The sequence below is a fragment of the Psychrobacter sp. NPDC077938 genome (assembly GCF_044542635.1).
Lineage (GTDB): Bacteria > Pseudomonadota > Gammaproteobacteria > Pseudomonadales > Moraxellaceae > Psychrobacter.
Window position 1 is genome coordinate 346,029 of record NZ_JBITUW010000001.1, and the last position, 115,343, is coordinate 461,371.

Genomic DNA, 115,343 nt, shown 5'->3' on the forward strand with positions numbered 1-115,343 from the left:
TTATCATCTAATCTAAAAGGCCAGTAGCCGATCAGGTTACTGGCCTTTTTTATACTTATTTCACGGTAAGTTTCGAATTAATATAAATATGATCAACTTGAATACTATCTATTTAAAGAATCCGCCATAAAAATTATTAATATCCAGACGTAACAAAGCCGCATAACGACAAGCGTCATGCGGCTTTTATTACCAACCATCCATGTTAGCGTTACGTGATACCTAATCCCGGGGCATCTCATAACTGACAGGCATCCAGCCTTATCATCCTTAATCAGCAAACTACTTATCCCTAGTGCGACCTTTAAGATACCAATCCCTAGTATCAATGAACCGTTTCGTTCAATCGTGCCGTACAGTTATAGTCGCAGATTGACCCTTCATTGGTAAGAGGTCTAAACGTCAATCTATGTAAGCATATGCTTACATAGATTACGTAACGCTATAATAACTTCACATTATAGCTTCTCTTCAGGGCTAAGCATTGTCTTAGGTTCGGCACTGAGCATAAGGTAAGCCGCCTCATTGATAAACGCTTCATCCTCTGGTAATTCTGGACGTTCAGCTGCTTTCATACGGCTACGTTCTTCAAATTTTGCGTCCATCGCTGCCTGATAAGTGTTCCAGTTAGAGTACGGACGCTCACCAGTTGCAATAAGGCGCTTGTTTTCTGCTTCTAATGAGCGTTTTTCAATTAGTTGCATTTTAGCTCGGCGACTATTGATATCTAATCGAACAGGTTTCTTTTCATCATCCATGTTACGAATATCATTTAGCGTCGACAGATAAGTAAACTGTGGGTTTTTTTGTTGGCGAATCTTAGACTGCTGATTGAGTGTCGCCAATGTATCACTGGTAAACTTCCCTTCAGGCTTATACGGTGCTGTTCTGATAGTATCCCAAGGCAATGCTTTTTTCTGAGCGCGCTCGCCAAAGGTTGCATCGTCATAGATATTGACTAGCTCAACGTCTGGTACAACACCTTTATTTTGCGTACTACCGCCAGTGACACGATAAAACTTACGCTGAGTTAAGGTAGCAGAGCCTAAAGCTAGGCTATCGAGCTGAATTTGCGCCGAGCCTTTACCAGTTGTCGTACTACCAACCACTAATCCGCGACCATAGTCTTGAATAGCAGCGGCAAAGATTTCACTGGCTGAGGCCGATGCTAAGTTGGTAATGACCGCCATCTTGCCATCATATAGCTGCTCGCCACCATCATTGTCGCGATATACTTGAATATTACCGCGATTATCACGAATCTGTACCAGTGGTCCACTCTTGATAAAGAAACCTAGCATCTTGGCAACTTCATCTAATGAGCCACCAGGGTTATTGCGCAAATCAACCACTAGGCCATCGATATTTTGTTTATTCAACTCTTTTAGTGCTTTTTCAGTATCGATACTGACGCTACGGTAGTCTTCACCATTACGACGTGCACGATAGTTTAGATAAAAGCTCGGTATCTCAAGTACGCCAATACGCTTTGGTGTCTTATCAATATTAGGACGCTGCACTTCTACCACTCGCTGAGTGACGCCAGATTCTTCTTGCTGAATAATGTCTCGTACTACCGTGACCGTACGGGCGCTAGCATCTGGCGTGTTGGGTTGACGTAGTTTCAGTGTGACCGATGTACCGCGTTTACCACGAATCAAGCTGACAATTTCACGCGTTGACCAGCCAACCACGTCCGTCATGGTTTCGCCATCTTTTGCGATACCAACGATCAAATCATTGGGCTTAATCTGACCTGACTTAGCGGCTGGACCACCATCGACCAAAGTCACAATACGGGTATAATCCGGATTTTTGCGATCTGGACGAATAGAGACACCAATACCTTCCAACTGAAGACTAGACTGGATTTGCAATTCCGTCGCTTGAATCGGTGCATAGTAATTACTGTGCGGATCATAGGTCAGCATCGCCGTATTTAAGATGGTTTCCATGATTTCATCATCTTTGAGACGCTTAAACTGCTCTTGTTGACGCGACAAACGATTTTGCAAAATTTCATTTGGCGTACGCTCATCGTTACGTACCAAGTCTTGTCCGCGAGTAATATCTGGGTTGCTTAAAAATACTTTCTCTTTGGCTTTTTCGTCTTCTTGACCCAGCGTAATGCTCATCAACTGAAACTTTAACTGACGTTCCCAGTAATCACGCTGCTCTTTTTTGGTTTTAAAATGACCGAGTTTTTCGCGATCAAGAATGATTGTGTCGTTACCTGTTAAATCAATGTCTGTCTTAAGCATCTTAGTGGCCATCGCAAAGTACTCGTTTGAGCGTTTGCGGTAACGATCAAACACCTCTACCCCTGCAGATAGATCACCTTGCTTTAGACGAGCACCAAAGTCTTCAGCGTGTTTTTTCTTAAGCTCGTCGACATCGGATTGTAAAAATAACGTATGATTTGGGTCAAGGCTATCGATATACATTGATAGGATTTCGCTACCAGTCTTACTATCTAAAGGCTGATTAAGATAATGACTGCGATCCAGCAAGGCGGCTACTTGACGGGTGGTGACCTTTTGCTCAGGGGTCTGAACGAAACTTCCCGTGTTGGTCTCGGCGACTGCAGTACCGTAGCTTTGGGTCAAGATAATACCGGCGATGCCCACTGACGCTGCACTGAGTAACCACTGTGCTGGTTGTTTTTTCATCATATGTACCTAGTTATTTGAAGTTAGTAGTATTGGGTAATTCATCAGGATTAGTAATGCTCGAATCTGTTATGACCTATAAATGCTGTGTGTTTTATTCTTATACTTTATGCATCATTAAATACTGATATATAGTCAAAAATCAATCAATATTATCACGCGCATAAATACTGAACTGTCTCAAACTGTATAAGCAATCTTACACGCTACGTTTGTACATACCAAACTTTCTATCACTTTTATCATGCATAGCAATTGGAAGCTATGAACATCGATTTAATGACTAAACTTAATAGCTATTAGCAAATTGATTTGACCCCGATAATCTGCCACATTATGCTCAATTAATAATAGCTGTCATAATAAGATATCTGAACAATGACTGCTAAGCGATAAGACAGGTATAGTCAGTCACCCTCATAATATAACCATATATAAAATAATAAGGAACACGCGATGTACGGCGTTTTAATGATAGATATCGATAGTACCGCTTTGACCGCTGAAGATGTCAGCTTGATTAAACAAGCACAGGTCGGCGGAGTAATATTGTTTGGTCGTAACGTCACAGATGCGGCCCAAGTCAGAGCACTATGCGACGATATACGTTATCACAATCAAGACATACTTATCGGTGTGGACCAAGAAGGTGGACGAGTCGCGAGGCTACGTGAAGGTTTCACGCCCTTACCTGCTATGGGTCGACTGGGTGAGCTATTCAATCAAGACCCAAATCAATCACTTAGCTGTGCCTACGATTGCGGTTATCTAATGGCAGCTGAAGTGCTGGCTGTAGGAATCGATTTGAGCTTTGCACCCGTACTGGACAGAGATGGTATTAGCCAAGTCATCGGTGATCGCAGCTTTCATCATGAGCCACAAGCCATCACTGCGCTTGCAACACAGTTTATGCGCGGAATGAAAGCGGCTGGTATGGCAACCACTGGTAAACACTTCCCCGGTCATGGAGCCATCGCTCCTGACTCGCACGTATCAGAAGCCATTGACACACGTAGCTTAGATGAAATCGTCAATAGCGATATGCAACCTTTTGCTCAAACACTACATAGTCTGGACGCTCTTATGCCAGCACACGTGATATTTTCGCAAGTAGACGACAAGCCAGCAGGATTCTCCAAAATTTGGCTACAAGATATCATTCGAGATGAGCTTAAATTTGACGGGGTACTTTTCTCTGATGATTTATCGATGGCAGGTGCAAAGGCGGCTGGTGATGTCAGTGCTCGCGTAAAAGCGGCCATTGATGCTGGTTGTGATATTGCCCTCGTATGCAATGACCGTGTGGCTGCTCATGAGGCGGCTAAAGCTGCGCAAGATCTGCCTTACCCTAACCAGCAACGTATCAAAACTATGCGCGGCAACACCCCAACATGGCAAGGCGACCTTGAATCTACTTGCCAGCAATTTGAATACTGGCAGCAAGCCAAGCAAAATGTTACTCAGACTTTTTTTGATGCGCAAGCTGATGCTCAGACTGCTAAAGAATCAACAGATCCTACTTTATATAAATAATAGCTTACTTAACTATCATCGAGTAGCATACAAAAAACCGCACCTTTATAAGATGCGGTTTTTGTCATTTGGCTACTATAATCAAAATAAGAACAAATAGATTAGTTGGTTGGATCTACCGCAGTACCTTGGGTAGCGTCATCGCCATCTGGTAACAAATCGTCATTGTTACTATCTAATGGGTTCATATCTGGATCTAGCGAATCACTGTTTATCATCATGCCATCGTTTGCACTAACAACCTCGTCATTGACCATAAATTCAATACGGCGATTGCGGAAGCGACCTTGTTCAGTTGAATTGTCCGCGATTGGTTCTGATTCGCCCATGCCTTTGGTCGTTAATTTACTAGCATCAACCCCTTTAGACACTAGATACGATTTCACTGACTCAGCACGCTCCTGAGACAGCTCCATATTATAGGTATCAGAGGCTTGACTGTCCGTATGACCGACAATCATCAGCTTCATATCAGGTACATTATTGATGATTTCTGCAGCACGGTCTAGCAGCGCCTTATTGACTTCAGGTATAACCGCTTCATCTACTTGAAAGTTAATCACCTGAATACTCAAAGCACGAGCAACATCACGTGGATCTGGGTTTTCACCTAGATTGGTCATCGCCACATCTGCAGCAGCCAGACTGTCATCAATCTCGCCTTGTAAATCTAATGGGCCTTCAGCTTGAACCGTCATGGCAGGAGCAGCTGCTTGTAAGTCAGCAACCAACTTGTCCAATGCGGCTTCATCAGGAGCATTAACAGTAATGTTATCGCCTTTGATAATCATACTCGCGTTCGGTACATTTTTGATAATTGGTAATATCGTTGCCAACTGAGCAGATGCTGGCATATCTACTGCAAAATTATCATCAACGTCAGCACGGCATTTATTAGCTTCGTCACCAAATGCACCAGTCAAAGCATTCATAACATTGGTTTGTAATGTCTCATCACCTACACTCATACGACAAGCATACAGCTCGCTATTTTCACCAGTTGCGATACTCAGTGACGCAGGCTTAATCGCACCTGCAACCGCTACTACCTCATTACCTTGCGCCCCTTGCTGTACTGTAGCCGCTGGCGTTGCTACAGGCTCAGGGTTTTCTTGACAGCCTCTGAGTAGTGCCCAAGCCAATGCACCCAAGATAATCAAACCAATAATAGGTAGCAGCGCTTTCATGAAGCTCTCTTTTGGCTCTTCTTCTTTTTGCAATGGCGCTGTGCTGGTGGTATCAGAAATTGGTGTGCCAGCTGCAGTAGAAGTGGCAGCGACTGCACTAGCAGGCAAAACAGTACCCGCCCATGCAGGGATATGATGCTGGTAACTGTTCAGGTTGTCATTCAAAAATTGTGGAACGGGCGTGGTACCAGCCAAGCTTTTGATCTCATGAAAAGCCAATGGCGCTGCCATCGCAATCAGACCGCGTGAAGCGGTTGCATCGACATTATGCTTGCCTGCCAATTCGCGAGAGATTTGGTCGCGATGTGCTCCTTCTGTCCATACACGGTCATAAAAAGCATTGTCGTCACGGGCGATGTTTTCATTGGCAAAGCGGCTGAAAGTATCGTTGTCTGCAAGACGAGCAGCAAAAATGGCATAAAACTGTTCTAGTAGATTTTTCTTAGCTGGGCTACGGTCATCTTCCAATACGGCTGGGCTGACGGTGCGTGTCAAATGGCTAATAATATCCATAATATGGCTCTCCCCTTAATTTTTATTTATATCATTCGTTTGCTCAAAAAGCAGCTATATCATTCTTTTGTATTCAATCGTTATAGTAGTAGTCATGGTGGCGTAGCAGTTATGGTGACGATAAATTCATCAAACTACTTTATTTGGTTTTGATTATTATAAAATTCTTAAGCTGCTATTCACAGTCTGTACGTTGTTGTGCAAATGATACAGTAAGTAATGTTTCGGTTGGCACACGTAACTGTAGCTAAATTACATGAAAAGATAGGCCACATAAAAAAACACGCCATATGAAACAGCGTGCCTGATAAAAAACTACCTTACTTGAGCTGGTTCAGCAACGATGACTGTGTTTACCATCTCATCCACTTCTGAAGGAGAAAAAGGGCCTGGCGGTCTGGTCGTTTGATTATTCGAAGGAAAGTTGTTGGGAGTATTGCTCGCGCCATTAGTAGGCAGATTGTTGGGCGCATTATTAAAGCTATTATTGTTAGGCAAAGGAGTTGGTATCACACGATCTCCAGTATCATCATCTGATGCTTGGTATTCGCCAGAGTTACTATTTAACCCATTATTATTGTATTGATTATTAATCCCCGCTCCATCATCTACAAACTGGTTATTTGCGTTTGCCATGTTGTTCGTAGCATCACCAATGTTGCTATTATCAGGCAATGGCAGTGGCGCTGTACTCTCGACTACCATTGCTGGTACTAAGCTTCGTATTTCTGTGACCAGTTTTTGCAGCAGCATATTGTCTGGCGCCTCCAGTGTAAGACGGTCATTTTGCACATGTAAACGTGCAAACGGTGTTGATCTAAGCATCGTCAATACATTGGGCAGTGTCTCCGCAGGCATATTAGCGATTGAGGTTGCTACCCCATCCTGTATGTTCAATTCACAAATACTTGCCTGCTCACCAAAGCTTGTATTGAGCGCCTGTTGCAACGTGCTTTGCAGTGCAGTATCGCCAACGGTCGCACTACAAGTGTACAAGTTTCCGCCGTTGTCTACACCGACAATAAGCTCAACAGGAGTCGTTGTTGGTACAGGAGGCACGGGTGCTGGCGGTGGTTCAACAGGTACTGTGGCTACAGGTTCTACTGGTATTTCATTATTGGGTTTCACTAATAATGCCCATGCTGCTAGTGCAAGCGCAGCCAAAGCTACTATTAATAAAAATACGCGTATTAGTAGATCGTTTCGTTGATTACGAGTACGCACTTGTGCATGCTTTAAATTACTATTTTCTGCCAAATGGTAGGCTGCTGGATTGGCATGAATAGCATTACTATTGGCAGTCGTATCGTTATCTAACGCTTCAGTGCTCGTGCGCTCAGCAGTTGATATTTGCTCTATATTTTCTGCATCAGTGTTCGTTATTGGTGCAACTATGCCAGCTATGCCAGCTATGCCAGTATCTAAAGTAGAATCATCTTGCCTATTCGATATGTCGTCACTTACTGGCACGTGTACTGGCACATGGTCATCATCTGAATTGAAGCTTGTTTGTATTTGCTGACTAACGCCTTGAGGAGCCGTAATCACAGCTGCTGCCCAGATAGGTAAGTATGGACGTAAAGTAACCTGTTTTTCTTGCAAAAATGCTGGCAAAAACTGACCATTAGCCAATACTTTTAGCTCACGATATACCAACGGCGCGGCACTAATTAGTAATTGCTTAGTTGTCTGTTCATCAATGTGATGGGTGGCTGACAACTCTTGGACGATCGTTTTTTGTAAGTTTTTATCTTGCCATATTTGTTCAAATAGCGGGCTTTCATTATTAGTGCTAGTAATTATTTGGTCAGTACGCAGCAATTGTGAGTAAACCTGTGGCACAGCTAGGCGCGAAGCCAAAACAGCATAAAACTGCTCAAGTAAACTGACATAGGCGACATTATTGCTGTCATCATTACCCATTACAGCTGGGGTTATCGTTTGCTCTAGCTGGTCAATAATGTTCATAATCCACTGCCTCTATCAGCCTTATTGGAATGTGCAAAACTAAGCACTTATTTTATTTTTATCTACATCATTTGAAAATGTTACTTTTTTATCTAAGGCCATACTCGTAACTAGTCTGAGCATTACATTAGTTATTAGTGTCTTCATTACCATCGCTCTAAAAGTTTCACTTATGTTGCATGGTACACTGCTACATTATTCACTATAACCGCATAAAAAAGCATCGTTTTGTCACACAATAGGTATTCGCGTTATCGCAACTGCTGTTAGTATTAGTCTATTGCTAATGGTTAGTACTTAATACGGATTAGACGTCAAACTTATTTTTTACTCAGCCGTAACGCTTAGGCTTTGAATATTGTCATTTGTAGCTTGTCATTTGTAACATTGTCACATATCAGGCACGGCCTAAGGATTTTCCTTTGTTAAACCATACGACGCTTATTATCATAATTACCGTTATTGTCAGCTTATTGGCTTGGCAAAACAAGACGCTATTTAATCGATTGATTTTTTATCCGCCAGCAGTCAACAATGGGCAATGGGATCGCTTTGTGACCCATGGCTTTATTCATGCTGATAGTATGCATTTGCTCTTTAATATGTTTACTTTATATTTCTTTGGGCGTGCTATCGAAGGACTATATCAGCCGTTTTTATTCGGCTACGGTTTTGTGGTTTTTTATGTGTTGGCAATTATCGTTGCCATGATTCCAAGTTACGTGAAAAATAAGAACAACGCCAGTTATTTGAGTCTAGGCGCATCAGGCGGCGTATCAGCTGTGCTGTTTGCTTTTATCCTGCTAGCACCATGGGAGAGAATTTATCTCTTTGCCGTAGTTCCTATTCCTGCGATACTATTTGCTGTCGCTTATATATTTTATAGTATCTATGCTGATCGACGTGGTGGCTCAAACATCAATCATATGGCTCATATGTGGGGCGGCGCATTCGGCGTTATCGCTACGATTGTTTTGGAACCAAAAGTACTACCGCACTTTATCAATGCGTTACTATCACCAGGATTTTAGACATTTTTACGTATAGTAAAGCTAGCACTTTAAAGACAGCTATACTTTATAAATACTATTTTGCACAGGGTATACTTCTACATTTGAGATTTAGTAATACATTATGATTATAGATATTATCGGTGATATACATGGTTATGCAGACAAACTGATCGGTCTGCTGCATCAGTTAGGCTATAAGCATAATGGCCAGTACTTCGTGCCACCAAAAGGTCACAGGGCCTTGTTTATCGGCGATTTGATCGATCGTGGTTCGCAGCAACTAGCTACACTGGAGATTGTCTTTGCAATGCTAGATGCCGATGTAGCCGATGCAGTGATGGGCAACCATGAATATAATGCATTGGCATATGCCACGCGCGATCCCGATAATACCAGCCAGTATTTACGCTCGCACAATGATATCCATAGACGCCAACACGAGGCATTTTTAGCAGAGATACCATTTGGCTCAGAGCAACATGAGTACTGGTTGCAGCGTTTATATGAAATCCCATTGTGGATTGAGACCGACTATGCGTGTTTTGTGCATGCTTGTTGGGATACAGACAGCATGGCAATACTAAAACCCTTTCTGACTGACGATAACTGTCTGACTCCAGCAGGTTTAATCGCGACGGCTAAAGAAGATACCATCGCCTTTAATGCTTTGGAGCGAGTGTTGAAAGGGGTTGAAACAGGCTTACCTGATGGCATTGTGATGGTAGATAAAGAAGGTACCGAGCGTACGCGAGTACGAGTACGCTGGTGGCTAGATGAGTTAAATACACGCACCCTGCGTGAAGTGTCTCGTGCTCCATCGTCCGCATTGGCGCAGATACCACCTGAGGCGTTGGCTGAAAATATTGAGTTTGCGCTAAAAACTCATAAACCTGTGTTCGTCGGGCACTATTGGCTCACTGGCACACCTGAGCCACTCAGTCCACAAGTTGCCTGTACTGACTACTCTGCAGCAGTAGATAGCGGCTATCTAACATGCTATCAACTGGATACCGAACAACCATTACCATTGACGGTCAATCATTTTGTTCAGCATTATCACGATGAAAAACATATATAAAATCGTGATATCAATACAATTAGCGCCATACCAGTATTAAAAGTCAAACTTGGCTTTACGAGTGTAGCAAAATTTTTGTATGATGGTCTTTTTGAGGATATCCAATCATGAGCACCACGAATACTGCTGCTAACCAGAACGGTCCAATCACCTCCCCTGCTGGTCAGCCAAAAGTCGGCATTATCATGGGTTCGCAGTCTGACTGGGCAACCATGAGTGCTGCTGCGCAATTGCTTGCAGACTTTGACATTGCTTTTGATTGTGAAGTTGTCTCTGCACACCGTACGCCTGATAGATTATTTGATTATGCCAAAAGCGCAAAAGATAATGGTCTACAAGTGATCATCGCTGGTGCAGGTGGTGCCGCTCATCTGCCAGGCATGTGTGCCAGTCAAACGCCGCTACCTGTCTTTGGTGTCCCCGTAAAGTCATCTATGCTGAGCGGTTGGGATAGTCTACTGTCTATCGTACAAATGCCAAAAGGCGTCGCTGTTGGTACTTTGGCGATTGGTGCTGCTGGTGCTTATAACGCTGCCCTACTTGCAATTCAAGTACTGGCATTGCATGATGATACGATTGCTACTAAGCTCGATCAGATGCGCCAGTCTCAGACTGAGACTATTCTTGCTAGCCCAACACCAGGTATCATCAATCCTTAAGTAAATATAAATCGATCACCTTTTATAGCAGCGTCTTTTATATTTATAGCTTAACGATTGAAGCTATCACTGTATATTTTTAAGCAATTCCGAGTAGAGATAAGGTGCATACAGTGCACCTTTTCCTATTTTCACCCATTGAGTTTTAGATTTTAATAGCCCAAACACCTTATTCACTTTTATTCAAAGAGCCTGCCATGACTACAGCAAACGCTTATCCTGTTACCCAAACCATTCGTACCATCGGTATTTTAGGCGGTGGTCAGCTTGGTATGATGCTTGCCGAAGCCGCCATGCCATTGGGTTACCAATGCGTATTTTTAGAAGACAATCCAGAATGTCCTGCCAGCCTATACGGTCGTGTCTTTCATAGCGATCAATTAGAAGACTTTATCGCAGCAGCGGATGTCTTTACCTTAGAGTTTGAAAACACGCCAACGTCTACGGTCGAACAACTGGTTAGCTTGTCAAAATCTGGCAGCAAGCAAGGCATGTTTCCGCCATTGATTGCGCTTGATATCGCTCAAGATCGTTTAAAAGAAAAGCAGATGTTCAACACGCTTGATATTGCCACTGTACCCTTTATGGCTGTCAATTCTGAAGCTGAATTAAAACAAGCTTGCAATGAGCTAGGTCTGCCTATCGTCCTAAAAACCAGCCGCGGCGGCTATGACGGCAAAGGTCAATTCGTCATCAAACAAGACAGCGATATTAAAGCCGCTTGGCTAGCATTAAAGGATGCCGTCACTGGCAAAGGCTCGCTGACACCAACGCCCGCTCCGTTGATTGCCGAAGGTTTTATTGATTTTAGTCGTGAAGTATCTATCATCGCGGCAAGAGCGCAAAACGGTCAAGTTCGCTGTTACGATTTGGTCGAAAATCACCATCACAACGGTATATTAGCCAAAACTCAAGCACCTGCTGTTGGTACGAGTCACCTGTTCCAGCAAGCAACAGATGCTATCACTAAAGTCATGAATCATTTAGATTATGTCGGCGTTATGGCGCTTGAATTGTTTGTCACCAAAGATGCTCGTGGTCATAACGCGATACTAGCAAATGAAATCGCACCACGGGTCCACAACTCTGGACACTGGAGTATCGAAGGCGCTATCACCAGTCAGTTTGAGAATCATATCCGTGCCGTGGTTAACTTGCCGTTAGGCGATACAGATAACGTACATCCTGCGATTATGGTAAATGTGTTGGGTCAATATCCTGATATTAGTGCAGTGCTAAACATCGATGGCGCTCATTACCATAGCTATCATAAGGCTGAGCGTAACGATCGCAAGATTGCTCATATCACTTTGATGCCTAACGACGTGACTGATTTAGAGCCTGCTATGGCAAAACTGGTCGCTATCTTGCCAAACAAGGTTGGTCTGGACAAAGAGTATGCAAACGTAGATACTCAGCCTAGTAAAGCAGACGTCGATACTAAGAGTAATGCTAAAAACAGTACTCAGAACAGTGTTCAAAATAATGCCACAGCTGATGAGCTAGACAATAAAGACAGCCAAGCAGGCAGCCTGACTACTCCTTCATCAAAATCTGAGAAGGCCAATAAATAATGCAGATTTGGGTGGACGCAGACTCGGTACCATTGATTGCCAAAGATTTGATTATTAAAACGGCTGAACGTACCAAGACCATGGCCATATTTGTAGCCAATCAGCCGATTAAGTTACGCAAGTCGCCCTTACTTGTTATGACTGTCGTGCCATCAGGATTCGACAAAGCTGATGATTATATCGTCGAGCAGATACAAACTGGTGACTTGGCTATCACTAGCGATATCCCTCTAGCCAATGACATTTTGGATAAAGGTGGTATGGTATTGACGACGCGCGGCGTGGTCTACGACAAAAACAACATCAAGCAAAAGCTCAATATGCGCGACTTTATGGATACCATGCGCGGTACTGGTGTCCTAGAATTGCAGGAAATGAGCGGTCAAAAACCTTACGGCGATCGTGATAAAAAAGCCTTTGCCGATGGCCTTAATCGCTTGGTTCGTTAGTGCTTTTCATCGTTTTATCTGACGCCTACCTATGCTGGTTTCTATCAAGTAACATTATCTAGCCAACGTTTGCTTCCTTGCAAACTGTATACACTCTATAACCAAACACTATTTAATCAGCACGCTTTATAACGAAGCGTGCTACCTATTTTTGTTACTCTATATTCGGTTTTTAAGATAAATAAACTTACTGAATAACTCAAACAATAGAATTTAAATAAAAATAGGAATGATTATGAAAATTTTAGTCGTTGGTGCAAGTGGTCGAGTGGGCGGTGATTTGGTTAAGCAGTTATTGGCTGATGACCATCAAGTTATTGGCACGACTCGTCAGAAAGAAAAGCTATTTGATAATGACAATTACACCCAGCTAGATTTAGACATTACAGCCAGTAAAGAGTCTATTGAAAAACAACTGGATCAGGATATTGAGGCTGTTTACTTTGTAGCAGGATCTGGTGGCAAAAACGTCTTAGAAGTGGACTTGCACGGTGCTGTAAAAACGATGCAGGCTGCACAAGATAAAGGTATTAAACGTTATATTATGCTGAGTTCGGTCTTTTCATTAGAAACTGACAAATGGGACGAAAACCCTGGTATTGCAGATCTAAAAGAATACTATATCTCTAAGCACTACGCTGATCACTGGTTAGTGAATAACAGCTCGCTGGATTACACTATCGTACAGCCAGGCGCACTAAAAGAACGCGCTGGTACCGGCAAAATTACTATTAATGATACCAGCTCTGGCGAAAATGCCATCGAAGATGTAGCAACAACGCTAGCCTCGGTGCTAACCGCAGATAACACCATAGGCAAAGTCTTCAATCTACACAATGGTGACATTGATATTAATGAAGCAGTAGCTACCGTATAAATAAGTTTAGTATTAGCAGAATTGGTTGTGTCTGCTAAATTTTAAAAGCAGCCAATATAAAAGGTCGTTATCGATTCGCCAATATCTAATTGGTAAATCGGTAACGACCTTTTTATTATGTATTTAGATTACAGCTAATCTAAAAGAAGCTCATTCAATCATGCTTGCCCACTGGGAAAAGGGATGACTTCTTCTAAGCTGCTTGCACCTGTCAACACCATTAGCAATCTATCCATACCGACTGCGATACCACTACATGGCATCAAATCATTGGAGGCAGCTAATAGATGCTCATCGATTGGCATTTGAGGTAGATTATGACGCGCGCGTAATTGATTGTCTTGTTCAAAACGGTCACGTAATGCTTGACCATCTGCTAGCTCATCATAAGCATTGGCGATTTCAATGCCATTGATATACAGCTCAAAACGCTTCGCAATTTTATTACCGTCTTTATCCCTAGCTGTCTTCGCTAGTGCAGCGGTCGCAGGTGGATACTCTATGATTAATGTCGGCAAATCATGACCTAGGTTTGGCTCTACGGCATGACTGAATAACAAATCCAACCAGCTCTGACGACGGTTTTCTTCGCTATCATCAGCATTATTAAAATCAAATCCTGTTAAACCCATGTCTTCTGCCACGGCTTGTAATGCACTCAAACTCGCTGTCAACGGATGGATACCTACAAAATCCATAAAGGCATCGACATAGCGATAATGACTCATCACAATTGAATGACCATAGAGCGTCTCCAACAACTCATTAAGCTCAGTTGCCATCTCGTCCAGACTATAATTAGGTCGATACCATTCAAGCATCGTAAATTCAATATTATGACGCGTGCCTATTTCGTTATCACGAAAGACAGGACAAATCTGATAAATAGGTACTTGCCAGCTGGCTAATAAACGCTTCATCGCAAACTCAGGCGAGGTATGCAAATAATAAGTGCGTGGACGGTCTTGATAGGTCACATGAGCTGCTACAGACTGCAAAAAAGTGTCTGTATTGCCTGCTTGGGATAATAGCGGTGTCTGCACTTCCAGCACTTGTCGACTGGTAAAAAACTGCCGAATACTACTGATAAATTGCGCGCGTTGTTGTGCCATCGCAAGTGTCATGGTTGGTGCATAGCTAGGCTTAGAATTAATAAGCTGCGAAGAAATGTTGTTTGCTTGAGTCATTGGGCTCTACTGCGACTGATGAATAATTGGTTGCTAAGTATCTTGTTTAATTAAAACCGCCACTCACGGCGCAAGTGGTAATCACGTCTCAGACCGTCAAAGTCAGCACCATTTACTTGCCCATCCACTGCTTTATTTCGCAACGAGGTATCATCCTGCATAATGTCATAAAACTTTGGCAGTCTGTCTGAATGTGATTTTAGTTCAGACCATAAGAACATATTTAGCGGTAGCAGATTGGACATAGATTGAGTGGGAGGTATCGATAACTTTTCACACAAGGCATCATAAATGATTTGTGTGCCACGTAGCTTACCTTCTAGCGTATAGCCAGCGATATGCGGTGTGGCAATAGCAAGTTTGGATAGCAAGCTTACTGCAATCTTTGGCTCATGCTCAAACACATCTAGCACCACTTGACGTCCAGTACGCTCAATGTCTGTTTCAAGCGCACTTTCCTCAATTACAGGCCCGCGCGCACTATTAATCAGCATTGTATCAGCAGGCATCATTGCTAATGCAGCTGCGTTGATAAGATGACGTGTTGGGTAATCACTACCTTTAGGATTCGTCGCATTCTTTTCATTGGTTAAAGGCACATGCAGACTAACCACGTCACTTTGGCTAAGTACCTGCTCCAAGCTAGCATTGTTAGTTTTAGAGGCTGGTAACAGGGGATCATAACCTAGCACCTGCCAACCCAAATCATAGGCATATTGAGCAAGTGTACTACCGATATTACCAAGACCAATGATGCCTAATGTTAATGACGCCGACTGCTGCCAATACTGTGGACGCAAAGTTAAGATAGCCGTTAATACATATTGAGCCACAGAATGCTTGCTACAACCAGCCGCATTGGCGAAAGTGATATTGCGAGACGCTAGGTAATCTTGATCTACATGGTCGGTCCCAATAGTCGCAGACCCAATAAACTGTACACTGTTATTATTAACCAATAGCGCTTCGTTTACTTTCGTCACAGAGCGTATCAGCAGCACATCTGGCTGCACATCGGCAAGTAGCGCTGCATCGATATCTCGACCAGCGACAGTGATGATATCAACCGTATGCTCAGTCAGCTGACCAAGCGTAGCATCATTAAAAAAATCATTCAGACTGGCGATGTTGCTGTCCGCTAAAATAGTGATATTTTTAATCACGCTTAACTTATCGATTTTATTATTCGTCGATTCTGCCATATTCTTATTTGTCATTACTCATCATCTCTATCGATAATTCTTTACATCGTATTTTCTAGGGCGTGTCTTCATTTCAAAAATGGAAATAAAAATGAGATAAATTGCCGTCAAACAAGAAAAATAGCGTAGATAATATCGAGATATTAAACAGCTATTTGACGATGTTTGGCAAAATTTAGCCATTTTTAGCCCATTTAGGTGGCCATTGGGTGAATTGAAGACACGCCCTAATGACTCGTTATTCTGGTTCGTGCACAGGATCTATCACACGAGCGTCAGAAAGCATCACCTCTTGCTGAGCAAATATCTCATTCTTATGCTGCGATATCCACTCGCGCCATACTGCAAGCCCGATAGCCAATACGACAGGCCCGATAAATAAACCAACAAAACCAAACGCTGTTAGGCCACCCAGTACACCAATAAAAATAATGATAAAAGGAATTTTGGTCGCGCCGCTAATGACGATAGGACGAATCAAATTATCCACCCAGCTAATTACCAGTACACCCCATAGTGCCAATCCAATACCCTCTGCAGTATGCCCTTGACTTAATAGCCAAATCGATACACCGCCCCAAACGAAAGGCGTACCAAAGGGAATCAGGGCAATAATAAACGTGACAATGGTCAATAAAATAGGACTTGGTGCACCAGCGAAGTAATAGCCGATACCAGCCAATAAAGCCTGAGCCAATGCCGTCAAACCAATACCATATACCACGGCACGCGTAGTTGTACCCACAGAATCGATGTAACCGTCAATGCGATTGCCGATGATGTTACGCAGCGCTTGACGAATCTGCCGAACCAGACTGGTGCCATCTCGGTAAAAGAAGAAAAGCGTCATTAACGCCATACCGAGTTTGGCCAAACTACTGAACACCACATCAAATGCTATTTTGCCATAATATAAATGCGACTGAACCCAAATGCGAAAAGCTTCTAGCGTCCCTTCTGGGTTTTTGTTAATACGCCACAGCACGTCTTTGACTTGCTGACCGATGATAGGCAAATCTTTGAGGGAGTCAGGCACATCTAAGTAACCTACCTTGATACGGTAAATCAAATTACTGATTAAACTCAAAGCTTCTTGCTGTAAGATAAACACACCGATGACCAGTGGCACGCCTATTATCAGTGAGATACTCACCGTCATAATAGCAGCACTAAAATCTGGGCTTAGCTTCACCTTTTCATGGAAGAAATTATAAATAGGAAAAGTCACATAGGCCAAAATCGCTGCCCACAGCGCTGGTACAATAAAAAACTGCACCACTTGAAAACACAATACGAATAGCACCACTAGCAACGTAATTGCCAATAAGCGCTGAATAATAAATTCTTTTGTCCAGTTTTCAATCATAGCGTATAAACCAAAAGCGGACAGCAAACGATAATTTTGCTGGCGAGTTTATAAATGTGTGATGAATATCAGCTTTTAGACATTGTCTGTAAGCCATATCCATTAGCGAGAGTTGCGAATCATACAAAAAAGCATTGGGTCGGACTTATGAAATCATATAACGATTAAGTAATATGGCAATTAAATAGTATGACGATTAAATAGTATGACTGTGCCCAGTTCCATACTACAAATTCACAGCCATTCATTATCATAGACAACACAATAAAAATGCAGTTAGCACGCTTTATTATGCAATAAAGCGTGTGAATTATATAACGCGTTGTTGTAATCTTTACTTACAACTTTGTCTATGCAAGCTTACTAGATGACGACGATAATGACTAGCGCATAATGCATGAATTTAGTGTGTAAAAATGATGTATCGAAAACTGCTTTTATGTTCAGCTTTTAAACTGTTATCTTATAAGGGAATCCACTGGTGCGTTCTATTTGTCGCGACAATTGATGTTATACTAAAGCAATTATTTTAAGCTTTTCAGTGTAGTTAAGTTTATTTGCACATATTTATTTACATCGTCGTAAAGACATCGAATCCTCTGAGCCAGATTTCAACACCCGCTTATATCGTCTTCTTTTAGACTATCATAAGTTCTAATTTTAGGGTGTCGCCATCATTTAGAGTGAGTTACTTGAGCAAAATCATAAGTCTTTTATAAAGGCTTATACGAGATTTAGACTCAGCATATCAGCTCAATATTTGAGCTTGATATGCAAGAGCGCAATTTTGAGTTAATTTCGGATTTACTTTGATTTTATTTGAAATCAATACAGACACACCAAATTTTAATAATATATCGATAGGAACAATAACAATGTCAAAAGACACTGATAACCCCAACTCTAACACCTCAAACGAAGCCAGTAAGACCAATAAACCACAAGATACTGTCACTTTTGCCTTAGCTCAATCACATTTTTTGGTCGGTGATATCGCAACCAACGTCGAAAAAATGCGTACCCTAGCATTACAAGCACGCGAACAGGGTGCTGACGTAATCGTATTCCCAGAGTTAGCGCTACTAGGCTACCCTCCACAAGATTTATTGCTACGTCCAAGCTTGTCTGGCCGCGTCAAAAGCGCTTTGTCTACTTTGAGTGATATTGATGATATCGTCATGATTGTCGGCTATCCGCATGTCGATCATCACGGTACTTTTAACTCTGCTGCCATCCTACATAATGGTCATCAAAAAGGCTTTTATCATAAGCAAATTTTGCCAAATTATGGCGTGTTTGATGAACGTCGCTATTTCGATAAAGGTCGTAATCAAGTTTTATTTGACTATAAAGGTATTACTATTGGTCTGCTTATCTGTGAAGATTTGTGGGAGAAAGGTCCTATCTCTGAGCTTAAAAAGCAAGGTGCTGATCTAATCGTAAGCTTAAACGCGTCACCTTTTGAGATTGAAAAGCAAGACAATCGCAAAACCATGCTGGCCAAGCGTAGCCGTGAAAACAAACTCCCTATCGTCTATGTCAACGCAGTGGGCGGACAAGACGATCTAGTGTTTGATGGTGGCTCTATGGCTGTACAAGCTGACGGCAGCATTGCTCATGAAGCGCCGCGCTTTATGAACCAGTTGCTACTAGCTACGTTAGATGTAAAAACTGCTAAATTCAACGAGCAGACCAAAGCGCCTCTAACCTTGAGCCGCGAGTCTGAAATGTATCAGGCGTTAGTCGTCGGTCTACGCGACTATGTCAACCATTCAGGGTTCTCTGGTATTATTGTCGGGTTATCAGGTGGTATTGACTCAGCCTTGACGCTTTGTATCGCTGTTGACGCGTTAGGCGCTGACAAAGTATACGCAGTCATGATGCCATACGAGTATACCTCTCAAATCAGTCTAGAAGATGCTCAAGCACAGGCACGTCGCTTAAATGTTTCTTACACCGTCTGCCCTATTTTTGACGCTGTCGAAGGTATCCGTCATACGTTGGCGCCGTTATTCAACAAGTCGCCAGCAGATACGACCGAAGAAAACATCCAAGCGCGCGCTCGCGGTGTTATTTTGATGGCATTGTCTAATAAATTCGGTCATTTGGTCATCACGACTGGTAACAAGTCAGAATTGGCGGTTGGTTACTCAACACTATATGGCGACATGGCTGGCGGCTTTGACGTATTAAAAGACGTATACAAGTCTCAAGTTTATAAATTGGCGAGCTATCGTAACCGTTTAGAGGATACGCCTGTTATTCCTGAGCGCGTTATCACTCGTCCGCCATCGGCTGAACTACGTCCAGATCAAAAAGATCAAGACAGCTTGCCAGACTACGATGTGTTAGATGGTATCTTGACGTCATATATCGATGAAGATATGGGCTATCAAGAAATTATTGATAAAGGCTTTGATGCTGAGATGGTCGCCAAAGTTATCAAAATGGTAGACAACAGCGAATACAAACGCTTGCAATCTCCTATCGGTACTAAGATTAGCCACAAAGCTTTTGGACGTGAACGCCGTTATCCATTAGTCAATAAGTGGTCAATCAAAGGCTAATTACTACACACCTCTCAACTTCTGCTATCTATAAGTTGAGAGGTACTAGTTAGCCAGTTTTACAAGATATCGAATTTTTTACTATTAGCTGGGTGCTTGCCCAGCTTTTTTGGTTTTTACCCACCAAAAATGTCTACACCTAGCCATATTCTTTTCCACACAGTTTCACCAACTATTTGCCTCAATTATCTTTATTTTTTTTCGAGTACGTCATGAGTTTGCTAACCGCTAGTGTTTTTCTTCTTTTACTGCTTGCCTTAAGTACCTTTGTCTCTGCTGCTGAGATTGCCATCGCTGCAGGCCGCAAAATCAAGCTCCAAATTATGGCAAAAGAAGGCGATGTTCGCGCACTTGATGTGCTCAATATGCAAGAGCATCCTGGTAGCTTTATCACCGTAGTACAAATAGTGCTAAATGCGGTCGCTATTTCAGCTGGTGCCGTGGGTGAGTCGGCCATTAGTCCTTATCTCGAGCAGTTATTGAATAGTGAAACGATAGCATCAGTCATATCGTTTGTACTTATTACGAGTTTGTTTTCACTACTTGCTGATCTAATGCCTAGGCGTTTGGCCATGTCAAATGCAGAGACGATAGCGGTACGGCTTGTGCGCCCGATGATGTTGTTAATATTTATACTAAAGCCCATTATATGGGTGTTCGATGGGGCTGCAAATATCCTGTTTAAGCTTTTTGGCATCTCAACCATCCGTCAAGATGATATGACACCAGAAGATATTTATGCAGTGATGGATGCTGGTGCTGAAGCAGGTGTATTAAAGAAGCAAGAGCATCACTTGATCGAAAATATCTTTGATATGCAAGAGCGTACCGTCACCTCAGTGATGAATCCTCGAGAAAATATCGTTTATTTTGATACTAAGACAAGTACCGAAGAAGTCGTGAATATCATGATTGAGCAGCCACACAATAAGTTCTTGGTCTGCCATGATGACGATTTAGAACATATCATTGGTTATGTGGAATCTCGTAGCTTTTTAGCTTTGGTTTTGAACCAACAAGAAGTTAGCCTGACAAACAAAACCCTATTAAAGCCAGCACTTTTCGTGCCTGATACTTTGTCTTTGTTTGAAGTATTAGAGATGTTTAAATCTACTGGCGCTGATTTTGCAGTTATTGTGAATGAATATGCCCTAGTCGTTGGTGTTATCACCTTAAAAGACGTGATGAGCATTGTGATGGGTGAGTTGGTAACGCTAGAGGAACAACCTATCGTCCAGCGCACTGACAACTCGTGGCTAATCGATGGCATGACCCCTATCGAAGATGTAATTCGTGCATTAGATATCGTCGACCTACCACGCAGTCAAAATTACGAGACTATCAGTGGATTTATGATGTATATGCTCCGAAAAATCCCTAAAAAGACCGACACGATTGAGTATGCCAATTATCGATTTGAGATTATTGCGACTGATAATCTTAAAATCACGCAGATGCTAGTCACTAAATTAGAAGATATCATTTAACCTAATGGCTAGTTAAAAAATGCTTAACTAGCTTACTCACATTGTTTTAAGCACGCTGACCAAAGATAGCAGTGCCGACACGTACCATTGTTGTACCGTTTTCTATTGCTTCTGCCATATCACCACTCATACCCATACTAAGCGTATCCCAATCACTTAACTCTGGATGGTCAGCTTTAATCTCTTCAAACAGCTGCTTAGTTCGAGCAAAAGCATCCGTGTTGGCTTTAGCAGGAATAATCATTAGGCCACGTAACTGTAGACGCTCGTAGCCTTTAATCGCTGTTATCAGCTCTGGCAACTGGTCTGGCACACATCCGGATTTGCTGTCTTCGTTATCGATATTTAGTTGGATCAACACATTCAATGGTGGCAGGTCAGCTGGTCGTTGGTCATTCAATCGTTTGGCGATGATATCGCGCTCAACCGTTTGCACCCAATCAAAGTACTCTGCAATGTCACGTGTCTTATTACGTTGAATACTACCGATATAATGCCAAACGATACTCTCGCCTACAGGCTGCGTTTTAAGAGCAGTAATTTTTTCGATGGCTTCTTGTAGATAGTTTTCACCAAAATCACGCTGTCCCTGCTTTGCTAAAGTTGCAATCATGTCAATAGGTTTCGTTTTTGAAACAGCCAACAACATAACATTATTAGCCTTTCTGTCAGCATGATCACACGCTTGCTTCATCTGCTTATGAACTTGCTGCCAGTTATCGATAAGTGTCACTTCATCAATATTTTGATCTTTTTCTTTCATATTCGGCCTTTAATACTTATTAGGTTTCCAAAACTTCTTCAAAAAATAATTACTCGATATTTATGACTATTTTATGCAGAATCGTTTAATGAAGATTGATAAAAGATTATTTATATAAAAATATCTTTATTAAAACTAATTTTGAGTTTTATTAACTTAGTAGATGGTTAAATACTCACAGTCTTGTTATGATATTGTTACATGCTTTAACATATGCTACTGAATGTGCTAGCGATAGTAAAAAAAATTGGTTATCTCTTCAACGTTTCTTGTTCAGTTGAAATTGCTGATAGATAGTTTACCACGTGTTTTTGTAGTGTTCTGTTTTACCCGAACTAAGTGATAGGAATATCAAATTATGGCTGAAAAAAATAATCTAAGTATCGAAGATTTGCTGCGCTTTACGGTTAAACATAAGGCATCAGATTTACATATTTCAGCGGGTATGCCGGCAATGATACGTGTCGATGGTGAAATGACACGTATCAATATGCCAGAGATGACCCATCAAGTTGTGCATCAGCTTATTTATGACATCATGAATGATAAGCAACGTGCCGACTTTGAAGAGTTTTTTGAAACGGATTTTTCTTTTGAAATTCCTAATCTAGCACGTTTTCGTGTCAACGCCTTTAATCAAAACCGCGGTGCAGGCGCAGTATTTCGTACCATTCCTTCCAAAGTATTAACGATGGAAGACTTAGGTATGGGCGATGTCTTTAGACGCGTTTCTGACTTTAAGCGTGGTGTGGTACTGGTAACGGGCCCAACAGGTTCAGGTAAATCGACAACGCTTGCGGCGATGATTGATTATATTAACGAAAGCCGTAAGGAGCATATTCTAACTATCGAAGATCCGATTGAGTTTGTTCATGAATCAAAGAAAAGCTTGATTAACCAACGTGAAGTTCATCGTGATACTTTGGGTTTCGAACCAGCATTACGCTCTGCTCTACGTGAGGATCCTGATGTTATCTTGGTCGGTGAGCTACGTGACCTTGAGACCATTCGCTTAGCATTGACGGCAGCAGAAACTGGTCACTTAGTATTCGGTACCTTACATACTAGCTCAGCCGCTAAGACAATTGACCGTGTCATCGACGTGTTCCCTGCTGCTGAAAAAGACATGATTCGCGCTATGCTGTCAGAATCATTGCAAGCCGTTATTTCACAGACCCTGTTACGTCGTCAAGCAGGTGGACGTGTGGCAGCCCATGAGATCATGTTAGGTACCCCCGCTATCCGTAACTTGATACGTGAGAATAAAATTGCTCAGATGTATTCTGCTATTCAAACTGGTGCAGGCGAAGGCATGATTACGCTCGATCAAACATTAAAGAACTTGGTAGGCAAAGGTACTATTAGCAAAGATGTGGCGCGTCCTTATGCAAAACAGCCTGAAGCGTTTCTATAGTATATATAGAGAGACCATTAGAAGTGAATAATTGGTGATATCCACTATTATTTAATAGCCTTCTACTTACGAACTTTATAGCATGATTTTAAATATTTTCTTAATTGATTTACATCTAGTGCAGGTACGATATGGACATTGATAAACTATTGCAGTTAATGATTAATAAAAATGGCTCTGACCTTTTTATTACTGCTGATGTAGCGCCTTCCATGAAAGTCAATGGAAAGATACTGCCTGTTGGTAAAACGCCCTTGAGTGCTGAGCAAACCATGAGGTTGGTCAAGGGTGTGATGACGCCAAGCCAACGAAAAGAGTTTGAAGATACCAATGAGTGTCAGTTTGCTATTGCTGATGAGGCGCAGCAAGCACGTTTTCGAGTCAGTGCATTTATACAGCGTGATATGGCAGGAATGATTTTACGGAAAATTGAAAACAACATTCCAACGGTCGAAGAGTTACGTTTACCGCCAGCGTTAAAAGAATTGGCCATGAAAAAACGCGGTATTATTCTATTAGTTGGCGCAACGGGTACGGGTAAATCCACTACCCTTGCTGCAATGATAGGACATCGCAATCAAAATTCTCATGGTCATATTATTACGATAGAAGACCCTATCGAATTTGTCCATAAACATCGCGGCTGTATTATCACCCAACGTGAGGTTGGTATCGATACCCATTCATTTGAAGCAGGCCTAAAAAACACGCTACGCCAAGCACCCGATGTCATCTTAATCGGTGAGATTCGTAACCGTGAAGTCATGAGCTATGCTATTCAGTACGCAGAAACTGGCCATCTAGTGTTTGCAACGTTGCACGCAAACAACGCTAACCAAGCAATCGATCGTATCATTCACTTCTTTGAAACCAGTCGACATAATCAGTTATTTATGGACTTGTCGTTGAACCTACAAGCTATTATCGCCCAGCAACTTATACCCACGCCTGACGGTAAAGGACGACGCGCTGCTATTGAGATTTTGCTAAATTCGCAGCTGATCAGTGACTATATCCGTAAAGGGGAAGTCCATGAAATCAAAGATGTGATGACACGCTCACGAGACAGTGGTATGCAAACCTTTGATCAGGCGCTTTTTGATTTGTACGAACAAGGAGAGATAACGTATAAAGAAGCGATTCTACATGCCGACTCTCCTAACGATCTACGCCTCAAAATTAAGCTCAGTAGCAAAAACGGTAAAGCTAATTTAGATGAAGGTGCTGATAGTTTATCGTTAGATGTTAGCTAAATTATTGCGCTTTCTACGCATAATAGACATATAAAAAAAGCCCTCGTTATTTATAACGAGGGCTTCTTTTATTGTTCGACATCGTAGTACTGATAGAAATAAGCGTTTCTACTTATACGCTAGATAATTACTTCGCGCTATCTCTACAGGCTTGATCCGCACAAATGCCGTATAGCACAAGAGAATGCCCAGATAATTTAAAACCATGTTTTTCTGCTACTTTCAGCTGCTCTTCTTCAATGACTTCATTATGAAACTCTATAATCTTGCCACACACATCACAAACTAGATGATCGTGATGCTCTTCTTGGGTAATCTCAAATACAGATAGATTGTTTTCAAAGTTATGACGCTCAACAATACCTGCTTGCTCAAACTGTGTTAGGACACGATAGACAGTGGCAAGACCTACGTCTTCACCTTGCTCGATAAGTGCCTTATATACTTCCTCTGCGCTCATATGATGCAGCTCTGCGCTTTCTAATAGCTCTAAAATTTTGATACGAGGTAACGTGACCTTGAGTCCTGCTCTACGTAAATCTTGATTGGTAAAAGAAGCCATAATATCCCTTTTGACTGTGACAGCCTTAACAAATAGAAAATATGAGATAAATAATCAACAAAGATTATTTTTATTTAATATAAAGTAAATGATTAATAATAAACTGATGAAACTTATGCAGACATCTCTCTTATTATTTTCTAAATATCGAGATGCAAGCCTATGAATTTAAAATATAATTAATCTAACTATTCAGATTGTGTTTGGTAAATAATGTCGTAAGTGGTAGGCAATTGCAAGTAAATGACGTATCATTTGTCCAAGATTGTCGGTCAGACTGGTACCACCTAACGCTGGCCACACCTAATTCATTTCTTATGAGTCATCTTACCATGATAAAGACATTAAATTTCCGTCCGTTAAGCCACACAAGCGCATTACGTAAGATCGTTATCACCAGTATGCTTAGCGCTACTGTTGCTATGTCTGGCTGCTCATTATTGAGTGTTTATAAGATTGATTTGCCACAAGGCACAGCGATTACTCAAACCCAAGCCCAGAAGCTAAAAGTGGGGATGAATCAAAACCAAGTTCTTTATACTCTTGGCAGCCCTGCGATTCGAGATACGCTTGAGCCTAAACGCTGGGATTATATCTATGACTACAAAGCAGGCACTGAAGGTAGCCGTAAAGGCATCGCAGATGTCAAAAACGCCAGCCAGCATTTAGTTGTTTACTTTGATGATAATGGTTTGGTCACGCGCATCGAAGGTATTGAGAGTCTGCCAGCATCATAGTTAGCGAAACCTATTAGCTTAGATAGTTAACGGTTAGCTACGAGATTTATTTTTGCGCTGAGACATAGGATCAGCGCTTAAACTGCGATATACCTCGATACGGTCAAAAGGCTGTAGCAAATAGCTTAATGGCTGTTTCTGTGCATAAATCCCTACATGCCAACGTTTCGCAGTTGGCGTGGTGATATCTATTACTTGCTCACACCACTTTGCCAGTTCTACAAATTTCTCAAGCCATCCTGCTTGCGCCAATGCTTCACGCAAACTAGTACCTTGTCTAACCTGCAAAGCTAGATAATGCTGGCGCTGCTCATCTTCAGCATACGCCAGATATACGGTCATTAGATTGGCTTGCGTAGACTGTGGCACACTGCTGTCACGACCTTCGACTGTTAGCTCAACCACTGCATCACCCAACCTATCAATGCTAGCAGCAATGCTAATGGTACGACTAAACGTATCGCCACTCGCCACAAGTTATAAACTGCTTCATTACTAAAATTTAACGACTTGCGTAGATGGCTAATCTTCATCTGCCAACCCGCAAATACTGATAATAGTAGTACAGCAATGCTACTAATAATGACCAAGATGCCAACTAACCATGCTGTCGGTATCGCAACCACTAGTAATAAAGCTACAGCAAAAGTGATTATCAAACTAACCAATAATCCAAATTTATGCGCTAACTGTTGCGTGCTGTAATGTAGCAAGTAACTCGCCACAAATAACACCCCGCCCCAATATAACAGCTGTCCAATCGGCGGTAGCGACATACCACTAGTAAATAAAGCCACTACTCCTATCAGCAGTTGCAACACCCAAATCGGTAACACCAGCTTAGTTGCACGGTACTCACGAGTAGCCGCTCTGTTTTTTACTTGCTGATTGTTTGCTTCTACCGCTGTGACTGTCTGCTTACTCACTAGGTTTTGACCGAACCAGTATAATCCTGTACCCGCACCGACACTCACTAACGCTAACGCGACTGCGCGTGCCCATTCCGTCAAACTGACATCAGTCATGGCAAAACCAGCATTTGGTACACCGTTTGCGAACCCTAGTAGCAACCCTATTACCATCAATCCCAAACCAATAGGTAAAGGCGTAATACCCAGCAAGCTTAAGAGTAATGCAATGACCATCAGGCCTGCAGCAACTGCGAAGCTAGGTACATCAGGTACGCTATTTAGCTCAGTTAATGCAGACAATATACCCGTACTTGCGCTAGATATAACCAACGCTGCAATCACAATAGAAACCAGCGCCGCTAACCAACCAAAGCTGCGCCAGATCGGACTGACATCTGCTTCACGAGTGAGCTTTTGCATACCCGCTAGAGGGCCTTCAACGCTACGATAGGCCAATGCTATCTCAGCGTAAACAACTGGCAGCGCAACCAATACCATGGCTAATAGCCATAGTAACCAAAAGTCAATCTCACCAATTGACGCAGGTGCAAACCAACGAAATAGCAATAACGGTAGTAGCGCCGCGATAAAATAAGAAGCATAACGGATCATCATAATTTCAATCCAAACGATCTAATACCATTCACAAAAACTGGAGTAGCAAACAAGACAAGTGCACGTACTACGCATAGCAGACCGAACATGTTTGACAAGACTAATCGTATTTTGAAAATTGGTATAAAGTGAATAACGATAATTTATAATTATACAGAGCAACGACTGGCTTCTGTAAATGAATTCAACTAAATACTGTCTTAATATAAGGGACAAACAGTTATAAAAAAACCCCGAAATCGGGGTTTAGTCATTCAGATATAATCGATATGCGATTCAATACTCAGTGGCTTTATTCAATGGCCTTCTATGCAAAGCCAAGTATGTATCAGATATCGCATCAGTGCGACTCAATTAGTGAATAGCACTTACATAATCTGACAAGATACGAATGTCACGATCTGATAGTTTCGATGCAACCGTTTGCATCATACCCATCTCGCCTTCTTTGGCTGCATCATTGACTCGTTTTTGGTCATCGCTATCGATATCATCAACACGTCCAGCGGCACGGAATAGTTTTAGCTGAGTAGCAATATACTGAGCATGCTGTCCACCTAGTTTTGGAAATGCAGCCCAAGTATTACCTGCAGCATCTGGACCATGACAGCCGGCACAGCCAATAACACCGCGCGACTTGTCGCCGCCCAAGAATAGCTTAGTCGCTTCTTGGTTGGTTGCAGGATTGCCGTAGCCAACGCCCCAAGGCGCTTGACTGGCGTAATAACCTGCTACGTTTGCTAGGTCTTGCTGAGACAGATTAGCAACTTGTGACTGCATGATACCGTTTTTGCGATAACCTGCTTTAAAGTTGACTAGCTGTTTATATAGGTACTTTACGTTTTGGCCGCCAAGGTTTGGCTGTGCAGGAACAATGCTGACGCCATTAAGACCATGACAAGCGGCACAAACGGTTTCTGCAACTTTTTGACCTGCATTGACGTCATATTCAGGAACAATAATAGCAGCTTGTACGCTGAAACTTGCAACGCATAAGCTGGCAGCAGCGATTAACTTTTTCATTGATACAAATCCTACTAGCTCGGCGTAAGCATTATTTAGAGTGATTGCACTGGTAAGATACCTGATATAGCCGTCTCTTTAATCATGAGAATGGCGTATATTTTAAGGTCTTGGACACAAGCAGTCTGAAAGTACTTACTAACATCAGGGTTTATTTTCGATTATTATAGCAAGACTTTGTATCATTTGCCTACTTAATCATAGTATCCATCAGTTTTCTGGCAACACAATATACAATATGACGCAAAAACAAAAAGCGCAGATAGGTTATCAGCCCAGCGCTTTATTTTATATGCTTAACTTATATTTATAAGTCGATTATTTGCTCATATATTCGATAAGTTTACGATAGTCGTCATCACTACATTTGTCGCAAAGACCACCTGCTGGCATCTGCGGCATACCACCTTTAACAGACTTAATGAGCGTCGGCATACTTTTTTGTTTAATCAGCTGTTGCCACTTGGTACTATCACCTTTTTTAATGGCATTTAACGCCCCACTATCGTGACAGGCTGCACATGAGTTATTATAGGTAGTGGCGATATCCGCTGCACCTGCGCTGCTAATCATAATGCCACTTAATAATAGTGCAGCACTGCTAGCCGTTATAGCGCGATAACTCGTGCTAAGAAGTTTACTGATTGAAAACATAGAGCACCTCCTCGTGATATTTCACGTGTCTCATCAATCGTTCTATTAAACATCTCTCGTTAAACATTGTAACAATATATGTCATATAAACATAGAGAATTTGGATATGGCTTTGTTAAAGCTGAGAACTTGTCTTAATGACTAACCAACTTTAATGTTATCCTACTATTTATATGATGCTAATCGCAGTTATTTCAATAAGTAAGACACGGAATAGTATAGAATAGCCAGTAATATTAAATAGCTACTTTTATGACTTGCATATAACTGTATTGATAAAAAATAGCCTTTTAACTTGATTTACTTATTGCTTGACCAATTACCTGACTGTATCGATGACTTGAATCATCAGCTAACTAAAATTTTATAATCGCATCCAATTTTTTAAGATTAATGAGCCATTTATGAGTACCCCGTTTAACGATGTCGCCGCTGAACATGCTGTGTTCAATACCAAATCTCGTCAGAAAATTCAGCAAACTGAGTTTATGATGTCAGCACCTACCTTTCGTCTCTGTCCTCCTGATATGGGATTGGAAGTCGCTTTTGCAGGTCGCTCAAACGCTGGCAAATCATCAGCCATCAACGCCTTAACCAATCAGCGTCAATTGGCTCGCTCGTCTAAGACACCTGGACGCACGCAGATGATTAACTTTTTTAGTATCGGTGATACTGACAGACGTTTGGTTGATTTGCCTGGTTACGGCTATGCAGCTGTTCCGCTAGAGATGAAAAAAGAATGGCAGGTTGAGCTAGAAGAATACTTGGTATCACGCTCAAGCCTTGCAGGTCTGGTATTGATGACAGATATTCGCCATCCGCTTAAGTTTTTTGATGAGCAAATGCTGCACTGGGCAAACGATGGTGAGCTACCAGTACATATTCTGCTGACCAAAGCAGATAAACTGAAGTACGGTGCTTCTAAAAATGCCCTCCTTGAAACTCGTAAACGCCTGAAAAAACTGGGCTTAGACTGTACCATTCAGTTATTTTCAGCCCTTCGAAAAGAAGGTCTCGATGAGTTGGCTGGAATAATGGGCAACTGGTATGAGTATCAGCTTGATGCAGACAAAATCATTGAGTCTTCTTTTGCATTGCTAGAAGGCGCTGAGTTAGAAGACGCTATTGAAAAGGAAAGCGTTGAAAAAGAGAGCGTTGATAAAGAAAACAAATAAATATCCTTGTCTTTAACAAAAAGAGTTTATCGCTATTACGATAAACCCTTTTTTATTGCCTGTTTATTCACTCATTATTATCATCGGTATGCTATAAAAATAACGAGGATTATAAAAGTAGCTCTACCCGCATAGCAAATCCACTAGCGCTTGTGGAGTATCAACTTGATAGGTTGGATTTTGCTCCGCAAGCTCTGCACTCGTTGCCGTACCATAGTTCACCGCTATACTGGTCATGCCTAATGCTGTTGCCATTTGAATGTCATAGATACTGTCACCGATAAACACAGCATCAGAAACCTGCTGCTGCGTATAATCCAAAATATCGGTCAACATCTGCGGATCAGGTTTTGAGCCTGACTCATCAGCACAACGCGTAATCGCAAAATAATCATGGCTATCTGAGGCATCTAGTACACGATCTAGCCCTTTTCTTTTTTTACCAGTTGCTACGGCGAGCGTTTTGCTTTGCTGTTGCAAAACTTGCAACATACCCTCTATTGGTTCAAAGAGCGGCGTACTGTGACTATTAGCAATATAGTACTCTGCATAGGTTCGCTGAATCTCAAGCAACTGCGTATCGTTTGCCTGCGGATATAAAAGCTTGATGCCATTCATTAAGCTCAGACCAATGATATCTTTTACGGCTTTATCAGTCGTCTCAAACCCGTGTGCTTCCCCAGCCACATGCATAGACTCAACGATTAGACCGATTGAATCCATTAGCGTGCCGTCCCAATCAAATATAATCAATGTCTTGTCAGACAGATTATCTTCTGCTGATGGTTGAGCATTTATGATGCGTTCTGAAGTTATAGCTGGTTTGGTCATGGAGTCACCTTGATGAATAACAATAATAAATAGCAGATACTAAAACGTCACGGTGGCTTATTCGTAAAAATAAGATATCGTGACGTTTAGAAAAATACAAAAATAGTTTGGCTTAAGAATTGATTTTGAAAAACTATTCAGGCAATTTCGTTGTTTCTGGTAACCAATCTGCCATATCGTCTGGCAATGGCGCAGTAATAGTCTTGTAGCCTGGGATGTCTAAGCGCCATGCATGTAGACACAGACGATGGACGCCTGATTTGTCATGAACGTTGTATTTGTCATCACCCAAGATAGCATGACCGATATGCGCCAAATGCACACGGATTTGATGAGTGCGACCCGTCAATGGCTTGGCTTCAATTAAGCTGACTGGCTGACTATTAATCATAAAGCGATCATGAATAATAATATCAGTCTGGCTTTCTTTCGCTTGTGGGTCTTGGCTATCTACTTTCACTCGGCGCTCACCACTGGCAAGCGTGTAACGTAGCAATGGCGCATTGATACGCTGCTCATTAAGCGCAGGTTGACCTTTGGCAAGACATAGATAGTGCTTTTGAATGGTCTTATCTACCAAATGCTGCTGCAATACTTTGAGCGTTGAGCGTTTTTTGGAAATCATCAGTAGCCCTGATGTGTCTTTGTCGATGCGATGGATCAGCTCTAAGTATTTTTTACCTGTCACTTCACGCATGGCTTCGATAACCCCAAAGTCCAAACCGCTACCGCCATGCACAGCGATACCAGAAGGCTTATTCAGCACTAGCAAACCGTCATCTTCATAGACCACGCGAGCCAGCAAGCTTTTGGCGAACTCGGTACTAATAATTGGTTTCTCGCGCGTTGCTAGCTCTACAGGAGCAATACGTACCACATCTTCACGCTGCACTCTATCGTGTGCTTTGCAGCGTTTATTGTTGACGCGTATCTCATCTGAGCGAATCATTTTGTAGATATGTGATTTTGGCAAACCTTTTAAACGGTTTAACAAAAAGTTATCCAAACGCTGGTCGTGTTGATGGCGCGTTACTTCGAGGTAGTTCACCTTACCGAAGTTGCTAATCTCATCGTCAGCGCTTTGTGGGCGTGTTTTGCTATTAAAAATAGCAGGGGCTTCATGGGTAGTAGCGTCGTCAGTCATTTTTGAGTTTGTCATTTTTAGTTAGGTATTTACACAAAGATTTGCTATAGTTTAGCATGTTGAGCGACAATTAAGCAGAGGCGACAGCAATAATCATTGTTGTTACAAATAGTTGACCACCATTTTATTGCTTGTCAGTTTTCTACTACTCGCCAGTAAAGAGGTTGACACTATTTATGCTGCTGACATGACACGTTTCATCTGATTTTAGGGCGCGTTATTTATTTAGAGGTACTACTTACCAAATATAGCCCTACAAATTAAAAATACTGTACTGAATCTTATTCGGTACCATAAAATAAATAGTGACACTAAATACCATCGCGTTAATAACGCTGATAATAAATCAGCTTATTAACCGATTACAACACAACACTGACTCACTAATTGCATGACAACGACCGTACTCGATAACCAATCATTATCTAATGACTATTTATCTGATGGTTCTTTATGCCAGCATAGTTGAGCAAGTATGGGTAGTTTAGCGTTAGGATCGAAAAGTATATCGATAGCTGCCTAAGTATTGGTGGTCAAACAGATGACGATAACAATGTAAATACGATACCACGCTGACAAGCTGGTCCATTACTCTGTTTGCCAAGTACGCCCCGCTGATAACAAAAGCTGCGACACCTAACCTTGAGACACCCAAGATATTATTGACGTTATACAAAGAACGATAAACAAAGAGTAACCAATTGCTTCGCCTGAAAAACAACCGCTGAATGACACCACTATATAGTAGTAATCATGACCGCGATATTATTGTTAGACTTTGATGGATGAATGGCAACAGCACCACGCCTTTTTAATATCAGTATTTTTTAGAACTGTAACTGACCCTCGCCCACGCTTACAACGTGCGCTGAAATCACTACCAATAGAACGTACTGAGAATAAGAGCGCTTTGACTCGCTGACCCAATCATATATGTACCAAGTTTACTGATGATAAAATATAAGTACCGTAGCCTTACACCCTATATTACTGATATTAACGTGAGCGCCGCTCATTACTTCAGGTAAAAAAGAAGCCATTGAAAAAGCCCATGTGCTTTATGAAACCTACGATTTACGTTCTACCGTTAATGAACATCTACACACGCTAATCACAATATTAGCCACACTTGCCACTATGTCCTAAAGACTGTCTTATCGTTGTCATGCGTACTCATAGGATACAAATATGAAACGCATTTTGATCAACGCCACTCAAAACGAAGAGATTCGTGTCGCCTTATGTAAAGGCAATCATCTGTACGATTTCGACCTAGAAAACCGTACTCGCGAGCAAAAAAAATCTAACATCTACAAAGGTCATGTGACCCGTGTCGAGCCATCGCTTGAAGCAGTATTTGTCGAATACGGTTCTCAGCGTCAAGGCTTTTTGCCGATTCGTGAAATCTCTGCTGAATACCTAAGCGGCAACCCACGTGACGAAAATATCAAAAAACTGATCAAAGAAGGCGACGAGCTAATCGTCCAAGTCGAAAAAGAAGAGCGTGGTAATAAAGGCGCTGCCCTATCGACGTATGTGTCATTAGCCGGTCGCTATCTGGTATTGATGCCAAATAACCCTCGCGGCGGTGGTATCTCACGTCAAATCTCAGGCAAACTGCGCGAAGATATGAAACGCATGCTGAGCAACCTTGATTTACCAAAAGGCATGAGTGTCATCATCCGTACTGCTGGTATTGGTAAAACTCAAGAAGACTTGCAGCACGATTTAAATCACTTGCTCAACATTTGGCAAGCCATTCAAGAACAAAACCAAAAATACCCATCACCGCGCTTGGTTCACCAAGAAGCGGGCGTTGTCACACGTGCTGTTCGTGATTATCTACGTGATGATATCGCTGAGATTTGGATTGATAACGAAAACGCTTACATTGAAGCGGCCGGTTTTATCGATGCGGTAATGCCAAAACAAGCCGAAAAGCTACGCAAATATACCGATTATGAGCCGATGTTTTCGCGCTTCAATATTGAAAAACAAATCGAAACCGCTTATCAGCGTGAAGTTCGTTTGCCATCAGGTGGTTCAATCGTTATTGACCAAACAGAAGCACTAGTCTCTATCGACATTAACTCAGCTAAGTCCACCAAGGGTTCAGACGTTGCTGAGACCGCTTACCATACCAACTTAGAAGCGGCCGATGAGATTGCTCGTCAGCTTCGTTTGCGTGATATGGGTGGTTTGATTGTTATTGACTTCATTGACATGAATGACAATAAGCATCAAAAAGAAGTAGAAAAACGTCTAATCGATGCGACCAAATACGATCGTGCGCGCGTTCAGTTCGGCGATATCTCTAAATTTGGTCTAATGGAAATGAGCCGTCAGCGTCTACGTCCTTCATTAGAAGAGTCAACAGGCTATATCTGCCCACGTTGTCATGGCAACGGTATGATTCGTGACTTGCGTTCATTGTCGCTATCTATCATGCGTCAAATTGAGCAAATCGCCCTTAAAGAACGCCAAGGTGAAGTACAAGCAGAAGTCCCAACAGATATCGCTGCATTCTTATTAAATGAAAAGCGCGATAGCTTGGTTTATCTTGAGCAAGACAGTGGCACGCGTATCACTATTTTGCCACACGCGCATTTAGAATCACCAAACTTCAAGCTTCATTTCAACCGTGATGGCTTTGCACCATCGAGCTATGAGCGTATTACTGATACTCAGCAGCAAGAGCACAGTGACCTTGGCTACAACGTTGACTGGCAGACTGCTGAAAAAGAGCGTCCTGAACAGCAGCCTACTCGTCAGCCTCGTAAAAATACAGATGATAAGCAGAACCGCTCAAACACTCAGCCGAATGCAGCCACGCAAGCACAGAACGATACGGTAAATCATAGCAATGATCGTCGTAATCATAAAAATACCAACGATGTGTCGCCTGCACATGCACCGCAAGCTAATAAAGCTGATAGTGTTGCCGCTCCAGTAGCACCGCAGACACAGAGTGTCGAAGCTATTGCTCAACCAAAAGCCGTCGCGTGGTTATCAAACCTATTTGCTCAAGCACCGCAAGCCACTACGACGCCTAGTGTTAGTAGCCGAGATGCCGCTGAAGCAATCGAAGCGCTAGTAAACACTGGCGCGCAAAGCTTAGGCTCGTTTGGTCAAGTTGATAGCAATGCCTTGAATAGTGCCGCTGCAACAACTAGTGAGCAGCCAACTCAACAAAGCAACAGTCAGAAAAACGAAAGCCAACAGTCAGATAACAACGCTAATCGTCAACAGGCGCGTCGTAATGACAACGATACTGACGACAGCAGCAATGAAGACAGAAGAAGACGTAAGCCGCGTAAGTCTAGATCTTCTAAGCCGCGTCAAAGAAAAGAGGCAACTGACGAGACTGCTGGCAACGTAAACAGTAGCTCAGAAAGTACTAACTCAAACAATGCTGATGACAAATCGTCTGATACTCAAGACCAAAGACAGCAAGACAAGCGTCAAAACGACAACAGACGCACGAACGATCGCAATCGTAATAACCGCCAAGATAGCAATCAACAGAACAGCAATCGTAACGCAAGCGAGCGCAGTGATGCTGATAACGAAAACAGCTCTAAAGCAGATGAGCAAACTCGTACTAAGCGTAAATCGCATAGCCAACGCGGCTCACGCGGTAAGCTAGAGCGCGGTGAAACACTAACGGCTGACAGCGTTAAGCACAGCAAGCAGCAGAACGCTAGAAACCACGATGCTGCCAATAGCAAAAATCAACATAGTGCACGTCGCAATCAAGACCCTAACGAGGTCGTGCTACAGGTCAATGAAGCGCCAACTGAGCTAAAAGCGCCTGAAGTGGTGCATCTATCTTTAGATGATAGCAAATCTACACAGGCTAAAACTCAGCCTAGTGAGAAGCAAAGCGCGACGAATAACGTAGCAAAAGATGAGCGTTCAAACGAAACCGCCGCTCAAAAACCTACTGATAAGCATAGTAGCAATGAGCAGAACATTGATAAGCAAAACACCAGTGCTCCGAACACTGATAAGAAAAGTGATAATGAAAAAAGTACGGTGGAAACCCATGCTAATCAGGTAAATGATGATAAGCGTGGATCTACCGAACACGCTAAGGTGCAGAACGATGCGCCTAAGCACGAGCAAGCTGCTGAAGAGAAAAAAGCACCTGTAGCTGTAGAGGCATCATCGACTTCTACGAGTAACACCGAAAGTAAAGCGGAAGCTCCAACATCGGTAACTGCTGACGTAGAAGAAGCTAAAGAAACTCAGACTCCAAAACAGCAGGAAACCAAGACTGCTGAAAATGTGAGTAAAAGTGATGAAGCTCAAAGTACTCAGGCTGACAGTAATAGTGCAAGCACAAGTAATGTGAATAACTCAGCACTTGAGCTAACCCATGAAGCACTATTTGGCACACGTTACGTGACTGCTGAGAAATTTGGGCAAGCGAGTAACGATCCACGTGTAGTACTTGCTAAGCACGCCGCGCAAGCGGACAAGCCAGCTGCTACTAATGTGTCAGCAATACGTGGTACGGTTGGTGAGTTTATTCGTGCCACGCTACCAGAAGCGCAAACGCGCTTAGCGGAAGAAGGCATTATCAACTGCTTTATCGCGACTATTGCTTTGTATAATGAGCAATCTCAGAGTACTGCTAATAGCTCTGATGCTGCTAGCCAGAGCTTTGACTTTAGCAACTATGGCTATCAACCATTGGCTGCCGACTACCTTGCACGCTTTGAATCGATGACCCAAGCGGTCAGTCAATTCGCAGCCGCGCAAGGTAAGACAGACGTTGAGCCACGTGCTATCACTAAGCGTGCTAGCAATGATCCACGTGGTCAGCATCCTGATTATCAGGAACCAGCTGTATTGAGCGTACCTGCTGAACAAGCTATCGTCGAGCAAACCGAAACCGATAGCGAAGTCGATGCGCATGACGTTGAAGCAACTGCCCTCGCCAATCAGACACAGACAGAAAACGTCAGTGCTGATAGTGAGCACTTGCTAGAAGTCGAGCGTGCTCAGTCAGAAGCTAAGGATGCAGAAGTCGAAATCCCTGCAGAGCAAACTGTCAATGAAGTAGAAGATGCTGCAGAAAACGTAGTAGCAGAGACTGAGCAGACGACTGAATCGGTAGTAGAGGAAGCTACTAAAGAAGCTAGCAAAGACGACAGTCAGGCGGCTAAGTCTAAAACGACCATAGCCAGTTATAAAAACATGATCGAAAATGTGGCTGAGCAATTACTACCACAGACTGGTATGTTTAATCTGACTACGCCAAAAGTACCAAAGGCACGCAGTCGTAAGCCTAAGACGGATCATAAGAAGCCGACGCAAGCTGAAAAGCTCGCATCTGATGATACAGATAGCGATAGCTAGTTACATAAGCTCAAATGTAAAAGCCCCAAAGCTATTCGTAGCTATGGGGCTTTTTATTTTGATACAGTCAAACTTACTTGCTAATTCAAACGAGAGACAATAGAAAGCAGATAAGCTTAGTGCGCAGAAGACGCTGTGTCATCTTTACCACGCATTTTGCCAATAGTAGTAACAATAGCTACTACAATAGCGCCAACAATCAGTCCGACCAATCCATTTAACAATGACGCGGTTAACCCTTCAAATACCCCAGTAAGATGAGCAATATCTTCTACACTGTGATGCAAAAAGCCGATACCGTGAACGATAATACCGCCGCCCACCAAGAACATCGCAATCGTGCCCGCTATGGATAAAAACTTCATAAGCTTTGGCGCAGCTGCAAGCATAAACTCGCCAAACTTGCGCTTACTATCACCTGCTTGTGAGTTTTCAATCAAGTGCAGACCTGCATCATCAATCTTTACGATGCCTGCAACTAAGCCGTAAATACCGACAGTCACGACAGCAGCCACTATCGAAAGTACGATGCCTTTTTGGACAATATCGCCACCAGCTGCTGTAATTGCGCCTAAAGAGATAACAATAATCTCAGCTGATAAGATAAAGTCTGTACGTATGGCACCTTTGATTTTGTCCTTTTCAAACGCGACCAAATCTACCGACTCATCTGCGTTGGCTTTTAAACGAGCATTTTGCTCTTCATCATGAGGCAACAACTTCGGCCAAAACTTGTGAATGACCTTCTCAGCCCCTTCATAACTCAGGTATAACCCTCCGATCATCAATAGCGGAGTAATCAACCACGGTATAAAATAACTGATCAATAGCGCCGCTGGTACTAAAATCACTTTGTTCACGGCAGAGCCTTTGGCAACTGCCCAAATGACGGGGAGCTCACGATTTGGCTTAACCCCTGTGACCTGCTCGGCATTGAGTGCTAAATCATCACCAACTAAACCCGCGGTTTTTTTGGCGGCAACTTTGGTCATGACGCTCACATCATCCATTAAGACGCTGATGTCATCGAGTAAGGTTAATAAACTGGCACCTGCCATGTGTGCTCCTTAAAGCAAATTTGTTAAAGTAAGTCGTTCTCAAATAGTTTATACAACGCATTTTATATAGATTTTTATAAAAACAATACGATTAGCCTTAGACTACAAGTTCAAGCAACTATGTTAAATAGCACAAATGTATCTTGTTTTTTGAATTTATGTTGATAGCTATTCTTTAAAGTTGGCTTTATTGATACTTCTTGGCTGCCTTCCCTTTGCTATTATTTGGCGTAAATATGGTAATATGAAGGCTGTTATTACCTATCTTTTATTATCAATAAGTTATAAGAACTTCTTCAATGTTAGACCTTTAAAACACTGCCAAGACACATTACTATATAGAAAAGTTTATAGCGTTTTTATAACGAACTCATGATTAGGCGCGACGCCTATAGGAAACCCGTATGCCGTTCCCCACTATCAAAAACCCCACTTTGCGTAATCCTCTTTCTCGTACCATTCTATCTCGTTTTATGATGAGTGCACTGTTAGTTGGTATCGCTGCTGGCTGCTCAAACAATGCCGCTGATGCAACCAGCAATACCAGTGTTGTAAACGCTGCACAGACAAAAGCCACTTCTACTAATCCCTCAGCTGGTAATGATGCAACCGTGGTGAAGGCGTTACAGGCGAACCTAAAAAGCTCTGGTATCGAGGAAACTATCGTTTCAGCCGTACCGACAGATATGGATGGTATTTATTGGGTGACCGCTGAAGGTCTACCTTCTTTCTTTACTGATAAAGCTGGCAAGCATATTATTCAAGGTCAGATCATCGCTGTGGGTGATGCCGCTCCGGTTGATATCAGTGCTGCCCTAGTTGCTACGACAGCACAAGAAGCGCTAAAAGCCGTCGATAAAAAAGACATGGTGATTTATCCAGCAAAAGGCGAAACTAAAGCCGTCATCTATGCCTTTACCGATGCAGATTGTGGCTACTGTCGCAAACTACATTCGGAAATGGATGATATCAATGCGCGCGGTATCGAGGTTCGTTATCTGGCATGGCCACGCAGTCAAGAGTCTGTACCAAAGATGGAAGCTATCTGGTGTAGTCAGGATCGTAAAGCGGCAATGGATCAAGCAAAAATCGGTGCCAATGTACAAGGCCCTAGCTGTGCCAATCCTGTGCAAGAACATATGGCTCTAGGCTCAAGACTTGGTGTGCGCGGTACGCCTGCGGTGTTTACCGAAACAGGACAACAAGTAGGCGGCTACTTACCTGCAGCAGAATTGGCACAAGCAGTAGGCGCTAACTAATCATATGAATTACCAGTATTAATCACTCATATTAGAGTGACTAATACTGGTAACCAAGCATAAATGACATATACATATGCCAAACAAGATTGAAGCTACTGCTTTTTTATAATCGTAAGCTGATATAACCTTGATGACGTTGTCTTTATAACATTGGCTTTTATGACATTAGTCTTCAGAACATTGGCTTTTATGAGATTGTATAGACGTCACAATGCCTTGTCGGTATGATACGATAAAGCGCGATGCAAAATGAGCAACACCCTTTTTATTTGAGCTTTTTTTATTCAACTACGATGAAGTAGATAGGCAGGTAGCACTAGACAATGCGCACAGACATTCTGTTTGATGTCGCAGACTCACTTGACACTGTCACCGCTTATACTGACTTCATTGTATTTAACCTCTTGAGGATACTGTGAGTAATTCCATCAAACTAGCGATACTTGGTCTGGGCACCGTCGGAACGGGCGTGATCAATCTGATCAATGATAATTTAAATGAGCTAAAACGCCGTAGCGGACGCGACATTATTATTACCGAAGTCGGTACACGTCGTCAGCGTGATGATATTGATACCAATATCATGCAAAACAGCGATCTGATGGCAATTGCCGCAAGCGATAATGTCGATATTGTTATCGAAGTGATTGGTGGTACCACCTTAGCCAAAGACGTCATTATGCAGGCCATTAAAAACGGCAAACATGTGGTTACGGCAAACAAGGCTCTACTCGCTGAACACGGCAATGAGATTTTTGCCTTTGCTGAAGAAAACAATGTGCATGTTGCTTATGAAGCAGCGGTAGCAGGCGGTATTCCGATTATCAAGGTAATGCGTGAAGCACTTGCCGCTAACAAAATCGACTGGCTCGCGGGTATCATCAATGGTACTGGCAACTTTATCATGACCGAAATGCGTGATAAGGGCCGTCCTTTTGCCGACGTATTAAGTGAAGCGCAAGAGTTGGGTTACGCAGAAGCAGATCCTACTTTTGATGTTGAAGGTATTGATGCTGCTCATAAATTGGCGCTACTCGCCTCTATCGCTTTTGGTATTCCACTACAGTTTGATAAAGTCTACTGTGAAGGTATCACTGGTATTACTCTACAAGACGTGAACTATGCCGAAGAGCTTGGCTACCGTATCAAGCATTTAGGGTTTGCAGTACGCCGAGATAGCGAAAACGATAGTGACGCAGGGGTTGAATTACGCGTACATCCAACACTTATTCCACAAGATGCGCTATTGGCTAACGTCAATGGTGTAAAAAACGCAGTACTAGTTAACTCACATCCACTTGGTCAGACGCTCTATTGCGGCGATGGTGCTGGTGCTGGAGCAACTGCTTCTGCAGTGATGGCCGATGTCATGGATTTGGTTCGTGTACTGGGTAGCAAAGACCGCGACGATCAGAGCAACACTGGGCATCATGTACCGCATTTAGCATTTATCCCTGACCAGCTATCAGACACGCCTATATTGCGTGCCGATCAGATGGTAACTGGCTATTATTTGCGTGTGCATGCTTATGACAGCCCAGGCGTACTGGCAGATATCACGCGCATCCTAAGTGATGCCGGTATCAACATCGATGCAATCTTGCAAAAACCTGCACATAAAGTAGGTCAAGTGCCGGTGATTATCCTGACGCTACCTGTGATCGAGAGTCAGATGAATCTTGCTATCGAAAAAATTGAAAAGTTAGAGACCATTACTGATAAAGTAGTACGCATACGATTAGATGAGCTAGCATAAACCAAATACTGAAGAAGACAGATGCTTATAATATAAGCAAAAGCTAGCCAATCGGCATCTGATTTCTTGGTAGATACTTAATCAAAACGCACAACAAGGAATAATAACGATGTCAAATGATGCAATTGTGATCCTAAACGGCGCACGTACACCAATGGGCGGCTTTCAAGGCGCACTAAAAGACATGAGTGCTACCGAGCTGGGTGCCGCCGCTATCAAAGCTGCCGTCGAACGCTCAGGTGTTAGCGCTGACAGTGTTGATGAAGTCATTATGGGTTGTATCTTGACGGCAGGTCTGGGTCAAGGCCCTGCTCGTCAAGCCATGCGTAAAGCAGGTCTACCGGATGCGACTGGTGCTGTCACAATCAATAAACTTTGTGGTTCAGGCCTAAAAGCAGTCATGCAAGCGCATGATGGTATCAAAGCGGGCAGCTTCAACGTCGCTGTTGCAGGTGGCATGGAGTCAATGACCAATGCACCGTATATCATGCCAGGTTCACGTGGCGGCTATCGTATGGGTCACAAAGAAGTCAAAGACCATATGTTCTTAGATGGTCTAGAAGATGCCGATACTGGTAAGCTAATGGGTATGTTTGCTCAAGAAATGGCCGATGAAAAAGGCTATACACGTGAGCAAATGGATGAGTTTGCTATTGAGTCATTGAACCGTGCGCTGACTGCTATCAAAGACAACCATTTTAAAGATGAGATCGAGCCTGTCACGTTTGCCACTCGCAAAGGCGAGCAAACTGTTGATACCGATGAGCAACCTGCCCTTGCTAATGCTGATCGCATTCCTACTTTACGTCCAGCATTTGCTAAAGACGGTACGATTACTGCTGCAAATGCTAGCTCAATCTCAGACGGTGCTGCAGCCGTCGTAGTAATGAAAGAGTCACAAGCGAAAGCTGAAGGCCTAGACTATCAAGCTCGCATTGTTGCTACTGCCTCAAACTCACGTCACCCAAGCGAGTTCACCATTGCGCCAATCGGTGCCATCGAAAAAGTATTAGCAGGCGCTGGCTGGTCAGTAGATGATGTAGATCTGTGGGAAATTAACGAAGCCTTTGCGATGGTTACTATGGCTGCGATGGACGAGCTGAAACTTGATCATGCCAAAGTAAATATCGAAGGCGGTGCATGTGCCCTTGGCCATCCAGTAGGCTGTTCAGGTGCTCGTATTCTGATTACGCTTATCAACTCTCTAAAACGTACTGGTGGCAAAAAAGGCATCGCAACGCTATGTATCGGTGGTGGTGAAGCGGTAGCTGTTGCTATTGAACTTGCTTAAATAAAGTAGGTTTAGCTGACTTAAAGTAAGTTAGCTAAATAATACTTAGATAATTATTGTTTATTGAGAAACCGCATTGCTAATGGTAATGCGGTTTTTTTGTGTCTGCTTTCTTTCGATGAATGTTGAATATTACTCTATGTAAAGACTCGTTAACTTCTACCCCCTCCTATGTTATGCCACTTACAGCCTATTACACGCAATTACTGCAAGCGCACACTTTGCTACCTTGCTCATATATCTCATCAAAAATCACGGTGTTAGGATAGCTACAAGTTGATAGGGAAGCTATTCATTTGGCTTACCGTTAACTGCAATAAATATGGTTTTACTAAAAACTAATAACAACATCAACCATTACATTATAAAAAATAAACTCGCAAAAAAGGAATATAACAATGAGTCAACTAATCCGTTTAAAAGATATCCAAGCTACTCATCAAGATTTGATTGGTGATGACTATTATGATCCAACACACAAAACTGCTTACGGTATTAACGAAGAAAAAATTGGTAAGATTGAAGGTGCCTTAGTAGAAGACACCACTGGTCGTATTCGTTACTTAATCGTAGACGCAGGCGGCTGGTTTAGTTCAAAAGAAGTACTAGTACCAGCAGGTCTAGCACGTATCGTTGGTGATGATGTCTTCTTTGATAGCTTGACCAAAACACAAGTAGAAGCCATGGAAGTATACGATCACGATTACCAGTACAGCTACAAAGAGCAGTACGAAAGAGATCGTCAAGCATTTACCGCTGATACACTCCCTGTAGAAGATCGCGTCGATATTGCAGACCACTCTTATGACGCACCAAATACGTTAGAGTTATTAGAAGAGCGTCTAACGGTAAATAAAGACCGTATCGTTGCTGGTCTAGTAAAAGTGGGTAAGCATGTCGTTACTGAAGAGCGCAATGTCGATGTAGACTTAGAAGAAGAACACGCCAATATCCAACGTACTAGCGTAGATCGTCCAACAGACCGTCGCATTGGTGACCTCGATGCTACCGAAACAGTTGAAGTGGAACTACAGGCTGAACGTGCTCGCGTCAGCAAAGACACGTATGTTTCTGAAGAAGTAAACGTTGGTAAAACGACGGATCATCATACCGAAACTTTGATTGAAACCATTCAACGCGAAGAGCTAGATGTTGATGGTGACGGCAACGTGGTTGACCGTGAAGGCAACTTAGTAGACCGTGATGGTATCACAGCAGAAGATGTACGCCATGCACGTGGCATGTAATATGCTAATACATCATAGTTTAACGACGTAAATTTCCTATATCATCATTTAAATATGATAGTAACAAGTAGCTAAGCTCATCTGTTTAGCCATTAAGATCAGAGCATGTCTCTGGTCTTTTTTGTATTCATAACATGAGCGAATGGTTTATAGTATTAAATGTAGCTAGTTAATATATATGGTCGTTTAACATACACGTTTTAAATTATTAGAAATTCATCATTTTATAATTATAAAGGAATAATAATGACTACTGAAAATGGAAACAGCCTTTACCAAGATAACTTAGATAAAGAACAAAATATCTCAACGAAGCAGACGAATAATACTGTTAATGTTGGACATTTAGAGCTATTAGAAGAACGTCCTGTAATTAACAAAGAACGCTTGGATGTAGGTAAAGTAACCGTCACCAAGCATTCACGTACTAAAACTGTTGAAGTGCCAATTGAGTTGGTAGAAGAATATATCACCATTCGTACTGAGTACCATGACGCAGAGAGCCAAGATTTACTCTCTGGTAACTATGATGACAAAGACATATTGCGCCACGTCGAGCCTTCTTTGGATAGCAAAGCTGTAGTGACCATTAATGGTAAACAAATAGAGATTGGCGATGCACCGATTGATATTGTGCTATCTCGCCAAGTGGCTACTATTACCAAAGACACCTACGCTATTCAAGACATCGAAATCAATAAGAGCACCCATGTACATACTGACAGCATTCAAGTAGAGCTCAAGCATGAAGAGTTAGATGTCACTGAAGAAGGTCTGTTGGCTCATGGTTCCGATACGACTCCGTTAAAATAAGCGCTGATAATTTAGACACTACAAACTTGTATGATTGATAAAGATCATTTCGCAACATAAAAAAGCAACGCCATCTTAGCGTTGCTTTTTTAATACCTATCACTTACTAAGTATTAAAGACCAACTACGAGGCTTCATTACACTCGAATGTATTAACATTTGACTCATCGGTACCAGCAGTACGCATAACGCCAGTTTTACGAGCTTCGTGCCCTACACGCCATTGTGTGAAGCCTTGACCACCATCAATTGCGGTCGCCACTTCAAACACTTCAGGATTACTACCTTCATTGGTCTGGTTTAACGTTACTGTACCCATGTCAGTTGCAACAACAACTTGATTGGCATCTTCTCTATAAGTCGCCTCAACTTTTAGTTCAGGTGTACATAGATACGACATCTGCATGACGGCGCTATTTACTGAAGCGGTGGTATCACCTTCTACTTCGTTAAGCGAAGCGTCTTCGGTATCGACGACGACATCACTAGGTTCAGCAGGCTCCGCTGACATTGGAACGGACTCTTCTGTATTAGCACCGTCCTCCATTCCCGATTCTGGCTCTGCCTGTTGCTGACAAGCACTGACCGTCAAGGCGCCAGCCAACAAACTTGTTAAAACTACTGAGCTGCGTACTTTTTTTAAGAATTCTACACTCATGACACTCTCCCAAATAAATATGTTAAACACTATAGCGTGTCCATAAATTCACGCCTATGCTGAATTTGTAAGTAATCAATACAAAGTGTTTGTTGGTCTCAATCTAGCAAGTTTTAAGTTTGCATAAGTTATCTAACAGATATGAAAAAGCCCCTATCTACTTAAGATAAGGGCTTTTTTAGGTAAGAGCTTGCTTTAATAGCAGTTCAGTAAATAGCTAATGACTTGCTATGATTAAAGACTAGATTTTACCATGACACTGCTTGTACTTAAGACCTGAGCCACAAGGACACGCTGCATTACGACTGATATTCATACCTGCATATGGATTTGGTTCATTAGCATTACTACCGTTACCTGCTATAGCAGCACCAACGCCAGCTGCCGTAGCCCCACTGTTTAGAGTGCGGCTTTGTGGTTGCGGCTGAGCAGCTGAACCACTCGCATTGCTATCCAAGTTATCTACATCGTCATGCTCAAACTGCATTTGCATATGGGCAGCGTTCTCACGTTGCTGAATTTCTAATGCTTCTAGTTCTTCCTTGGTTGGGATATGAACACGTGACAAGTCTTGTACGGTCTCAGACTTAATCGCACCAAGCATCATTTGGAACAATTCAAACGACTCACGCTTGTATTCCTGCTCAGGGTTTTTCTGTGCATAACCACGTAAATGAATACCCTTACGTAGCTGATCCATTTGCGTTAAGTGCTCTTTCCAATGCTTGTCTAGACTTTGTAGCATGAAATGACGCTCAAGCTGAGCGGCATCTTTTTCACCCATTTGCTCACGGCGACTGTGATAACGATCTATCGCTGTTTGAACGATTTTCTCACGCAGCCCTTCTTCATCTAAACGACGATCTTCATCCAACCAATCGTTAATCGGCATTGAGATTTTGAACTCGTCTTCTAACTCGTCTTCTAATCCATCAATATTCCACTGATCATCAATAGAACCAGGTGGAATAAACTGATTGATCATCGCGTTATATACTTCATGATGCATCACTTCGATGGCTTCTAATAAGTCCATCTCTGCTAATAAATCATCACGCTGACCATAGATAACTTTACGCTGCTCGTTAGCAACATCATCGTATTTCAGTAGATTCTTACGCGCATCAAAATCGCGACTCTCAACTTTACCTTGCGCGTTTTCGATCGATTTAGAGACCATTTTATGTTCAATGGCTTCATCTTCTTTGAGGCCCATCGCACGCATCATATTGACCACGCGATCGCCTGCGAAGATACGCATCAGATCATCTTCGAGCGATAAGAAAAAGCGTGACATACCAGGGTCACCTTGACGACCAGCACGACCACGTAACTGGTTATCGATACGGCGTGACTCATGGCGTTCAGAGCCGATGATATGTAAACCACCAGCTGCTACAACTTGGTCATGTTTGACTTGCCACTGAGACTTTAGACGCTGCATCTCCTCTGGACTCACCGCATCGATATCTTCGATAAACGACTGCCAGTTACCACCAAGGATAATATCCGTACCACGGCCCGCCATGTTGGTGGCGATTGTGACTGATTTTGGGCTACCTGCCTGTGCAATAATTTCTGCTTCACGCTCATGCTGCTTAGCGTTTAGGACGTTATGCTTGACGCCTTCTTGGTCGAGCAAGTAAGACAATTCTTCACTGGCCTCAATCGTCGCTGTACCAACCAGTACTGGCGCGCCCTTAGCTTGAATTTCTTTAATTTCGCGAATGATACCTTTGTATTTGCCTAACTTGGTTAAGAAAATCTGGTCATCCATATCGATACGAGCAATCGGCTCATGCGTTGGAATGACGATGACATCTAGATCGTAAGTAGATTTGAACTCAGCAGCTTCAGTATCAGCGGTACCCGTCATACCAGATAACTTGTCATATAGACGGAAATAGTTCTGGAATGTCGTGGTGGCAAGCGTTTGGTTTTCGGCTTGGATCTCAACGTTTTCTTTCGCTTCTACTGCTTGATGCAAACCTTCTGACCAGCGACGACCAGGCATGGTACGGCCTGTATTTTCATCAACGATGACCACTTCGCCTTCATCGACAATATAGTGAACGTTTTTGACAAACACATGATGCGCACGAATGGCAGCTTGAACGTGAGCCAAAAGTGGCAAACGACTTGGGCTATATAAGCTTTCGTTTTCACCCAGCTCACCCACTTCGATTAAGAAGCGCTCGATTTTTTCATAGCCTTTTTCGCTGATCTCAATCTGGCGATTTTTTTCATCAATCCAGAAGTCTTCTTCTTCGTTATTCTTGTTTGCTTCTTCGTCTTTTGAACGGATCAGCACAGGAATAATCGTATTAATCAGCGCGTACATACGTGATGAATCTTCAGCTTGACCCGAAATAATAAGCGGCGTACGAGCTTCATCGATCAAGATTGAGTCAATTTCATCGATAATACAAAAGTTTAGCGGGCGCTGTTTTTTCTCAGCAAGACTAAACACCATGTTATCGCGCAGATAATCAAAACCGTATTCGTTATTGGTACCATAGGTAATGTCGGCTTGATAAGCTTCGATTTTTTCTTGTGGCGGCTGCTGTGAGTAAATCACGCCAACAGTCATACCCAAAAACCCGAACAACGGACGGTTTAGCTCAGCATCACGGGCGGCCAAATAATCATTGACCGTGACTAGGTGAACCCCTTTACCGCTGATCGCATTTAGGTACATGGCCAAGGTTCCCATTAGGGTTTTACCTTCACCAGTTTTCATCTCAGCGATTTTACCTTCGTGCAAGGTGATACCACCGATCAGCTGCACGTCATAGTGACGCATGCCGTTGACACGTAATGATGCTTCGCGGCAGACAGCAAATGCTTCTGGCAATAATGCATCTAAGCTCTCGCCTTTTTGATGTCTGGCTTTAAATTCTTCAGTTTTTTGTTGTAGTTGCTCATCAGACAGGGCTTGTATTTCAGCCTCTCGTGCGTTGATCTTGCTGACCACTTTACGCATGCGTTTTAATTCGCGGTCATTTTTGGTGCCAACCACACTGCCTATAATCTTTGATAACATAATTTTTTGACCTATGGAATATTCGATAATTAGTGCGCATTAGCCAAAGCTTAGCTCTCTGCCTTGTCATCACCCGACTAAGTACTACCTAATTTAGTATCGCCCAATTAAGTGTGCCGTCATTATATATGGTTATGACGCTGATGGATACAAGGGCAGCGAGTAGATATTTGCCACAGTAAAAACCTAGTAGGACGTGTTAAAATAGCGAATACCTTGTTAAATTTCTTAGCTTTTTTAGCGACTTTATTATTTTTCACATTTTGATTTTTATACGTTTGCTACCACTGCATCTTGGTTCAAAATTTGTCGTTGAGCCATTTATCTACAAGTGACTGGCTTATTGATAAAGCCAAAGCTATCTATCAAATTCGTACATAAGACAAATAACCCTTTAGCACTCCTATAACAAAATACTCATTACAACCCATTAAAGCACTATAAGAGACTCTGCATGACCGTAAAGCCATCTGGACAAAATCAGTCGTCAAACCCTAATTCATCGGAAAAACCCTTATCAAAACAAGAGACCTCTGACTGCTTAAGTATAGGCGATGCCGTCTATAACCTAGCAGACCATACGCCGATGATGGTGCAATATCTAACCATGAAAGCCAACTATCCACAAGCATTGCTCTTGTACCGGATGGGTGATTTTTATGAGCTGTTCTTTGACGATGCTAAGCGAGCGGCGCAAATACTAGATATCACACTGACGCGCCGTGGTACGGATAAAGCAGGCAACACGATAGCCATGGCGGGTGTGCCGTTTCATGCAGCTGATAGCTATATGGCACGCTTGATCGCTGCTGGGCAGACAGTGGTCGTATGTGAGCAAATTGACGAATCGATAACTGGTAACGCTGATAATAAGTCCAATGTCCCTGCTATGGGCGACAAGCAAAAGAAAGACAAAAGCAAATCTGCTGCTGGTAGCATCATGCGCCGCGAAGTGGTTAAAACGCTTACCGCAGGTACTATTACTGATGATGTATTGATTGCCCCTAATCATACGCCGACTGTGGTTGCCATCGATATTGCGACTATGAAAACGCAAGACAATAGTCAGACGTTACAAGCAGCCGTTAGCCAGATGGATTTGGCTGCGGGTACATTGACTACCCAGACACTGATAGCAGACAAAAACGATATCGATAATTTGCAAACTCAAATGCTGACTGTATTGGCGCGTTTTGCGCCCAGTGAATGCATCATTAGTGAAGCACTTATTGATGGCGTTGGCGACAGCATTGGCTGCACTGATTCAGAGTGGCTACTGTGGTTACGACAAAATCTAGACTGCCCTATTATAGAAGTCGCTGCCAATGACTTTCATCGTGAGCATGCCAGTGACACACTTTGTCAGCAGTTCGAAGTCCAGCGTCTCGATGGGTTGGGCATTCATGAGGCTCCACTTGCGCAAACCAGCTGCGCTGCGCTTATCCACTATGCGCGTCAAACTCAGCAACGCCACGTGCCTCAAGTCAACCAACTCATCGTCGAGTATAGTGATGACTACCTAATTATCGATGCCAATAGCCAGCAAAACCTTGAGCTATTTACCCCTGTTAGTAGCAACGGAACGTCATTAATATCCGTGCTGAACCACTGTCAAACGCCGATGGGCAAGCGACTGCTCGTGCAGCAAATGAAACGTCCACTTCGTCAGCATTCACGTATCGATATGCGTCTAGATGCGATAACTTGTTTGCTAAACCCAAAGAGTGACTCAATTGAATCAAACCAAGATGTAAAAGATAGCTTACTGGTTACACGTTTACGAGAAATGCTGAATACTATTGGCGATATTGAACGAATCAGTAGTCGAATCGGGCTAATGAGTGCCAGGCCTCGTGACTTACGCAAGCTTGCCGATGGTATCGCTAATAGCGCTCAGCTGACTACTTTATTGACAGCATCGGGTATCAATCATGAAGACGCTGGCCTATTACCAATGCTGATGCAGCAATTGCCAGATCAACTACCTGCTGTTCAATCCGTCGCCGAATTAATTGAGCGCGCTATTGTCATTGAACCACCTGCGCATATCCGCGATGGAGGAATGCTAGCAGCGGGCTTTGATGAAGAGTTTGATCGTCTTACCCACTTGCATGACAATATTCAATCGACGCTAGACGAGATGTTAGAGCGTACCCGTCAAGACAATCAATTACCGAGTCTAAAAGTCGGCTTCAATAAAGTCAGCGGCTTCTATTTTGAGTTGCCCAAAATTCAGGCAAAGAACGCCCCTGCCCACTTTATCCGTCGGCAAACACTTAAAAGCAGTGAACGCTTTATCACTGATGAGCTAAAGGAAGTCGAGACAGAATATCTAAGTGCCCAGTCCTTAGCGTTGGCGCGTGAAAAGCAGCTGTATCAAGAACTCTTAAATCAATTAAACCAACACTTGGCTGAATTACAACAGCTTAGCGCGGCTATTGCCCAATTAGATGTGCTAAGCAATTGGGCCCAGCTTGCCATGACGTATAACTGGCAGCGCCCAATCATGGGTCTACATACAAAAGACCAAAGCGAATCAGTGGCAAAAAGTCAAACCAACATTGATATTCGTCGAGGACGTCATGTTGTGGTTGAAGCGGCATTGAATCAAACGAATGCGAATAATAGGAGTAATAATTCATTAAGTACAAACCACTTTGTCGCCAATGATTGCTCATTAGGTAGTGATGAAACCCCTGAAAGACTGCTTCTGATTACCGGTCCTAATATGGGTGGCAAATCTACCTATATGCGCCAAACGGCTTTGATAGTCCTACTCGCTCATTGCGGCAGCTTTGTGCCAGCTGAGCATGCGAATATTGGTGATATCGACCGCATTTTTACTCGTATTGGTTCAGCTGATGACTTGGCAGGTGGCAAATCGACCTTTATGGTAGAGATGATTGAGACAGCTAATATCTTAAATCAAGCCACCAATAAATCACTGGTATTAATGGACGAAGTCGGTCGCGGTACTGCTACCACTGATGGTTTGGCCATTGCCCATGCCTGTGTCAATCGCCTAGTCGAGATTGGCTGCCTGACATTATTTGCCACTCACTATTTTGAACTGACGCAATTAACGAATGATATTGGCAGTCATCATGCCGATATCCGTAACGTTCATGTATCAGCCAGTGAAGTTGACGGTCAGTTATTGCTATTGCATCAAATTAAAGACGGTGCAGCGAGTTCTAGCTTTGGGCTGCATGTCGCAAAAATGGCTGGTATTCCCACCCAAGTGCTAGAAGATGCTAAGCGCTATTTAGCAGACAACTTGCAACTAGACCATTTGACCGTAGATAAAGTAGTAACTGTTGATGATAAAAATGAATTAGCTAAGTCAGTAAAGGATAAACGGGAAGAGAGTTATAATGATGCTACTCTCAATCAAGAAGTAAGTCATGCCGTCCAAACATCAGACGCAATTAGTAATCTAAAACAAAATCAGCTATTTAGCCTACAAGATAAGCTGAGCATGATTGATCCTGATAGCTTAACGCCCAAACAAGCGCATGATTTACTTTATCATCTTAAGAAAATCATTAGTCATTAAAGGGAATTGTCAAAGCGTAGTAAAGGCGCTAAAATACGCTTTATTTTCCAACTATTCTATGTAGCCCTTATAGTTGATTTAATTTAAAAGAATTACACTGCAGCTGAGCGCAGAGGTATAAATAATACTTCAGGCAAGGCTCACACAATAATTCTCTTGAAAGAGATTGACTATATCAGCCAATCCAATAACAGGTAGACCTCACTATGACCTTTGTCGTTACAGATAACTGCATTCTTTGCAAATACACCGACTGTGTAGAAGTCTGTCCTGTGGACTGCTTTTATGAAGGCCCAAACTTCCTAGTCATCGATCCTGATGAGTGCATCGACTGCGCGCTATGCGAGCCTGAATGTCCTGCCAATGCGATCTTCTCAGAAGATGAAGTACCGAAAGACCAAGAAATGTTTACTCAGCTAAATGAAGAGTTGGCGCAAAAATGGCCGAATATCACCGAGATGAAAGGGCAAATGCCAGAAGCTGAGAAATGGGATGGCGTGGAAGGTAAGATTCAGTATTTAGAGAGATAATTCATTTTCTTAAAGTATCTATATATTAAACCAATAAAAAACCACCTAATGGCGATATGCTGTTAGGTGGTTTTTTATTCCTTAGAAGATAAATATTATACTAGCCAAACACACTATAGATTAGCATTGTGGCTACAAGAATTGGGTAGATATATTGCTTCTATATTGCTACTACAGCTCCACGAACCTGCACTCGTACGTAGCCATTCTATCTTTTTACCGGCCAGTTTCGGGTTAACTTGATTAGATACAATAGCAGTAATGCGAGTCGTTACCTTCAACGGGTTTGTTATCTGTGCCATGCCTGTATTATTAGGTAAGACTACGCCCACTTGTGAACCACCTACTATCAGATTAGAAGCCGATGCTCGTGGATCACACTCATGAGTGGCTAAACCAATAACAGTCCTACCTGTCTGTAAACACTCTTCCACTGTCAAACGTAATTGGCCCAATTCGTTAATCACTCGGGTGGCCTGAGTTTTTCCAATATGAATTTGATACTGTGGTATGGCGACTGCCGCTAAAATACCAATAATCGCCACTACAATCATCAATTCAATCAAGGTAAAGCCAGCTTCGGTCAATGAGTGACATTTTTGGGGCATTTTTAGAAATTTATCGGTAGTCATGGCATTGATATCACAGTGAATAAGGATACTCTCTATAGTGCACAGTGTATGCCATCAATGACATCTATATAATAAATAATAGCAGACACAAAAAAGCCAAGCAATATGCTTGGCTTTTTTATAACTATCTAAACTATACAAGCTTTAGATAATAAGTAATTAGCTATTATGAACAGCCTGCTGGTAAATATTTAGCATCAGCTGTAGAAGCACAGCCCCATGAACCGTCTGCAACACGCGTCCAAGTTAAAGTACTTGGCGTTGATTTCAAAGTAGCTGCTGCATTATCATCGAACGTTGCAACAATAGCAGTTGTTTCAGTGAGTGCGGCTGCGTTAGTGCCGTCTGCAGCTGGTGCTGCGGCTTCCACAGTAGTAGTTTGAATATTAGAATCAGTAATACCTAATGCACATTCACCAGCAGCTGTTTTACCTTCATTAAGACAGCTTTCAACTGCGGTTTTCACTGCAGAAGTCTCGCCCATTGCACGGCTAACTTGTGACTTAGCGATATAGTTCTGATACTGAGGAATAGCGATCGCAGCTAGAATACCGATAATAGCAACAACGATCATTAGTTCGATTAAGGTAAAACCTTTTTGAGCAGTGTTCATAAACATTCCTTATTGGAGTAGTACGAAGACAGATTCCTGATAGTCATCAAAGTTTATCTGTCGATGATATAGCAAAATTGTTTCTTACTAATATTGTTGCATGTTGTGTGCCAAATTAACGAATAAGGCTATTAGTATAGATTTTTGATTGGGAAACAATAAAATTTGCTATAAGAAAATGACAATCGCTGTCTTATGTACTTAAATTGTCCAAAAATGTTACGCTTAAGCTGCTAAAAATTGTCAGTTTGACACTATGAGTAATAAAAAGTAAGAAAGGCTGACGATTTTTGTCAGCCTTTCTTACTTCAGTGACTATTTATTTATTCCAGTCATCTCCAGTACTGCAGACGCTACCCTTGCATTTAATACCCTGATAATTAAAAGTTAGGGTACCATCGCTACTCATCTGAGTATTAGCTTTAGGCACTGCAGTAATTACCCATTTAGCAGTTAATGGATTCGGCGTGATGGCAACAGCATAAAGGGCTGTGCCTTGCTTAGGATAATCACCACCTAACCCTGTAAGAAGGGCATTACTATAAGCACCCTGTGCCAATTTGCGACTTTGAATTTCAGAAGCAATGTTATACATCTCACTCATCATATCAGTACGTTTAGTTTTAATAACGTATCTTTGATAATTAGGATATGCAATGGCTGCAAGCACACCTATGATAGCTACTACTATCACTACTTCAATGAGAGTAAAGCCTTTAATATTATTGTGTCTATTGCTCGATTTAACATTGCTTATAATTGTAGTTGTGATCATAGTATTTGCTTTCTTATCGCAGTCATGATGCATGAAATTATTAGTGAGTTTTTTGATAGGACTACCAACTTTCTTGACCAGTACCACAATTAGTAGATGCTGCAGTAATAGTTCTATCTTTGCTCTTGCATTGTGTGCCAGTGCTACTGGTCATAATAACGCTAGCATATTCAGTAATACCCGTACTCTTAGGTATAGCTACCATACGCCATGAACTACCTGCAGTAGAATATCCAGTCGCTGCGGGTGCTAGCGTATTACCTGTGTTGCCATCCACTAGAGTAATCAAGTAGCTATAGTTTGTATTATTACTACCTCTCGGGACATAGATAGTCTTGTTATCGGTTGCGTCATAGCCATAACTTATATCACCATTACTTGCGAGCTTTCTAGGTACAAAGCCTTTATAAGTTAAAGCGCTAGCTCGCCAACGATTAAGCTCTATTGCCAATTGTTGCATAGTTGCTTGGGCTTGTGACTCAGCGTTTCTCACAGCGTACTGTCTATAAGAAGGTATCGCAATCGCTGCCAAAATAGCAACGATAAAAACGACAACCATAAGCTCAATAAGTGTAAATCCTGTCTGATTTTTGAGCATTTGTCTGTTCATAAGTTCGCCCTATTAGTCTACTTCATACCACGTTTTTGGTTGTAGAATGAAACGCTCATGAAATATCAATTCGGGCGCTGTACCATTACCCAATATCTGATCAGCATTTGTCAGACCTTGTGCCTCATCTATTAAGCTATTACCACTCTTATTGCTATCAGAACCAAAACTTACTCTGTCAGTCTGGCGCTCTGCTAATGTCTGTGTACCGATAAGTAGACGTTGGTTTGTAAGCGTTGAACTACGTGGGCCTAGAGTTAGCTCCTGAATTCCCTGTCCTGCTCTAACGAATCCACCAGTACCGTTCTTAGAAGTATCATCTAAACAGATACCATAAGGTAGACAATACAACTGTCGCTCTGATCCACCTACAATTTTAGCAGTGCATGAATCTGTAGGACCGTAACTCATATCTGGGTTATAGACTGTGGTGTACAAGAAGTTGTCGATAACTTCAGACTTACCAATACCTTTTGTATATCTGACATTGTCGTAGCCATCGAAGCGTGTTAATGGATAGTACCAGCCTCGCTGAACACCTGATTGCATTGTACTAATGACATTATTCTTTTGGGCTAAACTATAGCCAGCTGTTGACCCAGTTCCTATCGCCGTCGGTAACTGAACCAAATTGCTGTCCGCTAGATCAACGACTTTTTGACCATTAATGTTACTAGCTGTCGTAAAGTTGCTAGCATAAAATACTTCATTGGCTTTGGTAACATCGCTATCTATAATTCCATAAAGTCGATCCGCATATGCAGTGGTATTACGTATTTTAGATAATGGTGAGCTGCGATCGCCTGAAATCACGTTGACCAGTGCAAATAATGTATTTGTGGTTGAATTACGGTAGAAGCTAACTACTGGACGTTCATAAAAACGATAAGCATACTTTTGACTTACCGTTGTCGCATGAGTGCTTTTAAGCACGCGTGTTACTCGAGTATTACTAAATTTTGATTCAGGAGATGCTGTGCCTGATGTTACTGGCTTGACGAAACCAGCATTGGTAAAGTCCGCACGAAACACCTGACCACCCAAATCTGCAAAGTAGATATGGTCCATAAAACCGTCATTATCACGATCCAAAGTCGTAACACCACCAACAATACTGTTCTTCATGTCCGTAACTGTTTTAGTAGCCCCACTATCACTAGATGCCGACCATATTAATGCGCCATCTTTTGCGTTGATAATGTAGACCGCGTTACCTTTAGCTGAGGTTTTTGCAGAACAGCCACCTAACAACGAATCTACGATACCAACCTGAAAGCTTTCATTCTCATAACATGTATCATAACCACCACCAAATACTAGAACATCAGTCCCTGTATCTGAGCTACTGGTTTTAATTTTTGCTTTGGTCGGTTTTGCCCATATTTGCCCCATGCGGCTAAATCCTGCAGTCGAAGGCGTAATAGAGAACAACATCTTTGGACTGTCTATATTGCCAAGATCGATGCCATAAAAAGCCTCGCCCCCCATTCTTAAGCCGCCATAAGCAAATACACCTTTGTTACCACTAGTATCGATAGATACTCGTTTATTTGGAAAATCATACTGATAATCTGTATTGACTAACCATGGTGCATCAATACCAAAATTTGGCGTTCCAATCTCAGTTTTGGTACTATCCTTTATGAGCGCATCTGACTGGCTAGTATTTCTCAGCATCTCTCTCGGAATAATGACGAATCTTTCCTTTCCGCCATCACCAGCATTACTATAGTTGTCGGCATTGACAAGGTGCAATCCGCCTTCAGTAGATCCAAATAATATATAATCGTCACGTTGGTCGGTAACTTTACCATCAGCATCTAGTGTTGCAGAATAAGACACAGATGCTGGTGTAGAGTGCAATGTCGCACCAACAACTTTGATTGCTTTCGAAGCATTTGCAGTACTCAGTGTCATGTCCTTAACTGCTGTAGCTGTACTTGGAAGAACATCAAAGCCTAAAAAGTTCAATAGCTTTCTCAAAGAAGTCTCAGAGTAAGTGCCTGTATCATTGAACTTATTAGTACTAGAAAGTGGAGCATTATCTAGTGTTACTTTTCCAGCACTGTTTACACCGAATTTCCTCAACATAGTGGTTTGGTTTGTAGCACTCTTCCAGTCCTCTACATACAACGTCCTGACTGAAGATACACCTGTATCTGGTGTTTTTAGTTGCGCATAGAATCCACCAGATTCCACTTTATCGTTTGCATTGGTATAGTCTTTGTCAGACCATAAATCTTGTGTCGTTTTGTTCAACTCCCCTGCTGTATTTTTGAACAGCTTTGCACTATTTTTACCGTATAGTGTTCCTTCATTCAAATTGTATTTTTTCATATTACCTTCCCAAATCACTGAGTTCTCAGCAACTTTAGGCTGTAGGGTTGGGTAATAAGCAATAGCAAGTTGGCTATCAGCACGATAAGGATCGTTAGGAACGATGATAGTACCTGAAGGTGTAGAAGGTAATGTTTGATTAAGGTCGCTAACAAAGGTTGTAATACTATTAACAATATCCTCTGTGGATTGTGCTGAATAGAAACCACCTTCACCAAACCCACCTACATTGGGTAACGATGGGTGTGACTTTGCTCCCCAGTTGCAAGCATTTTTTGCATCAACGCCTGTAATTTTTTCACAGTTGTAAAAATCACTTGTTTTCTGCGTGCCTTTGGAATCTACGTACGAAAGCCTACGAATTACCCTTTCTGTTTCAGGCAAGGCTGCATCAGCTACTCGGTCAACGTCGAAACTTGAACCAAACCCAACCACAGCTGTTAAAATTTCACCATTTGCCCCTAATGGATTGAGAGCTGGATTACGCAACGCTTTAGCAAATGCTCCTACTTCAGGCATACCATTGTTATTTTCACTACCGCTTGGTAACGCTCCTGAAGATGGCACACTAAAAGTATTTCCTGTAACGTTCAGTGCTGACCTCATGAGGGTAGTAGGAGAAGGTGCACTATTTGGATTACCATCTGTTAAGAAGTATATTCCTCTTCCATCACAGCTAGCACTAGTAGTAGACGATAATGGGCTAATATAATTATTACCACTCTTAGAAGATGACACAGAGTCACTAAAACCACTATAGGAAGAGTTAGAGGTATTGGTACCCAACATATAAGCGCCAGCCTCAGCATAAGCATTGGCTGTTGGCGTACCGTTTTCACCATTCAAGCCTGCTACTGCTACTTTAATGGCAGTACGCTGTGCTGGGGTAATTAATGCTGCTGGCACAAGGATTTTTCCACTCCTACCATCGCCACCTTTATACTGGTTGTTACTATTACTCTGTGTAGAAAACTGACCAATACCGATAGCAACCTTTGTAGAATCTAACTGAGTACTGTCCATCAAGGTAAATATGGCATCTTTAAGACGTGTTAAGCGATCATAAACTTTATCAAATTTGTAAAAATAAATATTACCACTACCAGAGGTTATAGAACTAAACCCACTTCCTGTTGGGGGAGAAATCGCTGTACCGCAATCTGCAAAACCGTAACCAACAGATCCAGACCCATCGCTAGCACCACATCGGTACCATTGACCCACTGGAGAATAACGATAAAAGTACTTTCTAGTCTCACAATAGTTTTTAGGATATGTAGGTACAGTCGTAGATACCTCAGAACCCTTAGTATAAGAAACTCCTGAAGGTAAATCACAAGCATAACTCACTTGGTTGATACTCATACTACCTGAGGTATCCAACATCATGGTAATAGTAGTTTTACCACCTTCAGCCGCTTTATAAATCTCTAAGTCGCCAATTTGTTTATTTGCGACATCCGCTTGTGATATTGGCATCGCAACCATTGATGCCATTACAACGACTAAATATTTCAGTGGTAACGTACGTTTTTCCGTGTTTTTTGATACGTTGTCAAGTCGTTTCATGACATCTATCCTTTATGAAATTAGCGTAATTAATAAGCAGATTAGGGGGTAACTGAGAGTATGCATTTTGATGACAGTGTGCCTTTACCATATGGTATACATAAGGTAGACGAAGAAGCATTTTCTACATCTACTTGCTCATATAGCATTTTGCTTGGCGTAGATGCAGACAACATACAATCGCTTAGAGATTTTTTGCCAGTAGCTACATTGGCATTTATACTGGTTTGCTCAAAACACTTATCACTGCCTACTTTTGGTTCGTTGTAAGCTGGTAGAGCGGAAGAGGCTCGAACGTCAAACTGGTAACGTTTACTTGTCCTGTCTAGTACCTCTTTACCGATAACCATATGATCAAACACAGGTGTATTGGGGTTGGTAGGCGTAACTGTAACACTCATTTGTGTCATGACTGTCTGTCTAGCACTGGTATAGTCATTGGCGTTGGTATAATCACAGAATCCACCGCTTAAACTACTCCAATAGCCACCAGTCGATTTTTTGACAGAGGCATTTGCGGCCAAGTATTTTTTAGTGCGAGGATTGAAACAGTAAATAAATTCGTTGGTTGCATTGTCTGGATTCAATAAAAAATGACCAAACACCCCTGCTGCACTTGTTACGTCGCGGTACTCTTCAGAACTCGGACTACCATTAACCATCATTTCTAGCTTTTGATTGGCGCTATCAGATGATTGTAATAAAACCGTATTTATTTGATCACTCGTTGCAATTTTTAAATCGGTATTACTTTGTCTAACGGCTATCGCGCCTGCTAACATAATGAGAACTAAGAACAATAGCACCACGATCAGTGTTGCCCCACGCTCTCCATTAGAATATATCTGACCACTTTTCTTTCCTTGGTCTAAAGAATGTGATAAACGATAGTGGTTGCTCATTTCAAATTATCCTAATAGGTCTTAAGGAGTTAAGCTAGTATCAACATCAATCACTCGTGCATTACGCAATAGCGTTGTAGATTCATAACTTGTACGCACTTGCTGTTGGCGAGTAGTGTCTGTCTTCAAACTATTACTTTGGCCCAGTAAGGTAAATGAAGATTGGTCATTACTACCTATAATAGGTGTCGTACCATGAACAATAAGACCTATCTTCACAGCTGTTATTGACGGCTTCGTCGCCATCAATAAATATGAGCTGCTTGGTAGATACATCATTTGGCCTGCACTGGCTGCTGCTGACGATTTTGTACCTAGTAAAATTTTAAATTGGTCAACATTGATAATAAACTCTTGACCAGCTGTGCCAAAATTACGAGAGTCTGTTGACGCACCAACAGTGAGTATGCCACCAGTTGGACTAACCCTTCCTGCATCACAGGCTAGTACTAAATTTCTTATATTACCGGTACTCGTATCACCTGTTGCTCTGCGTAAAAAGTAGCGCTCCACTACAATATCATTAACAGCAGCATCCGCACCTTCACAATCACTCATGACATTGCCCGTTGTATTGGTGTATTGAATGGTCAACTGATCGCTATTAACATTAGTATTAGAGATACCTGTCCATCCATTGGTGCCAATAGCACTATCACCATCACGTCTTGTTAGATAGGCGGTATTAGTATAAGGTGTTGTTATACCTAGATTAGCAGCAGTTAATACAATTCCCCCATTTACCGTTGTACTGGTAATTTGAGTAGTTGGATTACCTAAATTTGCGATTCGTACTTTTTTCTCTAACTGTTGTAGTCCAAATATACTTGCATCTTGTAGTTCGCTACCACTAGATTGAATACTACTGGTTTTAACATTGATTAAATATACTTGCATCACGGCAGCTGATACTAGTAAACCTAAAATCAGAGAAATCATAAGCTCTATTAACGTAAAGCCTTGTTGATGTTCATATCTGCGACTATAGCTTGATATCATCAGTAAGCCTCCATAATAAAGCACTCTGCACCATTCTTATAAGTACCATCTGCATTAGCACAAGCAGTCGATAAACTATTATCTAACGTAATCGTTGTATCTCCCCAACTAGCAACAAAACACTGACGCTCTTGGTTACCCGATGTACCAGGACAGCCATTTGGTACTAAACCAATCGTAATATCATTCGCACTTGCATACGATCTGACTAATAGGCCATCACGAGTCGCAAGCTGCGCAAGCGTACAACTATCAGCAGCTACTGGTACGGTATTGGTGTTTTTTATACAACTGTCTTTTGTAATACTAGTACCATCGATAGTAACTGAGTCAGCTGTACCGTTTATAGCTGTTTTAAAAGCACTGATACCATCAGGATTGGTGCGCATTATCTCAGCACCACCTCTCATTATAGTTAGTGCCCGAGTGCGCATAAGACTTTCATCTGTGGCTTTTACTGCTGACATTTGCATAGCCGTAAAGCCCAATACAGCGACTGCTAACAGTAATAGCGCTACTAACACTTCTACCAATCCTACACCTTGTTGCTGGCTGACGTTTTTCATTAACAACTCCCAGCATTTGTAATATCAACATTAGCAATACTCGTAAGACTAACCTGCTTAGGAGATTCACTAGTAGAGCCGCTATCGCATATGGTATAAACTACTGTTGCACCCCCATCTATTGACTTACTAGGTCGAAAAACAATATTAGTAACAGTAGTAGGACTAATTTGTTGTGTTACCGCGCTCTGTCTATTGAGATTATAGCTAGAGATACTAGTTCCATTAGCTTGCAATACAATTTTACTAGGAGTAGTAGACGTATCATATAAAACAGTAATATTCTGCCGACGAAGAATACTTTCTACTTTAGCCTCTTTTAACGCATTAGAAATCGTCGCCGCCGTCGACTTAACCCGCTGGTCTGCAAGCTGAGTACTAATATTAGGCGCCGCAATACCTGCAATAATGGCGAGTACAGCAATGGTTACCATTAGTTCAATCAAGGTAAAACCTGAACTAATATTTTTTAGCTTAGGTGATAATTCGTTCAAAGATGCGTCCACATCATATTCCTATTTAAAACGGCAATTAACTATCTTTCGTCTATATCTCACTAAAATTTATTGTAAGTATCTTATATTTTTAGCTTACTACTATTTTTATACTGACTACCCTAATAACATGCAATTTTCGTTCCACGACATATAACTAATAATGTTTAAAAAAGTCGAGATTTGTCACTTGATATATGTAACTTAACCATAAATATGTAAAATCATTATCAACGTATACAGCCGTAAAACAACAAATTAGTATACATAGTTATAATAATATAGCGTCAAGGAAATATATTAGCAATAATTAGATATTACTGACAAAGATATATTGGGTTTAGGATTTGCTGCCATGTGCTAATACGTAAGCAGAAATTTGATAACTACTGTTGCTGCCACCTTTTGCTGATTTTACTGCTACAGGTGGAATGAACGCTCGCGTTAATGCTTGTAAGCTTGCACCTGTAGTAGATACGTCATCAAATAGTAATAAACGTTTTGTATGAGGCTTTTCGATTAGAGCAAAGGCATTATCTAAGTTACTAAGACGTTCGGCACGAGTCAGTCCTTGCTGACTAACTGTATCGTCAATACGCTCGACGCCTTGCCATACAGGAATTTGCCAATGTTTAGACAATTGGGCAGATAGAATACTGACAGGATCGAACCCACGTTTGACCAATCGTTGACCTGTCGTTGGCATAGCAACAATCACACTGTTATTGCGATGACAACCGTGTGGACGCGGTAATTGACGTATGGCATGTAATAGTAACGGCAATTTCGTCATATCCTCTTGATGCTTAAATGCTCGGATAGCTTGACGTATTGGATACTCGTAGTAAGTAGAGGCTTGGATAGATAGAGATATACTAGGAGCGATATCTACTTCAAAAGGCCTTGGCAACCAAGTGATATCGTTGTGACAGTGATCACAAAGTAAACCACTGCTTAAATGGCTGTTTGCTTGATGAACGATATTAGTAAGAAAAGAGTGTTTCTTTAAGGCTGTCCGTGTAGGCGGCGTGTCCGTTATATTATGTATACTAGATTGCGCTTGATACTGCAGTAGTTGAGATTGTGGTGTACTACGATAAATACGGCATAGTTGGCAGCGCATATCCATATACTCTGCCAACCACAGTCCAGTTTGATAAGGCGCTAAGCGGCGCATAAACTATTATTTGTCATAACTTATAATAAATTCCACCTATGTTAGAGCCTTTCTCAAATTGATGTCCTTTCCGAATTAGAGCCCTTTCCAATCATTCAGTACGATACCAAAGCCAATAGAGGTATTTTCATGATTATAATCAATGATCGACTCACCATAGCCTTGGAATAGCTGAACCATACCATTAACGTTCTCTGAGATAGGATAGATATAGTCGATTTGCGCAGCACCTTTATTGGTACCTGGATTGTAGCGCAAGGTACCGCTAATGCTCTGATCAGCCGGCAAATCGTACAAGAATTTGATATCACCGTAGCCCATGTAGTCTTCGATATCTGGATTATCGTCATCGCTACTACTTTCGTTATTTACTCGAGCCCATAGGCGCGGTATGACTGAAAGTCTGCCCCACTCTGCGCCCGCCATGAGGTAGGCACGATTCCATGAACGTGATAATGGATCATCTTGTCCATTCGAGTGATGGACAGCACCTGCGCCCAACATACGTAGACGTCCACCAAAAGGTAGATCTGCTGTCACAGGTTGGGTTAAGAATATTTCAGGTTGATAATCGGTAGCACGGAATGGACGTGAGTTGTCTTCGTTATAAACTTGCCAATGTGATTCTTGGGTATAGCCAAACCATAGGTCAGCACTGGTATCAAACAAATCTTCTGCGACTTTTGTTTTTAGGGATAATTGGAATTTTAGCTCAGTCTCACGTATGTCATTAGAATCAAAAGGATCTGTTTCTTGTGATGGTGTATTTGGATTCAAATTGGGATCGAAGGTATAAAATAATGGCAACAGATATGTCGGTCGATATGGTCTGACCGTCCAAGTACCACGCTCACTATTTTTGTCTAGGTCATAAGATAGACTGAGTGGCGAGAATTTTTCGATATCTGTTTGAGTGACACCGACATTTTCTAAAATCTGTGCCTCACTATTCGTTTCAGCATCTACTTCTACGTTGCCATTTGCCTTCAATTTGCTAGCTGCTGTTTGCTGACTGGTCATCAAAATGGTATCTGCATCTTCAACTGTCGTACCACTCATCGCCGTTTGAGACTCAGCCAATATCACTTTTGGATTACCTGAGACCGTACTTTGAAAGGTTTTTGCCAAATCAATTGGTTGTTTGGTTGAGGTATAGCTTGGTGTCTTACCTTGTTCAGCTACCTTATCAAAACAAGCGAGGCGAGCAGCACTAGACTGGACTTGCGTACATTCAGAAAATAGCTTGGCTTGCTGAGCAATAAATTCTTTGCTAATTATTTTGCCATTTTGTGTACTCATATCAGAAGATATCGCACTGTTATCAAGACTCTGTGATAGGTCAAGATCCTCGTATTCAAACGCAGCTCCGGGTGCTGGCAGTTCGTTATAGGTTTGAGAATCATCAGCAGCTTGTACTTGTATCGCGGTACAACTCAACGCAAGAGCAACTGCAATACGAAGAGGCATATGCGCATTCTGGTAAGACGGCTGTTGGTGACGCTGAGTAATGGTATGGGCAAACATAAGTGTCCTTTATCTAACTAGCATTAGCGCTAGCAGAGTATATGAGGTAATTAATATAGCCATTAGCGTTATCGCTAAAATAGAATTGACTGAGACTATCAGCTAATCGCAGATATTAGGAGCGAAAAAAATGACAATTAGTGCCCCTGCTGCATTGTTTCTTTATTGTAATGAAAATATAAGCACGATACTAGCTTTATCGATAGTTAAAATAAGCGTCTATCAATATAATTACTTATATAACAAATACTTAATAAACATTCTATAGTATGAATTTAATGGCATCAAAAAAGCCAGCATACTTTCTTAGTATACTGGCCTTATTAATATTCTTAAGAATTTTCGAAATATCACACTGGTTTCTTAAGTGTTCATTGTTAAATGTTAGTTGTTCAACGCCGATAATGTTTGCTCAAATTCTGAGCGACCGATCTCACCCACTTGCTGATTTACTAGCTGACCATCAATATAATACAGTAACGCTGGTGGACCAAAGAGTTGGTAACGAGACAACACGGCTTTTGAGTCTGCTGTCGTCTCAGTGATATCGAGCTTTACTAGTTTCCAATCTTGCATCTGTGCTGGACGATTATGAAACAGGTTCTTGTCCATAATGCGGCACTCAATACACCACTCTGCTGTCAGATCGACAATAACATTCGGATTGGCTGCGACAATGGCATCTAGCTCTGCAAGTGTCGTGATCGTCTTATCAGTGGTGCTATCACTATTCGCTGGTTGACCAGACGTTGACTGTACCATCATCGGTGCTGCACCCAATGACGCTAATGGATGTAAGCTATCGTCATTACCCAATGCAGCGCCGACTATTAAACACGCTGCCCAAATACCAGCGATAAGGCTTAGTGCTTGGGTCAGCATACGACCTTTACCTAGCCAACTCCATGCCCATGTTGCCACGACCATAAACCATAATGCCCATACCATCAGCATGACTGGCGATATAAAGACGCGCTCAATTAATAGCAGTGCCACGGCAAACAGTAGTAGAGCAAAGCCTTGCTTGACCCAATTCATCCACTCGCCTGCTTTTGGCATAATCTTGCCTTGAGTAGCACCGATTAGGATAAGCGGCGCGGACAAACCAAAACCCAGCATGAATAAAGCGGCAAAGCCGAGCAATGGACTACCAATGGTAGAGACCGCCAATAATGCCCCAAATAATGGCGCAGAAACACAAGGTGACACGACTAGCGCTGATAAAAACCCAGCGATTAAACTGCCGCCTGTACTACCAAGCTTACTGTCACCTGCTTGGCTTAAGCCTTGCATCTTTCGACTGATCGCTTGTGGTAATCGCACACTGAAAAGACCTAACATGTATAGTGCGAGAAGTATAAAAACAATAGCAAAGCTAATGAGAATAATTGGATTCTGCAGCCAACCAATAATACCTAAAGATTCACCGAATACTGCGATAACAGCGCCCAAAATTCCGTAAGCAGTCGCTACCCCAATCGCGTAACTGGTGGTCAAGATGACACCGCGTTTGACCGTTGGGTTTTGTTCGCGGGCTACAATGTTGGCCACAATAGGCAGCATCGGTAGGACGCAAGGCGTCAAGGCCAAGCCTAAGCCTGCTAAAAATAATAGTACTAATGCCAGCCAAGGGTGAGAAGCCAAACCAAAAGGATCGCTATCAACGAAACTGTTGCTCAAGGTACTTTCGCTATTGGCCGTCTCGCCTGTTACGCTGCTATTTGCTGCAGAAATCGTATTCGTCGCTGCATTACTATCTAAAGAATCATACTCTACATTACTGTCATCAATGAGATCATAGTCAATAGCATCATCGTCTGTCAGTGCTTGCGCCTCATTAGGCAAAGTATTATCAAGCGCTGGTGAGCTTGCTTTCTCTGGTGTCGCCGTAGCACTATTCTCTGAATCGGTCGAGCTCGCACTACTCTCACTATCTGCTGATACCTGCGTCGATGCAGCTGCAATATCGACAGTCGTATTAATCTTTTCAGGTGGATAGCATAGTCCTGCTTTTGCACAGCCCTGCCAGCCAACGACGATAGCGGCACTATCTATATTCTTGCCACTATTGTTCGTCAGTGTGGTGGTAGCGACCATATTTGCTTGGTCAAATACCAGTACTTTGCCAAATGTCGGATCATCTATCGAATATGGTGTCTGGCTAAAGGTAAAAGGTGCAGCCGTCACGCCAGCGGGGAGCGTAAGCTTGATTTGCTTTTTATAGACGTAATGTTCAGGAGTGATATCAAAATTAACAGATAACCGCGTACCCGCTTTGACAGGGGTGCTATCTGTACTTACCTGAAACGCTTGATCTACTGGCAAAAACTTTGACTTCGATGAGCTTTCACTACTACCAAAAAGGTCGCCTAACCCTGCCGCTTGTACCGTCAATGTCGCTGATAAACCTGTCAACAATGAGCCACTAGCGATAGCAAGCGCTAAGATATGGGATTTTTTCGAATGGGTAGATACGCTAAATGATGAGGACTTTGGTGATGTCTTGATGGACATGAATGGCTACCTATTATTACCGATATTTTAATCAATCTGCTCGCTATTTATCTGCGTGTCGCAGCAATGTCTATCTTGGTTTTAACTTTTTCTGGTGGATAGCATAGCCCAGCCGTTGCACACCCTTGCCAACCAATAATAATAGGCGCGTTTTTGGCGCCCTTACCATTACTCGTCGTCAGCGTCGTGGTTGCAATGACGCTTCTTTGCGTAAATACAGGAACCTGACCAAAGGTCGGATCATTGATTGATACTGGTGATTGATTAAAAGTGAACGGCGTGGCGCTTATTCCTTTAGGGAAGCTCAACGTAAGCTTATCCTTATAGACATAATGCCCTGGCGTAATTTCAAAACTAATCGACAACCGCGTGCCTTTGGAAGTCGCTTTGGTATTACTGACCACCTGAAAGGCTTCATCCACTGGTAAGAACTTCGATTTTGCCGAGGAGCTATTGTTAAATAAGTCATTTAACCCTGCTGCTTGTGCACTGATCGATGTCATTGACAGAACCGTTACTAATGAAGTGCTTGCAACGGTTAGAACCAATTTATAAAGGTTTTTAGAAAAGTATTTATTAGAATTTTGGATCAACATAGATGATTACCTTTAATTGCAGTGTGCGATGACTGTTTTGCTGAGCGCCTAGATATATTTATAGCACTGACTATCAAACTTGTACTGAACAGTAGGAAATTTATCTACTGATAAAAAATATCAACCAATAAGGGAATATTGGTTGATATTTATAAATTGTTGAAAGTGCATGGATGAACGAATGTTTCATTCTACAAAGTTATATTAGTATCAGAACTTATTCACTATACGTCTGTTATTAAGCTTTATAGCTGAGCATAAAGATCCGCATCTTGACCTTCACCACCTTGTTGACCATCAGCGCCTAACGAAAACAAATCATAAGGCCGCCCTTCACTACCTGGTGCAACATATTGCATCTCATTTTCCCAGCCATCGGTTGGATAGCCACCTTTAATATACCCACCTTCAGGATAGTTTTTTGCATCAGCTGGCGGTGTCGTAAGCGCCTCTAACCCTTGAGCGGTCGTTGGATAGCGCGAGTTATCAACCTTATACATATCTAGCGCATTTGAGACAGTAGCAAGCGCCGTTTCAGTTGTTTTCACACGGGCTTTATCACTTTGACCAACTACTTTTGGTACCACCAATCCAGCAAGAATGGCTAAGATCACAATAACAACCATAATCTCGATCAGAGTGAATCCCACTTGACCAGACTTTTTTGTCGCACTGCGCTGCATAGCTGAAGAAACAGTTTTTTGGTCATTTACAACATTCGGATGGGATTGCATATCCTGAATAGCACTTTTTGGCGTCATATTTACTTGGAGTTTGTCAGTCATAGTCATCGCTTTGGTCATCACAGTTATGTAAATAGTAAAAGTGGCGTTCTATCATAGCTCTCATTAATGACATATCAATGAGCTCTGAAACTATTGTCACTATAAACCATGGTTTTATTTTTATCCAGCACTGCGCCCAGTTTGAGTTTGCTATTTTAGCCGAAGTTAAATGTCAGCAGACTCTAAATGTATGACTATTAAACCGTGCTTACTATAGCGCGGCGCTGGTGTTTGCCATAGCAAAAATAGCGTTCGTTCAACAATATACAACAGTAAGCAAACCTTAAGAAAGCTAGTCCAAGGTTTAGCAAGCAAGTTAGGTGATATGTATAAAATAAAAGAGAACAAAATAGAGATTTTGCAGATAGAAAGCTAGCTGTATGGGGATAACATAATGAATCATCGGCTAGCGAATTAACTTAGCCTGCTAAATCGTTCATATTAACGATAGGTAGCATAACCGCCATAACAATGATCATGACTACTACGCCCATCAGTACCAGCATTAGAGGCTCAAGTAATGATAATAAGGTGCTGATAAAATTGGTTGCTTCTGCCTCCTGCATATTGGCAGCACGGCTCAGCATATTTTCAAGCTCGCCTGAGTTCTCTCCACTTTTTATCATCTGTACCATCATCGGTGGAAAGTAAGTAGATTTCTCTAGCTGGCTAGACAAACTAGAGCCTTCTGTGACCCTATCAGCCGCAGTGATAATGGTTTTTTGGATATGCAAATTGGTCGTGACCGCAGCACCGATATGTAATGCCTCAATTAAAGGCACTCCTGAGCGTACTAGTATCGCAAGGGTACTGGCAAAACGCGCGGCATTCAGACCTTTGGACAATCTAGCTAGTATCGGTAATCTTAGTACCACGCTATCGATAGTTAATTTACCTGCTTGCGTTTGGGCAAAACGGTAGAATAAAAATGCGGTACTTACCAATACCAACAGTATTAACCACCACCACTGAGTAATGATATTCGATAGTGTGAGAACGATTTGAGTAATTAAAGGCAGTGCTTGCTCAGACTGTTCAAAGACTTTGACAATTTTGGGTACGACGAAGCTCATCAGCCCCATAATTACCGCAATTGCCATTACCATCAGGACAATTGGATAGACCATAGCCCCTTGGATTTTCTTTTGGAGGGCAAAACGGTTTTCGGTGTAGTCTGCTAGCTGATTGAGGATAAGGTCAAGATGGCCAGATTTTTCGCCTGCAGCAATCGTAGCGATATATAACGGTGGAAAGCTAGCAGCTTGTTGCAGAGAACGTGCTAAGCTGAGCCCTTCCAAGACATGTGAGCGTACCGCAAGCATTAGGGATTTGATATGAGTCTTTGGTGATTGCTTAGCAACTGCTGCCAAGGTTTCCTCAAGTGGAATACCTGCTGCCAATAATACAGACAACTGACGTGTCAGCAATGCCAGCTCGTATGCAGACGGTTTTTTGTAGCGGTTTTTGCTCTGACTCTGTCTGTCATTGACCGGGTTGACTTCAACGGGCGTCCATTGCTTATCACGCAGCTGCTGGCGAATTTGCCGCGCAGAATCCCCCTCTAGCAAGCCTTTTTGGACAACGCCATGGTCGTCAAGCGCTTTGAAATGATAGGCAGGCATGGCAACAGATATCCTAAGAGGCTTACAGGTAGACAGTTATAATTTACGACTTAATAAAACTCTATTAATTTGACATGCGATGCTTAAAAAAGTGGCGTTGAGTCATTACTATCAGGCATTAAACCTTGTAATAATAAGACATCCAAATGCTGCTGCTGTAGCTTTTTATCGAAGTCATTGACCTCAGCGATTAGCATTCTTTCAATACGTTTATCACTCGCAAAAACGCTCAAGCGCGCACAAATAACGGCCAACTGATAAATGCGTTTTTTGCAATAACCGTCAAGACCTTGTAATAATCTAACCATATGCGGGGTTTCAAGACTGGCGTAATCATAGTCAGCCACGACTTGCTGGCCAAGGGCTGTGACGCCATAAGTAATCGACAAGTGAGCACAATAATAACAGCTGAATAAATAACCAACCACATGGCCGATATAATAGCCTCGATCGTAAGTAAAACTACTCACGCCAAAGTGACCAAGTACATAACTGTTGAGGCTACCTTGGTCGCGAATTGGCTTGCCGTGCTTTAACTTACCGACCGTAGCAAAGCACAATGGATTGCGACCATCTTGAGTCGTTAGCTGCCAACCGGCGGGTTGCTGTGCAGGCATATGGCGTACGATATCTGCAATAATGTCATCGACCACATGCAGCTGCTGCCAGAGTCTTTCGAGCGTATCCGTATCCATCAACCCACGTTTATCAAGCTGCTGAGCAAGTAAATATTGCTGATATTCTGCGAATTGCGGTTTCAGGGTTTGTACTAAATAAGTAGGACGCGTATTGGCAGATGCCATATATAACAGTCGAGTACGCTCATGTTGAGCACGATAAAGCGCAACACGCTGCGTAGCGACATTGGTTTCTTGCGCCGCAGGTTTTGCAGCTACTGTAAGACTATCGGATGATTCAGATATTACTGCTTCAGTTGCTACTGCCTCGATATCTGACAAGGTAAACATCGTCAATAATGCCGCCTTATCAGGTGTCTCTACCGACTCATTTTTCGGCGCATCTTTGCTGACATGCGGGTTCTTTATAGCAGTGTTTTTATCAACATTACTTTCTGTTTTAGCAGTTGCAGCAGCTTCTTGTTGGCCATTGCTTCCTGCATTTAGCTTTGCGGTCGGTTCAGTCATAACATACCATCAGCAGCGAAAATAAACATCGTCTCGATCCTTTTATATGCCTATCGTATAAGGACATATAACGCGCTACAACATCAACGCTTTTGTCTCGACGACTCATCAACCCATAGTACCTGAAGACAGACTCAATGTCAGCTGCCCTTAACTAAAATAGCCTTAGCAAGTTATCAAAGGTATTATAGATATGAGTGACTCAACGTTTATAAACAATATGTATTCACAAATTAAAAAAAAGCGCCAAGGACATATAAATGACATTAGCGCTTCTCATTGAGATTTTACTTGAATAACTTAAATAAACAACAACTAGAACTATGCAAGATTGTTCTGTCGATACTGCTGACGGTATGCTTTTGGCGAGACACCATACACACGCTTAAATGCCTGACTAAAAGTCGAATCTGAGGCATAACCCACCATCTCGCTGATACGGCTAATACTGTTTTGCTGTAAGCGTAAATATCGAGCCGCCAATCGTAAGCGGTAATCAATCAGATAAGTCAGTGGTGGCATACCAACGGTGTCCTTGAAACGCTGTGCAAAGCTGGAACGCGACATCCCTGCCACTTCAGCAAGCTGATGAATAGTCCAGCTTTCACTCGGTGCCCCGTGCATTGCGGCTAGTGCCTTGGTCAAAAACGGATCTTTCATGGCTTTGAGCCAATTTTCTGTGGCTTCAGGCAAACTTTCAATATACACGCGCAAACACTCAATCATCATAATGCTTGCCCAATGATTGATCACAGCCGTTTTGCCCATACGCTCACGCTCAGCTTCTAGTGTTAGCAGCTTTATCTCTACATCAATCACTTCAAACCGACCGTCAGCAGCATCATTGAGCTCAGGTAATATCGGTGGCAGTACTGACAACAGAGGATTAATCATCTCTTTGTCGTACTTACATTCGATCAGTATCAAAGATGAATTTGGGTCTCCATCGCCATCGATATCAAGTGTACGCTCGGTGCAATTGCTCAATAGTTCATCAAGCGACTCAGCAACATCGCCATGGTGATTAAGTGCGTAACTCACATGCTTGTGCGCATTCGGAATCATGATCATGTCGCCAGCGCGAGCTTCTCTTAGACCATTACCAACATCGATGCAAAAACCGCCAGACATTACTAAGTAAAATAAAATGGTGTCTTTTCTAGTAATAGAATAAGACCAATTGCCAGTGCCATTTAGACGATAATACTTAGTCTCAAATAAATGCACGTTTTGCAGCAATACACTTAGTGCGTCCATCAATCAATTCCTCAATAATGCAGATTAATAACGATTCATCTTAAAAAAATAATAGTATTCTTAATAACGATTTCTGTCAGTTTCCTCTATGCCAATACTTGCTCCAATAAATAATTTTTATTAAATACGATGGATGTGATAACACTTAAGCATAATGCATCATTTAAAACGTCATGTCTATTTACTTATTAGAATTACTAAACAATAATAGAGGAGACACAGTCACGCTAGGCCTTAAGGAAAACCTACAGGAAGTATTGATAAAAATTTGGGGGATTATCTAGTATTGAAGATGCTATCAAACTCTATCTGTTTAATCTTATAAAGGTAATATAGAGATAAAATCGAATAGGCATAAAAAAATCGCCATCAAGGGCGAGTGCTATTACTGATATATTTTTAGATTAAGATATGATTTGTATGTAGATACATACAGAATAAAATATGGGGCGACTGATGGGACTCGAACCCACGACAACCGAGATCACAACCCGGGGCTCTACCAACTGAGCTACAACCGCCATAACTATTGCCAAAGAATAGGCAAGATTTGCAGGCTAAATGGTGCGCCTGGCAGGATTCGAACCTGCGGCCACCTCCTTAGAAGGGAGATGCTCTATCCAGCTGAGCTACAGGCGCTCTTAGAGGACTTTTATATACTAAGCTTACTTTACGATATATTTTACTATATCAGAAACTAAACTGTTATACATAAAAAAAAGCCTGTAAGGCTCTTAAAATAGATGGTCGGAGTGATAGGATTCGAACCTACGACCCTCTGGTCCCAAACCAGATGCGCTACCAAACTGCGCCACACTCCGAAATTCTCTATTATCACGATAGTTTGTTAATCAACTCGTTGTTGGCAATGCCGCTAACTTGTTAATGTTCCTCGCTATCGAGGTGCACATATTAAGGGGTAAAGGCGATTGTGTCAACACCTATTTTCGATTAATTTCAAATAATCGCTAATTTTTTTAAAATTACGTCAATTTCGCCAAAATAGTGACAGCAAGACCCTTTTCTTATTTACCTATCAGTCAGTCATTCGCGTTGTCATTGATAACGATATTAAGCTTTGTCCAAATGTGGCAGTACTTCACCGTTGAGTGTACCTGTCAAAACATCAAACGGCATTAACCATAAATGGGCATCGGCTGACTCATTTTTTTTAATATCATCGCTACTGTCACCACTGCCATAGTAAATTTGTTGCTTAAGCGCTACTGGCTGCCTATCACTACCTAGCACCGGATAAACCAACCAAACCTGCCCCGCCAAGTAAGCTTGTGCATAGCTGGTCAATTGATAAGCGTCGCTCGCACTAATTGCAGCGGCATGTGGTAAGTACTTCCACTTAATGTCGATGACATGACTGTAGCGACCTTTGGTTTTATTTTTGGCTTTAGTTTGATTAGCTGCTATATCGTTCTGGTTTTGACAATCATCAGAGGCAGTTTGAAATATCAGCAAATCAGGCCGTATAGATAAGCACGCTAGTCCCTCAGCATCGTTTAGCCAGACACTTTGGGTTTGGTAAAAAGGACGGTAATTGCTACTAAGCTGCTGAAACATCGATGCAATACGCTGACTTGCCCATTGCTCAAAAGCTTGATTCATATCAATCAATAAACACAATCTTAGCTGAGAGCAATTTTGTCTACTTGGATCAATACCGTTACCTGTCGCAGCTGTCGTCTGTTTCAATAGCCAATATGCTAGGTCTACTAACTGCTGCGCGGCATGCAATTTTTGCTTTTGGAGTGGCTGAACGTCTAGCTGACGCTTTGCTTGAGCATATATTAATGCTATCTGCTGCATTTCGCGGTTGTTTAGCGTAGGCACTTGCTGCCATGGCTGCAACAGTTTTGAAGAAATAAACTGGGGCAATAAAGGCATCAAGTAAACCAATGCTCTCTTAATCAGCCGATTGGCCAACATGTCGTGACTTAATACGCTACTTTCACAGATGAACTTATGCGGTTGCATACTATTGTGACGCAGTTGCTCTTTGATGAGCAGTCGACCTTGCAGAGATGCCTGATTTTCAATCTGAGCCTGATAATGCTTGGTTGGTTGATAATCCATTAAACGCTGCAAAAACTGCTCAATCAGCCAATCTGATATAGGCAATACTTTCAACGGTAAAGGAGCGGACTGGGAACTAAACTGACCGAAGTTTTTCGTATTGGGTAGCTTACGATTGTTATGCGCATCAAGATGAATTAAATCCGATAGCATACCCTGTACCCAATAACGAGTCTGGACGATATCGCTAGGCTGAGTAGACTGATTTAGCTTTGGCAATATCTCAAGCGTTATGCCACTAGGTAGGAGAATAATCCCAATGTAGTGCCCAACCTTAAGCTGCCATTGGCCTCGCTTACGCTTGATAGTAAATACTGCAAACTCTTGTGCCATTAGCCAGTCGAAATCAGACGCTTGCAAAAAATCATGCACGGTCAGACGTTGATGCTCAAACACGGTGATAACATTCATGGTAGCGACACTACTGTTAGGGATACGAGTCTGACGACTGTTTGCCTTAATAGCGTGCTCTTTGGCGGAATATTGATTATTCGTCATCACTGAACAGTCACCCTGCTAGTACAAACGCTGATAGATAGCAGCATGATTAAACTCACCATCCCTAGCAATCAGATCGGCATTGATAGTATAGCTATTCATACTCATAGACTGACCAAGAAAAGAACCCTGCCCTGCAAACATTTGGTGTTCAGCGAAAGCATTGTTTTGGTTGCCCAGCGGATTATACAAGTCGTCATTCATCAATGCTTGACTGTCCTGTACGAACTGCTTGCTCGTCGGTTGCTGCTCATCTCTAAAGATATACTGCAGTACGGTAATTTGGCCACCAGCTGCTTGAGCCAATTGAGGAATAATTTGTTCAACAAGAGCCGTTTGTAATTGCTCTAACTGAGTGACGGCAAACAAAAACGCATGCCCCAACTGTGCTTCTATTCCCAATGTCTGCACGATACGTCTATTCAAGCCTGTTAGTAATTTACTCAAATCTATCGTACCTGCTTCTAAGTTTTCAGACACGCTAGCATCAGTGTCATTACTATCGCGAATTGTCGATAGTAAATCAGGCTGCGGTGGACAGTCAATAAAACGAAAACGTCGACGTAACGCCATATCAAGTGGTGCTAAAGAATGGTCTTGGGTATTCATAGTGGCATAAATATCGACATTGGCAGGAACACTAAAAGCACGCCCAGAATACGCCAAACTCACTGTCATAGCATTCGGCTTGCCTGCTCGTTTATCAGGCTCTATCAAACTAAGAAGCTCGCCAAACACCCGTGACACGTTAGCACGGTTAATCTCATCAATCAGCATTGCGTAACGCTGCTGAGGGTCACGAGCTGCGCGTTGACATAGCTTCAGGAATGCTCCATCTTGCACCGCGTAACTCATTTGATTTTGATTAGAAGGGCTGTTATTTGCTGGTGCAGCGCCACTCATGACAGGCCGTATACCTTCTACAAACTCTTCATAACCGTAGGCTTGATGGAAGCTCACCATACTAAAGCGTTGCTGACCGATGTTTTGATTTTGATGGGGTTGGTTGTCACGCTTTGCCTGCTGAAACTCTACTAATTGCTGCGATAAATCTTCTAGTAGCACCATACTCTCTGGCAATAAATACCATGCTCCACTATTGTCTTTATCAAAATAAGCTTGGCTAGCGCGGTTATCAAAACTGACTGTTTGAGAGTTCGTAGGGCTATGTCTGCGTAACTCTAACCAAGCTGTGCTATCTAGATTTTTATCACGTGCGTTCTGAGCAGCTTTGGTCATAAAAAAAGGATGATCAATAATTTCTCGTACCTTTAACAAATCCTGCTGCTCAGCACGTAGATCTAAAAACACCAGACACAATACTTCGCGCCAGCTTAGACCTTGCAGCAGCTGTTCTAATAAGTCCTCATTTTCAGTCTTGGGTAGATAGTCGGTATATTGCTTCGCGATTTGCAGCAATCTATAGGTTTTACCTGTACCAGCAACGCCCGTATAAATAATATTGGTCGGTTCATGATCAGACATATCAGACATAACGTTATCCAGCGGCATTGAAAACAGGTTTGAAATAGACATGCTAACATTTTGTCATTATAACGTGGCTGTCTATTGGCATGGTAACTATAGTCAACCCTCTATAAATTAGATGCGGTGTCAGTCTCGCTTAATCTACTATTTGTAGTACTGTTCCTCGGCTTCCTTGTATCCAAATTATATTGAACTGACTATACCAATCACTTAATAATATTAATGCCCAAATGTTGCTGATAGATAAGATGACTAGGCTGCTTTAAGTGGCGATCTAAATTGATGACATAACCTAGCAACATAGCCACGCTACTATAGTTTTGTAAGCGCAGCAGTTCATGCTAATAATAGTAGGAAGGCAATGGTTGATGTACCATAGTATTTGTAGTGACTTTTATAACCTATATTTTTGTCGCTATCATAAAAAGCCATACTAAGAATGTCATTCAACTCATTTACGTTAAGGAATTTTGTATGTCAGGATTATTAAAAAAACTACCCGCCAAGTTGACCAATAAACTGCCAGCCAAAGTATCTGACAGCACAAAATCTTCAGTTGAGAAACCCAGTAGCACGCTAAAACCAATTAGCAATCAATTTACTAAACTGTTATCAGTCACCAAATATCTGCCTGCTGGTGCACGCTCAAGTATTTTATCTAAAGCCTTTGGCAAGGTCGTCCCCTATGTCGGCACAACTGGCATTTATTATGAGACGGTAGAACCAAACCAAGTCGTTGTTAGTTTAAATAACAATAAGGCCGTCCAAAACCATATCGGCTCTATTCATGCAGTCGCCATCACATTACTAGCTGAGACGGCTACGGGGTTTATTTTGGGTTTAAACTTGCCCTCTGATCGCATTCTGCTGATTAAGTCTTACTCGGTAAATTTCCATCGTCCAATCAAAAAAGGTCAAATTGCTGCTATTGCAAGCTTGTCTGATGAACAGCGTTTGGATATCCTAAACACACCAAAAGGTGAGATGATTATCCCTTGTGTCATCAAAGATCGTGAGTCTGATAGTGACCGCGATCCAATTATGGTTGAGATGACGTGGGCATGGATACCAAAAGCGGAACTAGAGGCACGCCGCCAAGGTAAAGCGTCTGAAAAAGTTGCAGAAAATGACACTGAAGCCGATGCACCAATCGAAGAAAACGACGCCTCATCTATTCAAAATAATAGTGCTGATAAGTAGTTAATAAAAATTGATAACAAACCCAATGAGGAAACAGTATGTCGAAACTTAGTACTTGCCTATCTACGCTAGCGCTAGCCACTATGTGCTCATTGGGTTTTGTTCATAGCGCTAATGCCAATACAACGACAGCTGTCAGCGTTGCTAAGTCTGGGCCTACTTTCTTGGGTGATGGCGGGACTTATCCTTTTTCAGAAGCTGTACGCGTGGGCAATACATTGTATATGTCGGGACAAATTGGCTTTAAAGATGGCAAACTGGTCAAAGGCGGTATCAAAGCTGAAACCAAGCAAGTGCTAGATAATATCCATAGCACGTTATTAAAATACGGCTACCGTAAGTCTGACATCGTTAAATGTATGGTCATGCTGACTGATATGGATGACTTTGATGACTTTAACAAGGTCTACAAGGCTGAGATGATAAAGCCTTATCCTGTACGCTCAGCTTTTGGTGTATCAGAACTGGCTGCTGGAGCAAGCGTTGAGATTGAATGTATGGCTGCAAAATAATAGCGGCTAAAAACTCTAAAGCTCCACAGTTAGAAAAATATTAAAACAACTGGCTATTCATGCCAGTTGTTTTTTATTTGCTATATCAATATCGAGTCTGCAAATTTATACCAGTATTGTCTCGTCCGTTAAGGCGCTCTCTTTCGTCACTCGCAGCACTTCTTCCAATGTTGTGCGCCCTTCTATGACCTTACGCAAACCATCCGCACGAATCGATGGAGTCTGCTGCCGCGCATATTCTTCTAGCTCATACTCAGCCGTATTGCTATGAATCATACGGCGCAATGTATCGTCGATTGGCACGACTTCATAGATGGCGGTGCGACCTTTAAAGCCCGACTGATTACATTTATCGCAGCCAACGGGCTTAGGCAAACGAATCGACTCACTTGCTATATCTTTGGCATCACTTTTCAGCGTTGACCCAATGCCAATTTCAGTAAACAGCTTGGCTTGCTCGGTATCGGCAGCCTGCCAGCTTTGACAATGTGAACATAAGGTACGCACCAAACGCTGCGCTACTACGCCAATAAGTGACGACGACAACAGAAACGGCTCAACACCCATGTCCTGTAAGCGAGTAACCGCGCCAATAGCAGTGTTGGTATGCAGCGTTGATAGTACCAAATGCCCTGTCAAAGAGGCCTGTACGGCAATCTCAGCTGTCTCTAAATCACGAATTTCACCAACCATCACCACATCGGGATCTTGACGGAGCATTGCACGCAAGCTTTTAGCAAATGTCATGTCTACTTTATTGTTGACCTGCGCCTGCCCAATACCATCGAGCTGAAACTCAATAGGATCTTCGGCAGTCAAGATATTGCGAGTTTGATCATTTAAATCGGTCAATGCAGAATATAGCGTGGTGGTTTTACCCGAGCCAGTCGGCCCTGTCACCAAAATAATGCCATGCGGACGATGGATTAAGCGCTTTAGCTCAGTATAGTCACTATCAGAAAGACCCAAATACGTCATATTCAAACGACCAGCTTGCTTGTCTAATAAACGCATCACCACACGTTCACCAAAGCTTGATGGTAAGGTCGATACACGCACATCGACCTCTCGCCCTGCCAGTCTTAAACTGATGCGACCATCTTGCGGCACTCGCTTTTCGGCGATATCCAATTTAGCCATTACCTTAATACGCGAGACTAGCAGTGGAGCCAATTGGCGCTTCGGTGTGATGATTTCTTTGAGCTCACCATCAACTCGGAAACGGACGACCAAGCGCTTTTCAAAGGTCTCAATATGAATATCTGAGGCACTTAAACGAATGGCTTCGGACAACAAGGCGTTGATCAGACGAATGATAGGCGCATCGTCTTGTTGATCCATCAAATCTTCAGTTTCAGGGACGCTATCTGCCAAGCTATCGAGATCAGGATGGTCTTCAAGTCCAGCAGCAATGTGCTGCGACTCTCCTGTATTGCCAGCATAAGCTGCGTTTATACGTTTTTCAAAATCATCCGCGCTAACACTTTCGTAAGTCGGTACACCGCGAATGCCTTGCTTCTGTAAAAACCGTACCGCTTCGTTGATCGCTGACAACGGGGTAGCTTTGGTAAGTACCAATGTTGGCGGCAATTCTGGATCTATCGCAAGTATGGCCAAAATCTGATGGCGTTTCGCAAAGCTGTATGGCAACTGCATCATAAAGACGGCCCAATAAGTGAGGAGAAGATAAGAAGTACGCACGCCAAGACATGATGGATGCCTTGTCCTTAACAGTTCGAATCAAAAAAGACTGCCAGTAAGGTTGCATGAGTTTGTTATAATAGCATTTTGTTTTAGACGGGTATTATTTTATGTGACTGGCGCTTTATACCTATCGCCTAGCACCTATTATTACTATCAAAGTTAGCATATCATGCCTTTTTTTGCTGACAGCTTGCCATTGTCTATTACACCTTTTAGATTGCTTAGATTACCCGTCATATTTTGTCTGTCCCTTCTCCCGCTCGATATTAGGATTTTCCGTTATGTCAGAGAACGTTAGCACTACTCATCCAACGCCACTTTTACAAGATACCTTTACTGTCGGTAGCCGTACCTTTTCTTCACGTCTGCTGGTTGGTACCGGTAAGTATAAAGACATGACAGAGACTGGAGAAGCCATTGCCGCTTCAGCAGCCGAAATCGTGACCGTCGCCATTCGCCGTGTCAATATTGGACAAAACAGTGATGAGCCTAACTTATTAGATGTGATTTCACCTGATAAATATACGATATTACCGAATACTGCTGGCTGCTTTGACGCCGAAACAGCCATTCGCACTTGTAAGCTTGCTCGCGAGTTATTGGGTGGACATAATTTGGTTAAGCTTGAGGTATTGGGGGATGAAAAAACCTTATATCCAAATGTTATGGAAACCTTAAAAGCCGCCAAAGTATTGATCGATGATGGTTTTGAAGTGATGGTTTATACGTCAGATGATCCTATCGTCGCACAAGAATTAGAAAGCATGGGCTGTGTCGCTATTATGCCGCTTGGCAGTTTGATTGGTTCAGGACTTGGTCTACTTAATCGCCATACGCTAAGTCTCATCATCGAAAACGCCAAAGTACCCGTATTGGTTGACGCTGGTGTCGGTACTGCGTCTGATGCTGCACTTGCGATGGAGCTTGGCTGTGATGGCGTACTGATGAACTCAGCCATTGCCAATGCACAAAACCCGGTAATGATGGCACACGCAATGAAACATGCTATGTGGGCAGGCCGCGCTGCGTTTTTAGCAGGTCGTATGCCTATGCGTAAGATGGCTACTGCCAGCTCACCACAAACTGGGTATTTCTTTCAATAAGTTGAAGCATAAATGACATGTCATAATAGAGCGTGTTGAGTATTTACGTATAGCGCTGTCAGTGCTATGGTTGATTGCTTAACACGCTCTATAAAATAATAAAAAATGTTATTTGATTGAATCTCTACTTATTATAATTTTCACATAACACTTATCGTCATAAAAGGATTTATTATGCGACTTCTCACAGCAGTCGACCAGTTGTTTCTACTTCTTGAGTCGCGTAAACAGCCCATGCACGTTGGTGGGCTGTTTGTATTTGAATTACCAGACAATGCGGATAGCGATTTTGTCTATCAATTGGTAAAACAAATGCAAGAGTCTGATGTGCCGCCCAGCTTTCCTTTTAATCAGGTACTTGAGCATTTGGCCTTTTGGAAAAAAGACAAAGACTTTGATGTCGAGCATCATTTGCATCATGTCGCGTTACCAAGTCCTGGACGCGTACGTGAATTATTGATGTACGTCTCAAGAGAACATGGACGTTTATTAGATCGTGCCATGCCTTTGTGGGAATGTCATGTTATTGAAGGTATCCAGCCAGAAGTCGAAGGTGGACCTGAACGTTTTGCATGGTATTTTAAGATTCATCACTCTTTGGTTGATGGTATCGCAGCGATGCGTTTGGTTCAAAAATCCTTATCTCAATCGCCAACCGAGCCGGTTACTCTCCCTGTCTGGTCGTTGATGGCGCGCCATCGCAACCAAGTAAACGCTATCTTGCCTGCCGAACGATCTATCAGAGGCATAATAAAAGAGCAGATATCTACCATCAAACCTGTATTTACAGAACTGCTAGATAATGTAAAAAACTACGGTGATGAAGGGTACGTCGGTACTTTTGACGCACCGATGAGTATCTTGAATAAACGTATATCGGCCTCACGGCGTATAGCCGCACAGTCTTATGATATAAAACGGTTTAACGATATTGCTGAAAGGCTCAAAATTAGTAGGAACGATGTGGTACTGGCAGTCTGTGCAGGTGCTATTCGTCGTTATTTAATATCAATGGATGCGCTACCAAGCAAACCGTTAATTGCGTTTGTACCGATGTCACTGCGTACAGATAATAGTATCTCGGGCAATCAGTTGTCATTTGTATTGGCAAACTTGGGTACGCATTTGGACAATCCACTGCGCAGGATAGAGCTTATTCATCGTAGTATGAATCATGGCAAACGTCGCTTTCGCCGCATGAACCAAGCGCAGGTCATTAACTACAGTATTGTCTCATACGCGTGGCAAGGCATTAATTTGGCGACAGGATTATTCCCTAGAAAGCAGGCATTTAACCTAATTATTTCCAACGTACCTGGTTCTGAAAAACCGCTGTACTGGAATGGCGCACGTCTGCAATCGTTGTACCCCGCTTCTATTGTCTTTAATGGTCAAGCGATGAATATCACTTTAGCCAGTTATCTAGATAAGATTGAGTTTGGCATCACCGCTTGTAGCAAGGCGCTGCCTCGCGTACAAGATATGCTGATGCTGATAGAAGAAGAGTTGCAGCTGCTAGAAACTACCAGTAAAGAGCTAGCATTCAAAGGCATCACTGTTGAAGATAAAGCTGACAATAAGGGTAATGATAAAACAAAAAAGCTGGCTCCATAATGGAGCCAGCTTTTTTTCATTCATACTCAATCTAGATATTACTTGAATTTAAATCCTGAAAGCGCTAAACGTTGATACCATTAAGGTTAACGTTTAGATTGCGTCACCCCAGATTGGTACAACTGTTTGCATCAATGGCTTAAGCAATTTCACATTACAAGCGAAGATAGAGCCTGATGTCATAGAATTGTGCGCGCCAGTATGATCAACCACCACACCGCGTGCTTCAGTTACAATAAGCTCGCCCGCTGCGATGTCCCAAGGCTTGATAGACATCTCAAAATAACCGTCAAAACGACCAGCAGCAACATAGCATAAATCAAGCGCAGCTGAACCCATACGACGTACCTGACCACCTGCCTCAGATACCTTCTGTAAGCTCTCAAAGTGCTGTTTGGCATAAGAGATAACTTCGCCATTGCGCTTACGCTCAAGCGGATGACCAGTCGTAAAGAAACCGCCATCAATGGTTTTGCGCTCGCTCACTTGCATACGGCGATTGTTCAAGCGCGCGCCTTTACCGCGGCTCGCTGAGAACATCTCATCACGTACTGGATCATAGACCACACCGTGTTGGGTAACGCCTTTATGCTGGACTGCGATAGATACGCAGAACTGCGGTACACCGTGGACAAAGTTCTTAGTGCCATCTAATGGATCGATAATCCAGCACCAGTCAGCATCTTCGCCGCGGCCTTCTTGCATACCAAACTCTTCACCCAAAAATGAATGATTAGGATAGCTGGCTTTTAGCGTCTCAATCGTGAGCTCTTCGCTAAAGCGATCAATGCGGGTAACCAAACCATCAAGTCCTTTAGACTCAATATCTAACTCGATTTTGTGGCGGTTTTGATGCGCATATAAAATCTCTTTACCAACTTTTTCAGCAGTACGCGCTGCGATGACGACCATGGGTTCCATAAATAACCTATTTGCTTGATGAATGAATATAAAAAAATAAGACTAACTTTGTGCCCACAACATGCCAAACAGCCGCCGCATCACACCACATCTATGCGATTAAAAACGTGTCTCTTATAAACGAAAACTTATAAAAGACACCCGCATTATACTAAAATTGTTCGATAAAAACGAAAAAACCGTTACGCTGATCAAGCCAGTACTTTGGCGATCATCTAAACTGCGCAAGTTGTAAAAAAGTTAGCACCTGCGGCTAACAGGCGTTTGCTCTGTTTAAGGAGCTTATATCGGTTTTAATTAACACATTTTTAGCGCATTAACTTTATAAATAATATTGTAACGCTAGAAACATTGCTTACGATAAGAGCGTTTTAAGCTGTTTAGTCACGCCCTCGACATCTAAACCACAGTCGGCCAATTGCTCTGCTTGAGAGCCATGTGCAATAAAGCGATCAGGAATACCGATATTAGCAATAGCTGGACGACTTTGTTTAAAGGCAGCCGATTCATTGAGCAAATACTCATTCACTGCACTACCCGCGCCGCCCATAATCATGTGCTCTTCTAGGGTTGCTATATGAGTGACCCCTTGTGCTAATAACGTCTCAAGCATTGCTGTGTCTAGCGGTTTTACCCAGCGCATATTGACCACCTGTATCTGGCAATCTAACGCTACATCGCTATTTATTAAGCTTTCTGCTGCTTGCTGAGCAGTTGCAACCATCGTACCAAAGGCCAGTAGTGCCAATTTATAAGGTGCATCAGCTTTACCTAATACTGACTCGACAACTGCTTCGCCAACTTTATAGTTTTGGGCTGGCTGCTTAATATCAGCACCTGTACCTGTACCACGCGGATAACGTACAGCCGTGCACCCTGAATATTCATAGCAAGTATTGAGCAAATGGTAGCATTCGTTCTCATCTTTTGGCGCTGCAATCACCATATTAGGCACACAACGCAAGAATCCAAAATCAAACACGCCAGCATGCGTGGCACCGTCTTCACCGACTAAGCCCGCTCGATCAATGGCAAACATCACATCGAGATTCTGTAGAGCCACATCATGAATCAGCTGATCATATCCACGCTGCAAGAACGTTGAATAAATCGCGACAATAGGTTTGACGCCTTGAGTTGCCATTCCAGCCGCTAGCGTGACAGCATGTTGCTCAGCAATGGCCACATCAAAGAAACGCTCTGGAAAGTGACGAGCAAAGTCCGTCATCCCTGAGCCTTCTTCCATGGCAGGGGTGACAGCTAGTAGCTTATCGTCTTCGGCCGCTTTATCACATAAAAACTGGCCAAACACTTGCGAATATTTTAACGCTGGCTTTGTACCTGGTTGTTTTTTTAGCTGCTCTATAGAGTCAGCTTCATGCTCTTTATGATTTTCGACTGGCAATCTACTGATTGCATGATAGCCCACTGGATCTAATTCTGCTGGGGCAAACCCTTTACCCTTAGTGGTATAAATATGCACCAATACGGGACCTGATACTTGCTTTGCCAATGACAATACACGCAATAGCTCAGGAATATTATGACCATCAAACGGACCAAAATAGGTAAAACCAATCGCTTTGAATAAGTTGTCTTCTAGCTGCGGAACATCGCGCATCTCTTTATGACGTTTGCGGCGATCGAACGCTTGCATATCAGGACGGTGGCAGAGTACTGGCTCACCTGACTCAGAGATATCAACTTGATAACCTGATTCCCAAAGCATCGCTAGATGTCGTGAAAACCCGCCAATAGAGCAAGATATCGACATATCATTATCGTTTAGGATGACTAGCAAATCAGCATCTTGCTGTACTGCGTCATTCATGGCTTCAAATGCCATGCCACCTGTCATCGCACCATCACCAATGACGCAAGCAACCGTTTGCTCGCGGCCTTGATAACGCAGTGCGAGGCTCATGCCCAGACCAGCTGAGATAGAGGTCGATGAATGCCCAACGCCAAATGTATCGTAGACAGACTCTGCACGCTCAGGAAATGCTGTCAGACCGTCTTTAGATCTGATAGTGCCTAGCTGCTCACGGCGACCAGTCAGTACTTTATGAGCATAGGCTTGATGACCCACGTCCCAGACGATTTGGTCTTGCGGCGTTTCTAACAAATAATGCAATACTATGGTCAGCTCGACTACGCCCAAATTGGCACCAAAATGCCCACCGCTCTGACCAGCTGAATACAATAGAAAAAGGCGCAATTCATCAGCCAGCGTAATAAGCTTAGCCGTTGAAAGCGTGCTGAGGTCAGTGGGTGTATCAATTGCATCAAGCAATGGCGTATGAGGACGCACACGTGGAATCACAGTATAGGTCTGCTGTAAGCTCGATAGCTGAGCAGCAGAATCCAGCACTGATGTAGATAGGGACTGAGACTTTGGAGAATGAGGTGACTGCTGCATAAACCGTACGATACCTACCAATCTGCTGACAAGATGTGTCTTTAAAATATAGCGGTGACTATAATCAAAAGACGTCAATAATACCTACATCATTATTGATGTAATCGACCATATAATTATTCATGCAACTTTCGTATTTGTATAGCTGCGCTACTTACGACAATAGACACGCTAGCACAATAGACCGCGCGTCAATACCAACGTTTTGATATCAAAATATTGATGCTTTCATACTATTGACAACTGAGGGGTGACATTATGCCCTATTATTTTGCATCAATAGCGGGTGTTAGTGACGACATAGTAATGTAAGGGTAAAGACTTGTCACTGTATCCGTCAAAATAGTATGGCATAATAGCATTTTTTTTTAATTGTCGCTTTAATCATCGTGCGTCGTCTGTGAACTTTGTGTGTTTTTATAAAAAATACAATGAGCACGCTGTCTTTATGAACAGGTTATACTGGTATCATCTTAATCTTAGCAGTAAAATTTAGGTGATATGCTCATCTCAACTAATAGTTATATCGAAAACAGTAGTTATCTCGAACAGTAACCGGCTCTAACAGCGCTCATCTCGAACAGCAATAACATACTTTTCACCGCCACGACTTTAGGCTTATGTAGGACAGCAATGTCATATCAATTTATCACTAGTGCCAAATTACCCACTCGTCACGGCGAGTTTGATATTCATATCTTTGAAAATAGCGAAGGTCAAGAGCATGTCATGCTGACCGTTGGTCTAGCTGTGGTCGATCAACAGACAGACGATATCGCTAACCAACCTTTAGACGACATGATATTGAACCAAAAGAACGAATCGATAGCGAAGCAAGTGCCGCTCATTCGCATTCATTCTGAATGTCTGACAGGCGACGCGTTTAGCTCATTGAAATGTGACTGCGGTCCGCAGCTCAATACTGCCATGCAAGCCATCCAAGAGTCAGGTTGCGGTGCGATTTTGTATTTACGCCAAGAAGGCCGTGGTATTGGTTTGACCAATAAGATTCGTGCGTACGCCCTTCAAGATCAAGGGCATGATACGTTGGATGCCAATCTCATGTTGGGCTTGCCTGCTGATGCGCGTATCTATGATATGTGTGGTCCGATGCTTGCCCATGTCGGGGTCGACGCTGTCAGGCTTATCACCAATAATCCAAACAAAGTCGCTTATCTAACTGAGCATGGTATTGATGTTGTCGAACGGGTGCCGTTGTTGGTCGGTGTCAATGATATGAATGCTGAATACCTAGCAACCAAACGCGATCGTATGGGCCACTTGTTTGATAAAAATATCAATCTTGACATAGACGCCTCTCTCGATACAGACCTTAATACCGCCATACACCTGAATAAATAGATATCTTATGAGTATTATAAATACAAATAACGAAACAGACTTATCAACGTTAGCATCAGTGACGACGCCAACCAATAACGACATCATGCGAGTGCGCGAATTTTTGGTTGATTTACAGGCACGTATCTGTGAATCGCTAGAAGCACAAGAGCGTGACGGCAGCACTAATGACAATGAGCATGCGACCTTTGTACCTGATGACTGGGAACGTCCTGAAGGCGGCGGCGGGCGGTCATGCGTATTGGCAGATGGCGAGGTCATCGAAAAAGCGGGCGTCATGTTTAGCCATATTCATGTACATAACCTTCCCGCCTCTGCGACCGCGCGTCACCCTAATATCGCTGGACGTAAAGCTCAAGCAATGGGCGTGTCACTGGTTGTCCATCCCAGAAATCCAAACGTGCCTACGAGCCATGCCAATGTGCGTTTATTCGTAGCAGAAGCGGAAGGTGAAGCGCCTATCTGGTGGTTTGGCGGTGGTTTTGACTTAACGCCATTCTATCCGGTACTTGCTGATTGTGTACACTGGCATCAAGTCTGTCATGATCTATGTGCGCCTTTTGGGGACAATATCTACGCTGATTTCAAACAGTGGTGTGATGAGTATTTTCATCTGCGCCATCGTGATGAGCAGCGCGGTATTGGTGGTCTGTTTTATGATGATGTCAGTACCGAGAGTCGCGGCTGGGACTTTGAGACTTGCTTTAATTTTATGAAAGCCGTGGGCAACGGTTATCTTGACGGTATCATGCCGATTTTTGAACAGCGTAAAAATACGCCTTATACTGAAGCGCAGCGCGAGTTTCAGCTCTATCGCCGTGGTCGCTACGTCGAATACAATCTGGTCTATGATCGCGGAACGCTATTTGGACTACAAAGTAACGGACGTATCGAATCCATCCTAGTCAGTATGCCACCGCTTGCCAGTTGGCATTATCGCTTTGAGCCTGCTGAAGGAACGCCTGAATTTGAGTTGACCGATTATTATCTAAAACCGCGTGATTGGTTAGCACTAGAAGTTTCGTAAATATCACGGCATTCATATTTTTGGAAAATATTAAAAAGGTCAGCTACTATTGCTGGCCTTTTTTATTGTCAGTACTATCCAAACGAGCTACTCCCACGTTGTTATCGTATAGAAATACGTTGTGCAGCTACTATAAAATCACCGCAACCAATCGTAAGCAGACATAACCAAGTTAAGGTATGCTTATTGAAAATATTACGAGGATATAACAACTATATAATTCCCAACGCGCAGATAACCGTTACAATAGAAGACGTTCTTTATCAGCAACTGTGCTCAAAAGAATTTTAGGCAGTATTTTGTATAACTATATTTTAAGTCAAAGCGAGCGTTTTTAATCGCGCTTACTATTAGCCAAGTTTAAAGGAGTAAGTCATATGGCACAGGTTCATACCAACAAATCTTTCAAGTCTCTGTTTAGCGTTACCTTGATGGCGGCTGCACTAGGTCTAACGGCCTGTAGCACTTCAACAGGATCTAACCCTGACGTGCAAGCGCGTCAAGACACCATGAAAAACTGGGGTGACGCAATGGGCGTCATGGGTGATATGGCAAAAGCACCTGACACATTTGATGCCGATGTATTTAAAGAGCAAGCGGCGTTCTTGGCAGAAGATGCCGCCAAGCCTTGGAGTCATTTTGAAGACCCAGAAGCGGTAGGCAATGCTACTGAAGCAGTTTGGTCTAATGCTGATGGCTTCAGTGCTGAAGCTGAAAACTTTCAAAAAGTCACTGCTGAGCTAAACGCCGCCGCCCAAAACGCCACTAGCATGGACGATGTTAAACCTGCCTTTGGACAAGTTGGTGCAAGCTGTAAATCATGCCATACCGACTTTAGAGCAAAAGACGAATAAGCCTTCATATTTATAGCAAGTAGACACGTATAAAAAAACCGCCATATCAATTGATGTGGCGGTTTTTTAGTTTTCTAAATATTGTGGAAATCAAAGTTTTAACACTAAATGAATATTTCACCGAGCGCGCTACTCTGCCACTGTTTTATTCACATCCACAACGTCTTGTTGCTCGTTCATCTTATTAACGATTGCACTTACTGAAGGATCACTCAAATCGATCGTACGTATTGGGAATGGAATGTTTACGCCCGCTGCATCCAACGAGTTTTTGATACCTACAATTACTTGATGAATCGAGGCAACCTTATTGGCTTGCGTACCATCTTCGATAAACCAGCGCACCATTAGATCAATGGACGAACCGCCAAAACCAGTAGCAATCACGCTTGGCGTTGCTTTTTTCGAGACGCTTTCTATCTTATCTAATGCTTTTATAATCTCAGCTTTGGCAGCTTCAATATCATCTTCATAACCAATACCAACTGCAACTTGCAGACGACGCTGCTTGTAAGCAGTATTGACGGTCAACGCCGAAGTATAAAGATCTGAATTTGGAATCACCACTTGCCGACCATCATAAGTTCTGATGGTGGTTGCGCGGATTTTGATATCTTCGACTGTTCCTTCATAGTCGCCTGAAACAATCTGATCACCGATACGAAACGGCTCTGAAATCAGCAGCAAAATACCAGAGAGCAAATTTTGGAAGATATCCTTAAAAGCAAAACCGATAGCAACGGAACCAATACCGAGCGCGCCAATCAGCTTAGCAGGGGTGAATCCTGGCACTGCAATAACCATCGCTATCATAAAACCAATAAAGAAAATAAGCGCCCCACCTACTCGCTGAAACACTTTGACCAAGTTCTGATGCCGACTACGGCTACCTAATAATTTGTGAACGATTTTTTTGAAGACAATCGATAAGAACCAAAAAATTAGGATAACGATAATTGATGCGACAAAATATGGGATGCGTTCAACAAAACCAACCCATATCTCATTTGCCGAACCAAGGATGCTTTGATAGGTTAATCCATCCGTTGTCGTAGACTGCGCAGCTGTCTCAGCACTCAGTGTCGTTTCTGCCTCAGAGGTAGGCATCTGGGTGATACTCCTTTATTCTATTTATTTCTATTAACGCACTTATCTTAATAGGTGCTGTCATTCTGACAATTAGCCCATCAAATCGGCCTGTACGATTTCGATCCAGTAGCCATCTATATCTTTGATAAAGGCAATATTTTTCATGCTGCCGTCTTCTGGACGCTTTTTAAATTCGACGTTGTTTTTATCGAACCAAGCAACCGCTTCATCCAAACTTGGAACGCTAAAACAAATATGACCAAAACCTTGCGGGTCTTGATTGCCGTCATGATAGCTAAAATCAGCTTTTGTCTCGGTGCCGTAGTTATGCGTCAACTCCAAGATGCCACGCTGGCGGAAAGCAAAGATTTCTAGATCATCGCCAGTTGGCAAGTTTTCGCGCTCGCTCTCGGTCAACTTGGCCAAGAAATATAAATCGAATCCCATGTCAGGGAACTTCTTAACGGCAAGCAAAGTCATACCCAAAACACCGGTGTAAAACGCTAGCGATTTAACAGGGTCTTTGACACGCAGCATGGTGTGATTAAAAGTAAAACCGGTCGTCTGTGACGAAATTGGCTGAACACCATCTGTGCTAACGCTGCTAGCAGGCTGGTCTATTGCGTCGTTATTATTAGATGAAGTAGACATAATTATCCTAATATAATTCAGAAAATAAAGGCAAAAACACGCAAATCACGATTGTCGTAATTTGCGTCGTTCTCTTATCATAATAAAAAATGGCAAAATAACTGATAGGGTTTTGTAAGAATATGAACAAGGTATGTTCGTCTTTATGCCCTAACTAGCTAGTTATCTGAAGTTATCCAAGACTAACTAGCTATCTAAAAAACGCACTTTTCCTGTCTCTAAGTCATACTCAGCGCCGACTACCAGTAGCTGACCACTATTGGTTAAGTCCTCTAATGCACGTGAGCCATGCTTTAGCTGACTGACTGACATACGTACGTTAGCGCGGATAGAGCGATCGACCAGCTCGTCTGCATCGACGTCTTGACCATTGGCAGTTGCCAATTCGTGTAAGTTATAAACGCTTGGGCGAATACGATCAACGATAGATTGCAAGTTAGGTGAATAGTTCTGCTCAGGGTTAATTAACGTCTCAACGCAAGCCGTGACAGCGCCGCATTTTGAATGTCCAAGTACCACTACCAATTGCGTGCCAAAGGCTTCAGCTGCAAACTCGATTGAACCAATCTGTGATGGTGCAACCACGTTACCTGCGACTCGTATAACAAACAAATCTCCCAAACCTTGATCAAAAACAATCTCAACTGGTACTCGTGCATCTGAGCAACCCAAAATAATAGCCAATGGATTTTGATCCTTGACCAACTCTGGACGGCGCTGCATATATTCATCGGTACTGGTGAGGCTATCAACGTAGCGTGCATTACCTGCTTTTAAAAGCTCAAGCGCTTCTTGACCTGTGGTTGGACGTATATCGGTAGGCATGAGAGATCCTTTATCATCAATAATATTAGAGTTATAAGCTGTTTTGCATATATGTATTCAAGCACAGATTGGCTAATTGTCGCCAAACTATCAGGCTAGTTATGTTTGTCAGCCATAACGTGATTGTATAGCAATAAAAACCAAAAAACGGTAAAAAAATTTGTCTAAATGTCTTTAGATGAATGTAGTCATATCTAAAAATACAGCTGTATATATCGCTGCTACGACAGTATGACTCGCGTAACTTATAACGAACTTGCACTGAATTATATCAAGGGTTTGTTATAATACGCAGCATTCAGGCAGCATTTAGACAGTAATCAAATCGTGCTTACGCTCATGCCAATCCTTATAATGACAGCCAGTTACCTTGGCAGCTGTATACAGATATTGGACGCTCAGGAACAGATATTATGACCGATTTATCTCAAAATACGCATAACACCTCTGCGTCACCTCATGATGATCAGGTGCTGCTGCAACTGACTGGTCTAAAAAAAACCTATGATCAAACCGAAGTTCTAAAAGACATCAACCTTGATATCAAGCATGGTGAGTTTTTGACGCTGCTTGGCCCATCAGGCTGTGGTAAGACGACATTACTACGCTTGATTGCAGGCTTTGAGCAGCCGAACGCTGGGGCGATATATTTGGATGGCGTACAGATGGCAGGCTTGTCCGCTGATAAACGTCCAGTCAATACCGTATTTCAGCAGTATGCATTGTTTCCTCATATGAGTGTCGCCCAAAACGTGGCTTATGGCCTAAAGCTAAAGAAAGTCTCAAAAGATGAAATCCAAAGACGCGTCAGTGAGATGCTAGCGATGGTACAGCTAGAGCATTTGGCCAACCGCAAGCCGCAAGATTTGTCTGGTGGCCAGCAGCAGCGCGTGGCGATTGCTCGTGCGGTGATTAACCGTCCTAAACTGCTATTGCTTGATGAGCCATTGTCTGCGCTCGATCACAAACTGCGCCTGCAAATGCAGTCCGAGCTGAAGCGCCTGCAGCGTGAGCTAGGCATTACCTTTGTCTTCGTAACCCATGACCAAGAAGAAGCGCTGTCGATGTCAGACCGTATTGCCGTAATGAAAGATGGCACGTTCCAGCAAATCGGTACGCCTATCGAGATTTATGAAACCCCTGCCAACCTGTTTACTGCCAAATTTATCGGCGAGACCAATTTGTTCAGAGCTGAAGTCAAAGGTGTTTATCCAGACCAGCCAGATCGCGATGGCAAAGTGACTAACGGACGTATCGAGGTCGAAGTCTGTGAAGCGCAGGCGCAAGAAGGGCCAACCACCTTACGCAACTTACGTCGTCCCAATTTTGCCAACGATGTACAAATGGGCGATATCGTCAATTTACTACTTCGCCCCGAAGATTTACGAATATACGATCCAAAAGATAACGAGCATAGCGGACTGTTAGGCCGTGTCATCGAGAGTAACTATAAAGGCAGCACCTTAGACTCGATTATCGAACTGGCAAATGGTCATATCATTAAGGCCTCTGAGTTCTTTGATGAAGATGACCCGAGCTTTGATTATAAATTAAACGAGGGTGTTAAAGTCTCATGGGTAGATGGCTGGGAATGGGTATTACCAGAAGACTCTGAAACTGTGCCAGACATAACTGCACAAAAGGATGGTAGCTGATGGCTCGCAACCACTTAGGCAATAAAAGTCCATTTCGTACCGCCACGCTTTGGCTAATCTGGGGTTGGCTACTGATATTTGCGCTATTACCAAATATCCTAGTCATCGCTGTCAGTTTTTTGACTCGTGATAGCAGTGCGTTTATCAGCTTACCTGTCAGTATCGACAGTTATGTACGGATGATTGACCCGTTGTATTTTGAGGTATTTGTCCACTCATTATGGATGGCAGGTATCACAACGGTTATCTGTCTACTGCTTGGCTACCCTTTTGCATGGCTGATCTCCAAAGCAAAAGTACGTTGGCAGCCATTGCTGATGCTACTACTAATACTGCCTTTTTGGACCAACTCTTTAGTGCGGACTTATGCGCTCAAATTACTATTTGCTAACAATGGCTTGATTAATAAATTGCTATTGGCAATTGGCGTAATCGACACCCCTATCGATATTTTATATACCCAAGGTGCGGTGATAGCTGGTCTGACGTATTTACTATTTCCATTTATGGTATTGCCGCTATATGCCGTATTTACCGACTTGCGCAATGATATGCTACTGGCCTCGCAAGATTTGGGCGCATCCAGAACACAAACCTTTTGGCATGTTGTACTGCCATTAACGACACCTGGAATTATTTCTGGTGTACTGCTCGTACTATTGCCTGCGATGGGTATGTTTTATGTGGCAGATATCTTGGGTGGTTCTCGTAACTTATTGGTCGGTAATATCATCAAAAACCAATTTTTGGATGCGCGTGACTGGCCCTTTGGTGCTGCGGCCAGCGTTTTATTGACACTAGCGATGGCGGTATTATTACTGGCCTACCGTGCCAGTAGTCGCCGCATTGGCAAAACTGACTTTAATGAGGTGGCCTAATGTCTTATAGCTCACCAAACACAAAAACTCGTCCGCTTAAGATTGGTAGTATCGCTGCCAAAGGCTATCTCGGACTGATTTATACCCTGTTGTACCTGCCAATCATTGTCTTAGTGGTGATGTCCTTTAACAAATCAAAAATTGGCTATAACTGGGGCGGTTTTAGCTTAAAGTGGTACGAATCACTATTCAATAACCAAGCGATGCTCGATGCATTTTGGCATTCTATTGTCTTGGGATTGGTGGCGGCCACTGTCTCAACGTTGATAGGCACGCTTACAGCGCTGGCGTTACACCGTTATAATTTTCGTGGTAAAGGCTTACTAAATGGGCTGCTGTTTGTACTTATGATGTCGCCTGAGATTGTATTGGCTATTTCATTGCTAGCATTGTTCTTACTGATTGGTTTGCAATTGGGTTTTGTCTCATTGCTATTGGCTCACATTACTTTTTGCTTGCCATTCGTTGTCATTACCGTCTTTGCACGATTAAGCAGTTTAGATGAGCGATTGATGGAAGCGGCACGTGACTTGGGGGCTAACGAATCAACCATGGTGCGCACAGTATTGATTCCCGTTATCTTGCCTGCGGTCATGGCAGGTTGGTTGCTAGCTTTCACTTTATCGCTAGATGATGTAGTGGTGTCGACCTTTGTCACGGGACCTAGCTATGAGATTTTACCGCTGCGCATTTATTCTATGGTGCGTGTAGGACTCAAGCCAGAAGTCAACGCCATTGGTACGTTATTGCTAGTTGCTTCACTAGTATTGGTGGTTATCTCACAGTTATTATTACGCAAGCGCTAGATGTTGATTGCTAACTAATTGCTTATTAGCTACTTATTAATAACGGACTATGAGTGAAAGTCAGCGCTATATTGACTATAATGAATTTTTCTCATCTTAGCGGTTAGGTTATATTATGCTTGAGCTACGTCATCTTAATACATTAACCGCGCTACGAGCGCATGGTTCACTTGCAGCAGCGGCCGATGAACTACACGTTACCGCCTCTGCCGTTTCACATCAACTGAAAGAGCTTGAGAACTATTACGACATTAGCTTGGTCAATCGTCGGACGCGCCCGCTTAGTTTTACGCCAGCTGGTAAAGCAGTATTGGCATTGGCAGACAATATCCTACCGCAAGTTACTCGCACCAAATCTAACCTTAAACGCTTAGCACATGGTCAAGCAGGCAGATTACGCCTAGCATCAGAGTGCCACAGCTGCTTTGATTGGCTCATGCCAATACTCAACCACTATCGCCGTGAATGGTCGGATGTTGAGCTAGACTTTGCCACAGGGTTTGAGCCTGAGCCGCATCATCTACTTATGGAAGGTGATATTGATCTGCTTATCACTACCAGTGATTTACCGCTCGACGGTATCAGCTATCAGCCATTGTTTGAGTACGAGAGTCGTTTGGTACTCTCACCAACGCATGATTTAGCTGCTCAAAATTTTATTGACCCTGATGATTTGATTAATGAGACATTAATTGCCTATCCAGTAGAGGCCAAACGTCTCGATATCATTGCTAATTTTATGACGCCAGCACAAGTAAGCTTTGAGAGTGTTCGTACGACAGAACTGACCGCGATGCTAATTCAGTTGGTTGCTAGTGAACGCGGCGTAGCAGCATTGCCTGATTGGGTGGTTGCTGAATACGAGAAAAAAGGTTGGGTAGTATCACGACCACTAGGAGAAGGCGTGCATTGTCAGCTATATGCAGCGACGCGTACTTCAAGTCGAGATACGGCGTATATGCAAGGATTTGCCAGTTTATTGGAAGGGATAGTGAAGCCGTTGTAGTTTCATTACTAATTACTTTCTTATAGTTGTAAAGTACTAGCCACTTTTTCATATCGTAACGAATGTTATGGTAAATAATGGTTCCCTGATGAGGACTTGAATCTATGGCTGTAGGCTAATGATATCAACGTTTTAACTCGATGAAATAGTCACGGTGTACTTCATGGTGTACATGCAGTGAGCTTTTCGTGGGCACATCAAATTACCCTTGATAATTGTGACAACCAGGACAGCTGCAATGACATTTTATTTAAAAGATAGCGACCAAGAGTATTTCAGCAAGTTTTGGGTGCAAGAAAGAAAATATCTAAGCGAAGTTGGTGGACGGTTATTAACCGTAGATGAAGCAAATGCTCACCCATTTAATGATCTATTAATTACAGGGTCTAAAGGGATAGTGGGGATCGATGCTATGAAGCCTAGGCTAACTCATAGCTACCATTACTTTTGTATTCCCTATGAGCTAGGAGAAGAAATAGAGGAAGGTTTAGTACCTGAAACTATAATAGCTCAATTAATTAATGATAACTTGAAGTGTGCTATCTTTATAGCATCAACCGATGCCAGTTTTGGTTGTTTTGGTGAGTGCTTTCACACAAACGAGGAAATAATTTGGAATTTTTCATCACCACACTTAAATACACCGTTTCTTATATTTGATAATGAAAAGAAAGTGTTTGCGCTGATAGACTATGACTTACCCTTACAAATCATTGGCTATAAAACCCCTATTTTAGATAGAAAGGACTACATTAAAAGTAAAATAGGTCAAAATGGATGGGATACTGTATTTGAAAGGTATTCCCATTATACGAACATGCCACACTTTTTTAATGAGTATTATAAGTTTCTATTGCCCGATAAAGTAGTCAAGTTTTTAGATTCTAGAGTGATACCTCCTCCAGTGAACTGCACTCAAAAATAGAGTTTTATGGACATCATCATAGTCAGATATAACTCCTAAAGTGAATATTCAAAAAATTGTGTTCGGTGCGCTATACAGGCATCTAACTTCTAGTGCTAGAAATAACTTCAATGACTAAGGAATTGATAGCATAGCTTAATATTAGTCATACTGATGAGATGGAAGGCAAAGATATTCCACAAGAACTAACAGATGAAATGCAAGATTTTCTTGATAGCAGTAGAAGCAAAGAAAAATAATTATGAATGAATACAAAAAACTACGAATGAAAGTTTTTAGGCTTTTTAAAGAAGGCCTGATAAAAGAAGCTTCTGAATTATTCGAAAGTAACAATATGGATTACTTTGAAACATCTCCAACTGATAAATGGAACTGGCTACATCAGCTCTCAATGGGATTTAACCCAAAAGAACCACCGAAAAAACTATTGAGTTTTTTATAGAAAAAGGTGTTCCAATCAATGCTCAAGACAGTTATGGCATGACACCATTGCACTATGCAATGCGAGGAGAAAATGCAGAAGCCGCTATTGCCTTATTAGAAGCAGGGGCAGATCCAAACATTCCTAATAGAGATAAACTTATACCTCTGAGAATGACTTTGCTGATGCCTGATAGGTTAGATGTACTAGAACTGATGTTAAAAAATGGTGGGGATGTTAACTACTATAATGGAAAAGATTACTTACTTGAAGCAATTAAAGGTTTTCGAGGTGATCATCCTGATTTTCAAGAATTAATACAAATGCTTGAAAATTATTCAGGTGAGTAAAAAAATTGTAAGAGAAATGATTGAAAATAGGTATACCCCAACGGAACCAGCTATTTCACTCTTCAAACGTATTAATAGACCACTTAAAACAGACTGCTATCATGGAACCACTTATAACAGACTATTAAACGATTAATATCTATCAACGCCTACAAAACTAGCTTAAAGAAATAAAAGCCAAGTGCGGTTGCCAGTAACGTTAGCCCAACATGCAAACCGATGAGCGCTAAACCTGCTAGCAACCGCCCATCATGAATAAAGCCAAATACCTCCGCACTAAACGTACTAAAGGTAGTTAACCCACCCAAAAAGCCAGTTATCACAAACACGCGTACATGATCGGACAAGTTGCTACCCATACGCTCAAACCACACTAGCGCCAGCCCTATCAGCAGTCCACCCAAGATATTAGCGCTCAGAGTACCGAGCGGCACCCAACCATGTAGAGCATTAAAACGCGATAACCAAGCTCGCAGACAAGCACCGAATGCTGCGCCCAAACCGATAGCAAGCCACTGCATAAACTATCCTTAATTCATATAAACGTGTTGGACCAAATGCTCATTTATACGGCTGGCAATTCTGTCATCGGCCAACGCGGAATACAGCTAACAGCCAAATTATCAGACTGTCCAGCTTGCAAGCGCTCAAAACCTGCGTAAGCAATCATCGCGCCATTATCCGTACATAGCGCAGGCGGTGCATAATGAACCGTCGCATTAATTTTAGCCAGTTCCGCTTCTAACATCTCACGCAGATGAGTATTGGCACTAACCCCACCTGCAATTACCAAACGGCTCATATCTGCTTGCTTGAGTGCTTTAACACATTTCTTCACTAGCGTGTCGACTACTGCATGCTGAAAACTGGCGGCAATATCAGCACGAACCTGTGGATCGCTGTCAGATTTATGACCAGAACCGCCTGACAGTGGCGTGTCTTTAATCAGATTATGTACGGCAGTTTTCATACCACTAAACGAGAAGTCTAGACCCCGATGTAGCATTGGTCTTGGGAGTGCGTAAGCGTCAGGATTACCAGTTTCTGCTAGTTTGGCAATATTAGGGCCGCCAGGATAAGGCAGGCCTAGCATTTTAGCCGCTTTATCAAAGCACTCACCCGCCGCATCATCTATCGACTCGCCCAATATCTCATATTGTCCAACACCGTGAGCAGCAATAAGTAACGTGTGCCCACCAGATACTAGTAGCGAGACAAAAGGAAATGCCGGAGGGTTCGCGCCCATAAGCGGCGCCAAAAGATGCCCTTCCATATGATGGATACCAATCGCTGGAATATCCAAACCATATGCCAAGCTACGACCAAACAGTGCGCCTGTCATCAATGCACCAATAAGACCAGGTCCTTTAGTATAAGCAATCGCATCGATGTCGCTTTTTTTCATATCGCATTGCTCTAGCAGCTCATTCAATAACGGCACGAGCTTACGAATATGATCGCGGCTAGCAAGCTCAGGCACAACGCCACCATAAAGTGCGTGCAGCTCAATCTGAGAGTACAGTACTTGCCCGACCAAACCTTGGTTGTCGCTATTTATTTGCTCACTATCAAAAATCGCTAGCCCCGTCTCATCACAAGAGGTCTCTAAGCCCAATACTTTCATACTTTTGCCTTTATACTTTCGTTTTCGTGCTATTTTTGTCGCACTTTTATCTTACATCATTTTGAGAGATTGGATAACGAATACAGCCAGTCACACACTATCTCAAATTCGCTTGATACAGCTATATATTATGAGACTGGCGTGACAAAAAACGTGCATAAAAAAACCGTCATTGTCAGTCACAATGACGGCCAGTTTAGCAAATTTCAATAGCTGACATACTCTAATATAGCGTATCAGCTTACCGACGCTAGCATATAATCAACAGCCGCTTTAACTTGTGCTTCGGTCACACCATTTACCGCTTGCGCTGGCATTTTATTAAAGCCTTTAGCCGAGTGCATATACAGCGTTTCTTTGTCTTTAGTTAGACGAGCTGTCCAAGCCGCTGTATCACCATACTTTGGCGCATCGAGTAAACCTGCAGCATGACAAACCTGACAGTTTGATTCATACAGTTTAGCACCTGCATCTGCGGCCAACGCTTCAGAATCAGTTTCAGGTGTTGCTACTGCGTCATCTACTATGTCGGCAGACTCTGTTGCTGCTTTTGACTCTGTATCTGTTTCTGACTCAACCACAGACTCAGGCGTCGTGCCTTCGGTTTCTGCTACAGCTGTCTCTTCTATAGCGGTAGCAGGTTCATCGGCTACTGCAGACTCTTCCGTAGCTGTGTTATTACCGCTACAAGCACTCACAGCAAATACCACACTCATGCTGATCACAGACAATTTCAGCTTGTTCATATACGGTTGTATATCAATCATGGTTTTACCCTTACTTAATCAGTCTGCAACCAATTAGAGATGCGTTATATCAGCTTAAATTACTACATATACGACTAATGACTGTTTAATAGTCCATTGAGCTAATAGTCAATTGACCACTAAGTTACTCAGCAGTGGCTGCAGCCGTATCGTCAGTAGCCGCCATATCAGCACTGTCAGTAGGAGCAGCGGCTGTATCCGCACTATCGGTAGCTGCTGCTTCTGCAGTATCAGCGTCAGCCGTTCCTGCTTCAGCAGTAGCTGTACCGTCAGCTTCTGTACCCGCTGCATCAGCCGCTGGCATTGGTGCGGTTTCTGGGAATTCCATTTCTTCAGCTGGTGGCGCATTTTTGATAGCAAGCTCAGCAGCTTCGTCAACGCGATCGATTGCCATTACTTCTTCATGCTCTTCGCCGCCACTACAAGCGCTCACGCTCACACTCACACCTAAAGCTACGATAAGTGCGGTGCTTAATGCCGTGTTAAATACTGTTTTTTTCATTCCAACATCCTCAATAAAATACACACAAAACGGTTCATAGGCTTACTAGGGTCTATTGAACTTTCAAATGTGGTGCTGGCAGTCACTATTTTTCAGACAATATGCAGTGAAATTGTTGAAGCCTAGTCATTGTAGGTTAAACCATTTCGCCATATATTGACAAAAAAGAGTACTGCCCTCCACTCGAGCACAGCTCTTGCCTTGCGAACGGGCAAAGCAGTGCTTTGCTCGATCCGTTCTCAAGGCTGATGCTAAAATTACCCCAACCGTTGTTGAAAACCTAGCTAAGGTCTCGACATTATCGTCGGTTTTCGCCTAGTTTGGGGTAACTTTAGCCATCAGCAGCCCTAATATTTGAATGTTCAATAGACCCTATAATATGGGAATTATCATAGCATAAACTCCAATCAAACCGTTATAGACGGTAGGGGTTTTTTATTGATAAAGCGTTGTATATATGTCGAATTCATAGTTTGAGAGCCAAATTCAAATAGCCATCTAATTGAATAACCTATCGGCAATAAATGCTTAAAACCATTGACTTTGTTGGTATTTTTTATTAAAATACCTGCCCTTACGCTGATGCGTGAGAATTGTCCTAGTTTGAGCTGATGCCTGTAATCTTGAGATATTACGGCTAAATACTAATACACAGCCAAACTAATGCCCTTATATCTCATCCTAATCGAGGAGTCTTCATGCCTGCAGTTAAGGTTAAAGAAAACGAACCAGTTGATATCGCTATCCGTCGTTTCAAACGTGCTTGTGAAAAAGCTGGTGTATTATCAGACGTACGTAAGCGTGAGTTTTATGAAAAACCAACGCAAGTACGTAAGCGTAAAAAAGCTGCTGCCGTAAAGCGTTATAAGAAGAAGTTACAACGCGAAACTATTCGTACCACTCGTATGTACTAATCAGTAATCTGATTAGCTAAGTACAAGCGCTACACTAACGCCACTGTTATCAATCGATATCAGTGGCGTTTTTTATGCTACAATTTTTGTTATTACTGCTGACATAATTTTTTATTAAAACCACTATCAGCAGGTTTTGTTCTAAAATTTAACAAACCACCTCTAACGAATAGCATTTAACAGATCGATAAGGATAATAGCAGTGAGCCAACTTAAACAGACGTTATCAGATAATATCAAAGTTTCAATGAAAGCTCGTGAGCTTGAGCGCGTTAAAGTACTGCGCAACGTACAGTCAGTAGTGAAACAAATCGAGATTGACCGTCAAACAGAACTTGATGATGCCCAAGTATTAGAAGTTTTGCAAAAGCAGCTAAAGCAGCGTCAAGAATCATTAACTATCTTTACAGAAAATGGCCGTGATGACTTGGCCACCAAAGAGCAGTTTGAGATTGACATCATCAACGAGTTTATGCCGCAGCAAATGAATCAAGACGAGATCATGGCATTGGTAAATGCTGAAATCGCTGAGCAAGGTGCTACGTCTATGCGCGATATGGGTAGCGTCATGGGTGTTTTAAAGAATAAAACAGCTGGCCGTGCTGATCCTGCTTTGATTTCTAAAATGGTCAAAGACGCGCTACAAGGCTAGCACTTGCTATTGATTGGCAGGCTAATCTGTACAAACAACCGCCTAAGGCTTAAAGTCTTTGGCGGTTTTTATTGCTTTGAGTTCTGCATTAATATTGGCCAATAACGGACGCGCACTATTGGCCTGATCTGTGGTTTGCAGATTTTCCGTCAACTGTTTGGCTTGTGTCAAAGAGGTCAGCGCACTCTCATAACGCCCATTCCATAGCTGATCATAACTGCGATAGCGCAATGCATTAATCGTCGCGATATTGGCTAACTGTGGTGAGGTGGTGGTCTTAGCAAGTTTTTCATTGGCAAGTTGTAAGCTTTGCCATGCATAACGATCGCTTGGCTGCTGTTCTGTTAGTGACTTCAACAGCGCTTGGGCTTTTATCGGTTGATTACTATTAGTCAGCGCTTCGGCTAGATAGAGGCGTAAGTCACGGCGCTCAGGATATAGGCGCTGTTGGCTCTCTAAGACATCTACAGTTTGTTGCCATTTTCCTTGCTCACTCAATAGCTGACTGTGGGTAATCGACAATAAAGGCTCTAAATTTTGACGCTGCGTATTTGATAACGCATTTATCTCAGCCAATACCTTATTAGCATCTGTAAAGCGTTGCTGCTCTCCATACCAATGCATTAGCGCAAGTTTGGCCCCGAGACTGTTTTTGGCGGCCGTTGTCAGCGTGACTTCAGAGGCATGTTTACCAGTCACTTGAACACGCCAATACAGTAAATCAAATAACGACTGATGGCGCTGCTGTTGGCTCAATGAGAGCGCTGGATACTGCTGAGCGCGACTTTGTGACTCGCTCAACCGCTCATTACTCAGAGGATGTGAACGCACAAAGCTCGGTAAGAATTGATTCTCAACTTGATTTAACTGACTCTGTTGATTCATCGTGGCAAAGAACCGTGGCATCGCCCGAGGATCATAACCCGCTTGGGTCATAATCTGCATTCCTACTCGGTCAGCCTCACGTTCGTTACTACGGCTAAAGGCCATGCTGCTATTCATAGAGGCTGTCTGACTGCCCATCATCACAGCCGCAGCGGCATCACCATCGACAGCTGAGGCAGCAATCGCAGCTAGCATACCACCTAGCTGCATCAGCAAGGCTTTTTTACGTTCGTCAGCGCCGCTTTCGTAGTGCCGTTGACTGATATGCGCAACTTCATGCGCGACGACGCTTGCCAGCTCATCCATGCTACTAGCTGACAGTATCGTCCCAGTATTGATACCGATTACGCCGCCAGGCGCTGCAAAGGCATTAATACTAGGATTATCAATGATAACGACGCCAAGTGGTGCTTGCTGACGGGCTTGGGCATTGAGACGCCACGTCATGTCTTTTATCGTTTCTTGTACCCAAGGATCATGTTCCATTCTGACACGGCCATTGATATTCTGTAATGACCACTCGCCAAGCATTTTATTCTGATATTGCTCAGCAAAGCTTAAGCCTTGCCCGCGCAGATTTGGTAGATCTAGCGTTTGCGGATCTGTGACTTGCCATGAGCTATCAGCAAATGGCATTGTTTGACTCTCACGACTATGCGCACCGCTGGCTATGGCTAGGAGCATTATTGACAACCCTACTTTGACGTCATTTAGCAAAGTTAAACTCATAAAATGACGTTTACCTTTTTGCTTAGACAGCATAATTGGCAAGCCTACAGAGTTTTTGGCTACTAAAGAGTTATTACTGTCAGGTCGCTTCGTTCTATGAGCGTGGTACAAGTGCATATCCTATAAGATGATTGACGACGTCTTTTCGACTATACGAGCTTGTTTATCCAAGGTCAATTCTACAATGCTCTTAACTACCAATAACTTAGCCACCCGTCACGATTGTGCAACATGGCTGTGTAATTATTCATTGGGTCATTATTTATACAGTAAGTCTCAATCGTATAACTATTAATCGGGCAATTGCTAATCGTGCAACTCTTGGTTATATGGTTCTAGTGAACCGAACACAGCGTTGATTATATTCAACTGCAACTATACATTGTCTATTTGGTATAATAAGCAACAATGATAGTAGGTTTAGATGGCTGTTATAAAGACCTCATAATTTATGATTGATGGATTATGATCGTACTCAATATCAAAGCCTATTGCTAATAAAACAAATTAAAATATAGATATCTACAAGGTTTAAGTTATGCCCGCTGCTAGTGAATTAGTTATCGAACGTGTATCGCACTTTATGCAATTATCAGCGAGTTTGACTGATACACAGCAGAACGACATTGCGAGTTTGCTAGAGTTGCTACCGACTGAAAGTCATAATTCAGATGATGTAGCTACAGCGCAATCTGAACTAAATATAAAAGGTTTTGTTGATGGACGCGGTCTTGCATGCCCGATGCCATTGTTAAAAACTAAGGTCGCATTACGTGACGTAACAGTTGGCGAATCACTGTATGTGGTTGCAACCGACCCTAACTCGCAAGCTGATATCACAGCGTTTTGTCGACAAAGTCAGCAATCACAGTCGGCAGATTATTTAAAGCTAGTGGTCAATGAAGTTACTGACCATTCGTCAGTTGATGGCACATCATTACAGCGTTTCGCTACAATATATCACTTCATCATTACCAAAACTGATAGCAACTAAGCGCTGCTATCCTTTACAATTAAATCATAAAGATTTTTATCTGACTATTTGCTTAACTATTTAACCAAGGTCAAGAATATGGCTAATACTTCTACTGATGCTGTAAATACAAATAAAAAAGATGGCTCAGCTCCTATAAAAAATGATGCACGCGATGCTGCATTAAAGGCCGCTGCTCAGCGACCACCCTATGACGCGAGCGCATTGGGCAATACCAGTACGCGCGACTTAGTACCAGCTATGCCAACTCACTTGTCAGCGCCAGGGGTCAACTTGGGCGCGTATATCAATACTGTCCATCAAATCCCTATTTTGACGCCAGTACAAGAGCAAGAGTTGGCGCATCGCTATTATGATGAAGGTGATGTCGAAGCCGCTCGTCTGCTGGTGATGTCGCATCTACGTTTTGTAATTCATATCGCGCGTAGCTACTCGGGTTACGGATTGCCGCAAGCAGATTTAATCCAAGAAGGTAACTTAGGATTGATGAAAGCAGTTAAACGTTTTGACCCAAATAAAGGCGTACGTTTGGTATCCTTTGCCGTACATTGGATTAAAGCTGAAATTCATGAGTTTGTGATTCGCAACTGGCGTATTGTGAAAGTTGCGACTACAAAGGCTCATCGTAAACTGTTCTTTAACTTGCGTAGCCTTAAGAAGACTAACAATCAGCTGACACTAGAAGAAGCGGACGCTATCGCTAATGACTTGAATGTCACACGCAAGCAAGTATTAGAGATGGAGTCACGTCTAACCTCTTATGACGCTTCGTTCGAGGCGCAGTCAAGCGACGATGATGATGGTCGCTATGCCCCTCAGCTATTTTTGGAAGATGGTATCGATCCAGCTGAGCAGCTAGAGGAAGCGGATTGGGAAGAAAACAACTCATCAGCACTTATCGCTGCTATGGGTACCTTAGATGATCGTTCGCGTGATATTGTTGAGCAGCGTTGGTTGTCTGAGCAAAAATCCACCTTGCATGAGTTAGCTGCGGTTTACTCTATCTCAGCTGAACGCGTCCGTCAGATTGAGAAAAATGCCATGGACAAAATCCGTGATGCCATGACCATTGACAGTGTGATTCTGCCAGATGATATCCAGTAGCCTTAAGATGATACGAGTTGTTCAATGTTAAATTGGATCGGTATTGCCGCAATTAATATGGCTATTGCTGTTGCTCTAGGAGCCTTTGGTGCGCATGGTCTAGAAGGTCATGTCAGCACGCAGCAGCTTGAGTGGTGGCATACGGCAACGCTATATTTGTTCGTAAATGCGCTTGGACTACTACTTGTGGGTTTACTGATTCGTTTGAAATATATTACTCAGACGACCGCTTGGTTACTACAAATTGGCATTATCATTTTCGCTGGTAGTTTGTATGCAATGACGCTTGGTGCGCCGCGCTGGTTTGGTGCGATTACGCCTATTGGCGGTGTTCTTATGATTGCAGGTTGGTTATGGCTGGCCGTTTCCGCCTTTCGATTGAAGGACTCAGTTATCTGAGCTATTTAATAGTTATTGTAAGTTTTAGCTTTTTGCATTAGCTGCAATGAATTATCAGTAATAAAATGAAAGATACGTAGTGAATAGCAGATAAACAGGAATTTTAATTTAGTAGGGAGTATTTAATATGAGCACCATTAGTGTCAATGGTAAGAGCTTGCAAACCACTCATCAGACTGTACAACTGGTTATCAATGAGCTTGGTCTTAGCCAAGGTCGTTACGCTGTAGAAGTAGACGGCGAGTTGATGCCAAAAAGCGAGCTTGCTCAACTACGTATTGTAGAAGGTATGAATATAGAAGTAGTACAAGCCGTCGGCGGTGGTTAATAATGTTTAGATAGATAAGCTTGAGCTGACAGCTAGTTCATTTTGGTTCTAAGTTTACTAATGCTAAAAAAGACCTCAACGTATTACACGTTAGAGGTCTTTTTTTATGTCAATTACAAACTAGTGCAGCAGCTACTTATCAATTTTTTATTCTCTTAGTCTGCTTTCACTAGATTGTAACGATAGTGTTCAAAGTTTTAAACTCGAACTATGCTGCTGGTACTGCTTCTGCAGGGGTTAGATCCTGATAGCGACTATCGCGTCCTGCACCCTGAGTCTTTTTGCGCTCTTGACGGGTTTTATACTTACGTACTTGTCTATCTAGCTTGTCTGCCATCTCGTTAATGGCTTTATACATATCATCTTCATACGCTTGGACAAACATTTCTTGACCCGAGACACGCATAATTGCTTCAGCTTTATGGCTCTTTTTACCGCCGTCGCTAGCACCGCTATTGTCTAACGATAAAATCACTTGAATACTTTGTATCTGATCGAAGTGACGCTCTACTTTTTCAAGCTTCTCGCGTACTGCTGTGTCCATAGCTTCGGTAACGCTGATATGATGACCACTGATAGAAACATTCATATTGTTGTCCTTTTATTTGTAACTTACAATCAACAGATGAGGTAGCATTCTTGCTCTTATCATCCTGCCTTACCACTAACTATCCCAATGCCTCTAGTAATGTGTCGACGTATCCTTTTATCGTCTCCTTTATTAGTTGTAAATAAATACTATAAATCAGCACTTGGTTTTCGTTGTTGGTATGACTCTAATTTGTCATGAAAATCGCCCAGTAGCAAGCCATTAAATTGTAATTAAGTGTAACAATACCTATTATTTCTACTTGGTTTCTATATAATCAAAAAATTTTATTTTTTATATCTGTATTGCACTATACAGACAGGTAGCCATTAAGCTTATAGAAAGATGAGCTTAGACAATTAGTATTTCTGTTTGCGCTGAGTAGATGAGCCAATATTCATTGCTTCACGATATTTGGCAACAGTTCTTCTGGCTATATCAATACCATCTGCTAACAGCTCATCTTTGATACGACTGTCTGATAAGGGCTTTTTGGGATCTTCGTCAGCGATGAGCTTTTTAATCATGGCACTGATAGCGGTCGATGAGATATCTCCATCAGCGCTACTTACGTGAGAGGAGAAGAAGTGTTTCAAAGAAAACAACCCTTGCGGCGTCAAGATGGTTTTACTGGTGGTAAGGCGTGAGACCGTAGACTCGTGCAAGTCAACTTCTTCAGCAATGGCCTTTAATATCAGGGGCTGCATAGCGGTTGCACCATGCTGCAGGAACTCTTGTTGATAGCGTACAATGCTGGTCGCTACTTTGAGTAGGTTTTGATTGCGCTCTTCGATACTACGAATAAACAATCGAGCATCGGTAAGGTTTTCGCGTAGATATTGATTGTCAGGACTGTCATCGCCGCGCTTGACTAGATTGGCATATTCTTGGTTTACGCGTAGTTTTGGTAGGGTGTCTGGATTGAGGCGTACATACCAGCCATCCTCTTCTACTTCAGAGTTACTTGTCGCCTTATTGTTTCTAACAGGTGTGACCAACACATCTGGAATATCGTAGCTCTCAGGCGACTGGGCATAGTCAGGCTGGCTAGACTGAAACAGCAGCCCTGGCGAAGCGTTTAAGGTACGTAGTAGCGTAAGCGCAGGTGTGATATATTCTGGTGCAAGCCCTGTACGTTCAGTCAGTGCTTTAATATTATTACTGACTAAGTGCTCACTTGCTGATAGCAGCGCTTTGGCTTCTTGTAGATATTCGGTGTGGGCATCTAGTTTGGATAGCTGAATCGATAAGCACTCGCTTAAATGACGCGCCCCTACGCCAACTGGATCACAGGACTGGATAATACGTAATACCGTCAAGACTTCCTCTTTCTCAACGCGCTCATCCCATTGATAGAAACTTGCCATCGTATCAAAGCTCTGCAGCAGCTCATCTATATCAATTCGAATAAAGCCCATATCATCCATGGAGTCTATTAAATACTCTGCAATCAGCGTATCGGCCTCTGATAAACGCTTAAAGTTCAGCTGCCAGCGCACATGATCTTGAATGGTGGACGATGTACCGCCTTGGTAACTATCAAAATCTTCATCACCCCTACTATTGCCAGAGCCTGTTGCGGTAGAGGCATAGTTACCCGTGTCAAAGCTACCTATATCAAAGCTATCGGCATCAGAACTGCTATAGCTATCTACATCTATTGCACTATCATCGATATTAGGCTGTTGAAGCTTATCCAAACTATCACTGAAGCTATCACTACTATCGCCACTGTACTCTGTACCGCTAGTAGGTACAGAGTCGAATGAGTCACTGCTACTTTGATTCCAGCTATCAAGCGTCAACGGCTCGCTCCACTCCTCTATTTCATCGACACCACTGTCGTATTCGTCATCGTTTTCGATACGTTCAAGTAATGGATTACTATCTAGTTTTGCCTGAACCTCTTGTGCGAGCTCAAGACTAGAGAGCTGCAGCAATTTTATGGCTTGCTGCATTTGCGGGGTTAGCTTTTGTGAGTTGCTCAGCGTGGTCGCCAATCCGAACGACATACTCATGGGCGGCTTATTGCACTCCGATCTTAGTGATATTGTGTTTATTCTGTCAGTAAAGGTAACGACATAAATCTTATCAGGACATGACGATAGCATTTTTTGCCACAATTTTGCTATGATAATTTATGTTTTGTCCGGATACGTTTGGTTTGCTATCGCTAGTAAACTATCATCTTGGCAAGGATGAGCAACCCATAAATACGAGCAGTCTGCTCATTACGGCGAAAATATTATAATAAATAAATTACGGTAAATGGCCAATACAGCTCACACCCAATAGGAATATTGTCATGAATTCAAGTAACCACCAACTTAACGTCGCTGCTATTCAAATGAACAGTCAGCAGAATGTTGAGGATAATCTAGCAGATATCAAAGCCGCTATCACAGACGCACAAGCTCAAGGTGCTGAGCTTGTTGTATTGCCTGAGAACTGCTGTAGTATGGGACAGCAATCTGCTACTGCTGAGCGTTTTGACGACTTATCAGCGACGATAGCAGATTACGCACGCACTGCTGGCATATATGTACTAGCAGGCTCATTACCCTGCCATTATCGTCCTGATGGTACTGGCGTTCCTGATGGTAGATTGCGCCAAGTGAGCCAGCTGTTTGCACCAGATGGTACCCGTGTCGCACGCTACGATAAGATTCATCTGTTTACCGCAACTGTGGCCGATAAGCATGGCAGCTATAACGAAGCGGCGACCTTTGAGCCGGGTACGCAGACCGTAATTGCGCCATTAGCAGTAGGCAATACAGTCTATCAACTCGGCATGATGGTATGTTTTGATTTGCGCTTCCCAGCATTGGCGCAGCGTCTGCGACAAGCCGGTGCTGAACTATTGAGTGCACCTTCTGCCTTTACTTACGTAACTGGGCAAGCACACTGGTCGCTGCTGTTACGAGCGCGTGCTCTAGACAGTCAATGTATGGTCATTGGCGCAGCGCAAGGTGGCGATCATCTTTATAAAGATGGTAGTACCCGTCAGACATGGGGACATGCAGCCATTACAGGGTTTGATAGTACTGTTATCGCAAGCTATGACGATAGCGAACTGGATAAACAATATGCCATCGTTATGGCGTCATTAGACAAGCAAGCGCAAGAGCAAGGCCGCCAAAAACTACCTATCTTTGATTGCCATCGTTTGGCGTAGATCAGTAAGTACGGTAAATTTCGTGCTTAATTGCTAAGGCAATTCTTCATTTTGAACATGAGTTGCTCGTGGATGCGCGCGATCATAAACCTGCGTTAATTTTGCAAAATCAACGTGGGTATAAATTTGCGTGGTGCTAATATCACTATGCCCGAGCATTTCTTGTACGGCGCGCAAGTCACCACTGCCTGACAGCATATGTGATGCAAAACAATGACGCAGTAGATGAGGATACATGTTTTGGGCGATACCTGCGCGGGTAGCAGCGACTTTTAAGCGCTGTTGCACTGCCCGTGTTGATAATCTGGTGCCGAGCTTTTCACTGATAAACAAGGCATTGTCCATTTGCTCTACCCACAGGTTACGATGCGGCAGGTAGCAACTAATCGCTTCTGCTGCCTTTATCCCTAATGGCACTAGGCGTGTTTTATTACCCTTACCCGTGACTCGTACCCGTAAGTCAGACAAATCTACATCTGCCATATCTAGTGCGACCAATTCCCCAACACGCAAGCCACTACTATAGAGCAGTTCAAACATGGCCTTGTCACGCAACCATAAGCGCGCTTGCTCTGGCGTATCAGGAATCTCTTGATCGAGTAGTTGAGTCAGTAAATCGACATCAGCGATAGAAGGCAGCGGTCTAGGACTACGCTTAAGCTGATAGCCAGTGGTTGGGTTGATACGTGCTAACTCTTCTTCAATCATCCAACCATAAAAATGCCGAATCGCAGACAACTCTTGCTGGACACTGGCAAGCGCTAACTTGTCTTCATCAAGACGTTGACTGATGTGCTGGGCCAGTTGCCGTTTATCACAGCGCGTCCACGTTAGACGCTTACCACGCAAAAATAACGCCAGTTGATTTAAACCAGCGAAATAAGCGGTCAGAGTATGCGGCGAATGGTTGCGCACAGACAATGTATTGAGCCAACGATGCACAGGTGCGAGTAGCTCTCGTAAGGCAGCGTCTGACTCTATATTGGCGGCCAGCTCAATAGATAGCCAAGATGCTGAGCTCGCCGCCTGAGTGTCTTTATTGGTAGACATAACCATATTAGAACCATCCTTGGTATTTATACGATTGGCCTAACAACAGTTATCAGCCTTCAGCATTGGGTTTAAGGCCCGCTTGTGCCATCAGGCCATCTGGACTAAATACGCCTTCATAGACGAAAGCGGTCGGACCCGTCATCGTAACTGAATAGCCTGGCTGCCACTTGATAATCATGCTGCCCCCATATAGCTGTGCACGAACTTCCTCACCCTCATCGAGCCAGCCTTCACGTATACCAACGGCTACTGCTGCACACGCGCCCGTTCCACAAGCTTGGGTCTCACCCACTCCGCGCTCGTACACACGCAAACGAATGTGGCGCTGATTCATCACTTGCATAAAGCCCACATTGACGCGATCTGGGAACGCAGGGTGCGACTCAATTGCCTTACCCAAAGTCTCAACCTCAGCATCGAGTACGTCATCGACTTTTATCACAGCGTGCGGATTGCCCATATTGGCAACGTACAGCTGCACAGGCGTACCATTTACATCAAGATGATAGGTGTTTTGGATTTTGGTCGTCGCTCTTGGGCTAAACGGAATCTCATCTGGCTCAAATTTAGGCTTGCCCATATCGACATCTACCCACCCATAACGATCAGTAGTCAGGGAAATAATACCGCTAGCCGTCTCAACGCGTAGACGCTGCTTAAATGACAGTTTACGTGCCTGCACAAAACGCGCAAAACAACGCGCGCCATTGCCGCACTGTTCGACTTCGGTACCATCAGTATTAAAGATACGATAACTGAAATCGACATCAGGGCGCATGGGTGGCTCGACTACGAGCAGCTGATCAAAACCAATGCCTAGGTGACGATCGCCCAATAACTGCACCAAATCCTTGGTCAATTCTAAGCGCTGGGTCACTAAATCAATGACCATGAAATCATTACCCAACCCATGCATTTTAGTAAACTCTATTAGCATATCTTTGATGTCCTATCCTATTTTTATGTATGCCTTATCTTAGCACGCTGTCAGATACAATCATAATAATACCAATCCCAAAAAATACGATTAGCGGTGTCAAACTTGTTTAGTCTACAGTGAGTAGTACTTGCACTCGTTTTCCTTGCTACTCCAATTTTTGTGAATGGTGTTGCCTTCAACTAAAGTCATGCCTTCAATTAAGAATCAGCTTTAATTAAAAAACACTTTCCTCAAAATCCAGTCATAAAAAAACCCATTGTCATTATCACAATGGGTTCTCTTCAACTATCAAATACGGCGATAGTTTTGGCTTGTCTTTAATCGCCTTACTGCGCCTGCCACAACGCTTCATCTGCATATAACGCTTCAATTGTTTCGCGCTTGCGAATAAGCTGATGATTATCGCCCGCCACCATGACTTCGCTAGCACGCGGACGTGAGTTGTAGTTGCTGCTCATGGTAAAGCCATAAGCACCTGCCCCCGTGATGGCCAACACATCGCCTGTGGCCAATGATAATAGGCGGTCTTTTGCCAAGAAGTCACCCGTTTCACAAATAGCGCCAACGATGTCCCATGGCTGCGTGCCATCCGTATCGATACCATCGCTAGGCAATACGCTTGGAATCACCGCCATCTCAGCTTGATATAAAGCAGGACGAATCAAGTCATTCATAGCGGCATCAACGATAGCAAAGTTTTTATGTTCAGTCGGCTTGAGTACGTCAACTTGGGTCAAAAGCACGCCAGCATTGGCAACGATACTACGACCTGGCTCAAAGAACACGGTCAAACCAAGCTCGCTAAGTTTTGGCAATAATGCTTGGGCAAACTCATCTATAGACACAGGCGTCTCATCGATATAGCGCACACCCAAACCGCCGCCCAAATCGATATGCTGCAACTCAATACCAGCATCACGCAGGCTATGTATCAGTTCAATAACTTTATCTAACGCTGCAACAAACGGCTCTACCTCAGTCAACTGCGAGCCGATATGACAGTCAATACCAACGATGTCGATATGTGATAAATCGGCCGCTTGCTGATAGACCGCTAGTGCGTCTTCGTGAGTGATACCGAACTTGTTGTCTTTAAGACCTGTTGAGATATATGGATGGGTTTTGGCATCGACGTTAGGATTGACGCGTAACGAGATTGGCGCAGGCTTATCAAGTGACTTTGCTACTTCATTGATTAAAGTCAGCTCGCTGATAGATTCAACGTTAAAACAGCCGATACCTTGAGTCAGCGCATATTCGATATCACTGTACGTTTTGCCAACGCCTGAGAATACCACACGTGATGCTGCGCCACCTGCCGCTAACACACGCATTAGCTCACCGTGAGAGACAATATCAAACCCAGCGCCCGCCTGTGCCAAGACACCAAGCACGGCAAGGTTAGAGTTTGCTTTTACGGCATAGCATACTTGATGATTCAGACTGGCGAAGCTATCAGTATAAGCTTGATAAACGTCCAATATTGCTTGCTTTGAATACACGTAGCAAGGTGTGCCATATTGTTTTACTAGCTCATCGATACTGACCTGCTCCATATACAGTGCATCGCCGCGATAACTTAGCGCTGGCAAGTGAGCACTCAACGCTTTCGGGTCAACATATAGCCCTTGCTCAGTTTGGATAGTAACGGATTCGCCAGTAGCAGAATCGGTCAAGTCAGCAGGTAGTTCAGAATGACTCATATAAACATCTCTAATATAATCAGATTATCAAGGGTGAAAATTAAATTTAGGTAGCAAAGCTATTAGTCAATCAGGCAGTAAAGAATCGACAGTTAGTTAAACTGTTAATTAAAAAGCACCTAACCGCTGTCTATTGGCTCAGCTTATCAACTATTAGCCTAATAATTATTGGCTTAGTAATTAATAGTCGTTGGGATCGGTGCTAGGCTCAGGCAATACCATTTGCTCTTCTAGGTAGCGGTTTTTTTGATAGTTATCATCGTCGATACCCGCAAAGGCTGCATCTTGTGGATGGCTAGTACTATCAAGTACAGACGCACTGCCCTCTATCGTTTGACTACTAGAGTCTGCCAGATATAGATCGCCTTTTTGCCCGCAACCTGACAATCCTACCATAACCACACTGCCAATAAATAAAGTAGCGACAGCCTGACGACTGGTACGAGCGAACGATCTAGCATGCTTGGCTGCTGAGGGGCTGTG

Annotated in this window: 95 protein-coding genes and 3 tRNA genes (1 of these 98 only partly in view); 42 read left to right on the forward strand and 56 right to left on the reverse strand. The window is 42.7% G+C overall.

Annotation, left to right across the window (positions count from 1 at the left end; translation table 11 throughout):
* Positions 1-458: 458 nt before the first annotated feature.
* Positions 459-2,669: a carboxy terminal-processing peptidase gene (locus ACIGBM_RS01495; protein WP_201547855.1), complete on the reverse strand. Its 2,211-nt coding sequence runs from the start codon at positions 2,667-2,669 to the stop codon at positions 459-461.
* Positions 2,670-3,125: 456 nt separating this feature from the next.
* Here ACIGBM_RS01495 and nagZ point away from each other — a divergent pair, with 456 nt between their 5' ends.
* On the forward strand, positions 3,126-4,202 hold the full coding sequence (gene nagZ / locus ACIGBM_RS01500; protein ID WP_397476526.1) for a beta-N-acetylhexosaminidase: 1,077 nt from the start codon (positions 3,126-3,128) through the stop codon (positions 4,200-4,202).
* Positions 4,203-4,303: 101 nt separating this feature from the next.
* Here the strand turns inward: nagZ and ACIGBM_RS01505 are convergent, their stop codons facing one another.
* Together ACIGBM_RS01505 and ACIGBM_RS01510 are read right to left on the reverse strand one after the other, a co-directional pair.
* Positions 4,304-5,902, reverse strand: a complete 1,599-nt coding sequence (locus ACIGBM_RS01505; protein ID WP_397476527.1) for an OmpA family protein — start codon at positions 5,900-5,902, stop codon at positions 4,304-4,306.
* Between the two features lie 315 nt (positions 5,903-6,217).
* Positions 6,218-7,870 carry a hypothetical protein gene (locus tag ACIGBM_RS01510; protein WP_397476528.1) on the reverse strand — a complete coding sequence of 551 codons (1,653 nt, stop codon included), beginning with the start codon at positions 7,868-7,870 and terminating at the stop codon, positions 6,218-6,220.
* A 422-nt stretch (positions 7,871-8,292) separates the two neighbouring features.
* Here ACIGBM_RS01510 and ACIGBM_RS01515 point away from each other — a divergent pair, with 422 nt between their 5' ends.
* The 6 genes from ACIGBM_RS01515 (at position 8,293) to ACIGBM_RS01540 (ending at position 13,520) form a co-directional block, all read left to right on the forward strand.
* Positions 8,293-8,901, forward strand: a complete 609-nt coding sequence (locus ACIGBM_RS01515) for a rhomboid family intramembrane serine protease (protein ID WP_057758273.1) — start codon at positions 8,293-8,295, stop codon at positions 8,899-8,901.
* A 103-nt stretch (positions 8,902-9,004) separates the two neighbouring features.
* Positions 9,005-9,961, forward strand: coding sequence for a metallophosphoesterase (locus tag ACIGBM_RS01520; RefSeq protein ID WP_397476529.1), 957 nt, complete (start codon positions 9,005-9,007; stop codon positions 9,959-9,961).
* Between the two features lie 107 nt (positions 9,962-10,068).
* A complete protein-coding gene (gene purE, locus ACIGBM_RS01525) occupies positions 10,069-10,620 on the forward strand; it encodes a 5-(carboxyamino)imidazole ribonucleotide mutase (RefSeq protein ID WP_082624535.1) in 552 nt (183 codons plus the stop codon).
* A 197-nt stretch (positions 10,621-10,817) separates the two neighbouring features.
* Positions 10,818-12,194: a 5-(carboxyamino)imidazole ribonucleotide synthase gene (locus tag ACIGBM_RS01530; protein WP_397476530.1), complete on the forward strand. Its 1,377-nt coding sequence runs from the start codon at positions 10,818-10,820 to the stop codon at positions 12,192-12,194.
* Positions 12,194-12,643, forward strand: a complete 450-nt coding sequence (locus ACIGBM_RS01535) for a DUF188 domain-containing protein (protein WP_201568371.1) — start codon at positions 12,194-12,196, stop codon at positions 12,641-12,643. Before ACIGBM_RS01530 ends, ACIGBM_RS01535 begins: the two co-directional genes overlap by 1 nt.
* Before the next feature lie 235 nt (positions 12,644-12,878).
* Positions 12,879-13,520, forward strand: a complete 642-nt coding sequence (locus ACIGBM_RS01540; protein WP_397476531.1) for an NAD(P)H-binding protein — start codon at positions 12,879-12,881, stop codon at positions 13,518-13,520.
* 158 nt (positions 13,521-13,678) lie between these two features.
* Here ACIGBM_RS01540 and epmA read toward each other — a convergent pair whose 3' ends face one another.
* The 3 genes from epmA to ACIGBM_RS01555 form a co-directional block, all read right to left on the reverse strand.
* Positions 13,679-14,707, reverse strand: a complete 1,029-nt coding sequence (gene epmA / locus ACIGBM_RS01545; protein WP_397476532.1) for an EF-P lysine aminoacylase EpmA — start codon at positions 14,705-14,707, stop codon at positions 13,679-13,681.
* 50 nt (positions 14,708-14,757) lie between these two features.
* Positions 14,758-15,867 (reverse strand): 4-phosphoerythronate dehydrogenase, encoded by a 1,110-nt coding sequence (locus ACIGBM_RS01550; RefSeq protein ID WP_397476774.1) that lies wholly within the window; start codon positions 15,865-15,867, stop codon positions 14,758-14,760.
* A 280-nt stretch (positions 15,868-16,147) separates the two neighbouring features.
* A complete protein-coding gene (locus ACIGBM_RS01555; RefSeq protein ID WP_397476533.1) occupies positions 16,148-17,275 on the reverse strand; it encodes an AI-2E family transporter in 1,128 nt (375 codons plus the stop codon).
* Positions 17,276-18,150: 875 nt separating this feature from the next.
* Between ACIGBM_RS01555 and ACIGBM_RS01560 the strand changes: the two genes are divergently transcribed.
* Together ACIGBM_RS01560 and ACIGBM_RS01565 are read left to right on the forward strand one after the other, a co-directional pair.
* Positions 18,151-19,842, forward strand: coding sequence for an NAD+ synthase (locus ACIGBM_RS01560; protein ID WP_201548552.1), 1,692 nt, complete (start codon positions 18,151-18,153; stop codon positions 19,840-19,842).
* Positions 19,843-20,054: 212 nt separating this feature from the next.
* Positions 20,055-21,329 (forward strand): hemolysin family protein, encoded by a 1,275-nt coding sequence (locus ACIGBM_RS01565; RefSeq protein WP_397476534.1) that lies wholly within the window; start codon positions 20,055-20,057, stop codon positions 21,327-21,329.
* A 46-nt stretch (positions 21,330-21,375) separates the two neighbouring features.
* Here the strand turns inward: ACIGBM_RS01565 and ACIGBM_RS01570 are convergent, their stop codons facing one another.
* Complete coding sequence (locus tag ACIGBM_RS01570) at positions 21,376-22,092, reverse strand: YggS family pyridoxal phosphate-dependent enzyme (protein ID WP_397476535.1); 717 nt, start codon at positions 22,090-22,092, stop codon at positions 21,376-21,378.
* Between the two features lie 358 nt (positions 22,093-22,450).
* Between ACIGBM_RS01570 and ACIGBM_RS01575 the strand changes: the two genes are divergently transcribed.
* Positions 22,451-23,506 (forward strand): type IV pilus twitching motility protein PilT, encoded by a 1,056-nt coding sequence (locus ACIGBM_RS01575; protein WP_296209488.1) that lies wholly within the window; start codon positions 22,451-22,453, stop codon positions 23,504-23,506.
* A gap of 131 nt (positions 23,507-23,637) precedes the next feature.
* Entirely contained in the window at positions 23,638-24,759 is a 1,122-nt protein-coding gene (locus ACIGBM_RS01580; RefSeq protein WP_394124485.1) for a PilT/PilU family type 4a pilus ATPase, read from the forward strand.
* Positions 24,760-24,886: 127 nt separating this feature from the next.
* On the opposite strand, the gene fur is transcribed toward ACIGBM_RS01580, so the two are convergent.
* Positions 24,887-25,321 (reverse strand): ferric iron uptake transcriptional regulator, encoded by a 435-nt coding sequence (fur, locus tag ACIGBM_RS01585; RefSeq protein ID WP_057758249.1) that lies wholly within the window; start codon positions 25,319-25,321, stop codon positions 24,887-24,889.
* Positions 25,322-25,638: 317 nt separating this feature from the next.
* On the opposite strand from fur, the gene ACIGBM_RS01590 reads away from it, so the two are divergent.
* Positions 25,639-26,058 carry an outer membrane protein assembly factor BamE gene (locus ACIGBM_RS01590; protein ID WP_057758247.1) on the forward strand — a complete coding sequence of 140 codons (420 nt, stop codon included), beginning with the start codon at positions 25,639-25,641 and terminating at the stop codon, positions 26,056-26,058.
* Positions 26,059-26,091: 33 nt separating this feature from the next.
* On the opposite strand, the gene ACIGBM_RS01595 is transcribed toward ACIGBM_RS01590, so the two are convergent.
* The 4 genes from ACIGBM_RS01595 to ACIGBM_RS01610 all read right to left on the reverse strand — a co-directional run bounded on the left by ACIGBM_RS01595 (position 26,092) and on the right by ACIGBM_RS01610 (position 29,261).
* The gene (locus ACIGBM_RS01595; RefSeq protein ID WP_296209480.1) at positions 26,092-26,463 is read right to left on the reverse strand and encodes an RnfH family protein; all 372 of its coding nucleotides are present in this window, start codon (positions 26,461-26,463) and stop codon (positions 26,092-26,094) included.
* Positions 26,451-27,584 carry a hypothetical protein gene (locus tag ACIGBM_RS01600; protein WP_397476536.1) on the reverse strand — a complete coding sequence of 378 codons (1,134 nt, stop codon included), beginning with the start codon at positions 27,582-27,584 and terminating at the stop codon, positions 26,451-26,453. The genes ACIGBM_RS01595 and ACIGBM_RS01600 overlap by 13 nt, the downstream gene beginning before the upstream one ends.
* Before the next feature lie 354 nt (positions 27,585-27,938).
* Positions 27,939-28,607, reverse strand: a complete 669-nt coding sequence (locus ACIGBM_RS01605; RefSeq protein ID WP_101205531.1) for a cytochrome c — start codon at positions 28,605-28,607, stop codon at positions 27,939-27,941.
* Positions 28,608-28,925: 318 nt separating this feature from the next.
* On the reverse strand, positions 28,926-29,261 hold the full coding sequence (locus tag ACIGBM_RS01610; RefSeq protein WP_397476537.1) for a c-type cytochrome: 336 nt from the start codon (positions 29,259-29,261) through the stop codon (positions 28,926-28,928).
* 404 nt (positions 29,262-29,665) lie between these two features.
* Here ACIGBM_RS01610 and yihA point away from each other — a divergent pair, with 404 nt between their 5' ends.
* Complete coding sequence (gene yihA / locus ACIGBM_RS01615; RefSeq protein WP_397476538.1) at positions 29,666-30,436, forward strand: ribosome biogenesis GTP-binding protein YihA/YsxC; 771 nt, start codon at positions 29,666-29,668, stop codon at positions 30,434-30,436.
* A 123-nt stretch (positions 30,437-30,559) separates the two neighbouring features.
* On the opposite strand, the gene ACIGBM_RS01620 is transcribed toward yihA, so the two are convergent.
* Both ACIGBM_RS01620 and ACIGBM_RS01625 read right to left on the reverse strand, forming a co-directional pair.
* A complete protein-coding gene (locus tag ACIGBM_RS01620; RefSeq protein WP_397476539.1) occupies positions 30,560-31,267 on the reverse strand; it encodes an HAD family hydrolase in 708 nt (235 codons plus the stop codon).
* 133 nt (positions 31,268-31,400) lie between these two features.
* Positions 31,401-32,411 (reverse strand): RluA family pseudouridine synthase, encoded by a 1,011-nt coding sequence (locus tag ACIGBM_RS01625; RefSeq protein WP_165598358.1) that lies wholly within the window; start codon positions 32,409-32,411, stop codon positions 31,401-31,403.
* A gap of 1,188 nt (positions 32,412-33,599) precedes the next feature.
* Between ACIGBM_RS01625 and ACIGBM_RS01630 the strand changes: the two genes are divergently transcribed.
* Complete coding sequence (locus ACIGBM_RS01630; protein ID WP_397476540.1) at positions 33,600-37,775, forward strand: Rne/Rng family ribonuclease; 4,176 nt, start codon at positions 33,600-33,602, stop codon at positions 37,773-37,775.
* A 116-nt stretch (positions 37,776-37,891) separates the two neighbouring features.
* On the opposite strand, the gene ACIGBM_RS01635 is transcribed toward ACIGBM_RS01630, so the two are convergent.
* Positions 37,892-38,833, reverse strand: a complete 942-nt coding sequence (locus tag ACIGBM_RS01635) for a DUF808 domain-containing protein (RefSeq protein WP_102090795.1) — start codon at positions 38,831-38,833, stop codon at positions 37,892-37,894.
* A 404-nt stretch (positions 38,834-39,237) separates the two neighbouring features.
* Between ACIGBM_RS01635 and ACIGBM_RS01640 the strand changes: the two genes are divergently transcribed.
* The 5 genes from ACIGBM_RS01640 (at position 39,238) to ACIGBM_RS01660 (ending at position 45,202) form a co-directional block, all read left to right on the forward strand.
* Positions 39,238-40,092, forward strand: a complete 855-nt coding sequence (locus ACIGBM_RS01640) for a DsbC family protein (RefSeq protein ID WP_397476541.1) — start codon at positions 39,238-39,240, stop codon at positions 40,090-40,092.
* Positions 40,093-40,510: 418 nt separating this feature from the next.
* Positions 40,511-41,851: a homoserine dehydrogenase gene (locus tag ACIGBM_RS01645; protein ID WP_397476542.1), complete on the forward strand. Its 1,341-nt coding sequence runs from the start codon at positions 40,511-40,513 to the stop codon at positions 41,849-41,851.
* Between the two features lie 109 nt (positions 41,852-41,960).
* Complete coding sequence (locus ACIGBM_RS01650) at positions 41,961-43,142, forward strand: thiolase family protein (RefSeq protein WP_102090797.1); 1,182 nt, start codon at positions 41,961-41,963, stop codon at positions 43,140-43,142.
* 398 nt (positions 43,143-43,540) lie between these two features.
* On the forward strand, positions 43,541-44,389 hold the full coding sequence (locus ACIGBM_RS01655) for a PRC and DUF2382 domain-containing protein (RefSeq protein WP_290178020.1): 849 nt from the start codon (positions 43,541-43,543) through the stop codon (positions 44,387-44,389).
* 246 nt (positions 44,390-44,635) lie between these two features.
* A complete protein-coding gene (locus tag ACIGBM_RS01660) occupies positions 44,636-45,202 on the forward strand; it encodes a YsnF/AvaK domain-containing protein (RefSeq protein WP_290178019.1) in 567 nt (188 codons plus the stop codon).
* Between the two features lie 124 nt (positions 45,203-45,326).
* Here the strand turns inward: ACIGBM_RS01660 and ACIGBM_RS01665 are convergent, their stop codons facing one another.
* Together ACIGBM_RS01665 and secA are read right to left on the reverse strand one after the other, a co-directional pair.
* Positions 45,327-45,860, reverse strand: a complete 534-nt coding sequence (locus tag ACIGBM_RS01665) for a hypothetical protein (protein WP_397476543.1) — start codon at positions 45,858-45,860, stop codon at positions 45,327-45,329.
* 241 nt (positions 45,861-46,101) lie between these two features.
* Positions 46,102-48,903, reverse strand: coding sequence for a preprotein translocase subunit SecA (secA, locus tag ACIGBM_RS01670; protein WP_191114652.1), 2,802 nt, complete (start codon positions 48,901-48,903; stop codon positions 46,102-46,104).
* Between the two features lie 454 nt (positions 48,904-49,357).
* Here secA and mutS point away from each other — a divergent pair, with 454 nt between their 5' ends.
* Positions 49,358-52,459, forward strand: coding sequence for a DNA mismatch repair protein MutS (mutS, locus tag ACIGBM_RS01675; RefSeq protein ID WP_397476544.1), 3,102 nt, complete (start codon positions 49,358-49,360; stop codon positions 52,457-52,459).
* Positions 52,460-52,665: 206 nt separating this feature from the next.
* Positions 52,666-52,989, forward strand: a complete 324-nt coding sequence (gene fdxA, locus ACIGBM_RS01680) for a ferredoxin FdxA (RefSeq protein WP_101205516.1) — start codon at positions 52,666-52,668, stop codon at positions 52,987-52,989.
* A 113-nt stretch (positions 52,990-53,102) separates the two neighbouring features.
* On the opposite strand, the gene ACIGBM_RS01685 is transcribed toward fdxA, so the two are convergent.
* From ACIGBM_RS01685 to ACIGBM_RS01790, 22 genes are all read right to left on the reverse strand, one after another.
* Positions 53,103-53,621 (reverse strand): pilin, encoded by a 519-nt coding sequence (locus ACIGBM_RS01685; protein ID WP_397476545.1) that lies wholly within the window; start codon positions 53,619-53,621, stop codon positions 53,103-53,105.
* 166 nt (positions 53,622-53,787) lie between these two features.
* Positions 53,788-54,234 carry a pilin gene (locus ACIGBM_RS01690; protein WP_397476546.1) on the reverse strand — a complete coding sequence of 149 codons (447 nt, stop codon included), beginning with the start codon at positions 54,232-54,234 and terminating at the stop codon, positions 53,788-53,790.
* Positions 54,235-54,553: 319 nt separating this feature from the next.
* Entirely contained in the window at positions 54,554-55,009 is a 456-nt protein-coding gene (locus ACIGBM_RS01695) for a type IV pilin protein (RefSeq protein ID WP_397476547.1), read from the reverse strand.
* 61 nt (positions 55,010-55,070) lie between these two features.
* Complete coding sequence (locus ACIGBM_RS01700) at positions 55,071-55,619, reverse strand: type IV pilin protein (protein WP_397476548.1); 549 nt, start codon at positions 55,617-55,619, stop codon at positions 55,071-55,073.
* 12 nt (positions 55,620-55,631) lie between these two features.
* Positions 55,632-59,525: a pilus assembly protein PilY gene (locus ACIGBM_RS01705; protein WP_296209431.1), complete on the reverse strand. Its 3,894-nt coding sequence runs from the start codon at positions 59,523-59,525 to the stop codon at positions 55,632-55,634.
* 41 nt (positions 59,526-59,566) lie between these two features.
* Entirely contained in the window at positions 59,567-60,427 is an 861-nt protein-coding gene (locus ACIGBM_RS01710) for a pilus assembly protein PilX (RefSeq protein ID WP_394124505.1), read from the reverse strand.
* A 21-nt stretch (positions 60,428-60,448) separates the two neighbouring features.
* Positions 60,449-61,426 (reverse strand): PilW family protein, encoded by a 978-nt coding sequence (locus ACIGBM_RS01715; RefSeq protein WP_379543670.1) that lies wholly within the window; start codon positions 61,424-61,426, stop codon positions 60,449-60,451.
* Positions 61,426-61,992 (reverse strand): type IV pilus modification protein PilV, encoded by a 567-nt coding sequence (gene pilV, locus ACIGBM_RS01720; protein WP_379543669.1) that lies wholly within the window; start codon positions 61,990-61,992, stop codon positions 61,426-61,428. Before pilV ends, ACIGBM_RS01715 begins: the two co-directional genes overlap by 1 nt.
* A complete protein-coding gene (locus ACIGBM_RS01725) occupies positions 61,992-62,426 on the reverse strand; it encodes a Tfp pilus assembly protein FimT/FimU (protein WP_397476775.1) in 435 nt (144 codons plus the stop codon). Before ACIGBM_RS01725 ends, pilV begins: the two co-directional genes overlap by 1 nt.
* Before the next feature lie 400 nt (positions 62,427-62,826).
* Positions 62,827-63,663, reverse strand: coding sequence for a ComF family protein (locus ACIGBM_RS01730; protein WP_397476549.1), 837 nt, complete (start codon positions 63,661-63,663; stop codon positions 62,827-62,829).
* A gap of 75 nt (positions 63,664-63,738) precedes the next feature.
* Positions 63,739-65,187: a phospholipase A gene (locus tag ACIGBM_RS01735; RefSeq protein WP_397476550.1), complete on the reverse strand. Its 1,449-nt coding sequence runs from the start codon at positions 65,185-65,187 to the stop codon at positions 63,739-63,741.
* Between the two features lie 384 nt (positions 65,188-65,571).
* Entirely contained in the window at positions 65,572-67,701 is a 2,130-nt protein-coding gene (gene dsbD / locus ACIGBM_RS01740; protein ID WP_397476551.1) for a protein-disulfide reductase DsbD, read from the reverse strand.
* Positions 67,702-67,748: 47 nt separating this feature from the next.
* Positions 67,749-68,297 (reverse strand): protein-disulfide reductase DsbD domain-containing protein, encoded by a 549-nt coding sequence (locus ACIGBM_RS01745; RefSeq protein WP_397476552.1) that lies wholly within the window; start codon positions 68,295-68,297, stop codon positions 67,749-67,751.
* Between the two features lie 245 nt (positions 68,298-68,542).
* Positions 68,543-68,980, reverse strand: a complete 438-nt coding sequence (gene gspG / locus ACIGBM_RS01750) for a type II secretion system major pseudopilin GspG (protein WP_397476776.1) — start codon at positions 68,978-68,980, stop codon at positions 68,543-68,545.
* Between the two features lie 521 nt (positions 68,981-69,501).
* On the reverse strand, positions 69,502-70,704 hold the full coding sequence (gene gspF / locus ACIGBM_RS01755) for a type II secretion system inner membrane protein GspF (protein ID WP_397476553.1): 1,203 nt from the start codon (positions 70,702-70,704) through the stop codon (positions 69,502-69,504).
* Positions 70,705-70,787: 83 nt separating this feature from the next.
* On the reverse strand, positions 70,788-71,849 hold the full coding sequence (locus tag ACIGBM_RS01760; RefSeq protein ID WP_397476554.1) for a hypothetical protein: 1,062 nt from the start codon (positions 71,847-71,849) through the stop codon (positions 70,788-70,790).
* Between the two features lie 321 nt (positions 71,850-72,170).
* Positions 72,171-73,106 carry an AraC family transcriptional regulator gene (locus ACIGBM_RS01765; RefSeq protein ID WP_102094695.1) on the reverse strand — a complete coding sequence of 312 codons (936 nt, stop codon included), beginning with the start codon at positions 73,104-73,106 and terminating at the stop codon, positions 72,171-72,173.
* 445 nt (positions 73,107-73,551) lie between these two features.
* Positions 73,552-73,627: transfer RNA gene (locus ACIGBM_RS01770), tRNA-His, on the reverse strand.
* Between the two features lie 41 nt (positions 73,628-73,668).
* Positions 73,669-73,745 (reverse strand) — tRNA-Arg (locus ACIGBM_RS01775).
* A 105-nt stretch (positions 73,746-73,850) separates the two neighbouring features.
* A tRNA-Pro gene (locus ACIGBM_RS01780) sits at positions 73,851-73,927 on the reverse strand.
* A 250-nt stretch (positions 73,928-74,177) separates the two neighbouring features.
* Entirely contained in the window at positions 74,178-75,692 is a 1,515-nt protein-coding gene (locus ACIGBM_RS01785; protein ID WP_397476777.1) for an McrC family protein, read from the reverse strand.
* Positions 75,693-75,710: 18 nt separating this feature from the next.
* Positions 75,711-77,228, reverse strand: a complete 1,518-nt coding sequence (locus tag ACIGBM_RS01790; protein WP_397476555.1) for an McrB family protein — start codon at positions 77,226-77,228, stop codon at positions 75,711-75,713.
* A 426-nt stretch (positions 77,229-77,654) separates the two neighbouring features.
* On the opposite strand from ACIGBM_RS01790, the gene ACIGBM_RS01795 reads away from it, so the two are divergent.
* Together ACIGBM_RS01795 and ACIGBM_RS01800 are read left to right on the forward strand one after the other, a co-directional pair.
* Positions 77,655-78,380 carry a DUF4442 domain-containing protein gene (locus ACIGBM_RS01795; RefSeq protein WP_296209394.1) on the forward strand — a complete coding sequence of 242 codons (726 nt, stop codon included), beginning with the start codon at positions 77,655-77,657 and terminating at the stop codon, positions 78,378-78,380.
* Between the two features lie 38 nt (positions 78,381-78,418).
* Complete coding sequence (locus ACIGBM_RS01800) at positions 78,419-78,892, forward strand: RidA family protein (RefSeq protein ID WP_397476556.1); 474 nt, start codon at positions 78,419-78,421, stop codon at positions 78,890-78,892.
* A 105-nt stretch (positions 78,893-78,997) separates the two neighbouring features.
* Here the strand turns inward: ACIGBM_RS01800 and gspE are convergent, their stop codons facing one another.
* Positions 78,998-80,551: a type II secretion system ATPase GspE gene (gspE, locus tag ACIGBM_RS01805; protein ID WP_397476557.1), complete on the reverse strand. Its 1,554-nt coding sequence runs from the start codon at positions 80,549-80,551 to the stop codon at positions 78,998-79,000.
* A 326-nt stretch (positions 80,552-80,877) separates the two neighbouring features.
* Here gspE and ACIGBM_RS01810 point away from each other — a divergent pair, with 326 nt between their 5' ends.
* Both ACIGBM_RS01810 and ACIGBM_RS01815 read left to right on the forward strand, forming a co-directional pair.
* The gene (locus ACIGBM_RS01810; RefSeq protein WP_101205496.1) at positions 80,878-81,699 is read left to right on the forward strand and encodes a thiazole synthase; all 822 of its coding nucleotides are present in this window, start codon (positions 80,878-80,880) and stop codon (positions 81,697-81,699) included.
* 174 nt (positions 81,700-81,873) lie between these two features.
* The gene (locus tag ACIGBM_RS01815) at positions 81,874-83,313 is read left to right on the forward strand and encodes a wax ester/triacylglycerol synthase family O-acyltransferase (protein ID WP_397476558.1); all 1,440 of its coding nucleotides are present in this window, start codon (positions 81,874-81,876) and stop codon (positions 83,311-83,313) included.
* A gap of 93 nt (positions 83,314-83,406) precedes the next feature.
* Here ACIGBM_RS01815 and ACIGBM_RS01820 read toward each other — a convergent pair whose 3' ends face one another.
* Together ACIGBM_RS01820 and dxs are read right to left on the reverse strand one after the other, a co-directional pair.
* Positions 83,407-84,234: an inositol monophosphatase family protein gene (locus tag ACIGBM_RS01820; RefSeq protein WP_397476559.1), complete on the reverse strand. Its 828-nt coding sequence runs from the start codon at positions 84,232-84,234 to the stop codon at positions 83,407-83,409.
* A 355-nt stretch (positions 84,235-84,589) separates the two neighbouring features.
* Positions 84,590-86,653, reverse strand: coding sequence for a 1-deoxy-D-xylulose-5-phosphate synthase (gene dxs, locus ACIGBM_RS01825; RefSeq protein ID WP_397476560.1), 2,064 nt, complete (start codon positions 86,651-86,653; stop codon positions 84,590-84,592).
* A gap of 633 nt (positions 86,654-87,286) precedes the next feature.
* Between dxs and ribA the strand changes: the two genes are divergently transcribed.
* The 3 genes from ribA (at position 87,287) to ACIGBM_RS01840 (ending at position 89,896) form a co-directional block, all read left to right on the forward strand.
* Positions 87,287-88,015 (forward strand): GTP cyclohydrolase II, encoded by a 729-nt coding sequence (gene ribA / locus ACIGBM_RS01830; protein WP_397476561.1) that lies wholly within the window; start codon positions 87,287-87,289, stop codon positions 88,013-88,015.
* Positions 88,016-88,022: 7 nt separating this feature from the next.
* Positions 88,023-89,042, forward strand: coding sequence for an oxygen-dependent coproporphyrinogen oxidase (gene hemF, locus ACIGBM_RS01835; RefSeq protein ID WP_397476562.1), 1,020 nt, complete (start codon positions 88,023-88,025; stop codon positions 89,040-89,042).
* Between the two features lie 377 nt (positions 89,043-89,419).
* A complete protein-coding gene (locus ACIGBM_RS01840; RefSeq protein WP_057758167.1) occupies positions 89,420-89,896 on the forward strand; it encodes a cytochrome c in 477 nt (158 codons plus the stop codon).
* Positions 89,897-90,025: 129 nt separating this feature from the next.
* Here ACIGBM_RS01840 and ACIGBM_RS01845 read toward each other — a convergent pair whose 3' ends face one another.
* From ACIGBM_RS01845 to ACIGBM_RS01855, 3 genes are all read right to left on the reverse strand, one after another.
* A complete protein-coding gene (locus tag ACIGBM_RS01845; protein WP_102094685.1) occupies positions 90,026-91,003 on the reverse strand; it encodes a mechanosensitive ion channel family protein in 978 nt (325 codons plus the stop codon).
* 72 nt (positions 91,004-91,075) lie between these two features.
* The gene (gene gloA, locus ACIGBM_RS01850; RefSeq protein ID WP_397476563.1) at positions 91,076-91,636 is read right to left on the reverse strand and encodes a lactoylglutathione lyase; all 561 of its coding nucleotides are present in this window, start codon (positions 91,634-91,636) and stop codon (positions 91,076-91,078) included.
* Positions 91,637-91,822: 186 nt separating this feature from the next.
* On the reverse strand, positions 91,823-92,461 hold the full coding sequence (locus ACIGBM_RS01855; protein WP_057758161.1) for a carbonic anhydrase: 639 nt from the start codon (positions 92,459-92,461) through the stop codon (positions 91,823-91,825).
* A 413-nt stretch (positions 92,462-92,874) separates the two neighbouring features.
* Here ACIGBM_RS01855 and potA point away from each other — a divergent pair, with 413 nt between their 5' ends.
* The 7 genes from potA to ACIGBM_RS01890 all read left to right on the forward strand — a co-directional run bounded on the left by potA (position 92,875) and on the right by ACIGBM_RS01890 (position 98,502).
* Positions 92,875-94,116, forward strand: coding sequence for a spermidine/putrescine ABC transporter ATP-binding protein PotA (potA, locus tag ACIGBM_RS01860; RefSeq protein WP_397476564.1), 1,242 nt, complete (start codon positions 92,875-92,877; stop codon positions 94,114-94,116).
* Positions 94,116-94,994: a spermidine/putrescine ABC transporter permease PotB gene (potB, locus tag ACIGBM_RS01865; protein ID WP_397476565.1), complete on the forward strand. Its 879-nt coding sequence runs from the start codon at positions 94,116-94,118 to the stop codon at positions 94,992-94,994. Before potA ends, potB begins: the two co-directional genes overlap by 1 nt.
* Positions 94,994-95,800, forward strand: coding sequence for a spermidine/putrescine ABC transporter permease PotC (gene potC, locus ACIGBM_RS01870; protein WP_191114622.1), 807 nt, complete (start codon positions 94,994-94,996; stop codon positions 95,798-95,800). The genes potB and potC overlap by 1 nt, the downstream gene beginning before the upstream one ends.
* A 115-nt stretch (positions 95,801-95,915) precedes the next feature.
* On the forward strand, positions 95,916-96,806 hold the full coding sequence (locus ACIGBM_RS01875; RefSeq protein ID WP_397476566.1) for a LysR family transcriptional regulator: 891 nt from the start codon (positions 95,916-95,918) through the stop codon (positions 96,804-96,806).
* 238 nt (positions 96,807-97,044) lie between these two features.
* Positions 97,045-97,731, forward strand: coding sequence for a hypothetical protein (locus ACIGBM_RS01880; RefSeq protein WP_397476567.1), 687 nt, complete (start codon positions 97,045-97,047; stop codon positions 97,729-97,731).
* 241 nt (positions 97,732-97,972) lie between these two features.
* Positions 97,973-98,173 carry a hypothetical protein gene (locus ACIGBM_RS01885; RefSeq protein ID WP_397476568.1) on the forward strand — a complete coding sequence of 67 codons (201 nt, stop codon included), beginning with the start codon at positions 97,973-97,975 and terminating at the stop codon, positions 98,171-98,173.
* Between the two features lie 14 nt (positions 98,174-98,187).
* On the forward strand, positions 98,188-98,502 hold the full coding sequence (locus ACIGBM_RS01890) for an ankyrin repeat domain-containing protein (RefSeq protein WP_397476778.1): 315 nt from the start codon (positions 98,188-98,190) through the stop codon (positions 98,500-98,502).
* 149 nt (positions 98,503-98,651) lie between these two features.
* Here ACIGBM_RS01890 and crcB read toward each other — a convergent pair whose 3' ends face one another.
* The 4 genes from crcB to ACIGBM_RS01910 all read right to left on the reverse strand — a co-directional run bounded on the left by crcB (position 98,652) and on the right by ACIGBM_RS01910 (position 101,395).
* Positions 98,652-99,023, reverse strand: coding sequence for a fluoride efflux transporter CrcB (crcB, locus tag ACIGBM_RS01895; RefSeq protein ID WP_102078044.1), 372 nt, complete (start codon positions 99,021-99,023; stop codon positions 98,652-98,654).
* Positions 99,024-99,067: 44 nt separating this feature from the next.
* Entirely contained in the window at positions 99,068-100,126 is a 1,059-nt protein-coding gene (gene tsaD, locus ACIGBM_RS01900; RefSeq protein ID WP_397476569.1) for a tRNA (adenosine(37)-N6)-threonylcarbamoyltransferase complex transferase subunit TsaD, read from the reverse strand.
* 236 nt (positions 100,127-100,362) lie between these two features.
* Positions 100,363-100,893 (reverse strand): c-type cytochrome, encoded by a 531-nt coding sequence (locus ACIGBM_RS01905; protein WP_397476570.1) that lies wholly within the window; start codon positions 100,891-100,893, stop codon positions 100,363-100,365.
* A gap of 124 nt (positions 100,894-101,017) precedes the next feature.
* Positions 101,018-101,395: a hypothetical protein gene (locus tag ACIGBM_RS01910; RefSeq protein WP_397476571.1), complete on the reverse strand. Its 378-nt coding sequence runs from the start codon at positions 101,393-101,395 to the stop codon at positions 101,018-101,020.
* Between the two features lie 698 nt (positions 101,396-102,093).
* Here ACIGBM_RS01910 and rpsU point away from each other — a divergent pair.
* The gene (rpsU, locus tag ACIGBM_RS01915) at positions 102,094-102,309 is read left to right on the forward strand and encodes a 30S ribosomal protein S21 (RefSeq protein WP_010195908.1); all 216 of its coding nucleotides are present in this window, start codon (positions 102,094-102,096) and stop codon (positions 102,307-102,309) included.
* Positions 102,310-102,511: 202 nt separating this feature from the next.
* On the forward strand, positions 102,512-102,961 hold the full coding sequence (locus tag ACIGBM_RS01920; protein ID WP_057758141.1) for a GatB/YqeY domain-containing protein: 450 nt from the start codon (positions 102,512-102,514) through the stop codon (positions 102,959-102,961).
* A 42-nt stretch (positions 102,962-103,003) separates the two neighbouring features.
* On the opposite strand, the gene ACIGBM_RS01925 is transcribed toward ACIGBM_RS01920, so the two are convergent.
* Entirely contained in the window at positions 103,004-104,575 is a 1,572-nt protein-coding gene (locus tag ACIGBM_RS01925; protein ID WP_397476572.1) for a M48 family metalloprotease, read from the reverse strand.
* 538 nt (positions 104,576-105,113) lie between these two features.
* On the opposite strand from ACIGBM_RS01925, the gene ACIGBM_RS01930 reads away from it, so the two are divergent.
* The 4 genes from ACIGBM_RS01930 to thiS all read left to right on the forward strand — a co-directional run bounded on the left by ACIGBM_RS01930 (position 105,114) and on the right by thiS (position 107,400).
* Positions 105,114-105,569, forward strand: a complete 456-nt coding sequence (locus tag ACIGBM_RS01930) for a sulfurtransferase TusA family protein (protein ID WP_397476573.1) — start codon at positions 105,114-105,116, stop codon at positions 105,567-105,569.
* A gap of 240 nt (positions 105,570-105,809) precedes the next feature.
* The gene (gene rpoH, locus ACIGBM_RS01935; protein ID WP_197099889.1) at positions 105,810-106,673 is read left to right on the forward strand and encodes an RNA polymerase sigma factor RpoH; all 864 of its coding nucleotides are present in this window, start codon (positions 105,810-105,812) and stop codon (positions 106,671-106,673) included.
* Positions 106,674-106,697: 24 nt separating this feature from the next.
* Entirely contained in the window at positions 106,698-107,072 is a 375-nt protein-coding gene (locus ACIGBM_RS01940; RefSeq protein WP_397476574.1) for a DUF423 domain-containing protein, read from the forward strand.
* Positions 107,073-107,199: 127 nt separating this feature from the next.
* Positions 107,200-107,400, forward strand: coding sequence for a sulfur carrier protein ThiS (gene thiS / locus ACIGBM_RS01945; RefSeq protein WP_057758131.1), 201 nt, complete (start codon positions 107,200-107,202; stop codon positions 107,398-107,400).
* Between the two features lie 208 nt (positions 107,401-107,608).
* Here the strand turns inward: thiS and hpf are convergent, their stop codons facing one another.
* On the reverse strand, positions 107,609-107,989 hold the full coding sequence (hpf, locus tag ACIGBM_RS01950; protein WP_057758130.1) for a ribosome hibernation-promoting factor, HPF/YfiA family: 381 nt from the start codon (positions 107,987-107,989) through the stop codon (positions 107,609-107,611).
* Positions 107,990-108,348: 359 nt separating this feature from the next.
* Positions 108,349-110,007, reverse strand: a complete 1,659-nt coding sequence (gene rpoN, locus ACIGBM_RS01955; RefSeq protein WP_397476575.1) for an RNA polymerase factor sigma-54 — start codon at positions 110,005-110,007, stop codon at positions 108,349-108,351.
* A gap of 287 nt (positions 110,008-110,294) precedes the next feature.
* Between rpoN and ACIGBM_RS01960 the strand changes: the two genes are divergently transcribed.
* On the forward strand, positions 110,295-111,164 hold the full coding sequence (locus ACIGBM_RS01960; protein WP_397476576.1) for a carbon-nitrogen hydrolase family protein: 870 nt from the start codon (positions 110,295-110,297) through the stop codon (positions 111,162-111,164).
* 33 nt (positions 111,165-111,197) lie between these two features.
* Here ACIGBM_RS01960 and ACIGBM_RS01965 read toward each other — a convergent pair whose 3' ends face one another.
* The 4 genes from ACIGBM_RS01965 to ACIGBM_RS01980 all read right to left on the reverse strand — a co-directional run.
* Positions 111,198-112,220, reverse strand: coding sequence for a tyrosine recombinase XerC (locus ACIGBM_RS01965; protein WP_397476577.1), 1,023 nt, complete (start codon positions 112,218-112,220; stop codon positions 111,198-111,200).
* Between the two features lie 46 nt (positions 112,221-112,266).
* Complete coding sequence (gene dapF, locus ACIGBM_RS01970) at positions 112,267-113,154, reverse strand: diaminopimelate epimerase (protein ID WP_165597574.1); 888 nt, start codon at positions 113,152-113,154, stop codon at positions 112,267-112,269.
* Positions 113,155-113,483: 329 nt separating this feature from the next.
* A complete protein-coding gene (lysA, locus tag ACIGBM_RS01975; RefSeq protein ID WP_397476779.1) occupies positions 113,484-114,713 on the reverse strand; it encodes a diaminopimelate decarboxylase in 1,230 nt (409 codons plus the stop codon).
* Positions 114,714-115,040: 327 nt separating this feature from the next.
* Positions 115,041-115,343, reverse strand: partial view of a lipoprotein gene (locus tag ACIGBM_RS01980; protein ID WP_397476578.1) — the 3' portion only. Its footprint extends 12 nt past the window's final position; only the last 303 of its 315 coding nucleotides appear in the window; its start codon lies off the right edge, out of view; the stop codon is at positions 115,041-115,043.

Excerpts from the sequence above, each read along its gene's own strand:
- dsbD (WP_397476551.1), bottom strand. The coding sequence starts at position 67,701 with ATGTCCATCAAGACATCACCAAAGTCCTCATCATTTAGCGTATCTACC.
- ACIGBM_RS01530 (WP_397476530.1), top strand. The coding sequence starts at position 10,818 with ATGACTACAGCAAACGCTTATCCTGTTACCCAAACCATTCGTACCATC.
- gspF (WP_397476553.1), bottom strand. The coding sequence starts at position 70,704 with ATGCCTGCCTATCATTTCAAAGCGCTTGACGACCATGGCGTTGTCCAA.
- purE (WP_082624535.1), top strand. The coding sequence starts at position 10,069 with ATGAGCACCACGAATACTGCTGCTAACCAGAACGGTCCAATCACCTCC.
- ACIGBM_RS01930 (WP_397476573.1), top strand. The coding sequence starts at position 105,114 with ATGCCCGCTGCTAGTGAATTAGTTATCGAACGTGTATCGCACTTTATG.
- ACIGBM_RS01565 (WP_397476534.1), top strand. The coding sequence starts at position 20,055 with ATGAGTTTGCTAACCGCTAGTGTTTTTCTTCTTTTACTGCTTGCCTTA.
- ACIGBM_RS01745 (WP_397476552.1), bottom strand. The coding sequence starts at position 68,297 with ATGTTGATCCAAAATTCTAATAAATACTTTTCTAAAAACCTTTATAAA.
- ACIGBM_RS01495 (WP_201547855.1), bottom strand. The coding sequence starts at position 2,669 with ATGAAAAAACAACCAGCACAGTGGTTACTCAGTGCAGCGTCAGTGGGC.
- ACIGBM_RS01765 (WP_102094695.1), bottom strand. The coding sequence starts at position 73,106 with ATGGACGCACTAAGTGTATTGCTGCAAAACGTGCATTTATTTGAGACT.
- ACIGBM_RS01910 (WP_397476571.1), bottom strand. The coding sequence starts at position 101,395 with ATGAAAAAAACAGTATTTAACACGGCATTAAGCACCGCACTTATCGTA.
- ACIGBM_RS01660 (WP_290178019.1), top strand. The coding sequence starts at position 44,636 with ATGACTACTGAAAATGGAAACAGCCTTTACCAAGATAACTTAGATAAA.
- ACIGBM_RS01760 (WP_397476554.1), bottom strand. The coding sequence starts at position 71,849 with ATGACTGAACCGACCGCAAAGCTAAATGCAGGAAGCAATGGCCAACAA.
- ACIGBM_RS01635 (WP_102090795.1), bottom strand. The coding sequence starts at position 38,833 with ATGGCAGGTGCCAGTTTATTAACCTTACTCGATGACATCAGCGTCTTA.
- ACIGBM_RS01665 (WP_397476543.1), bottom strand. The coding sequence starts at position 45,860 with ATGAGTGTAGAATTCTTAAAAAAAGTACGCAGCTCAGTAGTTTTAACA.
- gspG (WP_397476776.1), bottom strand. The coding sequence starts at position 68,980 with ATGCAGCGCAGTGCGACAAAAAAGTCTGGTCAAGTGGGATTCACTCTG.
- potA (WP_397476564.1), top strand. The coding sequence starts at position 92,875 with ATGACCGATTTATCTCAAAATACGCATAACACCTCTGCGTCACCTCAT.
- tsaD (WP_397476569.1), bottom strand. The coding sequence starts at position 100,126 with ATGAAAGTATTGGGCTTAGAGACCTCTTGTGATGAGACGGGGCTAGCG.
- ACIGBM_RS01715 (WP_379543670.1), bottom strand. The coding sequence starts at position 61,426 with ATGATATCAAGCTATAGTCGCAGATATGAACATCAACAAGGCTTTACG.
- ACIGBM_RS01570 (WP_397476535.1), bottom strand. The coding sequence starts at position 22,092 with ATGAAAGAAAAAGATCAAAATATTGATGAAGTGACACTTATCGATAAC.
- dapF (WP_165597574.1), bottom strand. The coding sequence starts at position 113,154 with ATGCTAATAGAGTTTACTAAAATGCATGGGTTGGGTAATGATTTCATG.
- ACIGBM_RS01730 (WP_397476549.1), bottom strand. The coding sequence starts at position 63,663 with ATGCGCCGCTTAGCGCCTTATCAAACTGGACTGTGGTTGGCAGAGTAT.
- ACIGBM_RS01960 (WP_397476576.1), top strand. The coding sequence starts at position 110,295 with ATGAATTCAAGTAACCACCAACTTAACGTCGCTGCTATTCAAATGAAC.
- ACIGBM_RS01535 (WP_201568371.1), top strand. The coding sequence starts at position 12,194 with ATGCAGATTTGGGTGGACGCAGACTCGGTACCATTGATTGCCAAAGAT.
- ACIGBM_RS01640 (WP_397476541.1), top strand. The coding sequence starts at position 39,238 with ATGCCGTTCCCCACTATCAAAAACCCCACTTTGCGTAATCCTCTTTCT.
- epmA (WP_397476532.1), bottom strand. The coding sequence starts at position 14,707 with ATGACTCAAGCAAACAACATTTCTTCGCAGCTTATTAATTCTAAGCCT.
- nagZ (WP_397476526.1), top strand. The coding sequence starts at position 3,126 with ATGTACGGCGTTTTAATGATAGATATCGATAGTACCGCTTTGACCGCT.
- ACIGBM_RS01800 (WP_397476556.1), top strand. The coding sequence starts at position 78,419 with ATGTCGAAACTTAGTACTTGCCTATCTACGCTAGCGCTAGCCACTATG.
- ACIGBM_RS01785 (WP_397476777.1), bottom strand. The coding sequence starts at position 75,692 with ATGACGAATAATCAATATTCCGCCAAAGAGCACGCTATTAAGGCAAAC.
- ACIGBM_RS01610 (WP_397476537.1), bottom strand. The coding sequence starts at position 29,261 with ATGTTTTCAATCAGTAAACTTCTTAGCACGAGTTATCGCGCTATAACG.
- ACIGBM_RS01520 (WP_397476529.1), top strand. The coding sequence starts at position 9,005 with ATGATTATAGATATTATCGGTGATATACATGGTTATGCAGACAAACTG.
- gspE (WP_397476557.1), bottom strand. The coding sequence starts at position 80,551 with ATGATGCAGTTGCCATACAGCTTTGCGAAACGCCATCAGATTTTGGCC.
- gloA (WP_397476563.1), bottom strand. The coding sequence starts at position 91,636 with ATGTCTACTTCATCTAATAATAACGACGCAATAGACCAGCCTGCTAGC.
- ACIGBM_RS01735 (WP_397476550.1), bottom strand. The coding sequence starts at position 65,187 with ATGTTTGCCCATACCATTACTCAGCGTCACCAACAGCCGTCTTACCAG.
- rpoN (WP_397476575.1), bottom strand. The coding sequence starts at position 110,007 with ATGAGTATGTCGTTCGGATTGGCGACCACGCTGAGCAACTCACAAAAG.
- ACIGBM_RS01650 (WP_102090797.1), top strand. The coding sequence starts at position 41,961 with ATGTCAAATGATGCAATTGTGATCCTAAACGGCGCACGTACACCAATG.
- crcB (WP_102078044.1), bottom strand. The coding sequence starts at position 99,023 with ATGCAGTGGCTTGCTATCGGTTTGGGCGCAGCATTCGGTGCTTGTCTG.
- dxs (WP_397476560.1), bottom strand. The coding sequence starts at position 86,653 with ATGCAGCAGTCACCTCATTCTCCAAAGTCTCAGTCCCTATCTACATCA.
- ACIGBM_RS01940 (WP_397476574.1), top strand. The coding sequence starts at position 106,698 with ATGTTAAATTGGATCGGTATTGCCGCAATTAATATGGCTATTGCTGTT.
- ACIGBM_RS01790 (WP_397476555.1), bottom strand. The coding sequence starts at position 77,228 with ATGTCTATTTCAAACCTGTTTTCAATGCCGCTGGATAACGTTATGTCT.
- ACIGBM_RS01685 (WP_397476545.1), bottom strand. The coding sequence starts at position 53,621 with ATGACTACCGATAAATTTCTAAAAATGCCCCAAAAATGTCACTCATTG.
- potB (WP_397476565.1), top strand. The coding sequence starts at position 94,116 with ATGGCTCGCAACCACTTAGGCAATAAAAGTCCATTTCGTACCGCCACG.
- rpoH (WP_197099889.1), top strand. The coding sequence starts at position 105,810 with ATGCCAACTCACTTGTCAGCGCCAGGGGTCAACTTGGGCGCGTATATC.
- ACIGBM_RS01705 (WP_296209431.1), bottom strand. The coding sequence starts at position 59,525 with ATGAAACGACTTGACAACGTATCAAAAAACACGGAAAAACGTACGTTA.
- ACIGBM_RS01855 (WP_057758161.1), bottom strand. The coding sequence starts at position 92,461 with ATGCCTACCGATATACGTCCAACCACAGGTCAAGAAGCGCTTGAGCTT.
- ACIGBM_RS01655 (WP_290178020.1), top strand. The coding sequence starts at position 43,541 with ATGAGTCAACTAATCCGTTTAAAAGATATCCAAGCTACTCATCAAGAT.
- ACIGBM_RS01845 (WP_102094685.1), bottom strand. The coding sequence starts at position 91,003 with ATGCCTACCTCTGAGGCAGAAACGACACTGAGTGCTGAGACAGCTGCG.
- ACIGBM_RS01925 (WP_397476572.1), bottom strand. The coding sequence starts at position 104,575 with ATGAGTTTAACTTTGCTAAATGACGTCAAAGTAGGGTTGTCAATAATG.
- hpf (WP_057758130.1), bottom strand. The coding sequence starts at position 107,989 with ATGAATGTTTCTATCAGTGGTCATCATATCAGCGTTACCGAAGCTATG.
- ACIGBM_RS01710 (WP_394124505.1), bottom strand. The coding sequence starts at position 60,427 with ATGAGCAACCACTATCGTTTATCACATTCTTTAGACCAAGGAAAGAAA.
- ACIGBM_RS01620 (WP_397476539.1), bottom strand. The coding sequence starts at position 31,267 with ATGACCAAACCAGCTATAACTTCAGAACGCATCATAAATGCTCAACCA.
- ACIGBM_RS01510 (WP_397476528.1), bottom strand. The coding sequence starts at position 7,870 with ATGAACATTATTGACCAGCTAGAGCAAACGATAACCCCAGCTGTAATG.
- potC (WP_191114622.1), top strand. The coding sequence starts at position 94,994 with ATGTCTTATAGCTCACCAAACACAAAAACTCGTCCGCTTAAGATTGGT.
- mutS (WP_397476544.1), top strand. The coding sequence starts at position 49,358 with ATGACCGTAAAGCCATCTGGACAAAATCAGTCGTCAAACCCTAATTCA.
- ACIGBM_RS01840 (WP_057758167.1), top strand. The coding sequence starts at position 89,420 with ATGGCACAGGTTCATACCAACAAATCTTTCAAGTCTCTGTTTAGCGTT.
- ACIGBM_RS01820 (WP_397476559.1), bottom strand. The coding sequence starts at position 84,234 with ATGGAACCCATGGTCGTCATCGCAGCGCGTACTGCTGAAAAAGTTGGT.
- fdxA (WP_101205516.1), top strand. The coding sequence starts at position 52,666 with ATGACCTTTGTCGTTACAGATAACTGCATTCTTTGCAAATACACCGAC.
- ACIGBM_RS01630 (WP_397476540.1), top strand. The coding sequence starts at position 33,600 with ATGAAACGCATTTTGATCAACGCCACTCAAAACGAAGAGATTCGTGTC.
- ACIGBM_RS01580 (WP_394124485.1), top strand. The coding sequence starts at position 23,638 with ATGGACATTGATAAACTATTGCAGTTAATGATTAATAAAAATGGCTCT.
- ACIGBM_RS01875 (WP_397476566.1), top strand. The coding sequence starts at position 95,916 with ATGCTTGAGCTACGTCATCTTAATACATTAACCGCGCTACGAGCGCAT.
- ACIGBM_RS01555 (WP_397476533.1), bottom strand. The coding sequence starts at position 17,275 with ATGATTGAAAACTGGACAAAAGAATTTATTATTCAGCGCTTATTGGCA.
- ACIGBM_RS01815 (WP_397476558.1), top strand. The coding sequence starts at position 81,874 with ATGCGACTTCTCACAGCAGTCGACCAGTTGTTTCTACTTCTTGAGTCG.
- ACIGBM_RS01695 (WP_397476547.1), bottom strand. The coding sequence starts at position 55,009 with ATGATCACAACTACAATTATAAGCAATGTTAAATCGAGCAATAGACAC.
- ACIGBM_RS01600 (WP_397476536.1), bottom strand. The coding sequence starts at position 27,584 with ATGATGATCCGTTATGCTTCTTATTTTATCGCGGCGCTACTACCGTTA.
- ACIGBM_RS01880 (WP_397476567.1), top strand. The coding sequence starts at position 97,045 with ATGACATTTTATTTAAAAGATAGCGACCAAGAGTATTTCAGCAAGTTT.
- ACIGBM_RS01605 (WP_101205531.1), bottom strand. The coding sequence starts at position 28,607 with ATGAAAAAGTTAATCGCTGCTGCCAGCTTATGCGTTGCAAGTTTCAGC.
- fur (WP_057758249.1), bottom strand. The coding sequence starts at position 25,321 with ATGGCTTCTTTTACCAATCAAGATTTACGTAGAGCAGGACTCAAGGTC.
- ACIGBM_RS01885 (WP_397476568.1), top strand. The coding sequence starts at position 97,973 with ATGAATGAATACAAAAAACTACGAATGAAAGTTTTTAGGCTTTTTAAA.
- secA (WP_191114652.1), bottom strand. The coding sequence starts at position 48,903 with ATGTTATCAAAGATTATAGGCAGTGTGGTTGGCACCAAAAATGACCGC.
- ACIGBM_RS01965 (WP_397476577.1), bottom strand. The coding sequence starts at position 112,220 with ATGGTTATGTCTACCAATAAAGACACTCAGGCGGCGAGCTCAGCATCT.
- ACIGBM_RS01560 (WP_201548552.1), top strand. The coding sequence starts at position 18,151 with ATGTCAAAAGACACTGATAACCCCAACTCTAACACCTCAAACGAAGCC.
- ACIGBM_RS01540 (WP_397476531.1), top strand. The coding sequence starts at position 12,879 with ATGAAAATTTTAGTCGTTGGTGCAAGTGGTCGAGTGGGCGGTGATTTG.
- ACIGBM_RS01700 (WP_397476548.1), bottom strand. The coding sequence starts at position 55,619 with ATGAACAGACAAATGCTCAAAAATCAGACAGGATTTACACTTATTGAG.
- rpsU (WP_010195908.1), top strand. The coding sequence starts at position 102,094 with ATGCCTGCAGTTAAGGTTAAAGAAAACGAACCAGTTGATATCGCTATC.
- ACIGBM_RS01590 (WP_057758247.1), top strand. The coding sequence starts at position 25,639 with ATGAGTCATCTTACCATGATAAAGACATTAAATTTCCGTCCGTTAAGC.
- ACIGBM_RS01810 (WP_101205496.1), top strand. The coding sequence starts at position 80,878 with ATGTCAGAGAACGTTAGCACTACTCATCCAACGCCACTTTTACAAGAT.
- ACIGBM_RS01505 (WP_397476527.1), bottom strand. The coding sequence starts at position 5,902 with ATGGATATTATTAGCCATTTGACACGCACCGTCAGCCCAGCCGTATTG.
- hemF (WP_397476562.1), top strand. The coding sequence starts at position 88,023 with ATGAGTATTATAAATACAAATAACGAAACAGACTTATCAACGTTAGCA.
- yihA (WP_397476538.1), top strand. The coding sequence starts at position 29,666 with ATGAGTACCCCGTTTAACGATGTCGCCGCTGAACATGCTGTGTTCAAT.
- thiS (WP_057758131.1), top strand. The coding sequence starts at position 107,200 with ATGAGCACCATTAGTGTCAATGGTAAGAGCTTGCAAACCACTCATCAG.
- lysA (WP_397476779.1), bottom strand. The coding sequence starts at position 114,713 with ATGGAGCAGGTCAGTATCGATGAGCTAGTAAAACAATATGGCACACCT.
- pilV (WP_379543669.1), bottom strand. The coding sequence starts at position 61,992 with ATGAAAAACGTCAGCCAGCAACAAGGTGTAGGATTGGTAGAAGTGTTA.
- ribA (WP_397476561.1), top strand. The coding sequence starts at position 87,287 with ATGTCATATCAATTTATCACTAGTGCCAAATTACCCACTCGTCACGGC.
- ACIGBM_RS01725 (WP_397476775.1), bottom strand. The coding sequence starts at position 62,426 with ATGGTAACCATTGCTGTACTCGCCATTATTGCAGGTATTGCGGCGCCT.
- ACIGBM_RS01625 (WP_165598358.1), bottom strand. The coding sequence starts at position 32,411 with ATGACTGACGACGCTACTACCCATGAAGCCCCTGCTATTTTTAATAGC.
- ACIGBM_RS01795 (WP_296209394.1), top strand. The coding sequence starts at position 77,655 with ATGTCAGGATTATTAAAAAAACTACCCGCCAAGTTGACCAATAAACTG.
- ACIGBM_RS01575 (WP_296209488.1), top strand. The coding sequence starts at position 22,451 with ATGGCTGAAAAAAATAATCTAAGTATCGAAGATTTGCTGCGCTTTACG.
- ACIGBM_RS01905 (WP_397476570.1), bottom strand. The coding sequence starts at position 100,893 with ATGATTGATATACAACCGTATATGAACAAGCTGAAATTGTCTGTGATC.
- ACIGBM_RS01690 (WP_397476546.1), bottom strand. The coding sequence starts at position 54,234 with ATGAACACTGCTCAAAAAGGTTTTACCTTAATCGAACTAATGATCGTT.